The 115343-nt window shown below is 72.0% G+C and carries 87 protein-coding genes, 1 tRNA gene and 1 pseudogene (2 of these 89 only partly in view); 39 read left to right on the top strand and 50 right to left on the bottom strand.

The annotated features are described in order from the left end of the window. Together ACIA8D_RS11510 and ACIA8D_RS11505 are read right to left on the bottom strand one after the other, a co-directional pair. Nucleotides 1-1746 carry the 5' portion of a substrate-binding domain-containing protein gene (locus tag ACIA8D_RS11510; RefSeq protein WP_399230968.1) on the bottom strand. Its footprint begins 201 nt before the window's first position, so 1746 of the gene's 1947 nt are visible here — the first part of the coding sequence; it begins with the start codon at nucleotides 1744-1746; its stop codon lies beyond the left edge, outside the window. Beyond that, entirely contained in the window at nucleotides 1736-3274 is a 1539-nt protein-coding gene (locus ACIA8D_RS11505) for a sugar ABC transporter ATP-binding protein (protein WP_399230965.1), read from the bottom strand. Before ACIA8D_RS11505 ends, ACIA8D_RS11510 begins: the two co-directional genes overlap by 11 nt. A 118-nt stretch (nucleotides 3275-3392) precedes the next feature. Here ACIA8D_RS11505 and ACIA8D_RS11500 point away from each other — a divergent pair. Beyond that, nucleotides 3393-4079, top strand: a pseudogene (locus ACIA8D_RS11500) (RNA-guided endonuclease InsQ/TnpB family protein); the annotation flags it as partial. A 47-nt stretch (nucleotides 4080-4126) separates the two neighbouring features. Here the strand turns inward: ACIA8D_RS11500 and ACIA8D_RS11495 are convergent. After that, entirely contained in the window at nucleotides 4127-5161 is a 1035-nt protein-coding gene (locus tag ACIA8D_RS11495; protein WP_399230964.1) for a LacI family DNA-binding transcriptional regulator, read from the bottom strand. A gap of 368 nt (nucleotides 5162-5529) precedes the next feature. Between ACIA8D_RS11495 and ACIA8D_RS11490 the strand changes: the two genes are divergently transcribed. After that, a complete protein-coding gene (locus ACIA8D_RS11490; RefSeq protein WP_399230962.1) occupies nucleotides 5530-6108 on the top strand; it encodes a hypothetical protein in 579 nt (192 codons plus the stop codon). Nucleotides 6109-6117: 9 nt separating this feature from the next. Here ACIA8D_RS11490 and ACIA8D_RS11485 read toward each other — a convergent pair whose 3' ends face one another. Further along, a complete protein-coding gene (locus tag ACIA8D_RS11485; protein WP_399230960.1) occupies nucleotides 6118-6327 on the bottom strand; it encodes a DUF4287 domain-containing protein in 210 nt (69 codons plus the stop codon). Nucleotides 6328-6491: 164 nt separating this feature from the next. Here ACIA8D_RS11485 and ACIA8D_RS11480 point away from each other — a divergent pair, with 164 nt between their 5' ends. Beyond that, entirely contained in the window at nucleotides 6492-8753 is a 2262-nt protein-coding gene (locus tag ACIA8D_RS11480) for an ATP-dependent RecD-like DNA helicase (RefSeq protein WP_399230959.1), read from the top strand. 184 nt (nucleotides 8754-8937) lie between these two features. Beyond that, a complete protein-coding gene (locus tag ACIA8D_RS11475) occupies nucleotides 8938-10248 on the top strand; it encodes a citrate synthase (RefSeq protein WP_399230957.1) in 1311 nt (436 codons plus the stop codon). Between the two features lie 622 nt (nucleotides 10249-10870). Here the strand turns inward: ACIA8D_RS11475 and ACIA8D_RS11470 are convergent. The 4 genes from ACIA8D_RS11470 to ACIA8D_RS11455 all read right to left on the bottom strand — a co-directional run bounded on the left by ACIA8D_RS11470 (nucleotide 10871) and on the right by ACIA8D_RS11455 (nucleotide 13636). Continuing rightward, the gene (locus ACIA8D_RS11470) at nucleotides 10871-11170 is read right to left on the bottom strand and encodes a heavy-metal-associated domain-containing protein (RefSeq protein WP_399230955.1); all 300 of its coding nucleotides are present in this window, start codon (nucleotides 11168-11170) and stop codon (nucleotides 10871-10873) included. Between the two features lie 54 nt (nucleotides 11171-11224). Beyond that, nucleotides 11225-12172 carry a PrsW family intramembrane metalloprotease gene (locus tag ACIA8D_RS11465; RefSeq protein ID WP_399230953.1) on the bottom strand — a complete coding sequence of 316 codons (948 nt, stop codon included), beginning with the start codon at nucleotides 12170-12172 and terminating at the stop codon, nucleotides 11225-11227. Between the two features lie 126 nt (nucleotides 12173-12298). Continuing rightward, nucleotides 12299-12496, bottom strand: coding sequence for an AlpA family transcriptional regulator (locus tag ACIA8D_RS11460; RefSeq protein WP_306320465.1), 198 nt, complete (start codon nucleotides 12494-12496; stop codon nucleotides 12299-12301). A 237-nt stretch (nucleotides 12497-12733) separates the two neighbouring features. Continuing rightward, the gene (locus ACIA8D_RS11455) at nucleotides 12734-13636 is read right to left on the bottom strand and encodes a sugar phosphate isomerase/epimerase family protein (RefSeq protein ID WP_399230951.1); all 903 of its coding nucleotides are present in this window, start codon (nucleotides 13634-13636) and stop codon (nucleotides 12734-12736) included. 145 nt (nucleotides 13637-13781) lie between these two features. Between ACIA8D_RS11455 and ACIA8D_RS11450 the strand changes: the two genes are divergently transcribed. The 5 genes from ACIA8D_RS11450 to ACIA8D_RS11430 all read left to right on the top strand — a co-directional run bounded on the left by ACIA8D_RS11450 (nucleotide 13782) and on the right by ACIA8D_RS11430 (nucleotide 20733). Continuing rightward, a complete protein-coding gene (locus ACIA8D_RS11450; RefSeq protein WP_399230949.1) occupies nucleotides 13782-14708 on the top strand; it encodes a deoxyribose-phosphate aldolase in 927 nt (308 codons plus the stop codon). Between the two features lie 15 nt (nucleotides 14709-14723). Beyond that, complete coding sequence (gene iolB / locus ACIA8D_RS11445) at nucleotides 14724-15542, top strand: 5-deoxy-glucuronate isomerase (RefSeq protein ID WP_399230947.1); 819 nt, start codon at nucleotides 14724-14726, stop codon at nucleotides 15540-15542. Further along, nucleotides 15539-17416 (top strand): 3D-(3,5/4)-trihydroxycyclohexane-1,2-dione acylhydrolase (decyclizing), encoded by a 1878-nt coding sequence (gene iolD, locus ACIA8D_RS11440; protein ID WP_399230946.1) that lies wholly within the window; start codon nucleotides 15539-15541, stop codon nucleotides 17414-17416. The genes iolB and iolD overlap by 4 nt, the downstream gene beginning before the upstream one ends. A 31-nt stretch (nucleotides 17417-17447) precedes the next feature. Then, a complete protein-coding gene (gene mmsA / locus ACIA8D_RS11435; protein ID WP_399230944.1) occupies nucleotides 17448-18956 on the top strand; it encodes a CoA-acylating methylmalonate-semialdehyde dehydrogenase in 1509 nt (502 codons plus the stop codon). Between the two features lie 373 nt (nucleotides 18957-19329). After that, on the top strand, nucleotides 19330-20733 hold the full coding sequence (locus ACIA8D_RS11430) for an APC family permease (protein WP_399230942.1): 1404 nt from the start codon (nucleotides 19330-19332) through the stop codon (nucleotides 20731-20733). Between the two features lie 45 nt (nucleotides 20734-20778). On the opposite strand, the gene ACIA8D_RS11425 is transcribed toward ACIA8D_RS11430, so the two are convergent. From ACIA8D_RS11425 to ACIA8D_RS11400, 6 genes are read right to left on the bottom strand one after another with little or no spacing between them, the layout of a single operon-like run. After that, entirely contained in the window at nucleotides 20779-22098 is a 1320-nt protein-coding gene (locus ACIA8D_RS11425) for a Gfo/Idh/MocA family protein (protein ID WP_399230940.1), read from the bottom strand. 4 nt (nucleotides 22099-22102) lie between these two features. Further along, nucleotides 22103-23122, bottom strand: a complete 1020-nt coding sequence (locus tag ACIA8D_RS11420) for a LacI family DNA-binding transcriptional regulator (RefSeq protein WP_399230938.1) — start codon at nucleotides 23120-23122, stop codon at nucleotides 22103-22105. Further along, nucleotides 23112-23795, bottom strand: coding sequence for a hypothetical protein (locus ACIA8D_RS11415; RefSeq protein WP_399230937.1), 684 nt, complete (start codon nucleotides 23793-23795; stop codon nucleotides 23112-23114). The genes ACIA8D_RS11420 and ACIA8D_RS11415 overlap by 11 nt, the downstream gene beginning before the upstream one ends. Nucleotides 23796-23800: 5 nt before the next feature. Then, nucleotides 23801-24652 carry a carbohydrate ABC transporter permease gene (locus ACIA8D_RS11410; protein ID WP_399230934.1) on the bottom strand — a complete coding sequence of 284 codons (852 nt, stop codon included), beginning with the start codon at nucleotides 24650-24652 and terminating at the stop codon, nucleotides 23801-23803. A 2-nt stretch (nucleotides 24653-24654) separates the two neighbouring features. After that, complete coding sequence (locus ACIA8D_RS11405; protein ID WP_399230933.1) at nucleotides 24655-25623, bottom strand: carbohydrate ABC transporter permease; 969 nt, start codon at nucleotides 25621-25623, stop codon at nucleotides 24655-24657. A gap of 41 nt (nucleotides 25624-25664) precedes the next feature. Further along, nucleotides 25665-26954: an ABC transporter substrate-binding protein gene (locus tag ACIA8D_RS11400; RefSeq protein ID WP_399230932.1), complete on the bottom strand. Its 1290-nt coding sequence runs from the start codon at nucleotides 26952-26954 to the stop codon at nucleotides 25665-25667. 724 nt (nucleotides 26955-27678) lie between these two features. Between ACIA8D_RS11400 and ACIA8D_RS11395 the strand changes: the two genes are divergently transcribed. Both ACIA8D_RS11395 and ACIA8D_RS11390 read left to right on the top strand, forming a co-directional pair. After that, nucleotides 27679-30429: an alpha/beta fold hydrolase gene (locus ACIA8D_RS11395; RefSeq protein ID WP_399230930.1), complete on the top strand. Its 2751-nt coding sequence runs from the start codon at nucleotides 27679-27681 to the stop codon at nucleotides 30427-30429. Next, nucleotides 30426-31319 (top strand): ABC transporter permease, encoded by an 894-nt coding sequence (locus ACIA8D_RS11390; RefSeq protein ID WP_399230929.1) that lies wholly within the window; start codon nucleotides 30426-30428, stop codon nucleotides 31317-31319. Before ACIA8D_RS11395 ends, ACIA8D_RS11390 begins: the two co-directional genes overlap by 4 nt. A gap of 95 nt (nucleotides 31320-31414) precedes the next feature. On the opposite strand, the gene ACIA8D_RS11385 is transcribed toward ACIA8D_RS11390, so the two are convergent. Both ACIA8D_RS11385 and ACIA8D_RS11380 read right to left on the bottom strand, forming a co-directional pair. Beyond that, nucleotides 31415-32635: an acyl-CoA dehydrogenase family protein gene (locus tag ACIA8D_RS11385; RefSeq protein WP_399230927.1), complete on the bottom strand. Its 1221-nt coding sequence runs from the start codon at nucleotides 32633-32635 to the stop codon at nucleotides 31415-31417. 21 nt (nucleotides 32636-32656) lie between these two features. Beyond that, a complete protein-coding gene (locus ACIA8D_RS11380) occupies nucleotides 32657-33124 on the bottom strand; it encodes an SCP2 sterol-binding domain-containing protein (RefSeq protein WP_399230925.1) in 468 nt (155 codons plus the stop codon). A gap of 84 nt (nucleotides 33125-33208) precedes the next feature. Between ACIA8D_RS11380 and ACIA8D_RS11375 the strand changes: the two genes are divergently transcribed. The 4 genes from ACIA8D_RS11375 to ACIA8D_RS11360 all read left to right on the top strand — a co-directional run bounded on the left by ACIA8D_RS11375 (nucleotide 33209) and on the right by ACIA8D_RS11360 (nucleotide 38661). Beyond that, nucleotides 33209-33877, top strand: coding sequence for a TetR/AcrR family transcriptional regulator (locus ACIA8D_RS11375; RefSeq protein WP_399230923.1), 669 nt, complete (start codon nucleotides 33209-33211; stop codon nucleotides 33875-33877). Between the two features lie 118 nt (nucleotides 33878-33995). Then, nucleotides 33996-35927, top strand: a complete 1932-nt coding sequence (locus ACIA8D_RS11370) for an AMP-dependent synthetase/ligase (protein ID WP_399230922.1) — start codon at nucleotides 33996-33998, stop codon at nucleotides 35925-35927. Next, nucleotides 35920-37650 (top strand): FAD-dependent oxidoreductase, encoded by a 1731-nt coding sequence (locus ACIA8D_RS11365; protein WP_399230921.1) that lies wholly within the window; start codon nucleotides 35920-35922, stop codon nucleotides 37648-37650. Before ACIA8D_RS11370 ends, ACIA8D_RS11365 begins: the two co-directional genes overlap by 8 nt. A gap of 102 nt (nucleotides 37651-37752) precedes the next feature. Continuing rightward, nucleotides 37753-38661 carry an SPFH domain-containing protein gene (locus ACIA8D_RS11360; protein ID WP_399230920.1) on the top strand — a complete coding sequence of 303 codons (909 nt, stop codon included), beginning with the start codon at nucleotides 37753-37755 and terminating at the stop codon, nucleotides 38659-38661. 45 nt (nucleotides 38662-38706) lie between these two features. Here ACIA8D_RS11360 and ACIA8D_RS11355 read toward each other — a convergent pair whose 3' ends face one another. From ACIA8D_RS11355 to ACIA8D_RS11340, 4 genes are all read right to left on the bottom strand, one after another. Further along, nucleotides 38707-39495, bottom strand: coding sequence for an ABC transporter permease (locus ACIA8D_RS11355; RefSeq protein ID WP_399230919.1), 789 nt, complete (start codon nucleotides 39493-39495; stop codon nucleotides 38707-38709). Next, nucleotides 39492-40484 (bottom strand): ATP-binding cassette domain-containing protein, encoded by a 993-nt coding sequence (locus tag ACIA8D_RS11350; protein WP_399230918.1) that lies wholly within the window; start codon nucleotides 40482-40484, stop codon nucleotides 39492-39494. Before ACIA8D_RS11350 ends, ACIA8D_RS11355 begins: the two co-directional genes overlap by 4 nt. A gap of 170 nt (nucleotides 40485-40654) precedes the next feature. Next, entirely contained in the window at nucleotides 40655-41497 is an 843-nt protein-coding gene (locus tag ACIA8D_RS11345) for a DUF4097 family beta strand repeat-containing protein (RefSeq protein ID WP_399230917.1), read from the bottom strand. Nucleotides 41498-41733: 236 nt separating this feature from the next. After that, nucleotides 41734-42246 carry a toxin-antitoxin system HicB family antitoxin gene (locus ACIA8D_RS11340; protein WP_399230916.1) on the bottom strand — a complete coding sequence of 171 codons (513 nt, stop codon included), beginning with the start codon at nucleotides 42244-42246 and terminating at the stop codon, nucleotides 41734-41736. A 189-nt stretch (nucleotides 42247-42435) separates the two neighbouring features. Here ACIA8D_RS11340 and ACIA8D_RS11335 point away from each other — a divergent pair, with 189 nt between their 5' ends. After that, nucleotides 42436-43209 (top strand): LamG domain-containing protein, encoded by a 774-nt coding sequence (locus tag ACIA8D_RS11335; RefSeq protein ID WP_399230915.1) that lies wholly within the window; start codon nucleotides 42436-42438, stop codon nucleotides 43207-43209. A gap of 146 nt (nucleotides 43210-43355) precedes the next feature. After that, nucleotides 43356-43943, top strand: a complete 588-nt coding sequence (locus ACIA8D_RS11330) for a sigma-70 family RNA polymerase sigma factor (protein ID WP_399230913.1) — start codon at nucleotides 43356-43358, stop codon at nucleotides 43941-43943. Nucleotides 43944-43981: 38 nt separating this feature from the next. Here ACIA8D_RS11330 and ACIA8D_RS11325 read toward each other — a convergent pair whose 3' ends face one another. Then, nucleotides 43982-44932, bottom strand: coding sequence for a hypothetical protein (locus ACIA8D_RS11325; protein ID WP_399230911.1), 951 nt, complete (start codon nucleotides 44930-44932; stop codon nucleotides 43982-43984). Nucleotides 44933-45146: 214 nt separating this feature from the next. Between ACIA8D_RS11325 and ACIA8D_RS11320 the strand changes: the two genes are divergently transcribed. Next, the gene (locus ACIA8D_RS11320) at nucleotides 45147-49532 is read left to right on the top strand and encodes an FtsK/SpoIIIE domain-containing protein (protein WP_399231070.1); all 4386 of its coding nucleotides are present in this window, start codon (nucleotides 45147-45149) and stop codon (nucleotides 49530-49532) included. Nucleotides 49533-49651: 119 nt separating this feature from the next. Here ACIA8D_RS11320 and ACIA8D_RS11315 read toward each other — a convergent pair whose 3' ends face one another. The 4 genes from ACIA8D_RS11315 to ACIA8D_RS11300 all read right to left on the bottom strand — a co-directional run bounded on the left by ACIA8D_RS11315 (nucleotide 49652) and on the right by ACIA8D_RS11300 (nucleotide 55605). Beyond that, nucleotides 49652-54145 carry a DUF6531 domain-containing protein gene (locus ACIA8D_RS11315; protein WP_399230909.1) on the bottom strand — a complete coding sequence of 1498 codons (4494 nt, stop codon included), beginning with the start codon at nucleotides 54143-54145 and terminating at the stop codon, nucleotides 49652-49654. A 10-nt stretch (nucleotides 54146-54155) separates the two neighbouring features. Continuing rightward, complete coding sequence (locus ACIA8D_RS11310) at nucleotides 54156-54854, bottom strand: hypothetical protein (protein WP_399230907.1); 699 nt, start codon at nucleotides 54852-54854, stop codon at nucleotides 54156-54158. A gap of 41 nt (nucleotides 54855-54895) precedes the next feature. Continuing rightward, a complete protein-coding gene (locus ACIA8D_RS11305) occupies nucleotides 54896-55210 on the bottom strand; it encodes a hypothetical protein (RefSeq protein WP_399230905.1) in 315 nt (104 codons plus the stop codon). 95 nt (nucleotides 55211-55305) lie between these two features. After that, a complete protein-coding gene (locus ACIA8D_RS11300) occupies nucleotides 55306-55605 on the bottom strand; it encodes a WXG100 family type VII secretion target (protein ID WP_399230904.1) in 300 nt (99 codons plus the stop codon). Nucleotides 55606-55839: 234 nt separating this feature from the next. Between ACIA8D_RS11300 and ACIA8D_RS11295 the strand changes: the two genes are divergently transcribed. Beyond that, complete coding sequence (locus ACIA8D_RS11295) at nucleotides 55840-56244, top strand: hypothetical protein (RefSeq protein ID WP_399230902.1); 405 nt, start codon at nucleotides 55840-55842, stop codon at nucleotides 56242-56244. A 38-nt stretch (nucleotides 56245-56282) separates the two neighbouring features. Here ACIA8D_RS11295 and ACIA8D_RS11290 read toward each other — a convergent pair. After that, a tRNA-Arg gene (locus ACIA8D_RS11290) sits at nucleotides 56283-56355 on the bottom strand. 333 nt (nucleotides 56356-56688) lie between these two features. Here ACIA8D_RS11290 and ACIA8D_RS11285 point away from each other — a divergent pair. The 5 genes from ACIA8D_RS11285 (at nucleotide 56689) to ACIA8D_RS11265 (ending at nucleotide 63981) form a co-directional block, all read left to right on the top strand. Continuing rightward, nucleotides 56689-58332 (top strand): dynamin family protein, encoded by a 1644-nt coding sequence (locus ACIA8D_RS11285; RefSeq protein ID WP_399230900.1) that lies wholly within the window; start codon nucleotides 56689-56691, stop codon nucleotides 58330-58332. A gap of 62 nt (nucleotides 58333-58394) precedes the next feature. Further along, a complete protein-coding gene (locus ACIA8D_RS11280) occupies nucleotides 58395-60371 on the top strand; it encodes a GTPase (RefSeq protein WP_399231068.1) in 1977 nt (658 codons plus the stop codon). Between the two features lie 124 nt (nucleotides 60372-60495). Then, the gene (locus ACIA8D_RS11275; RefSeq protein WP_399230898.1) at nucleotides 60496-61074 is read left to right on the top strand and encodes a single-stranded DNA-binding protein; all 579 of its coding nucleotides are present in this window, start codon (nucleotides 60496-60498) and stop codon (nucleotides 61072-61074) included. 383 nt (nucleotides 61075-61457) lie between these two features. Next, complete coding sequence (locus ACIA8D_RS11270) at nucleotides 61458-62951, top strand: Cys-Gln thioester bond-forming surface protein (RefSeq protein WP_399230897.1); 1494 nt, start codon at nucleotides 61458-61460, stop codon at nucleotides 62949-62951. A gap of 202 nt (nucleotides 62952-63153) precedes the next feature. Further along, entirely contained in the window at nucleotides 63154-63981 is an 828-nt protein-coding gene (locus tag ACIA8D_RS11265; protein WP_399230895.1) for a PE-PPE domain-containing protein, read from the top strand. 48 nt (nucleotides 63982-64029) lie between these two features. On the opposite strand, the gene ACIA8D_RS11260 is transcribed toward ACIA8D_RS11265, so the two are convergent. Then, nucleotides 64030-67179 carry an AfsR/SARP family transcriptional regulator gene (locus ACIA8D_RS11260; RefSeq protein WP_399230894.1) on the bottom strand — a complete coding sequence of 1050 codons (3150 nt, stop codon included), beginning with the start codon at nucleotides 67177-67179 and terminating at the stop codon, nucleotides 64030-64032. Between the two features lie 263 nt (nucleotides 67180-67442). Here ACIA8D_RS11260 and ettA point away from each other — a divergent pair, with 263 nt between their 5' ends. Genes ettA through ACIA8D_RS11245 form a run of 3 tightly spaced genes read left to right on the top strand, consistent with a single transcriptional unit; the run spans nucleotide 67443 to nucleotide 70206 of the window. Beyond that, nucleotides 67443-69107 carry an energy-dependent translational throttle protein EttA gene (gene ettA, locus ACIA8D_RS11255; protein WP_399230892.1) on the top strand — a complete coding sequence of 555 codons (1665 nt, stop codon included), beginning with the start codon at nucleotides 67443-67445 and terminating at the stop codon, nucleotides 69105-69107. Continuing rightward, the gene (locus ACIA8D_RS11250; protein WP_399230890.1) at nucleotides 69107-69526 is read left to right on the top strand and encodes an acyl-CoA thioesterase; all 420 of its coding nucleotides are present in this window, start codon (nucleotides 69107-69109) and stop codon (nucleotides 69524-69526) included. The genes ettA and ACIA8D_RS11250 overlap by 1 nt, the downstream gene beginning before the upstream one ends. Next, nucleotides 69523-70206: a hypothetical protein gene (locus ACIA8D_RS11245; RefSeq protein WP_399230888.1), complete on the top strand. Its 684-nt coding sequence runs from the start codon at nucleotides 69523-69525 to the stop codon at nucleotides 70204-70206. Before ACIA8D_RS11250 ends, ACIA8D_RS11245 begins: the two co-directional genes overlap by 4 nt. Nucleotides 70207-70284: 78 nt before the next feature. On the opposite strand, the gene ACIA8D_RS11240 is transcribed toward ACIA8D_RS11245, so the two are convergent. From ACIA8D_RS11240 to ACIA8D_RS11225, 4 genes are all read right to left on the bottom strand, one after another. Next, nucleotides 70285-71271, bottom strand: a complete 987-nt coding sequence (locus ACIA8D_RS11240) for an ABC transporter ATP-binding protein (RefSeq protein ID WP_399230887.1) — start codon at nucleotides 71269-71271, stop codon at nucleotides 70285-70287. Nucleotides 71272-71331: 60 nt separating this feature from the next. Further along, a complete protein-coding gene (locus ACIA8D_RS11235) occupies nucleotides 71332-74058 on the bottom strand; it encodes an FtsX-like permease family protein (RefSeq protein ID WP_399230885.1) in 2727 nt (908 codons plus the stop codon). Nucleotide 74059: 1 nt separating this feature from the next. Then, the gene (locus tag ACIA8D_RS11230; RefSeq protein WP_399230883.1) at nucleotides 74060-77353 is read right to left on the bottom strand and encodes an FtsX-like permease family protein; all 3294 of its coding nucleotides are present in this window, start codon (nucleotides 77351-77353) and stop codon (nucleotides 74060-74062) included. Between the two features lie 177 nt (nucleotides 77354-77530). Further along, on the bottom strand, nucleotides 77531-77935 hold the full coding sequence (locus tag ACIA8D_RS11225) for a globin (RefSeq protein WP_385769381.1): 405 nt from the start codon (nucleotides 77933-77935) through the stop codon (nucleotides 77531-77533). A 104-nt stretch (nucleotides 77936-78039) separates the two neighbouring features. Between ACIA8D_RS11225 and ACIA8D_RS11220 the strand changes: the two genes are divergently transcribed. Further along, a complete protein-coding gene (locus tag ACIA8D_RS11220; RefSeq protein ID WP_399230881.1) occupies nucleotides 78040-79026 on the top strand; it encodes a methyltransferase domain-containing protein in 987 nt (328 codons plus the stop codon). 98 nt (nucleotides 79027-79124) lie between these two features. Here the strand turns inward: ACIA8D_RS11220 and ACIA8D_RS11215 are convergent, their stop codons facing one another. The 14 genes from ACIA8D_RS11215 to ACIA8D_RS11150 all read right to left on the bottom strand — a co-directional run bounded on the left by ACIA8D_RS11215 (nucleotide 79125) and on the right by ACIA8D_RS11150 (nucleotide 97517). Continuing rightward, nucleotides 79125-80441 carry an FHA domain-containing protein gene (locus ACIA8D_RS11215; RefSeq protein ID WP_399230879.1) on the bottom strand — a complete coding sequence of 439 codons (1317 nt, stop codon included), beginning with the start codon at nucleotides 80439-80441 and terminating at the stop codon, nucleotides 79125-79127. A gap of 58 nt (nucleotides 80442-80499) precedes the next feature. After that, nucleotides 80500-81855, bottom strand: a complete 1356-nt coding sequence (locus ACIA8D_RS11210) for a VWA domain-containing protein (protein ID WP_399230876.1) — start codon at nucleotides 81853-81855, stop codon at nucleotides 80500-80502. A gap of 72 nt (nucleotides 81856-81927) precedes the next feature. Then, nucleotides 81928-83250 carry a protein phosphatase 2C domain-containing protein gene (locus ACIA8D_RS11205; protein WP_399230875.1) on the bottom strand — a complete coding sequence of 441 codons (1323 nt, stop codon included), beginning with the start codon at nucleotides 83248-83250 and terminating at the stop codon, nucleotides 81928-81930. A 29-nt stretch (nucleotides 83251-83279) separates the two neighbouring features. Further along, nucleotides 83280-85802 (bottom strand): tetratricopeptide repeat protein, encoded by a 2523-nt coding sequence (locus tag ACIA8D_RS11200; protein WP_399231066.1) that lies wholly within the window; start codon nucleotides 85800-85802, stop codon nucleotides 83280-83282. 245 nt (nucleotides 85803-86047) lie between these two features. Continuing rightward, on the bottom strand, nucleotides 86048-87355 hold the full coding sequence (locus ACIA8D_RS11195; RefSeq protein ID WP_399230873.1) for a hypothetical protein: 1308 nt from the start codon (nucleotides 87353-87355) through the stop codon (nucleotides 86048-86050). A 70-nt stretch (nucleotides 87356-87425) separates the two neighbouring features. Continuing rightward, nucleotides 87426-88478, bottom strand: coding sequence for a glutamate ABC transporter substrate-binding protein (locus tag ACIA8D_RS11190; RefSeq protein ID WP_399230871.1), 1053 nt, complete (start codon nucleotides 88476-88478; stop codon nucleotides 87426-87428). A 14-nt stretch (nucleotides 88479-88492) separates the two neighbouring features. Beyond that, nucleotides 88493-89947: a hypothetical protein gene (locus ACIA8D_RS11185; RefSeq protein ID WP_399230870.1), complete on the bottom strand. Its 1455-nt coding sequence runs from the start codon at nucleotides 89945-89947 to the stop codon at nucleotides 88493-88495. Between the two features lie 190 nt (nucleotides 89948-90137). Further along, complete coding sequence (locus ACIA8D_RS11180) at nucleotides 90138-91127, bottom strand: N-acetylglucosamine kinase (protein WP_399230869.1); 990 nt, start codon at nucleotides 91125-91127, stop codon at nucleotides 90138-90140. After that, nucleotides 91118-92383: a 6-phospho-beta-glucosidase gene (locus tag ACIA8D_RS11175; protein ID WP_399230867.1), complete on the bottom strand. Its 1266-nt coding sequence runs from the start codon at nucleotides 92381-92383 to the stop codon at nucleotides 91118-91120. Before ACIA8D_RS11175 ends, ACIA8D_RS11180 begins: the two co-directional genes overlap by 10 nt. A 9-nt stretch (nucleotides 92384-92392) precedes the next feature. Beyond that, complete coding sequence (locus tag ACIA8D_RS11170) at nucleotides 92393-93301, bottom strand: carbohydrate ABC transporter permease (RefSeq protein ID WP_399230864.1); 909 nt, start codon at nucleotides 93299-93301, stop codon at nucleotides 92393-92395. 5 nt (nucleotides 93302-93306) lie between these two features. Further along, nucleotides 93307-94242: a carbohydrate ABC transporter permease gene (locus ACIA8D_RS11165; RefSeq protein WP_399230862.1), complete on the bottom strand. Its 936-nt coding sequence runs from the start codon at nucleotides 94240-94242 to the stop codon at nucleotides 93307-93309. Nucleotides 94243-94252: 10 nt separating this feature from the next. Next, nucleotides 94253-95590: an ABC transporter substrate-binding protein gene (locus ACIA8D_RS11160; RefSeq protein ID WP_399230860.1), complete on the bottom strand. Its 1338-nt coding sequence runs from the start codon at nucleotides 95588-95590 to the stop codon at nucleotides 94253-94255. Nucleotides 95591-95641: 51 nt separating this feature from the next. Continuing rightward, the gene (locus ACIA8D_RS11155; protein ID WP_399230858.1) at nucleotides 95642-96823 is read right to left on the bottom strand and encodes an ROK family protein; all 1182 of its coding nucleotides are present in this window, start codon (nucleotides 96821-96823) and stop codon (nucleotides 95642-95644) included. Between the two features lie 157 nt (nucleotides 96824-96980). After that, complete coding sequence (locus tag ACIA8D_RS11150; RefSeq protein WP_326023161.1) at nucleotides 96981-97517, bottom strand: HNH endonuclease; 537 nt, start codon at nucleotides 97515-97517, stop codon at nucleotides 96981-96983. A gap of 315 nt (nucleotides 97518-97832) precedes the next feature. Between ACIA8D_RS11150 and ACIA8D_RS11145 the strand changes: the two genes are divergently transcribed. Then, nucleotides 97833-98909, top strand: coding sequence for a mechanosensitive ion channel family protein (locus ACIA8D_RS11145; protein ID WP_399230856.1), 1077 nt, complete (start codon nucleotides 97833-97835; stop codon nucleotides 98907-98909). Between the two features lie 66 nt (nucleotides 98910-98975). On the opposite strand, the gene ACIA8D_RS11140 is transcribed toward ACIA8D_RS11145, so the two are convergent. From ACIA8D_RS11140 to ACIA8D_RS11125, 4 genes are all read right to left on the bottom strand, one after another. Continuing rightward, nucleotides 98976-100328 carry an FtsX-like permease family protein gene (locus ACIA8D_RS11140; RefSeq protein WP_399230854.1) on the bottom strand — a complete coding sequence of 451 codons (1353 nt, stop codon included), beginning with the start codon at nucleotides 100326-100328 and terminating at the stop codon, nucleotides 98976-98978. Next, nucleotides 100325-101017 carry an ABC transporter ATP-binding protein gene (locus tag ACIA8D_RS11135; protein WP_399230852.1) on the bottom strand — a complete coding sequence of 231 codons (693 nt, stop codon included), beginning with the start codon at nucleotides 101015-101017 and terminating at the stop codon, nucleotides 100325-100327. The genes ACIA8D_RS11140 and ACIA8D_RS11135 overlap by 4 nt, the downstream gene beginning before the upstream one ends. Further along, nucleotides 101014-101556 (bottom strand): PadR family transcriptional regulator, encoded by a 543-nt coding sequence (locus ACIA8D_RS11130; RefSeq protein ID WP_399230851.1) that lies wholly within the window; start codon nucleotides 101554-101556, stop codon nucleotides 101014-101016. Before ACIA8D_RS11130 ends, ACIA8D_RS11135 begins: the two co-directional genes overlap by 4 nt. Nucleotides 101557-101666: 110 nt before the next feature. Then, the gene (locus tag ACIA8D_RS11125; protein WP_399231065.1) at nucleotides 101667-104645 is read right to left on the bottom strand and encodes a beta-N-acetylglucosaminidase domain-containing protein; all 2979 of its coding nucleotides are present in this window, start codon (nucleotides 104643-104645) and stop codon (nucleotides 101667-101669) included. Between the two features lie 258 nt (nucleotides 104646-104903). On the opposite strand from ACIA8D_RS11125, the gene ACIA8D_RS11120 reads away from it, so the two are divergent. The 9 genes from ACIA8D_RS11120 (at nucleotide 104904) to ACIA8D_RS11080 (ending at nucleotide 114218) form a co-directional block, all read left to right on the top strand. Then, nucleotides 104904-105140, top strand: a complete 237-nt coding sequence (locus ACIA8D_RS11120) for a hypothetical protein (RefSeq protein ID WP_356376799.1) — start codon at nucleotides 104904-104906, stop codon at nucleotides 105138-105140. 4 nt (nucleotides 105141-105144) lie between these two features. Then, nucleotides 105145-107187: a 4-alpha-glucanotransferase gene (gene malQ / locus ACIA8D_RS11115; protein ID WP_399230848.1), complete on the top strand. Its 2043-nt coding sequence runs from the start codon at nucleotides 105145-105147 to the stop codon at nucleotides 107185-107187. A 20-nt stretch (nucleotides 107188-107207) separates the two neighbouring features. Next, nucleotides 107208-107447, top strand: coding sequence for a hypothetical protein (locus tag ACIA8D_RS11110; RefSeq protein ID WP_385769334.1), 240 nt, complete (start codon nucleotides 107208-107210; stop codon nucleotides 107445-107447). 127 nt (nucleotides 107448-107574) lie between these two features. Beyond that, nucleotides 107575-109038, top strand: a complete 1464-nt coding sequence (locus ACIA8D_RS11105; protein WP_399230846.1) for an FAD-dependent monooxygenase — start codon at nucleotides 107575-107577, stop codon at nucleotides 109036-109038. Nucleotides 109039-109082: 44 nt separating this feature from the next. Further along, complete coding sequence (locus ACIA8D_RS11100; RefSeq protein WP_399230844.1) at nucleotides 109083-110345, top strand: histidine kinase; 1263 nt, start codon at nucleotides 109083-109085, stop codon at nucleotides 110343-110345. Beyond that, entirely contained in the window at nucleotides 110309-110953 is a 645-nt protein-coding gene (locus ACIA8D_RS11095; RefSeq protein ID WP_399230841.1) for a response regulator, read from the top strand. The genes ACIA8D_RS11100 and ACIA8D_RS11095 overlap by 37 nt, the downstream gene beginning before the upstream one ends. 112 nt (nucleotides 110954-111065) lie before the next feature. Then, nucleotides 111066-112040, top strand: a complete 975-nt coding sequence (locus tag ACIA8D_RS11090) for a DMT family transporter (protein WP_399230840.1) — start codon at nucleotides 111066-111068, stop codon at nucleotides 112038-112040. Nucleotides 112041-112090: 50 nt separating this feature from the next. Continuing rightward, nucleotides 112091-113083, top strand: a complete 993-nt coding sequence (locus tag ACIA8D_RS11085; RefSeq protein WP_399230838.1) for an alpha/beta hydrolase — start codon at nucleotides 112091-112093, stop codon at nucleotides 113081-113083. Between the two features lie 235 nt (nucleotides 113084-113318). Continuing rightward, nucleotides 113319-114218 carry an arsenic resistance protein gene (locus ACIA8D_RS11080; protein WP_399231063.1) on the top strand — a complete coding sequence of 300 codons (900 nt, stop codon included), beginning with the start codon at nucleotides 113319-113321 and terminating at the stop codon, nucleotides 114216-114218. Between the two features lie 3 nt (nucleotides 114219-114221). Here ACIA8D_RS11080 and ACIA8D_RS11075 read toward each other — a convergent pair whose 3' ends face one another. Continuing rightward, nucleotides 114222-114695, bottom strand: coding sequence for a GNAT family N-acetyltransferase (locus ACIA8D_RS11075; RefSeq protein WP_399230836.1), 474 nt, complete (start codon nucleotides 114693-114695; stop codon nucleotides 114222-114224). A gap of 44 nt (nucleotides 114696-114739) precedes the next feature. Here ACIA8D_RS11075 and ACIA8D_RS11070 point away from each other — a divergent pair, with 44 nt between their 5' ends. After that, on the top strand, nucleotides 114740-115343 hold the 5' portion of the coding sequence (locus ACIA8D_RS11070; protein WP_399230834.1) for a LysR family transcriptional regulator. 317 nt of this gene lie beyond the right edge of the window; 604 of the gene's 921 nt are visible here — the first part of the coding sequence; its start codon is at nucleotides 114740-114742; the stop codon falls past the right edge of the window.

The following is a 115343-nucleotide window of genomic DNA, read 5'->3' as shown; positions in this document are numbered from 1 at the left end:
GACCGGGACGGACTTGCCGGCCTTGGAGCCGAGCGCCTTGATCGCGCCGAGCGCCATCTCGTCGTTCTCGGCGAAGACGCCGTCGACGTCGGGGTGCGACTGGAGCATGTTCGTCATGACGTCCAGGCCCTTCGTGCGGTCGAAGTCCGCGGGCTGCTTGGCGACGACCTTGATGCCCGGGTAGTCCTTGAGCCCGGCGGCGAAGCCCGCGCCGCGCTCCCGGCTCGCGGACGTACCGGCCTGGCCCTGGAGGACCGCGATCTTCCCCTTGCCGCCCAGCTTGTCGGCCATGATCTTCGCGGCCTGCTTGCCGCCCGCGACGTTGTCGGAGGCGACGAGGGTGGCGGCCTTCGCCTTGTTGACGCCGCGGTCGGCGGCGACGACTGGGATGTCGGCCTTGTTGGCGGTGCGCACGGACGGGCCGACGGCGTCGGAGTCGACCGGGTTCACGATGACGGCGCTCATGCCCTCGCTCGTGAAGTTCTGGAGCTGGTTGGCCTGCTGCGAGGCGTCGTTCTGCGCGTCCGTGACGGTCAGCTCGACGCCCTGCTTCTTCGCCTCGGCCTGGGCGCCCGCCCGCATCTCCGTGAAGAACGGGTTGTTGAGCGTGGACACGGCCATGCCGAGCTTGAGGTCCTTCTTGCCGCCGGAGGAGCCGGTGTTGTTCCACACGGCGAGGCCGCCGACGATCGCGATGGCGACGACGGCCGCGATCACGTACTGCATCCGCTGCTTGGGACCGCCGGTACCGGCGCCCGCGGCGGCGGGCTGTGCACCGGCCTTGCGGCGCGCGGTGTCGAGCAGCACGGCAAGGGCGATGACGACGCCGATGACGACCTGCTGCCAGAAGGCGGACACCGAAAGGAGGTTGAGGCCGTTGCGGAGCACGGCGAGGATCAGCGCGCCGATGAACGTGCCCGACGCCTTGCCCGTGCCACCGGCCAAGGAGGCGCCGCCGATGACGACGGCGGCGATGGCGTCCAGCTCGTAGCCGTTCGCGGCCTGCGGCTGCGCGGAGGCGAGACGGGAGGCCAGCACGATGCCGGCGACGGCCGCGAACAGGCCCGACAGGCCGTAGATGACGAGCTTCTGCCGCTTGACGCGCAGACCGGAGAGGCGGGCCGCCTCCTCGTTGCCGCCGATCGCGTACATGGACCGGCCGATGAACGTACGGCCGAGGACGACCGCCGTGATGAGACCCATCACGATCATCACGATGACCGGCACGGGCAGCCAGCCGCCGAGCGTGTCACCGAGCTTGGAGACCGAGTCGGGGAACGGGATCGGCGAGCCCTGCGAGATCACCAGCGACAGCCCGCGCCCGACCGACAGCATCGCCAGCGTCGCGATGAACGGCGGCAGCTTGCCGTACGAGATGAGCAGGCCGTTGACGAAACCGCAGGCGATGCCGGTGACGACGGCGAGCAGCACGGCTATGACGACCGGTACGCCCTCGTTCGTGGCCGCCCACGCGAGGACGGTCGCCGACAGGGCCGCCACCGAGCCGACCGACAGGTCGATGCCCGCCGAGACGATGACGAAGGTGACGCCGAACGCGAGGATCGCGGTGACGGCCGCCTGCACGCCGACGTTCAGCAGGTTCTGCGTGGTCAGGAAGTCGCCGGACATCAGCGACATGGCGATGACCAGGACGACGAGCGCGGTCAGCGCGCCGTTGTCGAGGAGCAGCCGCAGCAGGCTCCCGTTGTTCTTGGCCTGTGTCTTCTTGAGCGTGTCAGTGGTCACGGGAGCCCTCCTCCTCGAAGGCGCTGTGCTGCTGGTTGCTGACGGCGAGCGCCATCACGGAGTCCTGGGTCGCGTCCTCGGCGGCGAGTTCACCGGCGATGCGTCCTTGCGCCATCACAAGGACCCGGTCGCTCATGCCGAGGACTTCGGGCAGATCGCTGGAGATCATGAGCACGGCGTGCCCTGCGGCGGTCAGCTCGTTGATGAGCTGGTAGATCTCGACCTTCGCGCCGACGTCGATGCCGCGCGTCGGCTCGTCGAGGATCAGCACCTTGATGTCGGCGAGCAGCCACTTGCCGATGACGACCTTCTGCTGGTTGCCGCCGGACAGGGTGCGCACGTGCTGGCCGAGCCCGGCCATCCGCACGCCCAACTGCTTGGCGATCCGCTCGGCGGCCTCGTGCTGACCCTGCCGGTCGACGAACCCGGCGCGCGTCGCCGTCCGCATCGTGACGAGCCCGAGGTTCTCCTCCACCGACTGGTCGAGGACGAGGCCCTGCCCCTTGCGGTCCTCGGGGACGAGCCCGACGCCCGCGGCCATCGCGGCGATGACGTCGTGCCGGGGGAGCGTGCTGCCCGCGACCTCGACGGTGCCGGAGTCGTACGGATCGGCGCCGAAGACGGCCCGTACGACCTCGGTGCGGCCCGCGCCGACGAGGCCCGCGATGCCGACGACCTCGCCGGCCCGCACCTCGAAGCCGACGTCGTGGAAGACGCCGTCGCGGGTCAGGCCCTCGACCTTGAGCAGCGCGCTCGCCGTGTCCTGCCCGTCCGGGCGTTCGCGCGGGTACTGCTGGTCGATGGAGCGGCCCACCATGAGGCGGACCAGCTCGTCCTCGGGGGTGGCGGCGGGCACCTGGCCCACGCTCTTGCCATCCCGGATGACGGTCACGCGGTCGCCGAGCGCGGCGATCTCCTCCAGGTGGTGCGTGATGAAGACGACGCCGACGCCGTCCTCGCGCAGCTGCCGCACGATCGCGAACAGCTTGTCGACCTCCTCGGAGGTCAGCACGGCGGTCGGCTCGTCCATGATGAGCACCCGCGCGTTCAGGCTGAGCGCCTTCGCGATCTCCACCATCTGGAGCCGGGCGATACCCAGTTCGCGCACCCGCGCGCGTGGCGACACATTCACACCCACGCGCGCGAGGAGCGCCTCGGCGTCGGACTCCATCGTCTTCCGGTCGACGAGCCCGAACTTCCGGGGCTGGCGCCCCAGGAAGATGTTCTCGGCGACGGTCAGATCGGGAACGAGGTTGAACTCCTGGTAGATCGTCGCGATCCCCAGCCGTTCGGCGTCCTGCGCACCGTTGATACGGACCTGCTCGCCGCCGACGGTGATACGGCCCTCGTCGGGCGTGTAGGCACCGGAGAGCATCTTGATCAGCGTGCTCTTGCCGGCCCCGTTCTCACCGAGCAGGACGTGCACCTCCCCGCGTCGCAGGTCGAAGTCGACGCTGTCGAGCGCGACCACGCCGGGGAAGGTCTTCCGTATCCCTTCGATACGCAGCAACTCTTCGGAGTTACTCATCTGATTCCTCCATGAATACCCCCGCATCAGGCAGGGGAGGAACGGGACTCCTGTGGAGCAGGGCAGCGAGCGGGGTTTCGTCTCCAGGGCGAAGGGCCGTGCCCTGACCAGCAGGCTGAGGTGGTTCGTCTCTCTGCTTGTGGAGGACCCCGGCATCCAGCCGCTCGCGGCGACGGATGCGGCGGTCGGTGTCGACGTCGGGCTTGACCATCTGCTGACGCTGTCCACCGGGGAGAAGATCACCAATCCTCGGCATGAGCGCCGCGACCGGGTGCGCCTGGTCAGGGCGCAGCGGGAGCTGTCCCGCTAGGTGCAGGGGAGCAACAACCGGGCCAAGGCCCGCAAGGCCGTGGCCCGCGTGCATGCGCGGATCGCCGACCGGCGCCGCGATGTCCTGCACAAGCTGACGACTCGTCTCGTGCGTGAAAACCAAACGCTCGTGATCGAGGACCTGACCGTACGCAACATGGTCAAAAGCCGGAGCCTGGCCCGCGCCATCTCGGACGCGGCCTGGCATGAGTTCCGGAGCATGCCGGAGTACAAGGCCGAGTGGTACGGGCGGGATGTGGTGGCCGTGGACCGCTTCTTCCCCTCCTCGAAGTTGTGCTCCGCCTGCGGCGCCCTCCAGGGCAAGATGCCGCTGAGCGTCCGTGCGTGGACGTGTGCCTGCGGCGCGACCCATGACCGGGACGTGAACGCGGCGATCAACCTGAAGGCCGCCGGGCTGGCGGTGTCGGCCTGTGGAGCCGGTGTAGGACCTCAACGGAGTTCTCCGGGCGGGCAGTCGGCGATGAAGCAGGAAACTCACGGGGCGACCCGTGGAATCCCCCTCCTTCAGGAGGGGCGAGGAAGTCAACCGTTGCTCCTCTCCATTGAGGTTGAGGTGGGCGTCTGTGGGGGTTCGCCGCAGGAGCGCCGTACGACGAGGTGGGCGGGGAGGGCGACCGACTCCGGTACCCGCCCCTCGATGCGGTCGACCAGGGCGCGCACGGCGGCCCGGCCGAGGTCCTTGGTGGGCTGGGCGATCGCCGTGATGGGCGGATCGGTGTGCACGAACCACGGGATGTCGTCGAACGCGGCGACCGCGATGTCGTCCGGGACGCGCAGCCCGCGCGCGCGGATGGCGTCCAGCGCGCCGAGCGCCATGAGGTTGTCGGCGGCGAAGACGGCCTGCGGCGGCTCCGGCAGGTCCAGGAACGCCTCGGTCACCCGGCGTCCGCTGTCGGCCTGGAAGTCTCCCTGCCCTGTGTAGGCGTCCGGCAGCTCCAGCTCGTACGAGGCGAGGGCGTCCCGGAAGGCGTCGACGCGCTCGCTGCCGGTCGTGGTGGCGGCGGGCCCGGAGATGATCGCGAGCCGCCGGTGCCCGAGGGCGTGCAGATGTGCGACGAGGTCCCGCACGGCGCCGCGCCCGTCGGAGCGCACGACCGGCACGTCCACGCCCGGGATCCACCGGTCGACGAAGACCATCGGGGTGCCGGCCCGGGCGGCGTCCAGCATCAGCGGCGAGGCGCCGTCGGTGGGGGAGACGAGCAGTCCGTCGATGCGGCGGTCGAGCAGGGTGCGTACGTGGTGGTCCTGGAGCTCGGGGCGTTCGTCGGCGTTGCCGATGATCACGCTGTAGCCGAGGCCGCGGGCCTCGTCCTCGACGGAGCGGGCCAGCTCGCCGAAGTACGGGTTCAGGACGTCGCTGATGACGAGGCCGAGCGTGCGGGTCTGCGCGGTGCGCAGCGAACGGGCCACGGCGTTGGGCCGGTAGCCGAGCGACTCCACGGCGGCCAGCACCCGGGTGCGGGCGTCCGGGCTCACGGACGGATGGCTGTTCAGGACGCGGGAGACCGTGGCGACGGAGACCCCGGCCGCGGCCGCGACGTCCTTGATGCTCGCCATCGCGCCACCTCCTTGTGGCGGGGGCGCATGCGCTCCGCTCGTCTGTGGGACGGGTGGTGCACATGTGCGTGGAATCGATTACACGGGCGATTGGAATCGATTACACGGTGCGGTGACAAGGGGGTGGGGGGTGGTTGTGACGCGATCGTGATCGGGAGGCGGATGGTGCCCCGGCCGCGGGGTTCCGCCCCGGACCCCGCGCCTCAATCGCCGGCGGGGCTTGATTTGGGGCTCCGCCCCGGACGTCGCGGCGCTTGGTATTTGAAGCCCCTGCGGCGATTGAGCAGCTGGGTCCGGGGCGGAGCCCGGGAGCGCAACCGCGGTGCCGGGCGAAGGGGATTGTCGGTGCCGCATGCGAAGGTGGGGGCATGAATCACGCGCAGCTGACCGCACTGGGCCGTGCCCTCCGCGTACTCGGCGAGCACGGCGAGAAGCTGACCGGCGACACCCCGGACGACGTGCTGCACGAGATCCGCGGCGACCTGACCCGCGCCCTCGACCAGCTCGACGACGCGGTGTCCGGCGACAAGCCCACGACCCGCTGCAAGGAACACCCCTACGGCCCGGTCGAGGAATCCGCCCCGGACCTGTGCCTGTTCTGCGAGACCCGCCGCCGCAAGGCCCGCCGCTCCCAGATCTCGGGGGAGCCGGGCCAGGCCACCCGCCCCACCGCGGAGCGCCCCGTGCTCTCCCGCTACGGCACCCGCGAGGACCGCCCGCAGCCCCAGCAGCGCTGGATCCCGGAGATGTGGAACGGGCAGGTGTGGCAGCTGTGCGGCACCCCCCGCCACGACCGCCGCGAGGCCGACCTCTACCTGGCGGCCCAGCGCCGCCGCCCGGACGCGGCGATGGCCTACCGCCTGGTCCACGAGTTCACCGACTACGAGGTCGTCCGCGTCTGGGGCACCCCCGTACGCGTCGACCCGGAGCCGATGGGCGGGATCTGACGACGGGTCCTACGCGCCGCGTGTCCCGGCCAGCGTGTGGGCGACGAGCGCGTTGGCGTGGCCGTGGCCCAGGCCGTGCTCGGCCTTGAGCCAGTTCACCAGCTCCATGTGCCTGGTGAGCGGCGAGGAGCGGATGAGGTCCTGCCAGTGGGCGACCGGCTCGCCGTACTTCTTCTCGATCGCCGGGAAGTAACTGGCGGGTCCCTTGGTGGCGGGCATGGCGCGCTCCTGTCTGCGAAGTGCCGAGGCTGTCGCGGATATGACGCGGCCACGGCCCGGAAGTCATCGCGGTCGCCGGGTGATCCAGATCACTGGCGCGCGCGGACGCCCCAATAGCCGGCCGCCCCTCCCGCGTTGTCGTACCCGGCCGCTAACGTCAGATCATGGCGAAGCAGCGGGCGGATGCCGAAGCGCGGCCGATGGCCCGGATCGAGGGGGTCCTCGAGCGGATCACGTACGCCAACGAGGAGACCGGTTACACGGTCGGGCGGGTCGACACCGGCAGAGGCGCAGGAGATCTGCTGACCGTCGTCGGCTCGCTGCTCGGGGCGCAGGTGGGGGAGTCGCTGCGGATGGAGGGCCGTTGGGGCTCGCACCCGCAGTACGGGAAGCAGTTCACCGTCGAGAACTACCGGACGATGCTCCCCGCCACGATCCAGGGCATCCGCCGCTATCTCGGCTCAGGCCTGGTCAAGGGCATCGGCCCCGTCTTCGCCGACCGCATCACGCAGCACTTCGGGCTCGACACCCTCGACATCATCGAGCAGGAGCCGAAGCGGCTGATCGAGGTGCCGGGCCTCGGCCCCAAGCGGACGAAGAAGATCGCCGACGCCTGGGAGGAACAGAAGGCCATCAAGGAGGTGATGGTCTTCCTGCAGAGCGTCGGCGTCTCCACGTCCATCGCCGTGCGCATCTACAAGAAGTTCGGTGACGCCTCCATCTCCGTGGTGAAGAACCAGCCGTACCGCCTCGCCTCCGACGTCTGGGGCATCGGCTTCCTCACCGCCGACCGCATCGCCCAGTCCGTCGGCATTCCGCACGACAGCCCGGAGCGGGTCAAGGCCGGTCTCCAGTACGCCCTTTCGCAATCCACCGACCAGGGCCACTGCTTCCTGCCCGAGGAGCGGCTCATCGCCGACGCCGTGAAGCTCCTCCAGGTCGACACCGGACTCGTCATCGACTGCCTCGCCGAACTGGCCCTGCCCGACGAGGACTCCGGCGAGCCCGGAGTGGTGCGCGAGACGGTGCCGGGCGAGGACGGTCAGCCGGTCACCGCGATCTACCTGGTCCCCTTCCACCGGGCCGAACTCTCCCTCTCCGCCCAGCTGCTCAGACTGCTGCGCACGGAGGAGGACCGGATGCCCGCCTTCCAGGACGTGGCGTGGGACAAGGCGCTCGCCTGGCTCGCCGACCGCACGGGCGCGCAGCTCGCGCCCGAGCAGGAGGAGGCGGTCAAGCTCGCGCTCAGCAAGAAGGTGGCCGTGCTCACCGGCGGCCCCGGCTGCGGAAAGTCGTTCACCGTACGGTCCGTGGTGGAGCTGGCCCGCGCCAAGCGCGCCAAGGTCGTGCTCGCGGCGCCCACGGGCCGCGCCGCCAAGCGGCTCGCCGAGCTGACCGGGGCCGAGGCGTCCACGGTCCACCGGCTGTTGGAGCTCAAGCCCGGCGGGGACGCCGCGTACGACAAGGAGCGGCCGCTCGACGCCGACCTCGTCGTGGTCGACGAGGCCTCCATGCTGGACCTGCTGCTCGCCAACAAACTGGCGAAGGCGGTGGCGCCCGGGGCGCATCTGCTGTTCGTGGGGGACGTGGACCAGCTGCCGAGCGTCGGGGCGGGGGAGGTGCTGCGCGACATGCTGGCCGAGGAGGCCCCCGTGCCCGCGGTGCGGCTGACGCGGATCTTCCGGCAGGCCCAGGAGTCCGGCGTCGTCACGAACGCGCACCGCATCAACTCGGGGCAGCAGCCGCTCACTCAGGGCCTGAAGGACTTCTTCCTCTTCGTCGAGGACGACACGGCGGAGGCCGGCCGGCTGACCGTGGACGTCGCCGCGCGCCGGATCCCCGCCACCTTCGGCCTCGACCCGCGTCGCGACGTCCAGGTGCTCGCGCCGATGCACCGCGGCCCCGCCGGAGCCGGCAATCTCAACGGGCTGCTGCAGCAGGCGATCACGCCCGGCCGCCCGGACATCCCGGAGAAGCGCTCCGGCGGCCGCGTCTTCCGGGTGGGCGACAAGGTCACCCAGATCAGGAACAACTATGAGAAAGGGGCCAACGGCGTCTTCAACGGCACGGTCGGAGTCGTCACGTCCCTGGACTCCGAGGAGCAGCGGCTCACCGTCCGCACCGACGAGGACGAGGAAGTCCCCTACGACTTCGACGAGCTGGACGAGCTGGCGCATGCCTACGCTGTGACCATCCACCGCTCCCAGGGCAGCGAGTACCCGTGCGTGGTGATCCCCGTCACGACGGGGGCGTGGATGATGCTCCAGCGCAACCTTCTGTACACGGCTGTCACGCGCGCCAAGAAGCTCGTCGTTCTGGTCGGTTCGCGCAGAGCGATCGGCCAGGCGGTGCGTACGATTTCGGCTGGTAGGCGGTGTACCGCCCTGAATTTCCGGCTGTCAGGCGCTGCCGTTCAAAAGATTTGATCGATCAGATGCGTCACGAAGGTCACAAGCACTTCCGGAACCAGGGCGAAGGGGGCAGGATGAGCAAGTTGACGGCACTGAGTGCCGTCGATGAGCCCAATGGGCGACCCCGAGTGCACTCTGCTGGGCCAAGTGGGGGAAGGTAGAGACAGTCAGGGCACCTCGAAGAAGAGGCACTACGTCGGTGAGGGATGACGTGAGCGAGCAGAACGAGAAGGCTGTAGTACTCCAGTACGGCGACGACGAGTACACCTACCCGGTGATCGACAGCACCGTGGGCGACAAGGGCTTCGACATCGGGAAGCTGCGAGCCCAGACGGGCCTGGTGACCCTCGACAGCGGATACGGCAATACCGCCGCCTATAAATCCGCGATCACCTATCTCGACGGTGAGCAGGGCATCCTGCGCTACCGCGGATACCCGATCGAGCAGCTGGCCGAGAGCTCGACCTTCGCCGAGGTCGCCTACCTGCTGATCAACGGCGAGCTCCCGACGGTCGACGAGCTCTCCACCTTCAAGAACGAGATCACCGGGCACACGCTCCTGCACGAGGACGTGAAGCGGTTCTTCGACGGCTTCCCGCGGGACGCCCACCCGATGGCCATGCTGTCCTCCGTGGTCTCCGCGCTGTCCACCTTCTACCAGGACAGCCACAACCCCTTCGACGAGCAGCAGCGTCACCTCTCGACGATCCGGCTCCTCGCGAAGCTGCCGACGATCGCGGCGTACGCCTACAAGAAGTCGATCGGCCACCCGTTCGTCTACCCGCGCAACGACCTCGGCTACGTCGAGAACTTCCTGCGCATGACGTTCTCGGTGCCGGCCCAGGAGTACGTGCCGGACCCGGTCGTCGTCTCCGCGCTCGACAAGCTGCTCATCCTGCACGCGGACCACGAGCAGAACTGCTCCACGTCCACGGTGCGCCTGGTGGGCTCGTCGCAGGCCAACATGTTCGCGTCGATCTCCGCGGGCATCTCCGCGCTGTGGGGTCCGCTGCACGGTGGCGCCAACCAGTCGGTGCTCGAGATGCTCGAGGGCATCCAGCGCGACGGCGGCGACGTCGACGCCTTCATCCGCAAGGTGAAGAACAAGGAAGACGGCGTGAAGCTCATGGGCTTCGGGCACCGCGTCTACAAGAACTTCGACCCGCGGGCGAAGATCATCAAGGCGGCGGCGCACGATGTCCTCTCGGCGCTCGGCAAGTCCGACGAGCTGCTCGACATCGCCCTGAAGCTGGAGGAGCACGCGCTCTCCGACGACTACTTCGTCGAGCGCAAGCTCTACCCGAACGTCGACTTCTACACCGGCCTGATCTACCGGGCCATGGGCTTCCCGACCGAGATGTTCACGGTCCTCTTCGCCCTCGGCCGCCTTCCGGGCTGGATCGCCCAGTGGCACGAGATGATCAAGGAGCCGGGCTCCCGCATCGGCCGCCCGCGCCAGATCTACACGGGCGTCGTGGAGCGCGACTTCATCCCGGTCGAGGAGCGCTGACCTTCTTCGCGCAACGCCGGTGCGGCACATTGAGCCCCTCCGGCGATTGAGGAGCGGGGTCCGGGGCAGAGCCCCGCGACCGTAACCCCGCCCCACCGCAACAGCACGGCTCAAGCTGCGCAGCAGAAAGCGCCCCGCTGTCGGTCCCCCCACGGGCCGACAGTCGGGGCGCTTTCCTTTACCCGGGTCGGATTCCCCCCACGGGATCCGGCCTGGGGGTCTTTGTGGCGCGTCGGCCGCCGGAACACGTGCCGGGCGGGCCGCTCAAGCTTCCCGGCGCACGTGCCCCGGCCAACGCTGTCGGGACCGCCCCCCAAGGCGGGCCCTCCGGTGCGGAAACGTCCCCCAAGACGTTCCTGCATCGCCTCCTTAGACTCACGAGAGCGGCAAAGGGTTACGTGCAGATCGGTGTGATCTGCGTCTCTTGCATATGTCCCGTGCGTTCGCAAGAGATCCGATATGTGGATATCGGCCTCTGTGGGGGAGTGCTGCAATTGTGCCGTGTGGATTGTGTGGAGGTCCAGAGCTCTCTGCGGGTCTCTGCGCGAATTTGCCCCGGAAGGCAACGACAACGGCCCCGGCGGGGGTCGCCGGGGCCGCGAGGTGGTGTCGGAGTCGTGGGTCAGACCAGTTCGTAGCCCGCCTCGTCCACCGCTGCGCGGATCGATTCCTCGTCGAGCGGGGCCGTGGAGACGACGGTGACCTGGCCTGTCGCGGCGGAGGCCTGTACCGAGGTGACGTCGGCGAGTTCCGAGATCTCACCGGAGACCGCACCCTCGCAGTGGCCGCACGTCATGCCCTTGATCTCGTACACGGTCGTAAAGGCACCCTCGGCGGCCTGCGTCGCGGTGTCGCCGTGGCAGGCGCCGCCGCAGCAGGAACCGGTGGACTCGGCCTGGGGGAGCTCGGTGTGGGCGCTCATGACGTAACTCCTTGGTGGTGAGGGGCAACTCTTGATGTGCTCGACCCTATACCCCTAGGGGGTATTTTTCCAAGAAGGGTCCCGGCGGGCGAGTGAACGTACCCAGGCGAGCGCCAGGAGCGTGATGACGGCGAGCCCGCCGACCGAGAAGAGCGTGAACAGGTGCTGCTGGGCGTCGGTGGGCTCGGGGATGTAGCCCTGGGCGAAGAGGGTGCGGTCCAGGCCGGTGGTGGTCAGCTTGGCCACCAGCCAGATCGCGATGCCGTGCATCGAGTCCCAGAGGGCGTGCAGGAGCGAGACGCCGAGGTACGTGCCGATCACCGGCGCCGCGAAGCGGTAATGGCCGTTCGGTCGGCGGAAGGAGAGCAGGACCGCTCCCGAGATCGCCGTCCACAGGCCGTGGCCGAAGGGCGCGAGGAGGCCGCGCAGCACCTCCGTCTCCAGGAGGGCCCGCAGGTCGATGCCCTTCATGGTGATCGCCGCGTTGAACGCGTAGCCCGCGCTCTCGAAGGCCGCGAAGCCGAAGCCGACCGTGGCGCCCAGGACCAGGCCCGCGCGCAGCCCGCTGATGCGGGGGTGGCGGTGCAGTACGTAGACGAGGGCGAGGAGTTTCGCCGCCTCCTCGATCAGGCCCACCGCCACGAACATCCAGACCGAGGGGTGGATGAGGTAGTACTCCATCACCGACGCCCCGAGGACGCCGAGGATGCCGCCCACCAGGAAGCAGCCCAGGATCAGGCTCACGCCCAGGTCGCGGCCGTGCCGCTCGTACGCCCACAGGACGAAGACCGCGGGGGTGAGGAAGCTGCCCAGCAGGATGAGCGTGGGCAGCAGCGTCGTGTTCTGCGTGGCGTACGTGACGATCGCCGTCAGGGCCCACAGCGCCAGGCCGCCCCAGAGGCAGCGCTTCCAGAGGCCGGGGCGGATCTGCGGTCCCGGCGGGGGTGGCTGCTGGGGGATCCGGGCCTGGGGTGCCCCGAAGGGCTGCTGGGGCTGCGTCACTGAGATCCCTCCGGATGTCCGGCAACTTTCGGTCACTTTGAGTGATTTGCCCGAAGTTTATGGCGGGACCGGAGGTGTCGCAGCGTGGGCGCCGGGCCGTGCGTCCGTACGGCCCGGCGCCCCGGGTCAGTCCTTGCGGCCCCGGTTGCCCGGGCGGGAGGCCACCCAGGCGCGGACCGTGTCGGCGTACCAGTAGGGCTTGCCCGACTCGACGTGGTCGGGCGGGGGCAGCAGACCGTGCTTGCGGTACGAGCGGACGGTGTCGGGCTGCACTCGGATGTGCGCGGCGATGTCCTTGTACGACCAGAGCCTGCGGTCGTTCATCGGTGGCTCCTCCCTGGCGGTGCGCACGGCGGCTCGGGGGTGCCGCCCGTGATCAACTCAGCCTGTGCCCGGAGAACGAGGTGACCCGTGGTGAAGGGAGGGCCTGTGGGGCCTCTGTGACGCAGAACCCGCGTAGGCCTGACATGTGTGACGCGATGGGGGCGTTTGTGACGCGAATGATGCAAAGGGGGCGCGCCGTCGGCGCATGCTCCGGCGCGCGAGTGGACATGTGGAGCGTCAAACCCCGCAGGAGCGCAGGTAGCGGCGCGTGCGGTCGGCGATTGGGAGCGGGCGGTCCGGTTCGCACGGGTACATGTCCTGCTCGACGATCGCGAACAGGTCGACGTCGAGCCGGCCGGCGGCGGTGAGGACCGGCTCGAGCTCCGGCACTCCGCGCGGGGGTTCCACCATGACGCCCTGCGCCACCGCCGGGCCGAACGGCGTGCCCTGTTCGCGGACCGTGGCGAGGACCGCCGGGTCCACCTGCTTCAGGTGCAGATAGCCGATCCGCTCCCCGTACGTCTCGATGAGCTTGACGCTGTCGCCGCCGCAGTACGCGTAGTGGCCCGTGTCCAGGCACAGCGACACGAGGTCCGGGTCGGTGGCGTCGAGGAGGCGCGTGACGTTCTCCTCCGTGTCGACGTGGGTGTCGGCGTGCGGGTGGAAGACCAGCTTCAGGCCGTAGCGGTCGCGCACCTCGCGGCCGAGGCGTTCGGTCTGCGCGGCCAGGTCGCGCCACTGCCCGGCGGTGAGCATCGAGTCCTCCAGCACCTCGCCGGTCTTGTCGTCGCGCCAGAAGGACGGGATGACGACCAGGTGCTCGGCGCCCATGTCCCGGGTGAGTCCGGCGATGGCGGACACGTGGTCCCAGGTCTTCTCCCACACCGCGGGTCCGTGGTGCAGGCCCGTGAACACCGTGCCCGCCGAGACCCTCAGGCCGCGGCGGCCCGTCTCCTCGGCGAGGACGCGGGGGTCCGAGGGCAGATAGCCGTACGGGCCCAGCTCGATCCACTCGTACCCGGCCTCGGCCACCTCGTCGAGGAAGCGGCCGTACGGGACCTGCTGCGGGTCGTCGGGGAACCAGACGCCCCAGGAGTCGGGGGCCGAGCCGATGCGGATGCGCGCGGGCGTGGTCGTCATGAGGTCAGCGTCGAGCCGCCCGAAGAGGAGTGTCAAGGCGTGGTCCGAATGTCAGGACAAAATATTGACAGGAGGCTCGGGCGGGTCTAGATCTGTCGGGCGACGGACGTTGCGCAGTGTCGTACCGATGGGGAGGGAGCCGGGCTTGAGTGACGCAGAGAGCATCGACCTCCGGTGGCTCGCCCGGGTCCGGGCCGAGGAGCCGGAGGCCGTCGCCGAGGCCGCGAGCAGACGGGAGCGGCGGGCGCTGCTCGGCGCGGGGCGGCGACTGATGATCGTGGCCGCCGACCATCCGGCCCGGGGCGCGCTCGGCGTCGGGGACCGGGCGTACGCGATGGCCGACCGGGCCGATCTGCTGCGGCGGCTGTGCGTGGCGCTGGCCCGGCCGGGCGTGGACGGGGTGCTGGCCTCCGCCGACGTCGTCGAGGACCTGCTGCTGCTCGGCGTGCTGGAGCGCAAGGTCGTCATCGGCTCCATGAACCGGGGCGGGCTCGCCGGGGCCTCCTTCGAACTCGACGACCGGTTCACCGGGTACCGCGCCGAGGACCTGGAGCGGTTCGGCCTCGACGCGGGGAAGCTGCTCCTTCGTCTCGGCTACGACGATCCGGGCTCCGGGTCCGTCCGCACCCTGGAGGCCGCCGCCCGCGCCGTCGACGCCATGGCCGCGCGCCGGCTGCCCCTGTTCGTCGAGCCGTTCCTGAGCCGCCGCGACCCCGAAACCGGCCTGCTGCGCGCCGACTTGAGCCCCGGCGGCGTCATCACGTCGATCGCCGTCGCCTCGGGCCTCGGCGGCACCTCCGCGTACACCTGGCTGAAGCTCCCGGTCACCGACGACCCCGACGACATGGCCCGGGTCATGGCGGCCTCCGCCCTGCCCGCCGTGCTGCTCGGCGGCGACATCAAGGACGGCGACCAGGACGCCACGTACGAGAAGTGGCGTGCCGCGCTGCGACTGCCCACCGTCCAGGGGCTCGTGGTGGGGCGCTCGCTGCTCTATCCGGCGGACGGGGACGTGGCCGGCGCCGTCGACACGGCCGTCGGCCTGCTGCACGGCACGCGCACGGATACCTAGGAGGAGAGTAGAGGGATGACGCACCTTCCACGCGGCAGCGCCGTCGACGGGCCCTACGCCCTGTCCGTCGACCCCGACAAGGTGGGCTGGGCGCGGGCCGGGCTGCGGATTCTCGAACTCCGGGCCGGGCAGACGCACGCCTTCGACACCGGGGAGAGCGAGTGGATCGTGCTGCCGCTCTCCGGTGGATGTTCCGTCCGCGCGGAAGGGATGAACCTCGAACTGGCGGGCAGGGGCAGCGTATTCAGTTCAGTGAGTGACTTCGCGTACGTTCCGCGCGACACCAGCGTGGAGATCTCCTCCGGTGCGGGAGGCCGGTTCGCCCTGGCAGGAGCGAAATGCGGTCGACGACTCCCCGTCCGCTACGGCCCCGCGCCGGAGGTTTCCGTCGAGGACCGGGGCGGCGGGCAGAGCGCACGGCAGGTGCGCAACTTCGCCTCAGCCGACGCCTTCGACTGCGACCAGCTGATCGCAGTCGAGGTGATCACCCCCGGCGGGAACTGGTCCTCGTACCCGCCGCACAAGCACGACGAGCACCGCCCCGGCGAGGAGGCGCTGCTCGAGGAGATCTACTACTTCGAGATCGAGGGGCGGGAAGGTGGCCCCGAGGGGTACGGGTATCAGCGCGTGTCCCCGTCCAGGCCCGGCGGCACCGACCTCCTCGCCGAGGTCCGCTCCGGTGACACCGTGCTCGTCCCCGACGGCTGGCACGGCCCGTCGATCGCCCAGCCGGGGCACGCCATGTACTACCTGAATGTCATGGCAGGACCGGGGGACGAGCGGGAGTGGAAGATCTGCTTCCATCCCGATCACGCCGCGGAGGGATACCGATGACCCGCACGGTACGACTCACCGTCGCCCAGGCCCTCGTCCGCTTCCTCGGCTGCCAGTACACGGAGCGCGACGGCGCCCGGCAGCGGCTGATCGGCGCCACCTGGGGCATCTTCGGCCACGGCAACGTTGCCGGGCTCGGACAGGCGCTCCTGCAGTACGGCGACGAGATGCCCTTCCACCAGGGCCGCAACGAGCAGGCGATGGTGCACGCCGCCGTCGGCTACGCCCGGCAGAGCGACCGGCTGTCCACACACGCCGTCACCACGTCCATCGGGCCCGGCGCCACCAACCTCGTCACCGGCGCCGCCCTCGCCACCATCAACCACCTGCCCGTCCTGCTGCTCCCCGGCGACGTGTTCGCGACCCGGCCCGCCGACCCGGTGCTCCAGCAGCTCGAAGTGCCGTACGCGGGCGACGTGTCGGTCAACGACTGTCTGCGGCCGGTGTCGAAGTTCTTCGACCGGATCGAGCGGCCCGAGCGGCTGATCCCGGCCGCGCTCCAGGCGATGCGCGTGCTCACCGACCCCGTCGACACCGGCGCCGTCACGCTCGCGCTGCCGCAGGACGTGCAGGCGGAGGCCTTCGACTGGCCGGAGGAGTTCTTCCGGGAGCGGGTCTGGACCGTGCGCCGCCCCGCGCCCGACACGGAGGAACTGGCCGTTGCCGTACGGGAGTTGAGGCGCGCCCGGCGTCCGCTCGTGGTCGTCGGTGGCGGCGTGCACCACAGCGGCGCCGAGGACACCCTCAAGGAGTTCGCCGACGCCACCCGGATCCCCGTCGCCTCCACCCAGGCGGGCAAGGGCTCGCTGCTGCACGACCATCCCGCCGACGTCGGCGGCATCGGGCACACCGGCACCGCCACCGCCAACGAGCTCGCCCGCACCGCCGACCTGGTGATCGGCGTCGGCACCCGGTACACGGACTTCACGACGGCCTCGGCCACCCTCTTCGCGAACCCCGACGTCCGCTTCGTGAACCTGAACGTCGCGGCCTTCGACGCCCACAAGCTGGCCGCGCACCCGCTCGTCGCCGACGCCCGCGCGGGCCTCGCCGCGCTGGGTTCCGAAGCGGCCGGGTACCGGGCCGACCCCGCCTACGTCACCGAGTACACCGAGGACAAGGAGCGCTGGGAGCACCGCGTCGACGCCTGCTTCACCGCCGAGGACGAACTCGTACGCCCTACCCAGTCCCAAGTCCTCGGCGTCCTCGACGAGTTGGCGACCGGGGACGACATCCTCATCAACGCCGCGGGCTCGCTCCCCGGCGATCTGCACAAGCTGTGGCGGGCCCGCTCCCGCGACCAGTACCACGTCGAGTACGGGTACTCCTGCATGGGCTACGAGATCCCCGCCGCGCTCGGCGTCGCGCTCGCCGCGCCCGGCCGGCCCGTGTGGGCGCTCGTCGGCGACGGCACGTATCTGATGCTGCCGACGGAGATCGTCACCGCGGTCCAGGAGGGCATCCCGGTCAAGGTGGTCATCCTCCAGAACCACGGGTACGCGTCCATCGGGGGCCTGTCCGCGTCCGTCGGGGCCGAGGGCTTCGCCACGCAGTACCGGTTCGCGGGGGAGCGGGGGGCGTACGCGGGCGCGCCGCTGCCCGTCGATCTCGCCGCCAACGCGGCCAGCCTCGGCATGACGGTGCACCGCGCCAAGACCGTGCGTGACCTGCGCGAAGCGCTCGCAGCCGCGCGCGCCGCCACCCGTCCCACATGTGTCTACGTGGAGACCGAAACGTCAGACACAGTGTCGGGCCCGCCTCCCGCGCAGGCGTGGTGGGATGTTCCTGTGGCCGAGACGGCGGAGCGCAGCGCCGCGGTCGAGGCCCGCGAGGAGTACGACCGGCACGCCGCCGGTCGACGCCGCCACCTCTGAGAAGTACGCAGCCGTCACAGGAGTCGCCCGTATGTCTGACACGAAGTTGGTCCACCACTGGATCGGCGGCAAGACCGTCGAGGGCGCGTCGGGCAATCACGGCCCGGTGACCGACCCCGCGACCGGCGCCGTCACCACGCACGTCGACTTCGCGAGCGTCGAGGAGGTGGACGCGGCCGTCGCCACCGCCAAGGAGGCGTACACGTCGTGGGGCCAGTCCTCGCTCGCCAAGCGCACCGAGATCCTCTTCCGGTTCCGCGCGCTGCTCGACGCCAACCGTGACGCCATCGCCGAGCTGATCACCGCCGAGCACGGCAAGGTGCACTCGGACGCGCTCGGCGAGGTGGCCCGCGGCCTGGAGATCGTCGACCTGGCCTGCGGCATCAACGTGCAGCTGAAGGGCGAGCTGTCGACGCAGGTCGCGTCCCGCGTGGACGTGGCGTCGATCCGGCAGCCGCTGGGTGTCGTTGCCGGCATCACGCCGTTCAACTTCCCGGCAATGGTGCCGATGTGGATGTTCCCGATCGCCATCGCGACCGGCAACACCTTCATCCTCAAGCCCTCCGAGAAGGACCCCTCGGCCTCCATCAAGATCGCCGAGCTGCTCACCGAGGCCGGTCTGCCCGACGGTGTCTTCAACGTGCTGCACGGTGACAAGGTCGCCGTCGACCGCCTCCTGGAGCACCCGGACGTCGCCGCCGTCTCCTTCGTGGGCTCGACGCCGATCGCCCGCCACATCCACGCCACGGCCTCCGCCAACGGCAAGCGCGTGCAGGCCCTCGGCGGTGCCAAGAACCACATGCTGGTGCTGCCGGACGCCGACCTGGACGCGGCCGCCGACGCCGCCGTGTCCGCCGCGTACGGCTCGGCGGGCGAGCGCTGCATGGCGATCTCCGCGGTCGTCGCCGTCGGCTCCATCGCCGACGAGCTCGTCGCGAAGATCAAGGAGCGCGCCGAGAAGATCAAGATCGGTCCCGGCAACGACCCGACGTCCGAGATGGGCCCGCTCATCACGGCCGCCCACCGCGACAAGGTCGCCTCGTACGTGAAGGGCGCGGCGGCCGAGGGCTGCGACGTCGTCCTCGACGGCAGCGAGTACACGGTGCCCGGCTTCGAGAACGGCCACTGGGTGGGCCTGTCCCTCCTGGACAACGTCCCCACGACCGCCAAGGCGTACCAGGACGAGATCTTCGGCCCGGTCCTGTGCGTGCTGCGCACGGAGACGTACGACGAGGGTGTGGCCCTCATGAACGCGTCGCCGTTCGGCAACGGCACCGCGATCTTCACCCGGGACGGCGGCGCCGCCCGCCGCTTCCAGCTGGAGATCGAGGCCGGCATGGTCGGCGTCAACGTGCCGATCCCGGTCCCCGTCGGCTACCACAGCTTCGGCGGCTGGAAGGACAGCCTCTTCGGCGACCACCACATCTACGGCAATGACGGCACGCACTTCTACACCCGCGGCAAGGTCGTCACCACCCGCTGGCCGGACCCGGCCGACGCCCCCGCGGGCGTGGACCTGGGCTTCCCCAGCAACCACTGAGGCACCCGCGGTCGCCCGGCCGTCCGGAGTACGGACAGTTCGCTGTGAACTTCAGCGCTCCGGCTGCGGTTTCCATACGTAGGGGATGAACCGGGCGGCGCAAGCGACTCCCGTCGATGACCTTGGATGCGAAGGCCATAGGCGGGAGTCGCTGTATATATCCCGCCCAACTTTGCGAACTCCATAGGAATCGCGCGCGGTTGGCGGAAGCGGTACTGCGGATTCCGAAGGAAAACAGGCGTTGACGTTCGGATATCGGCGAGGTTGCATGTCGCGCCGGGAGCGGCCCCACTCACAGCAGCTCAGTTCTCGGAGGCGATAGCGCTCCCGCCCGAATCTCCCCCCTGCCGCACGAGTCGATCGGAACCGCTTCATGACCGACACGCTTCGCTCCGCCGCCCCCTCGGCGGAGTCCCTGCCGGATCCGGCATCCGAAGGTTCACCCCAGAAGCTCAAGCGTTCCATCGGCGTCGTCGGAGGCACCCTGCTCACGCTGTCCTGCGTGACGCCGGCCTCCTCGCTCTTCGTCGTCGTCCCCGACCTGTTCGGCAGCCTCGGCACCGCCACCGCCCTCACCATCGCCGTCGGCTCGCTGATCTGTATCGGCGTGGCGTTCCTCTACTCGGAGCTGGGCACCCTCATCCCCAGCGCGGGTGGCGAGTACGCGATGGTCTCGACGCTGGCCGGGCGACTGGCGGGCTGGCTGGTCTTCGTCCTGTCCCTGCTGGTCGTGTTCATCGTGCCGCCGGTGATCGCCATGGGCACGGCCGACTACCTGGAGCCGCTGATCCACCTCGACCCGGCGATGACGGGCGCGGGCGTGATGCTCCTGTCCACCCTCGCGGGCCTGCTCGACCTGCGCGCCAACGCGTGGATCACCGGCATCTTCCTCGTCCTCGAAGTGATCGCGGCGGCCCTGGTCGCGGTCCTCGGCTTCGCGCACAGCGAGCGCGGCATCGACTCGCTCGGCTCGATGCAGGTCGCGGGCGGCAGCGGCCACACGGACGCGGTGACGGGCATGCTCGTCGTCTCCGGCCTCGCCATCGCCCTCTTCGTCACGCAGGGCTTCTCCACGGCCGTCTACCTCTCCGAGGAGCTGGAGAACCCCCGCAAGTCCGTGGCCCGCACGGTGCTCGCCACCCTCGCGATCTCCTCCGTCGTCATCCTGGTCCCGGTCGTCGCGATCACGATGGGCGCCAAGGACCTCTCGGCGCTCACCTCGGGCGACATCAGCACCATGGTCGTGGCCTGGTCGAACTCGGCGGTCGGCACGTTCGTCTCGCTCTGCGTCGCGCTCGCCATCATCAACGCGGGCATCGTCATGGTCATCCAGAACTCCCGCGTCCTGTTCGCCTCGGCCCGCGACAAGGCCTGGCCCGGCCCGGTCAACGACGCGCTCTCCCGGCTCGGCCGCTTCGGCTCCCCGTGGGTCGCGACCCTGGCCGTCGGCGTCCCCGGCGCGGCCCTCTGCTTCGTCAACCTCGACACCCTGTACGGCGTGACGGGCGTCTCCGTCACCGGCATGTACCTGCTCGTCGCGGTGGCCGCCCTGTTCGCCCGCCGCGGCGCCCACAAGCACCAGCCGGCCTGGCGGATGCCGCTGTGGCCGGGGATCCCCGTGGTCCTGATCGCCCTGATGATCTACATCCTGATCGAGCAGGAGGTCACGTACCTGCTGTGGACGGGCGGGATCGTGGCGGTGGCGACGCTCTACTGGGCGCTTTACCTCCGGCCGCGGCGGGAGTCGCGGTGGCTGGTGTCGGTCCCGACCGACTGACGCCGCGAGCCGGGGTCGCGCTCCCGGGGCGGAGCCCCGTGGCCGTCACCACAGGTGGGCGGTATCCACCGGGAGGCCGGAAACCAGCGACGAGTTCCCGGCCACGCCGACCGCGAGGGCAAGCGCGCCGTCCCGCGCGGTGGCCCCCTTCCCCGCCGCGGGGGCGGCACCGTCGTCCGACCCGTCCCCGAGGGGACCGAAGAGCTCCTTCAGCATCCGCAGGTCGCCACCCCCGTGCGACCCGGCCGACCACTCGTACGGAATCTCCCGCGGCGCCTCCCACAGGGGCCGCAGCAGGATCGACGTACGGCCGGGGCGGTCCATGACGATGCCGCCGTGCGAGGAACCCGCCGAACCGCCGGAGGCGGGCGGCTGCCAGGTGTTCTCCTCGACCTCCAACTCCAGCCGGCCGGCCGTGCCGTTGAACATCACGCGGTAGCCCTCCCAGGGGGAGTACGCCGTGAGGTGGTACGTCATCGTGGCCCCGGAGTCGTAGCGGACCAGGACCGACAGGTCGTCCTCGACGTCGATGGCGTCGCCGAAGACGTTCCGGTCGCGGACGTAGTCGGAGTCGCCCGCCGCCTCCGCGTCCGTGTAGAGGGACGTGAGGTTCGGGTCGGCGGCGAGGTGGATCGCGTACGGGTCGCCGGCCGCCTCGGCGGAGCCGTGGGCGCGCACGTAGTCGCGGCGCAGACCGGTCCGCTCGCCGTTGTCACGGCCGTAGAAGACGAGCCCACCCTCCGCGTGCACCCGTGAAGGGGCCGCTCCCAGCCACCAGTTGACCAGGTCGAAGTGGTGGCCCGACTTGTGCACCAGCAGGCCGCCGCTGTGCTGCTTCTCGCGGTGCCAGCGGCGGAAATAGTCGGCGCCGTGGCGGACGTCGAGGAGCCATTCGAAGTGGACCGAGCGGATCTCGCCGATCGCGCCGTCGTGGAGGAGCTGCCAGACCTTTTCGTGGGCCGGGTTGTAGCGGTAGTTGAAGCCGACGGACAGCTCGCCGCCGGTGCGCTCGAGCGTGTCGAGGATCGAGCGGCACTTCTCCGCGTCCGTCGTCATCGGCTTCTCCGTCACCACCCGGCAGCCCGCTTCGAGCGCCGTGTTGATGTACGTGTGGTGGGTCGCGTCGACGGTGGTGACCACGACCTCGTCGATGCGGTGCGCGCGCAGCGCGGCCGCGAAGTCGGACGGGTCGCAGGCGGCCGCCTCGGCGCCACCGAGCGAGCCGAGCAGCCGGTTGTGGTGGGCGATCCGGGTCGGGCTCGGGTCCGCGAGGAGGGCCACGTCGTAGTGGGGGCGGGCGCCCAGGGCCTTGGTGTACATCTGGGCGCGGTGGCCGGTGCCGATGATCGCGGCGCGTCGCTTCATGGCGTCAGGATTCCTTTCGCGGGGCAGGACCCGTGGAGCGGCGGACTATCAACTCGCTGTCCAGGGAGAGTTCTTCGGGTGCGCGGTCCGGTTCGTCGAGGCGGCGCAGCATCAGGTCGACGGCGCGTTCGCCGAGCGCGTCGAGCGGGATGCGGACCGAGGTGAGCGCCGGGTTGGCGGTGGTGGCGAGGAGGGTGTCGTCGGCGCCGACCACGCTCACGTCGTCCGGGACGCGGACCCCCCGGTCCGCGAGGCGGGACAGTACGCCGAGCGCCATCAGGTCGTTGTGCGCGACGATCGCGGTGGCGCCCGCCGCGAGCGCCAGGTCGGCGACCTGTGCGCCCGTGTGGAACTTGGGCTCGTGCGGCCCGAACTCGCTGACCTTCAGCTCCATTTGCTCGGCGGCGTAGCGGACCGCGTGGCCGCGCTGCTCGCTCGACCAGGAGTTGCGGGCCCCCAGGATGAGGGCGAGGTGGCGGTGACCGAGCGCGTGCAGATGCGCCACCGCCTGGCGCAGCCCGTCCTCGCTGGGCGCGACCACGGACGGCACGCCCGACACGCTCCGATTCACGGCGACGCTCGGCACCTGGCGGACCACCTCGGCGAGCCGGGCCCCCTCCATCCTCGGGGCGACGAGCAGCAGCCCGTCCACCTGGCGGGCCAGCGTCAGCGCCAACTCGTACTCGTCGTCGGGGTGTTCGTCGGTGTCCGCGAGGAACACGGCGTAGTCCTTGCGGCGGGCGCGGGCCTGCACGGCCTTCACGATCACTGCGAAGAACGGATTGGCGATGTCGGGCACGATGAGCCCGAGCGTGCGGGTCCGCCCGCGGGCGAGCGAGCTGGCGATCCGGCTGGGCCGGTAGCCGAGCCGTTCCGCTGCCGCGAGGACCCGGGCCCTCGTCTCTGGCCGCACCTGATGCGGCGAGGCGAAGCAGCGGCTGACGGTGGACGGTGACACTCCGACGGCCTCGGCCACTTCTTCGGCGCTGGGGGCCGCGCCGCTCGACCGGTCGCTATTGCGCATGACGTGTTCCCTCACATGGTCGTTCGCGCCCGTGCACGAGCGGTGGCCCGGGCACATCAAGCCTCTGCGGCGATTGAGCAGCGGGGTCCGGGGCGGAGCCCCGGGCGTGGCGCCGGTCGACGGCCACCGCGGCCAACGCCAGCACGCCCGTCACCAGGGGCGCCAGCAGCAGGAGCTGCCACACGCACACCGCCGACACCAGCACCGCCCCGCCGAGCATCGCCGCACCCCGTGGATCCCGCCGAGGCCGCGCCCAGCGCCCCGTGGCGGACCAGCCCGCCGCCATCCGGACCTGGTGGACGACCACCGCCCCCGCCGCCGCGGCGATCACCACCGCCAGCCCGCCGAAGAACGGAACGTCACCCGCGGCGGCGGCCAGCCGCAGGTCCGCGCCCAGGAAGCCGAGGACCGCGAGGCCAACCGCCCCCACCGCGGAGCCGCCCCGCAGCGCCGCCCGCCAGTCCGCCGCGAACCGTCGCGCCGTACCGGGCGAGGGCCCGTCCGGCACACAGCGGCGCACCGCCGCGCAGCCCGCCGCCATCGCGGCCGGCCACGTGACGACGAACAAGGACCCCGCCGCCACCAGCACCCCGATCCACAGCACCTCGGCGAAGAGCGTGAACCGCTCGCCGTACGGGGTGTCCCGCCGCGCCACTGAATCCGTACCCGCCACGCCGCTTACCCCTTCATCCCGGACGTCGCCGCGCCCTCGATCAGCAGCCGCTGGAACGCCACGAAGAACGCGATCACCGGCAGCAGCGAGAGGACCGACATGCCGAGCATCGCCCCGTAGTCCTGGCTGCTCGTCGAGTCGACGAACAGGCGCAACGCCACCGGCAGCGGGTACTTCTCCGGCGACTGGAGGTAGATCAGCGGCGCGAAGAAGTCGTTCCAGGACCAGATGAACGTGAAGATCGCCGTGGTGATGAGGGCCGGGCGCAGCAGCGGAAGCACGATGTGACCGAAGATCCGGAAATGCCCGCAGCCGTCGATCAGCGCCGCCTCGTCGAGGCTGCGCGGCAGGTTGCGGACGAACTGCACCATCAGGAACACGAAGAACGCGTCCGTGGCGAGGAACTTGCCGAGGAGCAGCGGCACATAGGTGTCGACCAGGCCGACCTTCTGGAACATCGTGTACTGCGGGATGAGCAGCAGATGCGTCGGCAGCAGGATCGTGCCGATCATCACCGCGAACATCGGGCCGCGCCCCCGGAACCGCAGCCGCGCGAAGGCGTAGGCCGCGATCGAGCAGGACAGTACGTTGCCGATCACCGAACCCACCGCGAGCAGCAGGGAGTTGCTGAAGAAGCGCCAGGCCGGGACCTCGGCGATCCCTTCGATCGCCGTACTGAATCCGCTCCAACTCACTTGCGACGGCAGCAGGTTGAAGCTGGAGATGATTTCGTCGGCGGGCTTCACGGACGCCGTGAACACCCAGAACACCGGGTAGAGGAGGACCAGTAGCAGGGCGATAGCGCCCACGTGCCACAAGGTCGAACGCGTGCCGGCCGTGGTGGTGGTCGGGGCCATCGTCACTTCTCCTCGCCCGCGTAGTGGACCCAGCGGCCCGAAGTCTTGAAGAGCAGCGCGGTGATCACACCGACGACCAGGAGCAGCACCCAGGTCAGGGCCGCCGCGTAGCCCATCCGGAAGTCGTTGAAGCCGAGTTCGTACAGGTACATCGAGTAGACGTGGGTGGAGCCCGCGGGTCCGCCGGTGCCGTTGGAGAGCACGAACGCCGAGTTGAACATCTGGAAGGCGTGCACCATCTCCAGGACCAGGTTGAAGAAGATCACCGGGGACAGCATCGGGACCGTCACCGAGACGAAGCGGCGCCAGGGGCCCGCCCCGTCGATCTCGGCCGCCTCGAACAGATGGCGCGGGATCTGCTGGAGCGCCGCCAGGAAGATCACCATGGGTGCGCCGAACTGCCAGACCGACAGGGCGACCAGGGACATCAGCGACCAGTCGGGGTTGGAGATCCAGCCGCCCGTGTGGATCCCGAAGGCGCCGAGGAACTGGTCGACGACGCTGCCGGTGGAGAACAGCAGCCGCCACACGATGGCCGCGCCGACGCTCGCGCCGATCAGGGACGGCATGTAGAAGGCGGCCCGGTAGAAGTTGCGGCCCTTGCGGCGGGTGTGCAGCAACATGGCCACGCCCAGCGCCGCGATGAGCTTGAGGGGCGTCGCGACGACCACGTAGAGCAGCGTCACGCCGACGGTGTCCCGGACCTCGGGGTCGTCGAACAGGATCCGCTTGTAGTTGTCGAGGCCGATCCAGCGCGGGGCGTCGAACAGGTTGTAGTCCGTGAACGACATGTAGAGCGAGAACAGCATCGGCCCGACCGTCAGCACGACCGCGCCGATCATCCACGGGGTGAGGAAGACATACGCGGAGCGGTCGTTGGTGCCCCGGCGGCGCCTGCCGGGAGGGGGCGAGGGCGAGTCGCCGCGGCGTGCGCGGGGTATCGCGGCGTCGGTCGTCGTCGTAGAGGCCATGAGGGCTCCGTACGTTTTCGAGGGGCGGAGGTGGCCGGGCGTCAGGCGAGGGTGACCTTGGCCTGGTCGAAGTAGAGGTCCACGGCGTGGTCCACGGAGATGCGGTCGTAGAACAACTTCTCGGCGACGCGCTGCAGATAGACGTTGAGCGAGGCGCCGCCGTCGGCCGGTGGCGGCGGGGTCGGCGCGAGCGTCTTCTCGACCTGCTTCTCGTACGTCTGGACCTGGCGCACCTTCGGGTCGCTGATCTCGGCGGCGCCCTCCTGGCTCGTCGTGGGCGGCATGCCGATGTTGGTGCCGAGGATCTTCGCGACCCGCCGGTCGTTGATCATGAAGTTGATGAACCGGGCGGCCTCGCTGAGGTACGGGCTCTTCGCGGCGGCCCCGAGGAACATGCCGGGCTTCGAGTAGATGCCGGTTCTGCTGGTGTCGCTCGGTACGTGGCCGAGGCTCAGCTTGCTGCCGCGCATGTCGCTGCGGCCGCCGACCTGGTTGTCCCACTCCAGGTTGGAGGCGACGCGGCGGGTGGTGATGGGGTAGCCGGGCAGCGACTCCAGGACGACGTCGGGGCCGCCGAGCGCGCCCTCCTTGCGCCAGTCGTTGACCTTGGTGAAGTAGCGGCGCATGTCGTCGGGGGAGAAGCCGAGTTCGCCGTTCTTCGTCCACATCTGCAGGCCCTGCTGGCGCATCCAGATCTCGACGCCCAGATAGTTCTGGCCGGGGTTGTCCATGCCGAACTGCTTGTACCGGCCGTACTTGGTCACCTTCAGGCTCTGCTCCATGAAGGTGTCCCAGTCCATCGGCCTCGTCGGCGGGCGGGCGCCCGCCTTGGCCCAGACCTCGGCGTCGTAGTGCAGCGCGACGCTGTTGTGGGACAGCGGGAGGCCCACGCGGCGGTCGTCCACGAGACCGGCGGTGCGCACGGACTCGACGACGGTCGAGGTGTCGATCTCCTTGCCGGAGCCGGCGAGTTCGTCCAGGTCGGCGAGGACGCCGTGCTCGCCGAGGGTGCGGATCCAGGCGTAGTCGACGTGCATCACATCGGGCGGGTTGCCGCCCGCGGCGGCGGTGCTGAGCTTGGGCCAGAACGAGTCGAAGGCGGCGAAGCTGGTCTTCACCTTGATCTTGGGGTGGTCGCGCTCGAAGACCGCGATGCACTTGTTGATCAGGTCGGCCCTGCCGCTGTCGCCCCAGAAGAAGTACCGCAGGGTCACGGTGCCGCCGGCGCCGACGGACCGGGCGGGCCCGCCGCAGGCGGTCAGCGCGGCGCCGAGGCCGGAGGCGAGCAGGGCGGACAGGGTGGTGCGACGGGAGGGGGCGGCACTGCCCATTGGGGCCTCCACGAGCGGCTCGGTGGTGGGGGCGGTTCGTGGAGGGACGGTTGCATGCGCTCGCAGGCCGGTCAATGGGTTGCGCAACGATTTCCGCAGTGGCTCCCTTTCTGCCAACTACGGGGCCTGGACCCCCTCTTGACGCCTGCTGCGAGCGCTTGCAAGCTATTGCAACACCGTGGCCGGGGTCGTCGCATTCGGCGCGGGGCACCGGGGGCCGCCTTGCCCACCCTGCCGCCCTGGGCGGCAGATTGCCCAAGTCGGTGGCGGCCCACCGCCGCGGGCGGGGAGCCGTGCCTGCGGCAGATTGCGCGTAGCGGGGTTCGCCACCCCGCGAGGCCGAAGCCCCCGGAGGGGGCGGGTGGTGGGAGCTGGGCGGCGGCACGGACCCGTAGCGCCGGTGCCGGTACCTCAAGCCCCTGCGGCGCTTGAGCAGCGGGGTCCGGGGCGGAGCCCCGAGGTCGTAACGCCGGTGCCGGTAAATCGGGCCCCTGCCGCGCTTGAGCAGCGGGGCACGGGGCAGAGCCCCGAATCTTTTCCAGCCCCGCCGGCGCTTGAGGCGCGGGGTCCGGGGCGGAGCCCCGTGGCGTAGGGGCGGACCAGTGTGACGGGCGACATACCGCGCCGGGTGTACGCCCGGAGGGCCCCCGTACGCCGCAAGGAGGTGCCGCAGGTCAGACCACCGGATGCGGTGGTTGTCGGCGGTGGCGCCTACCGTTGACGCATGTTTTTTCGACGGCGCGTATGGCGCGAGCGGGTCCGCGGGTGGCCGCGACGGTGGATCGCCGTCGCGGCGACCCTCGTGGTGCTCGCGGGGGCGGGTACGTGGACGGGCCTCTCGGCGGCCGCGGCGTCGGGCTCCGGCGGGGACTCCGCCGTGCACCGGCAGGACCGGATGATGTCGATGGGCGGCGGGGTGCGCATCGACACCTCGTACTTCACGGCGGGTGACCCGTCCCACAAGCGGCCCGCCGTACTGCTCACCCACGGCTTCGGCGGCAGCAAGGCCGACGTCCGCGCCGAGGCGGAGAAGCTCGCCGCCCACGGGTACGCGGTCATGACCTGGTCGTCCCGCGGTTTCGGCAGGTCCGGCGGGAAGATCGGCCTGAACGATCCGAAGCACGAGGTCGCCGACGTCTCCCGGATGATCGACTGGCTCGCGAAGCGCCCCGAGGTCGAACTGGACCGGCCGGGCGACCCGCGCGTCGGCGTCAGCGGCGCCTCGTACGGCGGAGCGGTCTCGCTGCTCGCCGCGGGCCACGACAAGCGGGTCGACGCCATCGCCCCGCAGATCACCTACTGGAATCTCGCGGACGCGCTGTTCCCCGACGGCGTCTTCAAGAAGCTGTGGGCCGGCGCCTTCTTCACCTCCGGCTCCGCGCAGCTCGGCGCCCGCACCAGCGAGGCGGGCCTCGCCTGCGGCCGCTTCGAGGAGAAGCTGTGCGACATGTACAAGCGCGTCGCGGTCGCCGGGAAGCCGGACGCCGCGGCGCGCAAGCTCCTGGAGGAGCGCAGCCCCGTGGCCGTCGGCGACCGCATCAAGGTCCCCACGTTCATCGCCCAGGGCCAGACGGACTCGCTCTTCCCCCTGGGCCAGGCCGACGAGACAGCGCGCCACGTCAAGGCGAACGGCGCGCCGGTCCAGGTCGACTGGCTGAACGGCGGGCACGACGGCGGCGACCTGGAGGTCGACCGGCTCCATGAGCGCGTGACGTCCTGGTTCGACCGCTATCTGAAGGACGAGAACGTCGACACGGGCCCCGCGTTCCGCGTCACCCGCACCGGCGGCGTCGACTCCACGGACGGCGCGGCCACCCTGCGCGGAGCGAGCGGCGACCTGTACCCGGGCCTGCGCGGCGAGCGGCGCACGGGGGTGCCGCTGAAGTCGGCCACCGAGACCTTCCAGAACCCGCCCGGCGGCGGACCGCCGTCGATCTCCTCGGTACCGGGCCTCGGCAAGGTGTCGAACCTGTCGTCCTCGCTCGGCACCGGCTTCTCCCTGGAGTACCCCGGCCAGTTTGCGCGCTTCGACTCGGCGCCGCTGAAGCACTCGATGCGCATCACCGGCTCCCCGTCGGTGAACGCGCATGTGAAGTCCTCCACCGGCACGGCTGTGCTGTTCGCGAAGGTGTACGACTCCGGGCCCGACGGGACGCGCCAGGTGCTGCCCTCGCAGCTGGTGACGCCGGTCAAGGTGACCGGTGCGGACGGCGCGGGCAAGGACGTGCGGATCACGCTCCCGGCCGTCGACCACGAGGTCCAGAAGGGCCACAAGCTGCGGCTCGTGCTCTCCGCGACCGACCTCGGCTACGCGTCGCCGAACGAGCCCGCGACGTACCAGGTCTCCGTGCACGACAGCCTGAGCGTGCCCACCGCCCCCGGCGTGCGGACGCAGTCCGAGCCGCTGCCCGCGTGGGTGTGGTGGCTGCCGGCCGGGGCGCTCGCCGTCGCGGCGGGACTGCTCCTCACGACCCGGCGGCGGACCGCGGCGCCCGCGCCGGACCCGGCGCTCGCCGAGGTCCCGCTCCAGATCACGGACCTGAGCAAGAAGTACGCGGGCTCCACGGACCGGTACGCGGTGCGCGACCTGTCCTTCCGCGTCGAGCAGGGCCAGGTCCTCGGCCTCCTCGGGCCGAACGGCGCGGGCAAGACGACGACGCTGCGCATGCTGATGGGCCTCATCCGGCCCGACGACGGCCAGATCCGGGTCTTCGGCCACGCGATCAGGCCCGGCTCCCCGGTCCTGTCCCGCGTCGGCGCCTTCGTCGAAGGGGCGGGCTTCCTCCCGCACCTCTCCGGGCGGGAGAACCTGGAGCTGTACTGGAAGGCGACGGGACGCCCGGCCGAGGACGCGCACCTCGACGAGGCCCTGGAGATCGCGGGCCTCGGCGACGCCCTCGCCCGCGCCGTGCGCACGTACTCGCAGGGCATGCGCCAGCGCCTGGCGATCGCCCAGGCCATGCTCGGCCTGCCGGACCTGCTCATCCTCGACGAACCCACGAACGGGCTCGACCCGCCGCAGATCCGCGAGATGCGCGAGGTGATGATCCGCTACGCGCGCGAAGGCCGCACGGTCATCGTCTCCAGCCACCTCCTCGCCGAGGTCGAGCAGACCTGCACGCACCTCGTGGTGATGGACCGCGGTCGGCTCGTCCAGGCGGGCCCCGTCGCGGACATCGTCGGCTCCGGGGACACGCTGCTCGTTGGCATCGCGGGCGAGGTCTCCGACGCGCTCGTGGAGAAGGTGGGCGGCCTCGCGGGCGTGGCGTCGGTGGTGCGGGTCGACGACGGCCTGCTCGTCCGCCTCGTACGGGAGGGCGACACCGACCCGGGCCCGGACCCGGCCGCCGATTCCGACCCGGCCGCCCGGCTGGTCGCGGAGCTGGTGCGGCTCGACGTACCGGTGCGCTCCCTCGGCCCGCACCGCCGCCTTGAGGACGCGTTCCTGACCCTGATCGGAGGGACCCCGGCATGACGACGACCGGAGTCGAGACGGGGGCGCGCGACGTGCCCGAACTCGCCCACGGCTACCGGCCGCGGCGCACGCTTCCGCTGCGCGTGGAACTCGTGCGCCAGGTGAAGCGGCGGCGCACGCTCGTGATGGGCGCGGTGCTCGCGCTGCTCCCGTTCGTGCTCGTCGCCGCGTTCGCGATCGGCGGGGAGCCGGGCGCGGGCGGCGGCGACAGCGGTCAGCGCGTGAACCTGATGGACACCGCCACCGCGTCGGCGGCGAACTTCGCGGCGACGAGCCTGTTCGTGTCCGCCGGATTCCTGCTGGTCGTCCCGGTTGCCCTGTTCTTCGGCGACACCGTCGCCTCCGAGGCGAACTGGTCGAGCCTGCGCTATCTGCTGGCCGCGCCGGTGCCGCGGGCCCGGCTGCTGTGGTCCAAGCTGGCGGTCGCGTTCGGGCTGAGCCTCGCCGCGATGGTGCTGCTTCCGCTGGTCGCGCTCGGGGTCGGGGCGGTGGCCTACGGCTGGGGTCCGCTGGACATTCCGACCGGCGGGGCGCTGCCGGCGGGCGCGGCGGTGCAGCGGCTGCTGCTGGTCGTCGCGTTCACCTTCGTGTCCCAACTGGTCACGGCGGGGCTGGCGTTCTGGTTGTCGACGAAGACGGACAATCCGCTGGGGGCGGTCGGCGGGGCGGTCTTCCTGACCATCGTCGGCAACGTGCTGGACGCGGTCACCGCGCTCGGTGACTGGCGCGACTTCCTGCCCGCGCACTGGCAGTTCGCCTGGGCGGACGCGATCCAGGCGCAGCCGGAGTGGGGCGGGATGATCCAGGGGGCTTCGGTGTCCGTGGCGTACGCCGTGGTGCTGTTCGCGCTGGCGTTCCGGGGGTTCGCGCGCAAGGACGTGGTGTCGTAGCGGGCGCCCCACGTCAAACCACACCGGCGTTGCGGTCGCGGGGCTCTGCCCCGGACCCCGCGCCTCAATCGCCGGCGGGGCTTGATCGGCCCCCGCTACCGGATCTGTCGCCCCGAGATCGCTCGCGCGATCACGAGGCGTTGGATCTCGCTCGTGCCCTCGAAGATCGTGTAGATCTTGGCGTCGCGGTACATCCGTTCCACCGGGTGTTCGCGGCTGTAGCCGGCGCCGCCGAGGACCTGGATGGCCTTCTCGGTGGAAGCCACCGCCAGTTCGCCCGCGCGGAGCTTGGACATCGAGCCCTGGCCCGCGTCGAAGACCTTGTCGTTGCGGGCCATCCACGACGCCTGCCAGATGAGCAGCCGGCACGCCTCGATCTCCGTGCGCAGATCCGCCAGCGCGAACGCGATGGCCTGGTTCTCGATGATCGGGCGGCCGAACGCCTCCCGCTCGCCCGCGTACTCCAGCGCGTACTCGTACGCGGCGCGCGCGATGCCGAGCGCCTGCGCGCCCACCGTCGGCCGGCTGACCTCGAAGGTCGACATCGCGGCCTGGCCCCGGCCGCCGGACGAGCGGGTGCCCTCGCGGGCCCGTGAAAGGCGCGCTTCCAGCTTCTCCTTGCCGCCGAGCAGGCAGTGGCCCGGGACGCGGACGTCGTCGAGGAAGACGTCGGCCGTGTGGGAGGCACGTAGGCCCAACTTCTTTATCTTCTTGGCGCCTTCGAGGCCCGGGGCCCCCGGCGGCACGATGAACGCCGCCTGGCCGCGCGAGCCGAGGTCCGGGTCGACGGAGGCGACGACGACGTGCACGTTCGCGATGCCGCCGTTGGTGATCCAGGCCTTCTGGCCGGACAGCACCCACTCGTCCTTCGCCTCGTCGTACCGGGCACGCGTGCGCATCCCCGCGACGTCCGAACCCGCCTGCGGCTCCGAGACGCAGAACGCCGCGACCTTGGGGTCGTCCTCGTCGCCGTAGCACTGCGGCACCCACTCGGCGAGCTGGTCCGGCGTGCCGGCGGAGAAGATGCCGGCCACCGCGAGGGACGTGCCGAACAGGGCCATGCCGATGCCCGCGTCGCCCCAGAACAGCTCCTCGTTGGCGATCTGCAGCGAGATGCCGCTCGGGTCGCCGAACATCTCCGCGAGGGACTCGAATCCGTACAGGCCGATCTTCGCGGCCTCCTGGATCACCGGCCAGGGCGTCTCCTCGCGCTCGTCCCACTCAGCGGCGGCGGGCCGCACGACGTCGGCGGCGAAGCCGTGCACCCAGTCCCGCAGATCGCGCTGTTCCTCGCCCAGTTCAAGAGAGAAAGCCATGGTGGACCCGTCCTCCCTTCCTCACGCCTTGGGAATGTCGAAGTAGCGGGTCAGGCCGGAGGCCAGCGCGACGTCACCCGCGATCTTGACCTTGCGCATCATGAACATCGTGACGGGCGAGGAGTTGCCCGAGACCAGCTTGAGGAAGTCGGCGTCGCCCATGATGAGCGTGACGCGCGGGTCCGCGTCCGAGCGGCCCTCGGTGACCGTGCACGTGCCGTTCGAGATCTTCGTCTCGTAGACCGCCTCGGGGACCTCGTCCTGGCCGCTGACCTTCCAGCGGATCAGCGCTTCGAGGGAGCCCGCCACGTCCGGCTTGAACTGCCGCTCCATGCGCCCGAAGACCTCCTTGAGGACGCGGGTGCGCAGCGCCTCGTCCCGCGCGATCTCGTTGATCTCCTTCGCGGAGAGACCCTTCACGATCCGTGCGAACTCCTCGGGGGTGACGCTCGCGAAGTCGAGCGCCGCGATCTCCTCGGCACCGCTCATGGGCACACTCTCCTTATTGCGACCTTACCGCTTAGTAAGTTTACTACTGGGTAAGGTAACGGCGACGTGGATAGGCTGGCAAGGGTGACGGGCACATCGGAAGCGGCTCAAGGGCGTACGGCGGCGCGCAGGAAGCGCGTGCCGCGCCCGGTGCGCGAGCGGCAGATCATCGACGTGGGCGTGCGGGTCTTCGCCAAGCGTGGCTATCACGCCGCGTCCGTGGACGAGATCGCGGAACTCGCCGGAATCTCCAAGCCGATGGTGTATCTGTACCTGGATTCCAAGGAGGGGCTCTTCCTCGCGTGCCTGCGGCGCGAGGCCGAGCGGCTCGTCGGCGCCTTCCAGGAGGCCGCGCGGGGCGCGGGAGCCGCGCCCGAACTGCGGCTGTACGCCGGACTCTCGGCGTTCTTCGTCTTCGTCGCCGAGCACCGCGACAGCTGGGTCGTGCTGCACCGGCAGGCCTCCGAGCTGAGCGAGGCGATCACCGCGGCCGTCGCCGACGCGCGGCGCGCGGTCATGGCCGAAGTGGCCGGGCTCATCAGGGACGGCATCTCGGACAGCGGCCGCGGTGCCCGACTGGGCGACGAGGACGCGGACTTCGTCGCGCACGCCCTCGTGGGCGCCGCCGACTCGCTCACCGACTGGATGGAGCGCAACCCCGGACAGTCCCCGGAGGGCATCACGCTGCGCCTGATGAACATGGTGTGGGTGGGCATGCGGGACGTGCTCGACGGCGAGGTCTGGGTGCCGTGACCGCCGAATCGGCCGGGGCATTCGCGGATTCGTACGCGGCCATTGAATTTTCCTTACGCGTAGGTAAGTTGACTCCCGAGTAAGTACGAGTCGGGCAGCCGCGCACACGGGAGCCGTCATGGGCGTACGCACAGATCTGAAGCGGGCCGGGAAGCGCGGCGACCTGGCCGATCGCGCCAGGGCCGAACTCGTCAGGGACGAGCACGGGGTCGTGCGCGAGTCGCGAGTCGCGGCGCTCGCCGAGCCGCCGAAGGACGGGTCCACGCCCGCCGACATCCCGTACCGCAACGCCGAGCAGGAGCCGACCGCCGTCGTCGTGCGGCGCAAGGAGGGCGACAGCTGGCGGCCGGTCACCGCCGCCGCGTTCGCCCGCGAAGTGACCGCCACCGCCAAGGGGTTGATCGCGGCGGGGCTCGAACCGGGCGGCCGCGTCGCCCTGATGTCGCGCACTCGCTACGAGTGGCAGGTGCTCGACTTCGCGATCTGGGCCGCGGGCGGGCAGACCGTGCCCATCTACGCCACGTCCTCGCCCGAGCAGATCGAATGGATCGTGCGGGACTCCGGCGCGACGATGCTGATCGTCGAGACCCCGGAGAACGCCGCCACGGCCGAGCGGGCGACGGCCGCCCTGCCCGAGGGCGATCGGCCGGCCGTCCGGCAGATCGACGGTGGCGCCGTGCTCGAACTCGCCGCGCTGGGCGCCGAGGTGGCCGACGAGGAGATCGTCAAGCGCCGCGCCGCGCTCACCCCCGACACCATCGCGACCGTCTGCTACACCTCCGGCACCACCGGCAGGCCCAAGGGCTGCGTCCTCACGCACGGCAATCTGTACGCCGAGGCCGCGAACACCGTCGAGCTGCTGCACCCGATCTTCAAGGCGATCACCGGGCAGACCGCGTCGACCCTGCTGTTCCTGCCGCTCGCGCACATCCTGGGGCGGACGATCCAGGTGGCGTGCATGCTCGCCCGGATCGAGCTGGGCCACTGCCCGAGCATCAAGCCCGACGAGCTGCGGCCCGAACTGCGCTCGTTCCGGCCGACGTTCGTGGTCGGCGTGCCGTACCTCTTCGAGAAGATCCACGAGACCGGACGCGCGACGGCCGAGAAGCTCGGGCGCGGCTCGTCCTTCGACCGCGCCGACCGGATCGCGGTGCGCTTCGCCGAGGCGCACCTGGCGCGGTTCCTGGACGGGGGCGAGGGCCCCGGAATCGGACTCCGGCTCGCCCACGGGCTCTACGACCTGCTCGTCTACCGGCGGGTGCGCAAGGAGCTGGGCGGGCGGCTGCGGTACGCGATCAGCGGCGGCTCGCCGCTCGACCGGAACCTGAATCTGTTCTTCTACGCCGCCGGGATCGTCATCTACGAGGGCTACGGCCTCACCGAGACGACCGCCGCCGCCACCATCACCCCGCCGCTGCGGCCCCGCCCCGGCACCGTCGGCCTGCCCGTGCCCGGCTCCGCCATCCGGATCGCGGACGACGGCGAGGTGCTCATCAAGGGCGGCATCGTCTTCGGCGCGTACTGGAACAACCAGGCCGCGACCGACCAGGTCCTGGACGAGGACGGCTGGTTCGCGACCGGCGACCTCGGGGCGCTGGACGACGACGGCTATCTGCGGATCACCGGGCGCAAGAAGGACATCCTCGTCACCAGCGGCGGCAAGAACGTCTCGCCGGCGGTCCTGGAGGACCGGCTGCGCAGCCGCTCGCCCGTCGGCCAGTGCATCGTCGTCGGCGACAACCGCGCGTACGTCGGCGCGGTGATCACCCTCGAACCGGAGTCCGTCGCGCACTGGCTGAGCGTGCGCAAGATGCCCGCCGACACCCCGCTGGCCGAGATCATTCGCGACCCGCGGATCGTCGCGGACGTCCAGAAGGCCGTCGACTACGCCAACGAGGCCGTCTCGCGCGCCGAGTCGATCCGCAGCTTCACGCTGGTGGAGGGCGAGTTCAGCGAGGAGAACGGACTGCTCACCCCGTCCCTGAAGATCAAACGCGCGGCCGTCATGACCGCGTACGAGCGGGAGATCGAGGAGCTCTACGGTGCCTGAGGAGTCCGGTGACACCGCGTACGACTACGACGTCCTCGTCGTCGGCTCCGGGTTCGGCGGGTCCGTCTCCGCGCTCCGGCTGACCGAGAAGGGCTACCGGGTGGGGGTCCTTGAGGCCGGGCGGCGGTACTCGCGCGACACCCTGCCGCGCACCTCGCTGAAGCTGCGCGACTATCTGTGGGCGCCGCGCCTCGGCATGTACGGGATCCAGCGCATCCACCTGATGAAGAACGTGATGGTGCTCGCCGGCGCCGGGGTCGGCGGCGGGTCGCTGAACTACGCCAACACGCTGTACGTGCCGCCGCCCGCCTTCTTCCGGGACCGGCAGTGGGGGCACATCACCGACTGGCAGGCCGAACTCGCGCCCTACTACGAGCAGGCGCGGCGCATGCTCGGCGTACGCACCAACCCGACCGTGACCGAGGCCGACGAGCTGCTGCGGGACGCGGCCGGGCGGATGGGCGCGGGGGACACCTTCCGGCTCACGCCCGTGGGCGTGTTCTTCGGCGACGGGCGGGACGCCGACGGTACGACAACGGGCAGGGCGGGCACGGAGGTTCCCGACCCGTACTTCGGCGGCGCCGGGCCGGCCCGCGCGGCCTGCACCGAATGCGGCTCCTGCATGACCGGCTGCCGCGTCGGCGCGAAGAACACCCTCACCGAGAACTATCTGCACCTCGCCGAGCGGGCCGGCGCCGAGGTGCGGGCGATGACGACCGTGACGAGCGTGCGGGAGCTCCCGGACGGCGCCGGCTTCGAGGTCACGACCGCTCCCACGGACAAGCGGCGCCGCGGCCGGCGCACCGTGCTGCGCGCCCGGCGCGTCGTCCTCGCCGCGGGCACGTACGGCACCCAGACCCTGCTGCACCGGATGCGCGAGGACGGCGTCCTGCCGCGTCTGTCGCGCCGCCTCGGCGAGCTCACCCGCACCAACTCCGAGGCCCTCGTCGGGGCCCTGACCTGGCCGCGCCGCTACGGGCGGCCGGACATCGACTTCACGCGCGGCGTCGCCATCACCTCGTCCGTGCACCCGAACGCCAACACCCACATCGAGAACGTCCGCTACGGCAAGGGCTCCAACCTGATGGCCCTGATCTGCGTGCCCCAGTACAGACGGAACCTGCCGAAGCCGCTCGCCGCCGCCCTCGCGTTCCTCTCCCACCCGGTCCTCGTGGCCCGGACGGTGGCGCTGCGGCGCTGGTCGGAGCGGACCATCATCGGGCTCGTCATGCAGACGCACGACAACTCCCTCACGACGGGCCTGGACCGGCGCGGACTGCTCACCGCAGAGCAGGGGCACGGGACCCCCAACCCGGTTCACATACCGGAGGGTTGGCAGGCGGCGGGTCTGATCGCCGAGTCCATCAACGGCTTCGCGGGCACGAACCTCGGCGAACTGATGGGCAAGCCGCTCACCGCGCACTTCCTGGGTGGCTGCGCCATCGGGGACAGCGCGGACAGCGGCGTCATCGACCCGTACCACCGGGTGTACGGGCACCCCGGACTCTCCGTCGTCGACGGCTCGGCGGTCTCCGCGAACCTCGGCGTGAACCCGTCCCTGACGATTACGGCGCAGGCCGAGCGGGCGATGTCGTACTGGCCGAACAAGGGGGAGCCGGACGGGCGGCCCGAACAGGGCGAGGGCTACCGGGAGTTGCGGCCCGTGCCGCCGCGCAGCCCGGCCGTTCCCGCGGGCGCGTACGGGGAGCTGCGGCTGGGGTGACCCGGGAGCGACCCCGCACCGCCCTCGAATTCCGGCATTTTCCACCTGTCGCCGCATAACGCGAGTGTGGCGAGGACGTGTTCACGGGATTCGGGAGGGCCGATGGAGCAGCGGGACGAGGTCGCCGAGCGGGCGGGGTGGTCGCTGCCCGGCTGGCTCGGCCTGGCAGCCGGGGCACTGGCGCTCGCGGCCGCGCTGTACGGATGCCGGCTGCTCGGCCGGATACCGGACACGGTCACCGATTTCCTCGGGCCCGACGCCCCGGAGCGCGCCGGCGACACCGTCCGGGCCGCGTGGGGCGCGTACGTCGCGGGCTGCGCGGTGCTGGCCGTCCTGGCCTTCGGCGGGCTGGCCCGGTGCAGGTCCGGGGACGCGCTCGGGCTCAGCCTCTTCGGCCGCTACCGGGGCACCGTGCGGCGCACGGGCCTTCGCTGGGTCAACCCGCACGTGCTGCGCCGCCGGGTCGACGTACGGCTGCGGCACTGGCGCAGCGAGCCGCTGCCCGCGGTCGACGCGGACGGGATGGCGCTGCGCGTCGAGGCTCTGGTGGTGTGGCGGGTGCGGGACATCGCGCGGGCGCCGTTCGCGGTGCAGGACCACGACGCGTATCTGCGCGGACAGATCGAGGTGGCGCTCGCCCGGGTCTTCGCGAGGCTGCCGCCCAGTGCCTTTCACGAGTCCGCCCCGACCCTGCGCGAACCCGAGGCCATCGGCGCCGAGCTGGCCCAGGTGCTGTCCGCGGAGTGCGCGGCGATCGGCGTCGAGGTGCTCGCGGTGCGCCCGACATGCATCGAGTACGCGCCGGAGGTCGCCGACGCGATGCACCGCCGCCGGATCGCGGCGCTCGACGCCCGACAGCGGGCGGGCGCGCTCGCCGGCGTCGTCGACTCGGTGGAGGACACCCTCGAACGGCGCACGGGACGCGGCCTGGTGGAGCTGGACGAGTACGAACGCAACGCGCTGGTACGGGACTTGACGGTGGCGTTCGCGCGCGGTGACTCGGGCGCGTGAGTGGGGGCTCCGCGCCATGCGGAGCCCCCACCGCGAACCGCCGGTTCAGCGTTCGGTGTTGATGCTGTAGAGCCTGCGCGACCAGGCGAAGCCGACGACCGTGATCCCGGCGCACCAGGCGAGCGAGATCCACCCGTCGTTGCCGATCGCCGAACCGGTGAGCAGCCCGCGCAGCGTCTCCGTCATCGGCGTGAACGGCTGGTGCTCGGCGAACCAGCGCAGACCGGGCGCCATCGACTCGGCCGGCACGAAGGCGGAGCCGAGGAACGGCAGGAACTGGATGAGCAGCGGCTTGTTGCTCGCGGACTCGACCGTCTTGGACTTCAGGCCGAGCGCCGCCGCCAGCCAGGTGATCGCGAACGTGATCGCGACCAGCAGACCGGCCGCGGCCAGCCACTCGACCGGGTTCGCGTCGGGCCGGAAGCCGAGCGCGACCGCCACGGCCACGACCAGTACCAGGCTCACCATCGTCGTGAGGACGCTGCCGACCACATGGCCCGTCATGAACGAGGAGCGCGTGATGTTCATGGTGCGGAAGCGGTTGATGATGCCCTCGGTCATGTCCTGGCAGACCGCGATCGAGGTCGACATGGCCCCGGCCGCGACGCCCATGATCACGATCCCGGGCGTCAGATACTCCAGATACGCGTCTCTGCCCGCCCCGCCCGACATCGAGTCGCCGAAGGCGAACACGAACAGCACCAGCATCAGGATCGGCATCATGGACGCGCCCAGCGAGACCGCGGGGTAGCGCAGCGCGTGCTTGATGTTGCGCCGCAGCATCGTCATCGAGTCGTGCACGGCGTACGTGAGGGTGCTCGTGGCGGTACTCATCGCAGGGTCTCCTTGACGTGAAGCGGGGTGGCGTCGGTGCCGTCGCCGGTCAGGGCGAGGAACACGTCGTCGAGGTCGGGGGTGTGCACGGAGAAGTCGGCGGCCTGGACGCCCGTGGCGTCGAGCCGGTCGAACAGGGTGCGCAGCGAGGCGAGATCACCGTCGCCCGCGATCCGCAGCGCGAGCTCCTCGTCGTCCCGGGCCGCGTCGGGGAAGGCCCCGGCCGCCCGCTCGTACTCGTCCGTGGCGTTGAACCGCAGCCGGACGTGGCTGCCGGGGATCTGCGCCTTGAGCTCGTCGGCGGTGCCCTCGGCGACGATCCGGCCGCCGTCGAGCACGGCGATCCGGTCCGCCAACTGGTCGGCCTCTTCCAGGTACTGCGTGGTCAGGAAGACGGTGACGCCCGTGGCGACCAGGGACCGCACGGTCTCCCACATGGTGCGGCGGCTGCGCGGGTCGAGCCCGGTCGTCGGTTCGTCGAGGAAGATGATCCGCGGGTCGCCGACGAGCGTCATGGCGAGGTCGAGCCGCCTGCGCATGCCGCCGGAGAAGGTGGCCGCGCGGTTGCCCGCGACATCGGCGATGTCGAACCGTTCGAGAAGGTCCTTCGCCCGCTGCCGGCCCTCGCGCTTGCCGAGCCGCAGCAGGTCGGCCATGAGGAGCAGGTTCTCCTCCGCGGTGAGCAGGTCGTCGAGCGCGGCGAACTGCCCGGTGACGCCGATCGCGGCGCGCACGCCGTCGGGCGATCCGGCGACATCGTGACCGGCGACCTGCGCCTGCCCGCCGTCGGCGTCGATCAGCGTGGACAGGATCCGCACGGTCGTCGTCTTCCCGGCCCCGTTCGGGCCGAGCAGCGCGAAGACCGATCCCGCGGGGATGCTCAGGTCGATGCCGTCGAGCACGGACTTGTCGCCGTAGGACTTGCGCAGGCCGACGGTGGAGACGGCGAGGGGGACGTGTCCGCTCTCGCGTGGGGCAGATGTGGACATGACAGATGAAGGCATGGGGGTCTCCGGTGGGTGAAGTTTTGAGCCCCGCTCTTGGGCGAGAGCCCGCGGGGTCCGGGGCGGAGCCCCGTGGCCGTGACGCCGGTGGGGCTCAAAAGATCGGGGCTCTGCCCCGGACCCCGCTGCTCAATCGCCGCAGGGGCTTGATGGGCTCAGGGCTTGGCGCGGCGGACGTCGATGTTGCCCCATTTGGTGCGGGCCCGGACCTTGACGGAATCCTCGGACTCCGCGGGCGCTTCGGAGGCGGTGAGGGTGTTGCGGACCTGCCCGTTGTCGGCGTTGGCGTCGAGCCAGGCGGCGGTGCCCTCGCGGATGCCGACCTCGATGGCGCCGAAGCTGGTCTCCAGCTGCACGGTGCCGCGGGCGACGTCCAGCACGCGCAGCGCGCCGTACGCGGTGGTGGCGGCGACCGAGGCCTCGGCGCGGCCGATCTCGATGTCGCCGTGCGCGCCGCTGACCCGCAGATCGCCGGTGACGGCGTCGAGGATGGTGGTGCCGTGCGCGTTCTTCAGGACGGCGTGGCCGTCGATGACGCCGACCCGCAGGCTGCTGGAGCTGGTGGTGATCTCGGCCATGCCCTCGACCCGGTCCACGCGGACCGAGCCGTGTGAGGCCTTCAGGCGCAGCGGACCCGTGGTGTCGAACCGCACGTCGCCGCCCGAGGTCTTCAGGTCGACCTTGCCGAGCCGGCCCTCGCCGAGCACCTGGGTCCAGGAGCCCGTGAGGTCCACGGAGGAACCGGTGGGCAGCTCGACCGTCACGTTCACGACCCCGCTGGGGCCGATCATGCGGCGCTCCGTCGTCCTGACGGTGAGGACGCCGCCCGCGAACGAGACCTCCGTCTGCTCGGCGGCCTTGACGTCCTTGCCGCGCTTCGGGTTGCCGGGCCGCACCTCGACGACGGTGTCGGGGCGCTCGCTCGCGGTGAACTGGATGGAACCGGCGCCCACATGGGCGTCGACCGAAATGGCCTCGGGGGTCTCGTACGTAGGCATGGCTGTCCCGTCCTCCTGGCTCGTTGGGGCGCTTGGCGGTGTGGTGTGACGTGTTGTCGTGCTGGTGGGCGCGGCTAGGGCCTGTCGTTTGGATCAGGCCGGGCTCGCGGGGCCTGGCACGCACGCTCGCGGCGTTGTCGTCGGTCGACGACGCTCCGCGTCGCCTCCCTCCTCCGCCTTGCGATCGCACGCACCAGGCCCCGCTCCCTGATCCGGCCTGATCCAAACGACAAGCCCTAGCGCACCCACCCGGTGAAGCTCTGTCCGACGGTGCGGCTCTTCTCCGGCGTACGGGGCGCCGCGCCGCCGTCGACCGCGGCGGACACGGCGCGCACCAGCCACGCGTTGACCGAGAGGCCCTCGCGGCTCGCGGCCTCCTCGGCGCGGGCCTTGAGGTGGGCGGGCAGGCGCAGGTTGACGCGGGCGGTGCCGCCTTCGTCGGTCTCGGGTGCGGGCGGCGCGGCAGGGGTTTGCAAGGGCTCGGCGGGTGCTGCCGGGGTGTCGCGCGGCTGCGGTGTCACCACGAACTCGGGGTCGAGCCCCCGCAGCCGTACGTCGACCGAACCGGGCGCCAGGTCGCGGGTGATCTCGTCCATGGCGGCGGAGAGCACGTTGAGCATCGTGAGCCGGGTGGCCGACTCCAGGGGAGCGGTCAGCCGCTCGGCCAGCTCGCGTGCTTCGTCCCCGCCGGCTTCGGCGGCCACCGCGAGCTCGCGGTGCAGGTTGTCGACGTAGGGCGTGAGGTCCATGACGCCATAGTGGCACCACTATGGCGTCATGCGCAAGTGTTATGGCGCCGTGTGGCACCACATGGCATCACGTGGCGCCATGTGACGCTGTGGTGGTGCCACGTGAAGGTTGCGTGCATGCTGAACCGTTTTTCGCCGAGGTGCGTAGCCAACAAATGACACGTTTATGCCGCACTTCTGAGGAACTTCATGACGCGCAGATGGGCGCTTATCAGCACGATCGCCGTATTGACCGCCGCGCTGGTCTTCGTCGGCGTCCAACTGGTGCGCGGCCAGGATTCGGGAGACGGGAAGGCGCAGGCGAAACCGGCCGCGTCGCCGAGCCCCAGTGACAGCGCCGAGTCCCTCGACGGACTCGGCTGGTGGCCGCTGCACCGGTCCGGCACCGCGAAGGTCGGCGAGCACGACGCCGTGTTCGGTGACGGCGTGAAGTGGACCGAGGGTCCCGAGGGCGGCGCCCTGGAGCTGAACGGCACCAGCGGCTACGCCAACACCAACACCGGCCTCGACACCGCGGGCAAGGACTACTCGGCCGCGGCGCGCGTGCGTCTCACCGAAGAGGGCCTCAAGGGCATGCACACCGCGCTGTCCCAGGAGGGCGAGCGCAACAGCGCGTTCTTCCTCCAGTACTCGGGCCAGGACCAGAACTTCGCCTTCAGTTTCCCCGGCGCCCGTACCGTCGCGGAGTCGTCGGAGCGGCCTCGGCCCGGCCGTTGGTACCACCTGACCGGCACGTACAGTCAGAAGGACCACCGGATGCGGATCTACGTGGACGGCAAACTCGCTGGAACCAGGGTTGCTTCCAGCAGCGTCAAGCCCACGGGCGGCGTGATGATCGGACGCGGCAAGTTCGGCGGCAAGCCCGCCGACCACTGGAACGGTGACATCGCCGACGTGCATGTCTACGACCGCGAGTTGACATCCCGTGAGGTGAGCGCGCTCTCCTCCCACGAACCGGGCTGACCGGCGCCGACGCGCCGAACGTCACCGCCGCCGCGGGTCGGCGTGCGCCGCACGGGCGCACGCCGGCCCGCGGCGGTGCCTGTCGGTTCTCCCCGCACCCGGCGGAACCCGTCTTCCCCCACAGACGATCCGGAGAGGAAAGGCCTTTGTCGGCCAGCGCTTCGCCCGAAGACCGGATACCCGGCCCCCACGCCGCGGACCTCCAGCCCGACGAATTCCTCAGAGCGCTCTACGAATTCCACGGCGCCGCGCTGCTGCAGTTCGCCGCGCGGCGCCTGGAGGGCGACTGGCACCGCGCCGAGGACATCCTGCAAGAAGTCGCCATACGTGCCTGGCGGCATGCCGCGGAACTCGACCCGACCGCGGACTCGGCACGGCCCTGGCTGTTCACCGCGCTGCGCAACCTCGTCATCGACGGCCACCGGGCCCGCCAGGCCAGACCGCCGGAGACCGGCGACCCCGAACTCGCCCACCTTCCGGTGTCCGACAACGTCGACCACCTCCTGACCACCCAGGTCCTCGTCGAGGCGCTGGGTGACCTGCGGCCGTCCCAGCGCGAGGTCCTGCTGCACGTCCACTACCTCGGACGCACCGTCAACCAGACGGCCAAGGTGCTGGGCGTGCCGCCCGGCACGGTCAAGTCCCGCACGTACTACGCCGCCCGCGCCATGCGCGAGGCGCTGAACCGGCGCGGGCTGTACGCGCACGGCGTGGTGGACAGGGAGGCCGCGTGACATTCAGACGGCCGGCCGGCAGGCGTCCCGGATGACCCTCATGCCATCCGCCCCGCGTGCCGGGTGATCTCCAGGCCGAGCGGCCCGGTGTCGAGCGTGCCGTCGGCGCCGGCCTTCCAGCGCCACCCCGTGGGTGCCTCGCCGAGCACCAGGAGGGCGTCCGTGCGGCGCAGTCCGGCGAGTACCCCTTCGTGGCGCGGCAGTTGCGAGGACTCCACGACGAACAGGTGCGGCACCTCGCCCTGCACGGCGAGCCTGCTGCTGCCCTCGATGAGGCGGAAGACCTGGGTGACATCGGCCGAACCCGGCTGTGGCGCGCCCGCGTTCGCCGACGCCGCCGTGGCGAACGCCTCCTCCAGGCTCGCTGCGTGGTGCAGCCGCGAGCTGCGCGTCTCGTCACCGGTCAGGAGCCGGCCGTCGCCCAGCGAGCCGACCAGGGTGACCTGGGCGAGCGAGCCCACGGGACCGGCGATCGCCTCGATCACGAGGGCCCGCGCCAGTGCGCGCACCTCGGCGTCGGGACCCGTCACCGAGACCGGACCCGTCGCGCGCGACAGGTCGACGAGCACGCGCTCGGGACCGTCCAGGCCGACCGTCACCGTCAGCGCGTACGGCAGCGCCGGTTCGCCCTCGGGGCCCGGGCGGTGCAGATCGTCCGTCGAGATCGTCCAGCGCTCGCCGTCCTGCTCGACGGTCCACGGCGCGGGAGCCTGCTCTCCGTCGTTCCCGGTCCCCGCGAGCAGCAGCCCGAGCCGCTCCTCCGAGTAGACGACCGCGTACAGATCGGGCAACGACCGGCCGGAGCGCAGGCATTCGCCCGTCAGGCGGCGCAGACCAGCGTTGACCACCTCGAGCGCCCCGCGGCTCGTGACGGCGGCCGAGGCGGCGACCGGCTTCGGCGGGCGGGGCCGCCGCTCGGTGACGATCAGCGTCACCACCGCCGCGATCAGCGCAAGACCCAGCACCGCGGCCAGGACGTACCAGATCATCCACTGACTCCTTGTCGCACAAAACGGGGGCGGCACGGCCGCTGCGCCGTGCACCCGATGGCCACTACGGCGCCGGTCGGCGGATGGTTCACCCGACGCTCCGGTGAACCGTCCGCGGAGCTGCCCCGTAGTCCCGACAGTGGTGCGGGAGCCACCGATCAAGGTTCTCGAACCCCCTCATTCACGCCGGTTGGAGGACGTTTTCGTGTCGTTGATGTTGACCGTGGTCGAGGCGGGTGGTGACGCGTTCGACGTCCATCTCGACGCCGACCCCGACACGCCCATGAGCGCTGTCGCGGAGGCGCTTGCCGGGGCGGGAGGCGTCCACCGGCCCCCGGAGGGCCTCGGCCTGTACGCCGACGACCGGCTGCTCCCCGCCGACCTGCGGCTGCGGGACGCCCCGCTCAAGCACGCCGCCATCGTCGGCCTCGGCCGCCCGGCGGGCGCCGCGGCCACCGAACCGGACGGCCTCGTCGAGGTGCGCGCGGTCGGCGGTCCCGGCGCGGGCGCCGTGCACCGGCTCGACATGGGCGAGTACCGGATCGGCCTCGGCCACGACGGCTCCGCGCAGGTGCTGCGCGCCGTGCCCGAGCGGCCGTCCGCCGTGCTCACGGTCGGCCCCGGCGGACGCTGCCGGATCGCCCCCGACGCCGGTGGCGGCGACCCCGCTCAGCTGGACCGCGAGGACCTCACCGAGGCCACGGCCTGGCCCGTCGGCGCCCAACTCCTCGTCGGCGGCACCCTGTTGGAGCTCGCGCTCCCGCAGAAGCCGGACGCCGCCGTGCAGGCGTCCGAGGACGGCACCGGCTGGGACTACAACCGGCCGCCGCGCCTGCACCCCGCCGAGCGCGCCACCCGCTTCACCCTGCCGTCGCCGCCCGCCCCGCTCGCCGCCCGGCCGCTCCCGTGGATCACCGCGGCGGCCCCCATCGTGATGGCCGTCGTGGGCGCGCTCGCCTTCGGCCGCATGTCGATGCTGCTGTTCGGGCTGCTCTCCCCGGTCGTGATCGTCGGCAACTACGTGATGAGCCGGCGCACCGGCAAGCAGTCCCACTCCGACAGCGTCGCCGAGTTCGAGGAGAAGAAGGCGCGGATCGAGGGCGACGCGAACGAGGCCCTGACGGCCGAACGCACCGCCCGGCGCCGCGGCTTCCCCGACCCGGCCGAGGTCGTCCTCACCGCCGTCGGCCCCCGGCGCCGCCTCTGGGAGCGCCGCGCCACCGACGCCGACTTCCTCGAACTGCGCGTCGGGACCGCCGACATGGACTCCGACGTCGTCCTCCACGACCCGACGAAGGACGAGCACCGCCGCCAGGACCCGTGGACCGCCTACGACGTCCCGGTGACCGTGCCGCTGCGCGAGCACCACGTCCTCGGCATCGCGGGCCAGGGGCAGGCCGCCCGCTCCGTGGCCCGCTGGGCCGTCGCCCAGGCCGCCGTCCTGCACAGCCCCCGCGACCTCCAGATCCACCTGCTGACCACCGGCGAACAGGGCCGCGACGGCTGGTCCTGGCTGCGCTGGCTGCCGCACGTCCGCAAGAAGTCCGGCGACATCCCGGCCTCCATCGGCTACGGCACCGAGAGCTGCGCCCGCCGCGTCGCCGAACTCACCGCGCTGATCGCCGAACGCGCCACGGCGACGGCCGCCGAACGGCGCGGCAAGCCCGCGGGACCCGACGTGCTCGTCGTCCTCGACGGCGCCCGTAGGCTGCGCTCGCTGCCCGGCGTGACACAGATCCTGCGCGAGGGCCCGGCCGTCGGCGTCCGCGCGGTCTGCCTCGACGCCGAGGAACTGCTGCTGCCCGAGGAGTGCCTCGCCGTCGTCGCCGAGGAACCCGGCGGCACCGTCCGGGTGGGCCGCTCGGGCCGCGGCACCGTCACCGGCGTCCGGCCCGACCTGGTCTCCGCCGACTACTGCCGTTCCCTCGCCCGCGCGATGGGCCCGCTGCGCGACCCGGGCGGCGGCGACGAGGAGGCCGCCGTGCTGCCCGCCTCCGCGCGGCTGCTCGACGTCCTCGCCCTCGACCCGCCGCAGGTCTCCGGCATCCGGGCCCGCTGGACGGCCGGGGGCCGCTCGACCCGCGCGGCGGTCGGCGTCTCCCTGGACGGCCCGTTCCACCTGGACCTCAAGCGCGACGGCCCGCACGGCCTCGTCGCCGGCACCACCGGTTCCGGCAAGTCCGAACTCCTCCAGACCATCGTCGCCTCGCTCGCCGTGGCGAACCGCCCCGACGCCATGACCTTCGTCCTGGTCGACTACAAGGGCGGCTCCGCGTTCAAGGACTGCGTCGACCTGCCGCACACCGTCGGCATGGTCACCGACCTCGACGCCCACCTCGTCGAGCGGGCCCTGGTGTCGCTGACGGCCGAACTCACCCGCCGCGAGCACATCCTCGCCGCGGCCGGCGCCAAGGACATCGAGGACTACGTCGACCTCCTGGAGCGCGAACCGGGCGCGGGCCGCGACCCGATGCCCCGGCTCCTCATCGTCATCGACGAGTTCGCCTCGATGGTGCGCGACCTCCCGGACTTCGTGAAGGGCCTGGTCAACATCGCCCAGCGGGGCCGCTCGCTCGGCATCCACCTGATCCTCGCGACCCAGCGTCCCAGTGGCGTCGTCTCCTCGGAGATCCGCGCCAACACCAACCTGCGCATCGCGCTGCGCGTGACGGACTCCGGCGAGAGCCAGGACGTCCTCAACTCCGTTGAGGCTGCGGGAATTTCGCAGAGCAACCCGGGACGCGCGTACGTCCGCCTCGGGCAGAACTCCCTCGTCCCGTTCCAGTCCGGACGCGTCGGCGGTCGGCGCCCGGGCGCCACCACCGTCTCCCTCCCGGCCCCCTGGGCGGTGGCGGTCGGCTGGGAACGCCTCGGCGAACCGCTCCCGGCGCGACCCCGCGCCGCCGCCGCGCCCGCCGAGGTCGAGACCGACCTCACCGGGCTCGTCACCGCGATCCGCGAGGCCGACCGGGAGATGGGCATCCCCCGGCAGCACAGCCCCTGGCTCCCGCCGCTGCCCGAGACCCTCGTCACCCGCGACCTCCCGGCGCCCGCCCCCACGGCCTACGACCTCCAGCCCGTCCCGTACGGCGTCGTGGACCTGCCCGCCCAACAGGCCAGGCAGTCGCTGGTCATCGACCCGGCGACCCTCGGCCACCTGCACATCGTCGGCTCGCCCCGCCAGGGCAGGTCGCAGACCCTGCGCACCATCGCGGGCGCCATGGCCCTCGCGCACGGCGCCGACAAGCTGCACATGTACGGCATCGACTGCGGCAACGGCGCGCTGCTGCCCATCGAGGGCCTGCCGCACTGCGGTGCCATCACCCAGCGCACCCAGCCCGACCGCGTCGCCCGGCTGCTCGCCCGCCTCACCCGCGAGCTGACCCGCCGCCAGGAGATGCTCGCCGCCCGCGGCAGCGCCGACCTCCCGGAACTGCGCCGCGCACTGCCGGAGGCCGAACGGCCCCCGCACATCGTGCTGTTCATCGACCGCTGGGAGGTCTTCGACAAGCAGCTCGGCGAGTACGACTCCGGGAACCTGCTGAACTCCGTCATGACCCTGCTCAGGGACGGCGCGAGCGTCGGCATCCACCTGCTGATGACCGGCGACCGGGCGCTGTTCTCCAGCCGTGTCAACGGCTCCACCGAGGACAAGCTCGTCCTCAAGCTCAACGAGAAGTCCGAGTACGGGCAGATCGGCATCACCCAGCGCAACGTGCCGGACGGGATTCCGCCGGGCCGCGCCTTCCGCGCCGCGGACAAGGCGGAGGTGCAGATCGCGCTCCTCACGGACAACCCGGAGGGCCAGGCGCAGGCGGGGGCGCTCCACCAGATCGCCGAACACTGCCGGACGCAGTCCGCCCAACTGCCGCCCGCCACCCGGCCGTTCCGGGTCGACACGCTGCCGGACCGGCTCAGCTGGGAACAGGCGATCCAGTACGTGCCGCGCCCGCTGCCGTCCGCCCGGTGGGCCCTGTCCGGTGTCGGCGGCGACGAACTCTGCGCGGTAGGACCCGACTTCTCCGTCACGCCGACCTTCATGGTCTCCGGTCCCGCCCGCTCGGGACGCAGCACGGTGCTCTCGACGCTGGCGATGTCGCTCCTGTCGACGAAGACGCCCATCGTCATCGGCGCCCCCTCCAGGTCACCGCTGCGCCAGCTCGCCGGACGGCCCGGCGTCCTCGCGGTCTACGAGGACTCCGACATCGACCCGATGGCCCTCGAACAGGTCCTGGCGGCCGCGCCGAAGGGCGCCGTGGTGATCCTGGACGACGCCGATCTGCTGCTGAAGACGAAGGCCGAGCCGGTCCTCACACAGATCGCCAAGTCCGGTGCGGAGAACGGCCGCGGCCTGGTGATCGCGGGCCAGACCGACCGGCTCTCCTCCGGCTTCTCAGGCTGGCACACCGAGGCCCGCCGCAACCGCTGCGGCCTGCTCCTGAAGCCGCAGAACATGAGCGACGGCGACCTGATCGGCGTCAAGATCCCGCGCAGCCGCCTGAACGCGCCCACCCTCGGCCGGGCGATCCTGCACCTCGGCGACGGGGTGCTGCGGACGGTGCAGGTGCCGGAGACGGTGCTGCCGCCCGCGGTGAACTGACCGTCTCCGTAGCTGAGTTGAGGGCTCCCGCCGAACGTGATCAACGTATTCGGCGGGAGCCCTCACTCATGTCCGGCGGTTCCGCTCAGCCGTCGACCGGACGACATGGTCGGTCCAGGTCATCCAAGGCCTCCGGGCTTGCCCCAGCCGTAGTGCTCCGCGGTCCCCGGGACCTTGCCGTTGCGGGTGTCGCTGACGGGGCGCACGTTGAAGTGCGGACCCACGTCCCCGACACGGTCGGCGCGGCCGTAGATGTGCCCCGCGGAGTGGTCCTGGATGACCACTTCGCTGCCGTCGTCGCGTATGTAGTGGAATTCCTTGGTCTTGATTGTTTCGCCGGCCCTCCCCTTCATCAGGTTGAACTTCGTATGCGGCCACTTCACCGCTTCGAGGTTCGGCTTCGTCATGTCCACGCGCTCGATGCTGATGGGCTGCTGCCGCTTCTTGATGCCCAGGTCCCGCAACGCCGCCCGGAACGCGCCTTGCTTGGTGAGGAGGTGCCGGTTGGCGGGCACCTCCGACGCGCAGGTCTGCGGAGCAAGCCCCAGGACGTCGACCCAGGTGTGCGGGTTGTGGACGTACGCGACCGGGTTGTCGGCCGGTTCGAGGCCCAGCGGGTCGGGGGAGGCGTAGCGGGCGGTCTCGGGGTCGTAATGGCGGAAGTAGTTGTAGTGGAAGCCCGTTTCGGCGTCCTCGTACTGGCCGGGGAAGCGCAGCGGCGTCAGCGCGACGGCGTCCCGGTTGCGGCTGGTGGTGCCCCACAGGGTGGAGCGGGAGCGCCAGGCGATGTCGCCCCGCTCGTCGACCAGCTCGGTGGGTGTGCCGACGAGGTCGGTGACGATGGAGAGGAAGCGCGAGTCGTACGCGTCCTGCGTCCTCGGATCCTTGCCGCGCGGCCTGCGCTCCAACTGGGTCAGCGGACGGTAGCCCTCGTGGTCCCAGGTGGTGGTGACGCCCGTGGCGCTGTCCGTCTGCTCGGCGAGCCGGCTCGCGTCCCACGTGAAGCGAACCGACTCCGCCGTCGAACCATCTTCCGCCATACGGAACTTGGCGGTTCGGCGCCCCAACGGGTCATACGTATACCGCCACTCGGCGCCGTCGGGTGTCACGCACGCCGTGAGGCGGTCCTCGGCGTCCCAGGTGTAGCGCCAGGTGTCGGGCTTCTTCGACAGGCGGCGCTTCTGGCGCAGTACGACGCGGCCCGCCGCGTCGTACTCGTAGCGGACCGCGCCCGCGCTCTGGACGCGGGTGCCGGAGTAGGTGCGCTCGCCGCGGGCCTCGGGGCGGCCCGCCTTCTCCGGCCAGGTCGCCGTGGTCTGGTTGCCCGCCTGGTCGTAAGCGTAGGATTCGGTCCAGTTCTCGGCGGTGACCGTCAACGGGCGCCCCGCCGGGTCGAGTTCCATCCGTCGGCCGACGCCGGTGACGGTGTCCGTCACGGACGTGAGCTGGCCGTCCTCGCGGTAGCCGTAGTGCCGGTCGCGCAGGGTGCGTCCCGCGGCGCCGAGGCCACGGTTGACGGCGCGTCCCGCCAGGTCCCACGTGGTCGTGGCGGCCACGGACTCCGGGCCCCAGGTGCGGGCCAGCTCGCGGCCGAGGACGTCGTGGCCGAAGGCGATCCGGTGCCCGTCCACGGCGAGGCCGTCCCGGTTTCCCCGCTCGTCGTAGGAGAGTTCGGTGACGACACCGGTCGGCGTGGTGCGGGAGGTGCGGCGGCCGAGCACGTCGTACCCGAACGCGGTGCGACGCCCGTCCACGGTCTCGGCGAGCACCCGCCCCATGACGTCCCGCTCGTACTCCACCGTCGACGTGGCGGAGGACATCCGGGTGAGCGCCCCGGACAGGTCGTAGTCGTAGGACGTGACCGCCCCCGCCACGTCCTTGCGCACGAGGTCGCCGAAGGCGTTGATCTCGTAGGCGATCTCCTCGCCGAGCGGCGTCGTACGGGCGACGGTGCGGCCCGCCGCGTCGTGGGCGTACGTGGCCTCACGGTCGTCGAAGTCGCACTCGCGTATCAGGCGGCCCGCGGCATCGTACGTGTAGTCCCAGGTCAGGCCCTGCGGGTTGGTGACCCGCGTGAGGCGCCGCTCCCGGTCGTAGCCGAAGGTGTGGCGCACCCCGTCGGGTCCCGTGCGGGCCGCGATCAGGTCGAAGTGGGTGTACTCGTAGCGGGTGGTGGCGCCCGCCGGGCTGGTGGCGGAGCGGCAGTTGCCCTCCCCGTCCCAGGTCATGCGCTCGACCAGGCCGTCGGGCCCGGTGCGCTTCGCCGGCAGCCCCTCGACGGTCCACTCGGTGCGCACGACCGCGCCCAGCGGATCGGTGACCGCGACGACGCGCCCGAAGGCGTCCCGCTCGACGGTCTCCCGCATCCCGTCCCCCCGGTCGACGGCCATGGGCAGCCCCGCGGCATCGACCTCGTACGAGACGACGCCGCCCGCCGGATCGGTGAGGGAGGCGAGGGCACCGTTGGCGTGCCGGGTGAGGCGGTGCACGGAGCCGTCGGCAGCGACGGAGGCGACGAGATTTCCCCGCTCGTCGAACTCCTGCCGCTCGACGCTGCCGTCGGGCCCCGACTCCGTGACCGGCAGGTTCAGCTCGTTGTACGCCGTCGTGGACCGGCTGCCGTCCGGGTGGTGGACGACGGTCGGGTTGTGCCGCTCGTCGTACTCGACGCGGGTGGTGTGGTCGAGGGCGTCGGTCCGGGACAGCAGATTGTCCCAGCGGTCCCACTCGGAACGGACGACATTGCCCAGCGGATCGGTCTCGGCGACGACCTGATGCAGCTCGTTGAGCTGGTAGACGGTCGTGGCGCCTTCGGCGTCCGTGAAGTACGAACGCCGCGCGTCGCGGTCATACGACCAGCTCGACGACAGATACCCCTCGGGCCCGACGGTCTCGGTGATCCGGTTCTCGTCGTCGTACACGTACCGGTAGACGGAGTGGTTCCGGTCCGTCCAGGACGTGATCCGGTGCCGCTCGTCGTACCCGAACACCATGGGTCTCCCGGAGGAGTTGACGACGTGCGTGAGGTTGCCTTCGGCGTCGTGCTCGTACGACATGACCTCGACGGGACCGTCCGGCGTGGCGACGGAGAGCTGGAGGACGAGCCCGGCGACGCAGTGGACGTCGACGCGGTACCCGCTGGAGTGCAGCAGCGCGGTGGGGGTGCCGTCGGCGAGCCGCTCGACGGTGACTGAGTTGAGGTTCCGGTCACGCCAACCTGCAAGCCAGTGAAGCCCGTTGGGGTCATCGGGATTCTTGGTGAAGGTCCGTACTGCACCGGTGTGCGGGTCGGTGACACGGTAGGTGTCCCCGTCCTCGGCGGCACGGGCGAGCGCCAGCCGAACCCCTTCCTCGGGCCATACGGAACCGCCCTCGCCTGCCGTGTCCGGCAACCCCGGATAGAACAGAATCGACCCGTCCTCACGGGTCCACGCGACCCGCCCCCGCTCGCCGACCTCAAGCCGCTCGTCAAGCGTGGAGGCCCAGGAGGGCCCGAAGAACTGCCCGTACCGGTAGCTCGACAGATACGTACGGGACACGGCCAGCGGCAGCACACCGGGCAGGGCGAGATCGGTCTCCGGCAACAGCATCTCGCCACTGGCCACATCGACCGGGTCGGTCGCGCAGGTGCGCCTGTCGACGCCGCGCCCCGTGACGCGGGCGTCCGGCGTCTTGACCGCGCTGGGCTTGGGCCCCTTGAGCGCCGCCCCGATCCCGCCGAGCCCCTTGAGCGCGGCGGCGCCGCCCCCGACGATGCCGATCACGCCGAGCACGATCTCGCCGATGTTCCAGTCACCGGTCTCGGCCATGATCGACATATTGATGCCGAGCGATGCCGCGCCTGCGACGACGGCGCCGATCGTGAGCGCGATCCCCACACCCTGAAGCCCCGGCACCAACATCGCCAGCACGCCAAGCACCGCACTGATGATGCCGAGGGCCTGGCTGAACGCCTTCTTGATCTTGTCCCAGAGGCTGTAACCGGCGACCGACTCGTCCCGCGCGTCGTCCAACTTCTGCGCCGCTACGGACGCGTCGTCCTCACGCACCTGCCGCGCGTCCTCGGCGAGCAGCCGGGCCGCGTCCAGGTCGGCCTGCGCGTCGTCGGCCTGCGTCTGCGCGGAGGACTGCTTGCTGTGGGCCTCGTCGAGGGCGCGCCGGGTGCTGGCCCGTGCTTCCTTGTCGTCCGGCGGGTGCTTCTGGCCGTCGAGGTGGCTGATGTCGGCGGTGAGCGCGCTCACCACGTCGGTGGCGGAATCAAGCCGCTGCTTCGCCTCGCGCCCCTTCTCCAGGGCGTTGTCGGCGTTGCGCTGCTGATCCCGCAGCGAATGCACGTACACATCCAGCGCGCTGGCGGCCTGGTCGTACGAGCTGTGCAACTTGCGCACCTGCTCGGCCAGATCGCCGAGCTTTTCCCGAAGTTTGTCCATCGTCTTGCCCTCGCCGACCTGGTTGTCCTCCAGGCCGGAGACGAGGGGCAGGGCGTCGCCCGCGTTGTCCGCGACGGAGCGGTACTGGCAGGCGAGGTCTCCGAGCATGTCCGCATCGCCGGGAGTCGGGTCGTCCGAGAACCCGAAGACGTCTTCCCAATCGGACACCGCAGGCCGAGCCATGGCCGCTACCTCACTTTTCCTGTGCTGCGTCGGTCGTGCCGGCGGCGTCGTTCGTATCGGCCTGGCCGTCGAAGCGGAGCGACTCCGCGATGGCGTCGAAGACCTCGTAGAACTGCTCCGCCAGATCCACGTTGGGAGTGGAGCTGGCGATCACCAGATAGTCGTGGGTGTTCGGCACCGGGACGAGGGTGTGCCGCATCGCGGTGGGAACCCGCTTCCCGTGGTGGTCCACATCCTCGACGCGGGAGATCCGCCCGGCCGCTCCGGCATGCGGCAGCTCCACCAACTCGACCTCGCCGGGCGGCAGTCCACTGCCCTCGGCGTCGGTTCCGAGCTGTACGCCGGCGGCCATGACGAGGTCCGCCAGATCCTCCGACTCGCCCTCGGGAACGGTGATCCGCAGCACCACCGTCGTGGCGCTGAGCACCAGCGGACCGCTGCCCGCGCGCAGGATCCTGAGCATGCCCGATGCCCGCAGCGCCCCCTGCGCGTGCGCCTCGCGGGCGATGCGCCGGGTGTTGCGGATCAGCCCGTCGACCTGCTCGCGGGTGAGCTGCGGGGCCTTCTCCACCTGTGCCTCGACACGACGGCGGATCGCCGCGTCCCGGGTGCTCGGGTCGAGGTCGAGATGCCACCACGAGTCGGGGAACCTCAGGCTGTACTCCGCGGGCGCGGCCGCCTCCGGCCGCTCCGTGCTCGGTTCCGTCATGGCGCTGTTCCCTTCGGCGCGACGTGTGCCGTCACGTGTCGTCACGCGTCCTGCTTGTCTTCGTCGAGCGATTTCACGGTCTCGTCGTCCGTCTGCGTGAAGTTCTCGGCGATGGTGTCCGTGTTGTCGGCGAACGTCTTCACGTTGTCGTGAACCCGCTCGTGACCCGCCACCCACGCCTTGTCGAACGCGTCGAGGGCGTCCGCGAGCTTGCTGTCGCCGGCCAGGCTCTTGAAGTCCCCCGCGCCGCCGGTGGCGTTGTAGAGCGTCGCGGAGTTCCCGATCAGATCCCCGATGTTCTGGAGCTCCTTGACGGTGTCCTTCAGGTCCTGCACCGGAACGCTGATGTTCCCCATCGCTGTCCCCCCACCCTTCTCCTCACCCTTCTCCTGTCCCAGCCGCCCGGCCCCGCCCTCACGGGGAGAGCGGGGCCGGGCGGTGCGGGGGAGCTTCAGCCGATGGAGCCGGCGGTCTGGTCGTCGGTGTCGACGAACGCGTCGGCGACCTGCTTGATGAACTCGCTGACGCCCTGCAGACCCTCGATGGCCTTCTCGGTGCCGTTCTTGTACTCCTCCCAGTACGGACGGAACTTGCTCTCCGAGCCGGGCGTCGCGTACGCCGCCTCGACCATCTCGTCCATCTTGGTGTTGGCCTCGTGCAGGCTCTGCTGCATGAGTTCCTTCTGGTTCTGCAGCCAGGTCGACGCCTCCCGCATCTCGTCCGGGCTGATCCGAATGTTGCCGCCGGCCATCTCGCGTCCTTCTCTCGTCTCGACTCGCCGCGGTCGTAGATCCGCGCACAGTGGGGTCTACGGGGCGCCTGACGAGGCGGTTCACGGGTGGGCGGGGGCTGTTGCGGAACGGTGACGAAGAGGGAGACGGAGGGGGGAGGTGAGGAGGTAGACGAAGGGGGAGACGACGGGGGAGCGGCCGGAACGCACCGGAGCGCCCTCCCGACGCGGGGAAGCGCATGCCAATATCGCGGGATGGCGGCAACCGAGTACGTGCGATTCCAGTCGACCTCGTCGGACGAACGAGGCCAGTTCAAGGGCGTGTTCGGCCTGGTCAACAACCTGTCCCGCGACGGCCGCCTGACGGCCGACCAGGAACGCTTCCGCCGCGAGAACAACGCCTGGTACGACGCCGCCTACCTGGACCCGTCCACGGTCGACCCGACCGTCTACGACCCGACGCTCAACCCCGGAGCCACGGCCTGGTTCAAACCCTCGGCGTCCCACCTCATCGAGCGGGTGACGGGTTACCTGGCCATCCTGTCGGCACACGAGGTGCCCTGCCACGCGGTGACCTCACCCGACCCGGGCCACGTGATCTACGAGGACGACGTCCAGGTGGTGGTGGTCCCGCGGGCCGGCGCGGCGGATCCCCGGTGACAACAAAAAGGCCCCGCCGAAGCGGAGCCTAGGAAAGGCGCCCCCGGCAGGACTCGAACCTGCGGCCAAGCGCTTAGAAGGCGCCTGCTCTATCCACTGAGCTACGGGGGCCGGTGTGTGGCCGGTGGCTTGGTCGGGGGATGTGGGGTGATCCGTGACCTTGCCGGGGACAAGGATAGGGCTCCCGGGTCCCTGCCCTTGCTGCTTCGCCTCCGCGCCACGATGTGGAGGTTCAGTGAAGCGGTCCCGATAATCGCAGGTAGGTACGAATCCTGCAGCGCTTTTGGCTTCATACGCCTCGGGTGTTGTGCACTCGTTATGCCTGCGCCCCCAGTCGCCCCTTCCGTCCCGCTGTGTGCTTCCTGTGCCGTATCGCGTGACTTATCGGCGCGCAGGCATGGTCATATGCTTCATAATGCGGCCAAAATTGGGCATTCTTCACGTGTGGTGACCTTGGACGTTCGGCCTCAGCTGCTCGACGCAATTACCGCGCTGCGCGACCGTGTCGCCGCCGCGCGCTTTCCGCTCCCGCTCGCGGGGGCGCCACGCGCGCGTGCCAACCGTCGCGAGCTGCTCGCACAACTAGACGACTATGTGGTGCCCCGCCTGCGGGCTCCCGAAGCGCCCCTGCTGGCCGTGGTCGGGGGATCGACCGGCGCGGGCAAGTCGACGCTCGTGAACTCGCTCGTGGGGCGTGTCGTGAGTGAGGCCGGGGTGCTGCGGCCGACCACCCGTACGCCGGTCCTCGTCTGCCACCCGGATGACCACCACTGGTTCTCCGGGGTGCGGGTGCTGCCCGACCTCGCTCGCGTATGGATGCCCAAGCAGGCCGACGGCGGCCCGGAGGGGGACGGCGAGGAGGAGGACGACCTCGAGCCCGTTCCCGACGCGGAGGTGCGCGTGCTGCGCGTGGAGACCTCGGGGGTGCTGCCGCGCGGGCTCGCGCTGCTCGACGCCCCCGACATCGACTCCCTCGTCGCCGAGAACCGCGTCCTCGCCGCACGGCTGATCAGCGCCGCCGACGTGTGGGTCATGGTCACCACCGCCTCCCGGTACGCCGACGCAGTGCCTTGGCGGCTGCTGCGTACCGCCAAGGAGTACGACGCCTCCCTCGTCACCGTGCTCGACCGGGTGCCCCACCAGGTCGTCGCCGAGGTCTCCCGGCAGTACGGCGCGCTGCTCGCCAAGGCCGGGCTCGGCGAGGTGCCGAGGTTCACGGTGCCGGAGCTCCCGGAGTCGACCGGCAACGGGGGGCTGCTGCCCGCGACCGCCGTCGCACCGTTGCGCGCGTGGCTGACCCATCGCGCCCAGGACCCCGAGGCGCGGGCCCGCGCCGTGGCCCGTACCGCCCGCGGCACCCTCGACTCGCTGCGCGCCCGGATGCCCGAGCTGGCGTCGGCGGTCGCCGCGCAGCACTCCGCCATGGTTCGGCTCACCACCGCCGTGGACGACGCGTACGAGACCGAGCACGCGCGCGTACTGGAGCGTTTGCAGGAGGGCGGCGTGCTCTCGGGGAACGCCCTGAAGCACTGGCGGAGCTATCCCGCGGACTGTGCGCCTGAGGAGCTGCTCGACGCTTTGGTGGAGAGTCTCGGCTCCCTGCTGGCGTGCGCGGTGACCGCCGCCGACGAACGGGTCGACGAGGCCTGGCGCCGTGAACCCGGCGCGCGTGCCACCGAACTGCGTGGGCAGGGCCCCGGGCCCGAGACCGCCGAACAGCGCATCGGAATTGCCGTACGTCGCTGGCGGCGGGTGCTCGAGGAGTACGCCGAGGACGAGGCGCGGGCCGCGGCGCAGGCCATGGACGGTTCGCCGCCCGACGCCGAGGCCGTCGCGGCGCTCGTCGCCACCGGGCTGCTCGGCGGGCGCCGGGGCCGGGCCGCGGGCGAGAACCTGGCCGAGCGGATCGGCGCGCAGGGCGCGCTGCGGCTGCGCGACCGGGGCGGGCAGCTCCTGAGCGAGTACCTGGACACCGTGCTCGGCGCGGAACGCGAGCGCCGGCTCGCGCCGCTCGACGCGCTCGACATCACACCCGAATCCCAGGCCGAGTTGATCGCGGCCCTTTCGCTGCTGCAGAAGGTGAGGTGAGGGCGCTGAGCGCCGCCGTCACGGATCAGACCGGTCCCGATCCCAGGGATCCCGTCGACCCCATCGAGCCCGTCAACCCCATCGACCACGTCGATCCCGGTGACCATGTGGCTCCCGGCGATCACGACGGTTCCGCGGATGATTCCGATCTCACGGATCTTGCGGACAATCTCGGGGACGCGACACGGCCAGGGGACGTAGCGTCCAGAGAAGCCGTGTCGTCCGAAGGTTCCGAAGGTGATGTCGCCGCTGGTGGCGCGTCCCAGGGCGTCGGCATTCCCCAAGGCCGTACGGAGGGCACCCCCTGGGACGACGGGCTCATCGCGCGGCGCGTCGCCAAGCAGGGCGGTGAGGCGGCGGTGCCGGCCGGGTCGGGGACGTACGACGGGCAGTTGAACCAGCGGCTCGACGCGCTGCGGGAGCTCGTCGGGCTCTCGCGCACCCGGCTCGACGGGACGACCCTCGCCGAGGCCGGACAGGTGCTCGACGAGGCCGCGGCCCGGCGCAGGCTGTCGTCACGGCACACCGTCGTCGCGCTCGCGGGGGCCACCGGGAGCGGCAAGTCGACGCTGTTCAACGCCCTCGCAGGAGTGCCCCTCTCGGAGACCGGACTGCGCAGGCCCACCACCTCCGCGCCGATCGCGTGCAGCTGGACGGACGGGGCCGCCGGGCTGCTCGACCGGCTGGGGATCCCGGGGCGCGCGCGGCGGCGCCCCGGGCAGGCGCAACAGCATGGGCAGCAGGGGGAGGCGGAGCTCGACGGGCTGGTCCTGATCGATCTGCCCGATCACGACTCCGCCGCGCTCGAACACCGCGAACAGGTCGACCGGGTGCTCGGCCTCGTGGACGCCGTGGTGTGGGTCGTCGACCCCGAGAAGTACGCCGACGCGATGCTCCACGAGCGCTATCTGCGGCCCATGGCGGGGCACGCGGAGGTGATGTTCGTCGTGCTCAACCAGGTCGACCGGCTGCCCGGCGACGCCGTCGAGCAGGTCCTGGACGATCTGCGGCGGCTGCTCGACGAGGACGGCATCGCGCTCGGCGAGCACGGGGAGCCCGGCGCCACGGTGCTGCCGCTCTCCGCCCTCACCGGTGAGGGCGTGGACGACCTGCGCGACTGCCTCGCCCAGGTCACCACCGAACGCCGGGCCGCCGCGCGCCGGATCGGCGCCGACGTCGACGCCGCCGCCGACCACCTCAAGCAGGTGTACGCGACCGGGCGGCAGAGCGGGCTGAGCGAGGAGGCCCGCGAGGAGTTCGCGGACCGGCTCGCCGAGGCCGTCGGCGCGGCCGCCGCGGGCCAGGCCGCCGAGCGGGAGTGGAGCCGGGGCGCCAACCGGGCCTGCGGCACCCCATGGCTCAGGCTCTGGCGCTGGTACGAGGACCGGCGCGCGGTCGGCTCGACGGTCGCGGCTCCCGTGGTTCCCGCCGACGACGAGGAGGTCACGGCCCGGCAGCGCGTCGAGCACGCGGTGCGGGTGGTCGGCGACGCCGCCGCGACCGGGCTGCCCGCCGCGTGGGGGCAGGCCGTGCGGGAGGCCGCGACACGGGGCGGCGACGGGCTGTCCGAGGCACTCGACGAGCTGGCGTCCGATGCCGCGTCCGATGTCGCTTCCGGCGCCGGGTCCGAGCAGTTGAGGCCGGAGCACGGGGCGGCGCGGCCGCCGCGGCCCGGCTGGTGGCCGGTCGCGGTGTTCTCCCAGGTGGCCATGACGCTGCTGCAAGTCCTGGGTGTGCTGTGGCTGTTGGGGCAGCTCGTCGGGGTCTTCTCGACCAATCTCGGCGTGCCCCTGCTGCTGGTGCTTGCGGGGCTCGTGGGCGGGCCGTGCGTGGAGTGGTCCTGCCGCATGGCGGCGAAGGGACCCGCGCGGCGGTACGGGCAGGAGGCCGAGCGGCGGCTCAGGGACGCGGCCGCGGCCTGTGGCAGGGCACGGGTGCTCGACCCCGTCGCTGCGGAGCTGCTGCGGTACCGGGAGGTGCGGGAGCAGTACGTACGGGTGGCCGGGGGAGTGACCGGAGTTTCCACAACCCGCGGGTAGGACACAGGCGGCGGCGGGGATCGCGGCGCGCGGGCACTCTGTGATCGCGGCTCGGGAAGGGCTCGGGCCGCGCACGGACGTCGCGGCCGAGCCGGGCCGGGCGGGGGCATGGGAGGGGTTCCGGATGAGCAGCGAGACGATGGTGACCGTGGTGGGGAACGTGGCGACGACACCGGTGTTCCGGGAGTTGCCGACGGGGCCGGTCGCCCGGTTCCGGCTCGCGGCGCACACCCGCCGCTTCGACCGGGTGCAGAACACGTGGGTGGACGGGCACACCAACTTCTTCACGGTGTGGGCGTGGCGCGCGCTGGGGACGAACGTGCAGAGCTCCCTGTCGCTCGGTGAACCGGTCATGGTGCAGGGCAAGTTGAAGGTGCGCGACGAGGAGCGGGGCGGGCAGCACTGGACGTCGGCGGACATCGAGGCGGTCGCGATCGGGCACGATCTGTCGCGCGGCACCTCCGCGTTCCGGCGGGTGCAGCAGCCTCGCGTGGAGAACGCGCCGCGGGGTGACTCTCCGTGGGATGTGGCCAAGCCGGCCGGGGTGGACGCGGACGGGGCGAAGGCGGGCCGGGTGGGCGCGTGGCCCGAGGTCGACCCTGGACAGGCGGCGGCGGACCCACAACCGGCCGATACGGGTGGTGACTTGGCTGATCCCGACACGGTCACGTCCGAGGTGGCGGAGCCGCAGCCGGTGGGATGACCGCGGCCGTGCGAAGACCGCGGCCATGCGATGACCGCGGTCGGTGGGACGGTAGCGGCTGGCGGCGTGGCCGACGCCGTGGCCGAACTGCGGCTTATCGGCTCCCAGGCACTGGTGATTTGTCGATAAGCCCAGCTCGGAAACGGTGTTGGCGATAACGATTGCGATTCGGATCGGTTGCCGGAAGGCGGCTCCGGGGATCACTGAAGATCATTTCCCTAGGATGCCGAGCGTGACTCCGGGGCTCGTCGGGACCTCTGCGCACCAGGTGCAGCGACGGGACGGGAGTGCAAGGGCCAGCCGAATCACTGTGGTTGGCGTTGATTCTGCCGGCGGGACACCACCCCCCATGTGACCACCCGTCCCGCCTGAAGGGGAATTTCGTGTTTTCTGTGTGCTCATGGACCGCACGGCGTGGACGAGGCGCAGCCCGTCTCGCCGCGGCGGCCCTGATGTCGGGACTCATGGCGACAGGGGCGATATCCGGCGCGGGCGTCGCGCAAGCCGACGACGGTGCCACGGAGCAGAGCGGCGCGAGCGCCGCTCTGGATGGCCTGGAGACCTACGGCACGGCCGTGATCCACGAGGCCGGGAAGGACGAGGAGGTGTCGGCGGGCCTGTTCCGGATGGCCGTCGACGACGGCGGGACGCTCCAGACGTACTGCGTCGACATCCACAACCCGACGCAGCCGGACGCCAAGTACCGGGAGACGTCCTGGTCCGGTACGTCGCTGCACGACAACGCGAACGCGGGGCGCATCCGCTGGATCCTGCAGAACTCGTATCCGCAGGTCAACGATCTCGCGGCGCTCGCCCGCAAGGCGCATGCCGGGAGCCTCACCGAGCAGGAGGCCGCGGCCGGGACGCAGGTCGCGATCTGGCGCTACTCGGACAAGGCCGATGTGGACGCGGTCAGCCCCGCCGCCGAGAAGCTCGCCGACTATCTGCAGCGCAGTGCGCGGGACCTCGCGGAGCCGCAGGCTTCGCTGACCCTGACGCCGCAGGCCGTCTCCGCGCGGCCGGGCGACGAGGCGTCCCCGTCGCAGTCGCCCGCCGGGCCGCACTCCGGGACCGGGCAGCGGGTCGGCCCGGTCACGGTGCGCACGAACGCCGACAGCGTCACGGTGCTGCCGCCCGTCGAGGCCGCCGCGGGCGGGGTGAAGCTTGTCGATGAGAAGGGCGAGCCCGTCACCACCGCGAAGAACGGCAGCCGGCTCTACTTCGACGTACCCAAGGGCTCGAAGGCGGGTTCGGCGGAGCTGACCGTGCAGGCGTCGACGACGGTTCCGGTCGGCCGCGCCTTCGCCTCCGACACCAGAAGCCAGACGCAGATCCTCGCGGGCTCCAGCGAGTCCACGGTCTCCGCGACCGCGACGGCGACCTGGGCGAGCGAGGGCGCCGTGCCCGCGCTGTCCGCGCGGGAGAACTGCGCGAAGGGCGGCGTCGACATCACGGCCGCCAACAACGGGGACGCGCCGTACACGTTCACGCTCATGGGCGCCCGGCACACCATCCCGGCCGGGGAGACGCGGACGGTGACGATACCGCTCCAGGAGGACCAGGCGTACGACTTCACGATCAAGGGTCCGCACGGCTTCGAGAAGCGGATACGTGGCGTGCTCGACTGCGCGACGACCTCGCAGGCGGGCGCCACGGCGGGCGGCGGCCTGAGGACCCAGGCGACGACGCAGCCGAGCCCGGCCTCCGTCGGTGGCACGGGCTCCGGCAATGGCACGGACCTGGCGGAGACGGGCAGTTCGAACGCGACGCCGATCATCGCGGGCATCGCGGTGCTGCTGGTCCTGGTCGGCGGGGCGTCGGTGGTCCTGGGCCGCAAGAAGAAGTCGCCGAGCGAGGGCGACAGCGGCGGCGAGTGACGGTGGGTGCCGGGGAGGGGCCGGGGTGTCGGGGTGACTCTCGCGCCCGGCCCGCCCGGCCCGCCGGCCCCCGGCACCGGATGAGCGCGCCACCCCCGCCCCACCTGCGCTGTCATCCACATGTCAACGGGATGTGATCACCCGCGCCTAGCGTCAAGTGCGTTGGTTGACCGGCACGTTCACAGACCGAGGGGGATCGCACATGTCGACAGCGCGCATGTCGAAGAGGAGCAGGGCGGCGGGGGCGGTACGCGCCGTCGCCGTGGCGGCGGTGCTGACCGCCGGCAGCGCCGTCGCGTTCGCGCCGGCCGCGCACGCGGACGGCGCGGAGCACTACTACATCGAGATCGGTGGAACCGGTCGTACGACGAACGAGGGCGGTTGCCCCAACACCAACTCGTCCTACAACACCGCGAACGACCGGCTAGGCCTCGGCGCCTCCGCGATCAAGGTCTGCTACCCGGCGACCGCGGGTCCGATCATCGGACCCAACGGCGGACTCGTGGAGCCGCCCGCGCAGGTCAACCCCGACGCCCTCACCGCGCCCACCTACGACGCCAGCGTGCAACTGGGCATCGAGCGAGGGCTGAAGGCGGCGCAGGACACCCACAACGCGCACCCCGACGCCCAGCTCACCATCACCGGTTACTCCCAGGGCGCCCAGGCGGCGGACGTGGTGCTCCAGCAGATCGCGAAGGGCGACACGGGCATTCCGAAGTCGCAGGTCGACGGCATGCTGTACGCGGATCCGATGCAGCCCGAGACCGGGTTCGGGGCGCGTGTCCCCAAGGGGCTCGGCATTCCGGGTGTGGCCACCGCGCCCGGTGCGGGACCGGCGGAGTTCGACGGGATCCCGGTCAAGCGGTTCTGCATCGTCGCCGACCCGGTGTGCGATCTGCGGTCGCTCGCCAACGCGCCCCGGTACTTCGACCTGCACCCGCTGTACCCCGAGGTCGCCATCCCCAAGAGCCTCAACCAGACCGGCCAGAACGGCGTTCAGTGGCTCAACCAGAACGGCGACCCCGTATAGGGAGTACGTGTAGGACCACCTGAAGGATCGGGGGAGTGGTCCGGCCGGTTACCGGCCGGCCGGACCATCCCCGTCCCGGTCCGGTCTTCGTCTGCCGGGGGCACCGGGATTACTGGGGTCACCGGGATCGTCGAGGTCGCCCAGGGCGCGGGAGATGCGCGCCCGGTTGGCGTCGGTGTCGGGGAGGGCGGTGCCGCGTTCGAAGAAGTCGCGGGAGCCGGAGAGGTCCTCGGCCACGGCCTCGTGCCACAGCAGCCGGTGCCGCAGCGCGATCTCCGGGGCGGTGTCGGTCGCCTCGTCCAGGACCGTGCGGGCCCGGCGCCGCAGATCCGCGGCCGCCTCCGGATTGCCCAGGTCGGCCTCGGCCGTGGACAGTCGGTCGAGGGCGGCGGCGTACAACGGGACATCGCCGAGGCGACGGGCCAGGCTCTCCGCCTTGCCGAGGGTGCCGACGGCCTCGGTGGGGCGCCTCAGGTCGAGTTGGAGCCCGCCGAGGCGGAGCAGGGTCTTGCCGAGGAGCCGGGGGCTGCCCGCCTTCTCGGCCAGGGAGATCGCCTTCAGATAGCGGTCGTACGCCTGGTCGTGCTCGCCGAGCTGGTGGTGCATGTCGCCGGCCCGCGTCATGATCGAACCGGTGAGCCAGTCGTCGTGCGTCAACTCGCCCGCGAGGCGCAGCACTTCGGCGAAGTGTTCCATCGACTCGGCGATCCGGCCCTCCAGATTGGCGAACGTGCCGAGGCCGGCCGAGGCGCGGGCCTGCTCGTGGCGGTCGTCGGCGCGGCGGCTGATGTCCAGCGCCTCGGCGAACCAGACACGGGCCTCGCGGTATCGGCCCTGAACCCCGTACAGGATGCCGAAACCGATCCGCAGCGCGGAGTCCATCCGTCGGTCGGTGGCCCGGTCGAGCAGCGGGAGCAGCATCTCCAGCGCGGTGCGGCACTCGTGGAAACGGCCCTGTCTGGTGAGGTAGTCGACCAGGCCCTCGGCGATCCAGCAGGCCTCGTCGACCCGGCCGGAGGCCACGGCCTGGCCGACCACGTCGACCAGTTCGCCGCCCGCCTCGTCCAGCCAGGCCGTGGCCTCCTCCCAGCCCGTGAAGGGGCCGGTGCCCTGCGGGCCGGTCGGAGTGGACGAGGTTCCCCAGTCGCTGGCGCAGCGGGTGGCGGCGACGTACAGCCGGAAGACCCGTTCCCGTGCCGCCGAGGCCTCGTCGGGGGACGCGGCGGCGACACGGCGGGCGTAGACGGCCACCAGGTCGTGCAGGCGATAGCGGTCGACGGTCACCCGCTGCGCCAGGCTCGCCTCGGCCAGGTTCTCCAGGGCGCGCTCGGCGTCGGACGGCGTCCAGTCGAGGAGGGCGGCCAGCGTCAGCCGGTCGAGGCGCACGGTGGGCGACAGGCCAAGGACGCGGAAGGCGCGCTGCTCGGCGGCGGGAAGCTGGGCGTAGGAGACGCCGAACGCGGCCGCTACGCTGCGGTCCTCCACGGCGAGTTCGTCGAGGCGGCGCTCGTCGTCGGTCAGCCGGGCCGCCAGGGCCTCCACCGCCCAGGGCGGGCGGTCCTGGATCCGGGCGCCGACGATCCGCAACGCGAGCGGGAGCCGCCCGCACAAGGTGGCCAGCTCGCGTACGGCGGTCAGTTCACGCCCGGCGGCCCGCGCGGGGCCGATCGCCCCACTGCCCTCCGCCGCCCCTTCCGCCGCTGCGGCGGCCTCTTCGGTTGCTCCCTCTTCGGCGCCGACCATGCGGGCCAGCAGCTCGGTCGCCTCCTCAAGGCCGAGAGGGGAGAGCGAGACCCTGCGGTCGACGTCGAGGCCGGTCAGGCGGCGACGGCTGGTCACCATCACGAGGGAGCCGGGCCCTGCGGGCAGCAACGGGCGCACCTGTTCGGCGCGGGCGGCGTCGTCGAGTACGAGGAGCAGCCGGAGGGAGGCGGTGGCCGCCCGCCATGACGCGGCGAGCTCGTCCAGGTCCTCGGAGTCCTGCCCCTCGCCGGCGCCCACCGCCCGCAATAATCGCCGCAGAATACGTTGCCGTCCCGCCGCCTCCCGGCCCTCCCGGTGGCCGTGCAGCTCCACGAACAGGCAGCCGTCGGGGTACCGGTCGCGCAGGGTCCGGGCCGCGCGCACGACCAGGGCGGTCTTCCCGACGCCGGCCATGCCGTCGACCGCCCGGACGGTGACCTCCTGGGCGTCGGCGGCCTCGACGAGCAGCCGGTGGTGCCGCTCCCGGCCGGTGAAATTGCTGGTGTCGACGGGCAGTTCATAGCGTGCGCGGTGCTTGCGGGGCGAGTCGTCGGGACGCGGCGGGGGCACGGCCGCGTCCCGCCTGGGCACCGACCGTTCCCGCACCGCGGCGGCCTCGTCGACCGTGGACGGCACGGATGGCGGCGACGGCGGTGGGAACGGGTCGTCGCCGCGGAGCACGGCCGCGTGCACCCGTCGAAGTTCGGCGCCGGGCTCCACTCCCTGCCCGTCGACCAGGCGGCGGCGGACCGTCGCGTAGACGTCCAGCGCGTCGGCCTGCCGGTTGGCGGCGTGCAGGGCGCGCATGAGCAGGGTGGCCAGCGCCTCGTTGTAGGGGTGGGCCGTGGTGAGGGAGAACAGTTCGGCCAGGGCCTCGGCATGCCGCCCGGAACGCAGCAGGCAGTCGGCCCGTTCCTGCACCGCCAGGAGCCGCTGCTCCGCGAGCCGCAGCCGCTCGCCCTCCGCGAAGGGCCCGGGCAGCCCGGCCAGGGGCTCGCCCCGGAACAGCTCCAGCGCGCGGGACCACGCGTCCACGGCGGCGCCGAGATCCCCGGAATTCCTCGCTGCGTGCGCCTCGGCGACACCGGCCTCCCACCGCGCGACGTCCACGGACGCGCTGCCGGGTACGAAGCGGTACCCGCCGCGCACGGTCTCGATCACGGACCGCGACTGCCCGGGAGGATCCAGGCGGCGGCGTAACCGGTGCACGTACACGGGGATCACCCTGGTCCCCGTACCGGGCGGCTCCGTCCCCCACACCCCGTCGAGCAGTTGCTGCCGGCCGACCGTCCGGCCGGGCCGCAACAGCAGCGCCACCAGCAGCGCCTGCTCCCGCACCGGCCCGAGCTCCAGGCCGTCGCCGCCACGCCAGGCCTGGGGCGGCCCGAGCAGAGCGAAGTGAGGGCGCGGGTCCTGCGGGTTCACGTCCGTGGACAACTCGCTCGGAATCGGCACGCGGCGAGAGTACCCACCCCTTGATCGCCCCCGTCCCGCCCCTGCACCGACCCCCACAAGACCTGCACGCCGACCACGACGCACAGTGACCACAGGGCTACCAGACCCGGACGAGAACCCGCAGTTCAGCGCCCTGCACCGATACGGGTTTCCGCCCAGCGGTGGCTGTACGGCAAGATGGGGTGTATCTGCCCTCACGCGGTGGAGCCGCAGCACGCGGGCCCCTTACTGCGATACACACTTCGACTGCCGGACGGTTTCTCTTGGCTGAGTTCATCTACACCATGCGCAAGGCGCGCAAGGCGCACGGCGACAAGGTGATCCTCGACGACGTCACCCTGAGCATGTACCCCGGGGCGAAGATCGGCGTTGTCGGTCCGAACGGTGCCGGTAAGTCGACCGTGCTGAAGATCATGGCCGGGATCGAGCAGCCGTCGAACGGTGACGCGTTCATCTCTCCCGGTTACAGCGTCGGCATCCTCATGCAGGAGCCGAAGCTCGACGAGTCCAAGACCGTTCTGGAGAACGTGCAGGACGGCGCCGCCGAGATCATGGGCAAGCTCAAGCGCTTCAACGAGGTCGCCGAGCTCATGGCCACCGATTATTCGGACGAGCTCATGGAGGAGATGGGCAAGCTCCAGGAGGACCTCGACCACGCCGACGCGTGGGACCTCGACGGTCAGCTGGAGCAGGCCATGGACGCCCTGGGCTGCCCGCCCGGCGACTGGGCCGTCACCAACCTCTCCGGTGGTGAGAAGCGCCGCGTCGCGCTCTGCAAGCTGCTCATCGAGGCGCCCGACCTGCTGCTCCTCGACGAGCCCACCAACCACCTCGACGCCGAGTCCGTGAACTGGCTGGAGCAGCATCTCGCCCAGTACAAGGGCACCGTCGTGGCCATTACTCACGACCGGTACTTCCTGGACAACGTCGCCGAGTGGATCCTCGAGCTCGACCGCGGCCGCGCCATCCCGTACGAGGGCAACTACTCCACGTACCTTCAGAAGAAGTCCGAGCGCCTCAAGGTCGAGGGCAAGAAGGACGAGAAGCGGCAGAAGCGGCTCAAGGAAGAGCTCGAGTGGGTGCGGTCCAACGCCAAGGGCCGTCAGACCAAGTCCAAGTCGCGTCTTGCCCGCTACGAGGAGATGGCCGCCGAGGCGGACAAGATGCGGAAGCTGGACTTCGAGGAGATCCAGATCCCGCCGGGCCCGCGCCTGGGCAACGTCGTCGTCGAGGTCGAGAACCTCGGCAAGGCGTTCGGGGACAAGGTTCTTATTGATGACCTGAGCTTCACGCTGCCGCGCAACGGCATCGTCGGTGTCATCGGTCCGAACGGTGCCGGTAAGACCACTCTGTTCAAGATGTTGCAGGGCTTCGAGGAGCCGGACTCCGGGTCCATCAAGGTCGGCGACACCGTCAAGATCTCGTACGTCGACCAGAACCGCGCCAACATCGACCCGAAGAAGACCCTTTGGGCCGTGGTCTCCGACGAGCTCGACTACATCAACGTCGGCCAGGTCGAGATGCCGTCGCGTGCGTACGTGTCGGCCTTCGGGTTCAAGGGGCCTGACCAGCAGAAGCCTGCCGGTGTGCTCTCCGGTGGTGAGCGCAACCGCCTCAACCTCGCGCTCACCCTCAAGCAGGGCGGCAACCTGCTGCTCCTCGACGAGCCGACCAACGACCTCGATGTCGAGACCCTCAGCTCGCTCGAGAACGCGCTGCTCGAGTTCCCGGGCTGCGCCGTCGTCGTCTCTCACGACCGGTGGTTCCTCGACCGGGTCGCCACGCACATCCTCGCGTACGAGGGTGAGTCCAAGTGGTTCTGGTTCGAGGGCAACTTCGAGTCGTACGAGAAGAACAAGATCGAGCGGCTCGGTGCGGACGCCGCCCGTCCGCACCGCGCCACCTACAAGAAGCTGACCCGCGGCTGATGGCCCGCCACGTATACGCCTGCCCCCTGCGTTGGGCCGACATGGATGCCTACGGGCATGTCAACAACGTGGTTTTCCTTCGGTACTTGGAGGAGGCCCGTATCGACTTCCTGTTCCGGCCCGACAAGGACTTCCAGCAGGGGTCCGTCGTGGCGCGCCATGAGATTGACTACAAGCGGCAGTTGGTGCACCGGCACCGGCCCGTGGACATCGAGCTGTGGGTCAGTGAGATAAAGGCGGCTTCGTTCACGCTGTCGTACGAGGTCAAGGACGAGGACGTCGTGTACGTGCGTGCCTCCACGGTCGTCGTGCCGTTCGACTTCGAGGCGCAGCGGCCGCGGCGGATCACCGCGGAGGAGCGGGAGTTCCTGGGCGAGTACCGGGACGACGCGGACCGTGCGGAGGCGCTCGTCGCATGAGCGCGCCCGAGCTGTTCCTGGCCGACCCGGGGGAGGCGGCGGATCTCGCCGCCTTCCTCGGCCGGCTGCTGCACTACGACAAGGCGGCCGCCGTGCGGCTGCGGGCGCAGGCCGGTGGCCAGGCGCTCGCGGTGTTCGGCCGGCCGCCCTCGTTCGAGGTGCTGGCCGTGCGTACGGCGCGGCTGCTCAAGCCGTACGAGGACGGGATCGAGGACGCCCTCGACGTGACCGTGTCCGCGGGGGAGTTGCTCGACTCCCTCGACGAGGGGACCGCCACCGCCACGGTTCCCGCCGCCGTCACTGGTCCGCCCTGGGCCGGTGTCCTGCCGCCGCTCGGCGGCTGGGAGCGGGTCGCCGGGTTCCCGGACGCGGACGCGCTGCGCGGACTTGTGAAGGCGGCCGTGACCGAATTCCGGGCGCGGGTCGAGCAGTTGGCGCCCGAGGCGCGCACGCGCGGCGAACTCGACCGGATCGGCGGCGAGGTCTGGTCGCGCGAGATCGGTGACAGCGGGGCCCCGGTGCGGCTCGTGCACGCCGCGGCCTCCCTCGGCTTCCTGCGCGGGGACGACGTCGACCTGCTCGCCGCCGGGGCGTGGCTGAGGCTGCGTACCGCGTACGGGTCCGTGGCGGCCCGGCGCGAGGCGCCCACCCTGAGCGGGCTCTCCGTCAGTCCCGTCTGAGCCGGAGTCGGATGGTCCGGCCCTCCCCGGACCGGTCCGCCCGAGTCGCCTCGCAGGCGCCGCCGACCGCCCCACCCCTCAGCGATGCCCCTGGTCGTCCGGGCGGATCTCGATGTGGTCCTCCTCCAGTTCCAGGAGCACGCGGTCCCGCATGCCCAGGGACTCCGTGTATTCGACGGGGAGTTGGAGGCGGCCCGCCCGGTCCAGCATCGCGTACTCGCGTGAGACCAGGGACTCCTGGCCGGTCGCCGCGTCGACGTGGGTGTGCCGCAGGACCTCCGTGGAGGTGCGGCCGTCGCGGATGGCGACGGTGCGGCGCACCTCGTTCGCGACCGTCTGGTCGTGCGTGACGATGACGACGGTCGTGCCCAACTCCTCGTTCGCCGTGCGGAACGCGGCGAAGATCTGCTCACCTGTGTGCGAGTCGAGCTCGCCGGTGGGCTCGTCGGCGAGCAGCACCTTCGGGTTCCCCGCGAGGGCCACGGCGATGGCGACGCGCTGCTGCTGTCCGCCGGACATCTGCCGCGGGCGGCGGTCGCGACAGTCGGCGACGCCGAGGACGGCGAGCAGCTCGTCGGCGCGCGCCGCCTGCTGTGCCTTGTTCGTCTTGTGGGTCCTGCCGTGCAACTGCATCGGCAGGACCACGTTCTGAGTTGCCGTCAGGTAGGGGAGCAGGTTGCGGGACGTCTGCTGCCAGACGAAGCCGACGGCCTCGCGGCGGTAGCGCAGGCGGTCCTTCGCGGTCATCGTGAGCAGGTCGTGGCCCGCCACCTTCGCCGCGCCCGCCGTGGGTTCGTCGAGGCCCGCCAGGATGTTCATCAGGGTCGACTTGCCGCTGCCCGAGGCGCCGACCAGTGCCATCAACTCGCCCTGACGGACGAGGAGATCGAGGCCCTGGAGAGCCTGGACCTCCACGCCGTCCGTGCTGAAGACACGGACCAGCCGGTCGCAGGTGATGAGGGCGTCGTGGCCGTAGGCGGGCCGGTCGCGGTGGACCGTTGCGCGGCGTTCCAGCTCGGCGAGGGTCGGGGTCGGGGCGGGCGACGGTGCGTCGGGCGGTGTCATGGCGGTCGGGTCTCCCGGGTGTCGGGGCGGCGGTGTGCGGGGCGGGGGCGGGCGGCGCCGCTACGTGACGCCTCCGTCGCCCGCTCTCAGCTCGCGCACGGAACCCCTCCTCCCCGACCACCAGGCCTGGAACGTCGCCGCCCCGAGCGCCAGCAGGAGAACCCCTGCCGCGGGGAGCGCCAGGGACAGGGGAGCGGTGTGCAGGTGGGGCGGTGTCGTGGGGGACGGTCCGTCCGCCAGGGCCAGGGTCGTCAGGTCCAGGCCCGGCGACAGGATGCGGATCGCCGCCCAGCCGGTCAGGGCGCCGCCCGCCGCCGCCAGGAAGGCCTGGGGCAGCGCCTCCAGGACGAGCAGCCGGCGGGCCTGGCCGCGCGTGAGGCCCATGGTGCGCAGCCGGGCGAGCAGGGCCAGGCGTTCCGGGGCGGCGTGCGCCAGGGCGATGAGCAGGGCCAGCAACGCGTAGCCCGCGCCCGCGGCCACCGCGGCGACGTAGATGCCGGTCGCGCCGGACTGCACGGGCGAGTCGACGTAGCGGGCGCGTTCGGTGGAGCGCAGCCGCACGGTGGTGTCCGCGCCCGCCGCGCCGCGCAGCGCCTTCGCGTCGAGCCGGTCGCCGGTGAGGAGCAGGGCCGTGGGGCGGGCCGGGGCGCCGGTGGCGCGGGCGAGGGCCGCCGCGTCCACGATCACGAAGTCGTCGACGAGGGCGGGCGTCGTGGTGCGCTCGGCGGCCAGGCGCAGCGTGACGGTCTCGCCGTTCAGCCGCACGTCGAGCCGGCCGCCGGTGAAGAGGCCGGCCAGCGAGGGCGAGGCCAGCACGGGGACCGTGGCGCGGCCGGTCGGACGCAGGGCGTCCGCGGGGAAGGCGCCGAGGCCCGTGCGGCGGGCCAGGCGCGCGTACGCCTCGCGGTCGACGCCCGCGAGGGCGAGCCGACGGGTGCTGTCCGCGACGGGGACGTCGTAGTCGATCGCGGCCGTGGCCATGTCCCGTACGCCGGGGGCGTGGCGGACCCGGGAGAGTGCGGCGGCGGACAGGGGGCCGCCGCCGTCCACGCGGGCGTCCGCACCCACCGTGGCCAGCGCGGCCCGGTCCCGGGCGCCCCCGACGCCGGCCAGCACGGACCCGCCGAACGCCGCCGTCGTCAGCGCCGTGAGGAGCGCGAGCAGCGGCAGCACGGCCGTGGCCGCCCCCGCCCTGGACCGCGCCGTGCGGGCCAGTGACAGATGGCCCACCGTGCCGCGCAGCCGGCCGACCGGTCCCACCAGGCGGCGCAGCGGCAGCGGCAGCAGCCGTACGAGGACGAACGCGGCGACCACGCCGACCAGCACCGGCGCCAGCGCGACCAGCCCGTCGCCGCTGTCCGTCGCGCCCCTGCGGCGCAGGGCGACCACGGCGGCCACCGCCATGGCCAGCAGGGTGAGTTCGGCGACCGTGCGGCGGGCCGAGGGGCGGGAGGTGGCCAGGTCCTCGCGGGTGCCGTGCGGACGGGCTCGGCGGTGCGCGGCCACCGCGCGCAGCGGCAGCGTCGCGCACGCCACCAGGACGACGGCGCCCGCCGCCGTCGCCGCGAGGGTCCACCGGCCGTACGGCACGACGAGCAGCGCCAGCAGCAGTCCGAGCGCGCCCGCGGGCACCGCCACCGCCGCCGTCTCCGCCAGCAGCCGTCCGCCGATGCCGGGCAGTGAGCCGCCGCGCGAGCGCAGCAGGGCGAGTTCGGCGCGGCGCCGGTCCGCGCCCAGGCCGCCCGCCATGAGCAGCACCACGCAGGCGAGCGCGCCCGTGCCGTAGGCGGCGACCGAGACGACGGGGGTGACGCCCGAGCGCAACGTGTCGTAGCGGTCGAGGACGTCGCCGAGATGGCTGCTGACGTCGGCGGTCTCGCTCGCCGTCGCCGTGCGCACGGCGGGCAGGCCGGGGCCGTCGACGATGTTCGCCAGAGCGGCCTTCAGGTCGGGCAGTTGGCGGGCGGTGAGCGTGTCGGTGACGGGGGCGAGCTGCCAGTACGACTGCGCCCTGCCCGGGGTGTCGGGGATCGCCGTGGCCGCCCCGGGGGCGAGCAGCAGGGCCGCCGCCCAGTAGCGCTGCGGCGGCATGCCCTTCGTGCTGCGCTGCTCCGGTGTGCGCAGCAGGGGAGCCGTCGACCAGTACGCGCCCGAGGGATCGCGGGGCTCGACAACTCCCGTGATCCGTACGGTGGTCGGACGGTCGTCGAAGCCCGGGAGATGGACGACCGCGCCGGGTTCGAGGTGCAGGTGGCGTGCCGTTTCCCGGGTGACGGCGGCCTCCATCGTGTGGGCCGTGTGGTGGCCGCGCGGCAGCCTGCCACGCGTCACGCGCGCGTGGTCGGCGAGCCCGCCCTGCGCGTTCAGCGTGAAGACGGGCAACGGGCCGTCGATCCGTGGCAGTCGGCGATCCAGCGCGGTCATCGGCTCGACGCTGCGTGTGCCGTAGGACGATTCACGCGGGTCGGCGGCGAGCGGAGCCCTGAGCAACCCGGCGATCTTCCGGTACGCGGCGTGTGCGACGGGGTCGGACACCCGCACCGCGCGCTGCCGCGGGGTCAGTTCGATCCCGGGGTCGTCGACGGTGACGCCGACGGCCAGCCGGCCGGGCGTCTCCTGGGCGAGCGACTGCCGCACGCCGCGGTCCTCGTAGCGGTCGACGGCCCGGGGGAACGCGGCGGCCAGGCACGACGTCAGCAGCACGAGCAGGAAGAGCGCGGCTGCGGCCCCCGGCGCGGTCCGCAGCCGGGTGCGCATCCAGGGGGCGACGGGGCTTGTGGTCCTCATGTCACTCGCCCCCTTCGACGCGCAGCGAGTTCGCGGCGGACGGCGGGCGGCGCAGCGCCAGGACCGCGGTGATCAGGGCCGGGACCGCGGCCACGCCGAGCAGCAGCAACGCCACCTGGTGCACTGGGAGTCGGACCAGCACGTCCGGTACGGGGCGGGTCGCCTCGCCGGTCAGGACGATCAGCGGCACCACGGCGCGCGTGAGGAGGATGCCGAGCGCGGCACCCACCAGGAGCCCCAGCGCCACCAGGGCGCCCTGTTCGGCGGCGACCAGGCGGGCCAGGCGGCGGCGTGAGGCGCCGAGCGCGGACAGGACCGCGAACTCGTCGCCCCGCTCGCGCAGCGAGCCCGCCGTGCTGACCGCGAAGCCGACCGCGGCGAGTGCGGCCGCGGCGAGCGCCGCCGCGGCCAGCGCGGACTGCGGGCCCGCCCCCAGGGGATCGTCGTGCAACTCCTCCGCGATCTCCGAACGCGCCGTCACCTGCGCCGGATCCAGGTCCGGGTGGGAGCGCAGCGCGGCAACGGCCCGCTCGGTCCCGCCGGCCGCCGGATACAGCCACCACTCGTTCGGGGCGAGCGGGTCGGCGACGGCCGCGTTCAGGTCGCGCAGGTCGAGCAGGAGTCCGCCGCCGTCCTTGGCGGCCGAGGCACCGGCCCCGGTCGCCGTCGTGGAGCCCGCCCCCGACTCCGCCCCGGCCTCAGGCCCCGTCGTCGGCAGCGCCCGTACGCTCGCCGCGATCCGCACCCGTACCCTGCCGCCGCCCAGGTCCACGTCGAGCCGGGAGCCGACATGGGCGTCCGCCGACGCCAGATAGCGGTCGGTGGCCAGCGCAGCGACCTCGGTGACCGCGGGCCGGTCCGCGACGAGCCGCACGTTCACCGCGGGCCGGGCACCGTAGCCGGCCCAGCCCGACTCGTGCCCGGGGGCGTACGACAGGGAGACCCCGGAGCCTTCGGCGCCGCCGACCTTCGGCTTGGTGGGGGCGCCCTCCTCCCCGGGGGCCGAGGTCTCGCGGCCCGTCAGCGAAGCCTTCCAGCGTGTCCCGGTCAGGCTCAACGGACGCTGCCCGCCGCCCCGTTCGGGGGCGCTGACGGCTTCCAGGGTGATGCGGTGGCGGGCGCCGGGAACCGACGGCTGGTCGGTGTCGAAGTCGAGGCCGGTCAGAGTGAGCGGGCCCGCCGCGGGGCCCAGGTCCAGGGACACGCGGTGGCCGCGGCCGTCCAGGGGGAGTTCGTCGAGCTGGGTGCGGTAGGCGAGGCCGTACCGGTCCCGCACGGTCGCCGACACGGTGGTCACCTGGTCGCTCTCGTCCTTCTGGTTCGTGGTGCCGCGCAGCGTCAGCACGGCGCGCGTCGTGCCGGCGGGCAGCCGCACTCCGGGGACCGGGGCCGGCTTCGGCGTGATCGCGGCGAGGGCACGCCGCGGCGAGGTGTCCGTGAGGTCGCCGCGGAGCATCAGGCCGTCGTGGGCGTGCGCCGTGTCGAGCGCCAGGAGCGTCGCCGTGCGGCCCTCGTTCAGCGGCAGCGTCGCACGGTAGGCGGGCGCCGCGTCCCGTACGCCCGGCACGGACGCGTACCGGGCGGCCTGGTCCATGCCCGTTTCCGTGGCGAGCACCCGGATCGGGGCACCCGAGCGGAAGTCCGCCTGGTCGTCCTGCGAGCGGTCCCACGAGGCGCCCTGGCCGATCGCCAACATGCCCATGGCCACGGCCAGTACGAGCAGCAGCACGGGGCCCGCGCCGCGCATCGGGCGGCGGCTGAACTGCCAGCCCGCGAGTGCCGCGGGCAGCCCTCGCCCGCTCGCCGCCCGCCGCTCCGCGAGCCGGGCCACCGGCGGCAGCAGCCGCAGCGTCAGCACGGTGCCGGCGAGCAGCGCCAGGGCGGGCGCCACCACCAGCAGCGGGTCGATGCCCAGGGTGCCGGAGCGGTTCCCGCTCAGCGCGCCCGCGTCCGAGGTCTGCCGGTCCAACTGCCAGTAGGCGACGCCCGCGACGAGCAGCAGCCCGATGTCGGCGCCCGCGCGGACCGGTGCGGGCAGCGTCCGCGCCCGCTCGCGCCGCGCCCCCCGGTCGGTCAGCGCGGGCGCCGTCACCGCGAGCGCGCAGCCCACCGCGACGGCCACGGACACCAGCCACACCGAGCCCCCGGAACCACTCGTGTCGAGCCGCAGACCGATCCGCGACAGCGCGCCCTGCGACGCGACGAGTTGGGTCAGCGGCCCCGCGAGCAACGGCGCGCACACCACGGCCGGCAGCGCGAGCAGCAGCGACTCGGCGGCGGCGAGCCCGGCGACCCGGCCCCGCGATCCGCCGCGCGCCCGCAACATCCAGGTCTCGCCGGTGCGTTCGGCGTTCAGGAGCCGGGCCACCAGCAGGAGCGCGTACCCGGCGAGCAGCACCAGTTGGAGTGCCACGATCAGCAGTGTCGAGCGGGCCACGAGCAGCGCCCGCTCGGCTTTGTCGAGCACGTCGGGCAGTGCGGTGCGCACTTCCGTCGCCCCTGCCAGGCCCTTGCTGTGCAGCAGGGCGCGGGGGCCCGCGCGCGCGGCGTCGCGCAGCTCCCCGAGCCGGTCCGTGGTCAGGGTCGAGAAGTCGGCCGTGGTCAGCCAGGCCGACTGCCCGTCGCTGACCCTGCCGCCCGCCACGACGGACGGGTCGGCGAGCAGCGGACCGTACGTGGTGTAGCCGAGCTTGCGCACGCCACGGCCGCGGAGTTCGTCGACCGTCCAGTACGCGGCCTGCGGCCGGGCCGGACGGTAGACGCCGGTCAGCTCGACGGTGATCTTCGGGCCGCCGAACCGGTCGGTGAGGACGAACCGGTCGCCGACCCCCAGCTTCAGCGGTGCGGCGGCGGCACGCGGGATCGCCGCCTCGACCACGGATCCGGCGCGGGCGCGCGGCAGTCGGCCCGAAGTGACCTTCACCTCGGAGCGTTCGAGCACCGCGAAGTTCGTCAGGTCCGGCTTCCCGCCGCGGGGCGTGCCGGGCAGCGCGTAGGGGCCCGAGGTGATCAGCGTCTGCTGGTGCAGCGGCAGCCCGTCGAAGGTGCGCCGGGCCCCCTTGTCGACCGCGGCGTCGGCGGCCCGGCGCTGCTCGGCGGTGACGTCGGCGCGCACCACGAGCGCGGTGGCCGCCCGGTCACGGGTGCGCAGCGTGTGGCGCAGCGAGGCGTCGCCGATCGCCGTGGAGAACGCGCCGAGCATCGCGACCACGGATGTGGTCAGCACGACCGCGAGCAGCGCGGCGGTCAGCAGCAGGCGATGCGCCCGCACCCGCAGCAGGACAAAACTCCACACTCAGCCGCCCCCGACTCCGCGCGCCGCGCCTCGCGCGCTTCACGCTCTACGCCCCCGAAAGTCCGGACGGATGCTTTCAGAGGGCACGCAGGGAGGGAAGAGGTCTGGACCGGATCGTGACCGGATGGCAGGAACGGGGGACCGTTCAGCGGTGCGCCGCCGCGGCTCCCCGCGGGCTCAGCCCGCCGTGTTCACCATCGAAGCCGCCGCGTACGTCAGGTAGTTCCACAGCGTGCGCTCGTGCTCCTCGGAGAGGTTCAGGTCCTCCACCGCCACCCGCATGTGCTTCAGCCACGCGTCGTGCGCCGCGCGGTCCACCTGGAACGGGGCGTGCCGCATCCGCAGGCGCGGGTGGCCGCGGTTGTCACTGTAGGTACGGGGGCCGCCCCAGTACTGCATGAGGAACAGCGCGAGGCGCTCCTCGGCGGGGCCCAGGTCCTCCTCGGGGTACATGGGGCGCAGCAGCTCGTCCTGTGCGACGCCCTCGTAGAAGCGGTGCACGAGGCGGCGGAACGTCTCCTCGCCACCCACCTGCTCGTAGAACGTCTGCTCCTGAAGCGTGTCGCGCGGGATCTCAGTCACCCCTCAATGCTCTCAGACGTACCGGCCGGGGACCGGGGTCCTAGGACCACTCGGGCCGCGGAACGGGGCTCGCCGTTTTCGGGTGTCCGCAGGACAGTGGACATATGGGCGCAGAGCACACCGAGGATCTCGAGCGGCTCGCCGTACGGGCGCGGGCCGCGCTCGTACGCGAGATCGATCACAGCGGGGCCTGGGACGCGGACCTGGCGTGGCGGGAGGCGTTCGACGAGGTGCCGCGCCACCTCTTCGTGCCGTACTACTTCGTGGGCGCGCCCGGAGGCTACGAGCGGCTGTGGGGCGAGCACCCCGACCCGGAGCGGCGCGAGCGCTGGCTGCGCGGCGCCTACGCCGACGAGCCGCTGGCCACCCGGCTGCGCGACGGCGCTCTCATCTCCTCCAGCAGCCAGCCGTCCCTGATGGCCCGGATGCTCGTGGAGCTGCGGGTACGGGACGGGGACCGGGTCCTGGAGATCGGTGCGGGCACGGGGTACAACGCGGCACTGCTCGCGCACCGCGTCGGTGCGGGAAACGTCACGTCCGTCGACCTCGACCCGGAGATCACCGAGTCCGCCCGGACCCATCTCGCCGCCGCCGGGTACCGGACGGCCGTCGTCACCGGCGACGGGGCCCGGGGATGTCCCGAGCGGGCGCCGTACGACCGGATCATGGCGACGTGCGCGCTGCCCTCGGTGCCGGAGGAGTGGCTCGGGCAGTGCGCGCCGGACGCCCGGATCCTCGCGCCCGTGTCGACCGGGATCGTGGTCCTCGACGTGCTCGACGTGGCGGGGCGGTACGCGCAGGGGCGGTTCCTGCACACGCCCGCGTACTTCATGGCGCTGCGCGGCGGTGCGGGCCGGGCGCCCGAGCCGCGGGGCGGGGGCCTGCCGCATCCCGTGCTGCGCGACGAGTCGTTCCGGTTCCTGCTCACGCTGGCGTCGGGTCGCCTGGACCCGCACGAGGTGCTGGCGCTGTGGGAGCGGGAGGGCAGGCCCGCGCGCGAGCGGTTCGGGGTGGCCGTGCGCGACGGGCGCCAGTGGGCCTGGCTGGACGATCCGGACGGGCCCCACACATGGGAGTTGCCGGGCACCTAGGGCCTGTCTTCAATCTTCCGTCTGCGCTCCGGGCGACGACGGGAGATTGAAGACAGGCCCTAGCCAGGTGCCCGGCAACGTCCTACGACTGCGTGTGCTCAGCCGCGCCGGATCGTGATCGTCGTCCACGCCCCGACGTGCACCCGGTCACCGTCCTGAAGCGGCACGGGGACGAACGGCTGGATCGGCTCGTCGCCGCCGTTGACCGTCGTGCCGTTCGTCGAGTTCTGGTCGACGACCGCCCATGTGCCGTCCGGCTGCTGCACGAGCACCGCGTGCTGGTGCGAGACGCCCGGGTCCTCCGGCGGCACCGACAGGTCGATGTCGGGGGACTCCCCGGTGGAGTGCCGGCGCCGGCCGATCGACAGCTGGTTCCCGGTGAGCCGGCGCTGCTGCTCCGGCGAGTACGCGGGCAGGTTGAGCCCCGAGGCCTCGGGGCCGCTGCGCTGCATCATCGCCATGAAGTAGTCGCGGTCGGGACCGATCGTCGCCGACCACGTCAGCGGGCCCTGGTGCTGCGGCGGCTGCTGCTGGAACGGCGGCGGGGTCGTCGAGGGCCCCGCGTGCTGCGCCGACGGGTCCGAGGGGGGCGGGATCATCCAGTCGTCCCCACCCGTCCCACGGGGACCGCCCTGGCCGCCGAACGACGGGTTGGGCGGCGGGGGCGGCGGGCCCTGCGGGTCCTGGTGCTGCGGGAAGCCGGGCGGCGGGGGCTGCATGGGCCCCGGCTGCACGGGCTGCGCGGGCCCCTGCGGCGGCTGACCGTGCGGGCCGGGCGGCGGGCCCGGCTGCGCGGGCGGACCCGGCGGCGCCGGTGCGGGCGCCGGAGCCTGCTGCTGGAACCCGTGCGGAGCGCCACCCGTCTCGTTCGGCCCCGGACCGTCGAAGGACGGCGCCGGCGGGGGCGGCGGCGTCTGACCCGACGGCTCGTTCCCGAACGGGGACGGCGGGATCGGCTCCGCGGGCCGGTTCATCTGCGAGGGCCGCGAGCCCTGGTACTCGTACGAGTCTGGGCCCGGAGGCTGCTGCTGGAAGTGCAGCGCCGGGTTCGGGCCCTGCGGGTCCTGGTGCTGCGGGAAGCCGGGCGCACCGGGGCCGCCCTGGCCGCCCGACGTGGGCAGCGGCGGGTTCGGGGCCGCGGGCGTGTACGACGTCGCCGTGTTCGTGAGGAAGTTCCAGCGGCACTCCTCGCAGAACGGCGCACCGCCCTCACGCGGCGTGCGGCACTGCGGGCACAGTTCGGGCGTACCGGCCCCACCCTGCGGCGCCTGCGGCGCGGCCGGCTGCGGATAGCCGTAACCGGCGGCCGGGGGCGGCGGCGGAGGGGGCGGGGGCACGGCACCGGCCATGCGGTGACCGCAGACCTCGCACCAGTCTTCGGAACCCGACTGGTGTCCGTTCGGGCAGGTCGGCATGTCGGCGCTTCCCCCTCTCCTTCAAGTGCAAGCAGGGCTTGCCGTAGTGCGTGGGTGGTTATTTCTTGACGCGAACCGTCTTCGTCGACCGGGTCTCGAGAGTCATCTCGTCGGCCTCCGCGACCTTCGCTTTCAATCGAACAGTACCTTCCGCGGCGTCCACCACGTCCACCACCTTCGAAAGCAGCTTGGCCGTATCCGCGTTCCCCGAGAGGGCCGCCAGCTGCACCGCGCGACCCAGCTTCGCGGTCGCCCCGTCCGCATCGCCCGACTTTCGTGCGTCGAGTCCCTGCTGGATGACTTGTGCCAGTTCGGCCTGGCCCGTGTAGTGGGCGACCTGCGGGTTGATCGATGTAGAGGCCGCCATGTCGTCCGTCCACACCACGCGTACGAGGCCCTGTGCTCCCAGCGGTACGGCCTGCGCCGAGCCGTCCGGCTGCGGGATCACCAGGGAGACGCGGGCGGCCAGCATCTCCTGGCCGATGTCGGCGTCCGGGACCTGCACGCACACGTGGTAGTCGCGCGACTCGTCGCCCCAGGAGCCCGTGGGGTAGTCGCCGGCCCGCGGGCCTGCCTCGGTGCGGCGCTCCGTCAACTCCTCGACGGTGGGCGCCACTTGCTTCACGAACTTGATCTCGGAGCCGAGCGGGGTCCACAGGCGCAGTGCCACGTCGGCGATCTCCTTGCCCATCGCCGTCTCCATCATCTGCGTGAAGTCCTCGGCGAGATGGGCCGGATCGGCAACGATGTCGGCGGTGCCGAGGAGGGCGGAGGCGATGCCCGTGACCTCTTTCACCTCCCAGTCCGTGCCGACGCCGCGGGCGTCGCAGGTGAAACGGCCCGCGCACGCGTCCAGCGAGGCGCGCAGATCCTCCGGCGACTCGTGTTCGTTGCGGCCGTCGGTGAGCAGGATGCCGTGCCTGATCGGCACGTCGGCCGAGGCCAGGAGCCGGTCCGCGAGCCGCAGCCAGGTGCCGATCGCGGTGCCGCCGCCCGCGGAGAGCTTGCGCAGCGCCTGCTTGGCCTGGCCGCGGGTGGTGGCGTCCGCGACGGCGAGCCGGCCCTCGCCCGGGTAGATCTCCTTGGCCACATGGGTGCCCGCGATCACCGCGAAGTGCACGCCGTCGCGCAGCGCGTCGATCGCGGCGGCCGAGGCCTCGCGCGCGCCGCGCATCTTGGTGGGCGGATAGTCCATCGAGCCGGAGCAGTCCACCATCAGCGCGACCGCGGCGTCCGTGCCCCCGCCCGCGACGCTGTAGAGGTGGGGCGCGCTGACCGCGCCGCCCACGGTGCCGCCCCCGGTGGAGGTCACCGTGACGATCGCGTTGACGTCGCGGCCGCCCTCCGGCAGATATTCGTTCTGGTAGACCTCGACGGAGAACTGCGGAACGTGCGATTTCGAGAAATTTGCCATGGCGTCATGTCCCCCCTGAACAAGACCATTTGTGCGGCTTTCCCGCCTAGGGCCTGTCGTTCGGGTCAGGCCCTACGCCGATCCTGCCCCCGACTGCGGCACGGGGAACGGCAGCACCGCCACCGTTACGTTGTCGTGGCCCCCGCCGTCGAGGGCGTGGCCGACCAGCACCTGGGCGCTGTGCAGCGGGTTGCGGGCCGCGTCCGCGGGCAGCACACGGGCCATCTCGTCGGCGGACTCCGCGTAGTTCCACAGCCCGTCGGTGCAGACCACGACCACGCCGGGGCGGTCCGGCTTGAACGAGGCGGTGTGCGGCTCCAGTTCGTACGCGTCCGCGCCCAGCCAGCCCGTGATCGCGTGCGCCCGCTCGTCCGCGTACGCCTCCGCCTCGCTCATCAGGCCCGCCGCGACCATCTGCGCGGCCCACGAGTCGTCCTCGGTGAGCCGGGCCGCGGGCGCCTCGCGGTCGTCGGGCACCCAGTAGGCGCGGGAGTCGCCGATCCAGCCGACGATCAGCAGCTCCTTGGTGACGACCGAGGCGACGAACGTGCACGCGGGCGCGTTCTGGTGCGGCTTGTGCTCACGGGCCGTCTCGGGCTCGTCCGCGAGCGCGTTGACCGCCTCGGCGGCCGCGACGATCGACTCGTGCATGGCCTGCTGCGGGTGCGTGCCGCGCGGCAGCGCCTCGTGCAACGCCTCGGTGGCGGCGCGGGACGCGGCGAGCGACGCGTCGTCGGGCCGCGTCGCCGACGACACTCCGTCGCAGACCACGGCGACGACCGCGGCGGAGCCGTCGGGCAGCGCGGCCGAGGAGATCGCGAAGAAGTCCTCGTTCCTGTGGTGGCGCAGGCCCCGGTCGCTGACCGCGGCGACCGCGCCCAACTCCTGCTCCATGTGGTCGCGTTCGCGGGGCTGGGCATGACCGCAGTTCTCGCAGTAGCCGTCCGGGTCGACGTGCCCTGAACGGCAGGCCACGCACAGCTTGGTGCCGGCCGGAATGGGGTATCCCCTGCTCGAGTTTGTTCGAGAGCTTGGGGAAGTCGCGGCCCCCAGCTCCTCCGGCGACGCGGTGCGCGGGTCGGGCGCGGCGAGCCGGAAATCGTCGTCGGCCGGCGGGGTGTCGAAGCGTACGGCGGCGGGGAGTTCGGAGCCGCCGGAGTCCGTGCCCTGCAGATCCGTCGGCAGGTGCACCGGGGCGGGCAGGTCCGAACTGTCCAGGTCGGGGGCGGCGGGCCACTCCACGGATGCGGGCTCACCGGCCGGGTCCGGCGCGGTGTCCGGTGCGGCGTCCCGCGCGGCCGACCGCGCCGCCGCCGACGACAGGTCGTATCCGCACGCCCCGCAGAAGCGATCGGCCTCTTCCAGAGGCTCCTCGCAGCTGGGACACACTGACATAGCGGCCGCCTTGTGCGTCTGCGACATCCTCACACCCACGTCCGGGGGCGGTAGCGGTTCGCCCGCTCCACCAGTTCGATCCTCTCCTCGCCGCGCTGAGCGAGCCTGGCCAGAGTCCGGTACGAGCGTTCAAGACCGAGGCGGAGGCCGCGCTCGTCCAGATCGCTGCCGAGCACCACCGTACGCACGGGACCCTGCGGCGGACCGGAACCCTGCCTACCGGAGAGTACCCAGTCCAGAGCCGTGCCGAGCACCTCGGTGGACAACTGCTCGCGGCGCACCGCGTCGAGGCCGAACGCGTCGAGCGCCTCGACCTGACCCGCGGCGGCCGTCAGATCGTGCAGCAGCGGGTCCCCGTTGAGCCCCTGGGCCGTCCGGCCGCGCAGCCGCGAGCGCACCGCGGCGACCCGCGCCGCCGTGTAGTGGATCGACGACTCGGGCACCGACTCCAGGGTGCGCACCGCGCCGCCCCGGTCGCCGGAGGCCAGTTGCACGCGCGCGAGGCCGAACGCCGCGCTGACATAGCTCGGGTCGGTCGACCACACCAGGCGGTAGTACTCCGCCGCGTTGTCGAGCTGGCCGAGCACCTCCGCGCACACGCCGAGCGCCAGCTTCGGCGCCGGCTCGCCCGGGAACGCGTCGTATATGGCGTCGAAGGACAGCGCCGCGTTCGCGTGGTCGCCGGTCGCGAGCGCCGCGACGCCCCGGTACCAGACCACCCGCCAGTCGTCGGGATGGTCGGCCTCCAGGGCGGCCAGGCCCCGCGCCGCCGGATCGAGCTCGCCCATTTCGAGGCGGGCCCGCAGCTCCCGCAGGCGCAGTTCGAGGGAGTCGGCGGGCGCCGCGTGCAGGGCCGCGATCAGCTCGGCGGGCGCCGAGGTCATCAGGCCCGCGAGGAACCCGGCGTTCGGATCGCCCGGATCGACGCGCGGCACCGGGAGCGCGAGCGCGGTGCCCTGCGCCTGGAGCGGCTTGACGAGTTCGGCGGACGACGGCGGCAGGGCGGGCGCGTCGGGCGGCGGGGGCAGCGCGGCCGCCGCCTTCCGCGGGCCCCGGCCGCCCCGCGCGCGCACCGGGACCTCCCGCGCCCCGAGCGGCGACACGTCGCCTTCGAGCAGGCCGAACAGCTCCGTGTCCGTGACCTTCACCTCGGGCCCGAACAGCGTGGACAGGGCGGGCCGCGGCCGGCTCGTCTGGAGCGCGACGACCTCCCGCAGGACACCCGTCAGCTGCTCCGCCATCTCCTGCGCCGAGGCGAAGCGGCGGGCCGGGTCCGGGTCGGTGGCGCGCACGAGGAGCCGGTAGAACGACTCGTACCTGCGGAACACCTCGATGTTGTCGGGATCGGGCAGCGAGTCCACGAACATGCTCGTGTAGCCCTGGAAGTCGAAGGTGAGCAGGGCGAGCGTACGGGCCACGGTGTAGAGGTCCGAGGCAATGGAGGGCCCCAGCTCGGCGACCTCGGGTGCCTGGAAGCCGACCGTTCCGTAGATCGCGCTCTCGTCGTCGTCCATCCTGCGGACCGCGCCCATGTCGATGAGCTTGAGCTGGTCCTCCGTCTGGATCGCGTTGTCGACCTTGAAGTCGCAGTAGAGGAGATTGCGGCTGTGCAGATGGCCGAGGGCCTCCAGGGCCTCGATGCCGTACGCGCACGCCTGCTCCACCGGCAGCGGGTCCCGCCTGCCCTGCGGGGTGCGCCGCTCGTTGGCGATCTCCTTGAGGGACTTGCCGCCCACGTACTCCATGACGATGTAACCGTCCAGGGAGCCGGTGCGCTGGTCGAGGTGCTCGACGAAGTTGTAGATGCGGACGATGTTGGAGTGCTCGATCTCCGCGAGGAAGCGGCGCTCCGAGATCGCGGCGGCCATCGCGTCCTGGTCGCCCGTGTCGAGCAGGCCCTTGAGGACCACCCAGCGGTCGGACACGGCGCGGTCCACGGCGAGATAGACCCAGCCGAGGCCGCCGTGCGCCAGGCAGCCCACGACCTCGTACTGACCGTGCACGATGTCGCCCGTGTCGAGCTTGGGCACGAAGGAGTACGGGTGGCCGCACTTGGTGCAGAAGCCTTCCGTGCGGCCCGGCCGCTCGCCCCGCGAACGGCCCACGGGGGCCCCGCAGTCGGAGCGCGAACAGAACCGCTTGCGCTCGGGCACCTCGGGGTGCTCCTGCACCATCGCGCGCGGGTCGGGCCGCGGCACGTCCGGCACGTTGACCAGGCCGACGCCGAGCCGCGCCCGGCCCGAACCGCTCGCGCCCGCCCCGGAGCTGCGCACCGACACCGAGCGCGAGGTCGAACTCCCCGACAGGGAGCGGGAGAGCCGGCCCGAGACCGACCTGCGGGACTGCGAGGAGCGCGCCGAGGTCCTGGCCGACGTCCGCGAACTGGAGCCGGAGCTCTGCGAACCGCGCTGCCCGCCACCGGCGACCCCGGTCGGCGGCGACGCCACCATGCCTTCCCCAAGCTCTCGAACATACTCGAGCAGGGGATGCCCCATTGGCGACACCACCGGGGCAAGCCCGCAGGTGTCGCAGTACAGCTCGCCGCCGCCCATGTCCTCGTAGGAACCGGTGCAGCCGGGCCGCTGGCAGGACGACGCGGCGGCCGGTGCGGCGGGCGCGGCCACAGGGGCGCCCTGCGGCCGGGCGGCGGGCCGGTGCGTGGGCGCGCTGCCCCCGTAGGTGCGACCGGCACCGGCCGTCTCCGGCTTCAGGCCGCACGTGTCGCAGTACAGTTCCCCGCCCATGTCCTCGTACGAGCCCGTGCAACCCGCTCTGCCGCACTTCTGTGGCGCCACGCTCACGACTCCCCCCTGGCCGTTCTGTCGGCGGGCGCGGACAGCGCGTCCGCCGCCGCCCGTTGATACCGCAGCACCGCTGCCTCCGCGGCCCGCAGATTGCAGGGCGCGCTCCACAGCATGCGCCGCGCCGCGTCGTACCGCTCCACCAGGAACGGATCCTCGGCGAAACCGAGCCGCGCGACCTTCGCCTTGTACGCGTCGAGCCGCCCGCGCAGCTCCGCGCGGATCGCCAGCGGCGCCGTCACCGCCGTCAACTCGGCCCGCGCGCGCAGCAGTTCGTCCTCCGCCTTCGACTCCAGCGACTCCAGGAGCGGCGAGAGCCGGTTCCACTGGCCGTGCCTGCGGTACTCGGCCGCCGTCGCCAGCTGCTCCTGGAGCACCGTCGGCGGACCCGACACCGCGGGCACGTCGGATCCGGCTATCTTCGCGAGTACCTCGCCGCGCGCCGACCGGGCCTCGGCGAGCACACGGTCCGCGCGCGACAGCACGTCCCGCAGCCGGCCGAGCCGCACCTCCGCGTCCTGCCGCACGCCGAGCACGGCCTCGATCTCCCGGCGCACGTCCTCCAGGGCGCGCGCCTCCCGGTCGTACGCCGTCGTGTCGGGGCGGCCGCCGCCGGGCGCCGAACTCCCCGCCGATCTCCGCCAGTACGTGAGCGGGTCCGAGACCACTTCCTCGCGCAGCAGGGTCAGCGAGCCGGTGATCCGCTCCAGGTCGTCGCCCGCCGGATGCTCACCGGGGCGCACCCCCACGGAGTGCGCGAGCTGCCGGGTGCGGGCCAGCTCGGCGGCGAGCATGTCGATCCGGGCGGGCAGCGCCGACCACACCGCGTCGGCGGCCACCACCATGTCCAGGGACGACGCGTACAGCGCGTTCATCCGGTCGACGAGCGCCGCGAGCGTGAACTGCTCGGACAGCTTCGCGGGCCCGGTGATGGACGGCGAAGTGCCGCCCGCCCCCGCGCCCGGCGCGATCGTGACGGACTCGCCGCGCAGCAGCTCCGTCAGCTCCACCAGGTCGCCGCGGCTGGGCAGCCGACGCCGCGAGCGGACCTCCCGCGCCGTGCGCAGCGCGTCCGCGTACGCGTCGAAGTACGCCCACAACAGCGTGATCTCCTGCTCGGCCGAGGCCCAGCGCTCCTCGGTCGTACCGGTCAGCCGGGCGCCCTCCAGGAGTCTGCGCCCCGCGTGGTCCTGGAGGGCGAGCAGCGACGTCTCGATCGCTTCGTGCTCCGCGCCGAGCCGCGCCAGGGCACGGTCCACCTCGTCCCGGTCCATCACTGGGCCGGCGGGTCCCGCGACGCCCATCGATCACCTCTCGCTTTCCCGAGTCCTCGTCAAGTCCCTGCCGCGCTGCGTGGTGCGTCCCGCCCTGCCGCTACTGGTACTTCGGTGCGGGCGGCCCCGAGGAGGAGCCGAGGGCCGGCTTCAGCCAGTGGTCGTACGACTTCTGCCAGCCGTCCGACTTCCGGTAGTCCACCAGCACCTGGTTGACGCGGCGCACCAGGTCGTCCGCGCCCTTCTTCATGGCGACGCCGTAGAACTCCTTGGTGTACGGCTCGCCCTTGAGCTCCACCGTCGGGTCCTGCGCGGCCTGGCTCGCCGCGAGCGCGCCGTCGGTGACCACCGCGTCGACCTCGCCGAGCTGCAACCGCACCAGGCAGTCCAGCTGGTTCGGCACGGTGGTGGAGATGTCGGTGCTCTGCGGGAGGCCGCCCTCTTCCACCGGCTTCTTCTTGCCGTCGTCCAGAGAGGACGCGGCCGTCGAACCGGTCGCCGTGCAGATCCGCTTGCCCGCGAGCGAGGCCCCGTAGCCCTTGATGTCCGAGGTCTTCGGGGCGAGCACCTGCTGCCCTGTCTGGAAGTACGCGGTGGAGAACGCGACGTCCTTGAGGCGCTCGCAGCTGATGGTCATCGTGCGGACCACCATGTCGACGTCGCCGCGCTGGATCGCCGGGATGCGTTCGTTGGTGGGGATGGCGCGGAAGCGGACCGCGTCCCGGTCGCCGAGGATCTCGCCCGCGATCTCGTGCGCGAGATCGATGTCAAAACCTTCCAACTCGCTGTTCTTCGCTGAGCTGTTGGGGTCGCGATAGCCCCAGCGGTAGCTGTTCTGGTCGACGCCGACCGAGAGATAGCCGCGGTCCTTGATGGCGCTCACCGCGCTGCCGCTCTCGCTGCCCGAGGGGGAGAGGCTGCGCTCCGGCTCCTTGCCCTTCGCCGCAGGGTCGCAGGCCTCCGCCCTGGCCTGCCGGCCGTCGGCGACGCCACCGGACGCGTAGCTCGTCGTGCCGTCGGCCGAGGGGCGCTGCTGCTGGGTCAGCGGGAGCAGCAGCGCGAACACCGCCGTCAGGGCGCAGGCCACCGCCATGGCCGCCACTCCGCCCCAGCCGCGCAGGGTCACCTGCCGCGCGGTCCTTTGCTCCTGCATCGCCGCACCCCCTCTCACCGGTACTCCGAAAGCCTGCGTCCGATGCCGAACACCGCGCCCGCCGCGGCGAGCACCGCCAACACCGCGGCGCCCACGGGCAGTCCGGTCATCGCGTCGCGACCGCCGCTCGCCTCGTCACTGAACTGACGCTGCTCGTGCACGAGGGCCGTGTCCAGATTCTTGTCCACCAGATCGAAGCATTCACCTGTCGGCTTGTCCTCCTTCGAACCGATGATCTTGTCCAGCGCGCCCTGATAGTTGCCCGAGTCGTCCTGCTCGCGCGCGTCCTGGTGGCGCTTGCGCCACTCCTTCATGCCGGCGTTCGCCTTGGTCACGGGCGTCCGGCCCGCGGTGTCGCCCTCGTCGTCGGCGAGCGCGTACGCGGCGTTCAGCTTGCCGGCGAGCGCGGTCATCTCCTGCTGGAAGTCGACGTCGTACTTGTCCTTGGTCTCGCCCTTCACGGACACCGTCTCGGCGCCCCGGCTGACCAGCGTCAGATTCTCGCTGCCCCGCGCCTTCAGGGACGCGATGCTCGCGTCGTGCAACACGTTCAAGGACCGTACGCCATGGTCGTAGGACGAACTGAGCCCGCTGCGCGCGACGGTGTGACCGACGACGAGCCAGAGCAGCACCACGGTGGACGCCGCGGTGGCGGCGAGCAGCCCCTGGTTGAACACCCGGTTCGTACGGAGGTAGTTGCGCCGCTGCGCCCACGCGAGACCCGCGAGGGCTAGCACGCCGAGGGCGATGGCGATCCACGGGTAGGGCGTCGCCGAGTCGTAGTCGTCGCGCAGCCGCTGGTTCTCCGTCTTGTAGAGGTCCTCGGAGGCCGGGAGCATCTCGGTCTGCATCTTCTCGTTGGCGTACCGCAGATAGGCGCCGCCCAGCGGGAAGCCCTGCCGGTTGTTGGCCCGGGCCCGCTCGATGAGGCCCTTGTACTGCGGCAGCAGCTTGTTCAGCTCCGCGATCGTCCTCGCCGACCGGGTGCCGGGGTCGGTGCTGGTCGCCGCGGTCACCAGCTTGTCCGCGGCGCGCCGGATGTCCCGCTCGTACCGGTCGCGCGCCACCGCCGGTTCCTGGCCCCCCGCCAGGAACCCGCTGGACGCCGCCGTGTTGGCGTCGGCGAGCGAGCGGTAGATGTCGGCGGCGTCGGCGCTCAGCGGCTGGCTGGAGTGCAGCACGTCGTCCGCCGCCGCCGAGCGGTCCGTCATCTGCCAGGCCGTCGTCGCGCCGAACGCCACGACGAGCAGGGCGAGCACGGCGCCGATGATGCGCAGCCGGCCCGGCTCGGTCGTGGCCCCCGCCTTCAGCCGGTCCACACCCTCCGCCCAGGCGGTACGCCGCCGGGGCGCGGGTGCAGGCGCGGGTGGCGTACCGCCCCGCTGTGCCTGTGGTGGCACGCCCGGCATCGACGGTGCGGCGGCGGGGCGCTCCGGCGGCGCCACGCTCCCGTTCGACGGGTATGTCACTTCGACCCTCCCCCATGGTCGTACGTCGGTCGCAAGTATCGCTTGGGCGACTGACATCCGCACAGCCATTCACTGGATCATGTGCGGAAGCGTTTCGCTTTGGAACACGTGGGGGCGGGGGGTTCGGTTCCCTGTTGGTGTCTGCGGCGACGGGGTTGGGGCCGCGGGGCGCTGCCCCGGGCCCCGCTCCTCAATCGCCGGAGGGGCTTGATTTGTAGCGGGCTCGCACTCGGGCGTGCAGCTCTGGGGGTGCTCCTGTCGCGTCCAGGCCCAGCAGGGCTGCTCCGAGCACTGGGGGTTCCGCCACCACCCGGGGGGTCGCTCGCGGGGCTTGCTCGGACAGCAAGGTACGTACACGGTCGTTGAGTTGGGGGTGACAGGCCGCCAGGACGCTGCCGCCCAGGAGGACCGGGACCTCCTCCTCCAACAGGTCGAGCCTGCGCAGCGCCACCGTTGCCATCGCCACCACCTCGTCCGCCATCCGCTCGACCAGGGAGCGGGCCACCGGGTCGCCGGACGCGGCCGTGGTGAAGAGGACCGGGGTGAGTTCGTGGCGGCGGGCCGTCGGGATGTGGCCCAGGTGCATCGCCTCGATCAGGGCGTACATGGACGGGAGGGAGAAGTGGGCCGGCAGCGTGTGCATCAGGGCCGTCGGTTCGCCGCGGCCGTCCTCCGCGCGCGCCGCGAACCAGATGGCCTCCTCCGCCAGGCCGCCCCCGCCGCCCCAGTCGCCCGAGAGCCGGCCGATCGCCGGGAAGCGGGCGGTGCGGCCGTCCGGGAGCATGCCGGCGCAGTTGACGCCCGCCCCGCACACGACGGCCACGCCGCGCGGTTCGGCGTCCTCCAGGAGGCCCGCGCGCAGCACGGCGAAGGTGTCGTTGCGAACGTCGACCCGGGAGCCCCAGCGGCGGGCGGTGAGCGCCTGCGCCAACTGTTCCTCCTCCACCGGGAGATCGGCGTTGGCCAGGCACGCCGAGACGTGGTCGACCGTGTCGACGCCCGCCTGCGCGAACGCCCGGCCGACCGCGTCCGCCAGGACGTCCACGGCCGGTTCGGCGTTCGAGCGGTGCGGCTGGAAGCCGCCGCCGCGGGCCGCGCCGACGACGGTGCCGTCGGCCGCGACCACCGCGACGTCGGTCTTGCTGTTCCCCGCGTCGATGGCGAGGACGGTCATGCCCACGCGAGGTGCTCCCGGTTGTGCGCGATCAGTTCGTCCGTGAGGCGGTCCGCGTACTCGATCTGGCCGATCAGCGGGTGGGCGAGGAGCGCGTTGAAGACGCGGTCCCGGCCGCCCTTGAGCGCCGCCTCCAGGGCCAGGTCCTCGTAGGCGGTGACGTTGGCGATGAGGCCCGCGTACAGCGGGTTGAGCGCCGGTACGGGCAGCGGCTTCGCGCCCTTCGCGTCCACCGACGCCTGCACCTCGATCACCGCGTCGTCGGGGAGGAAGGGGAGCGTGCCGTTGTTGTAGGTGTTGACCACCTGGTGCGGGGAGCCACCGCCGCCGAGGAGCGACGCGGCCAGGTCGACGGCCGCCTCGCTGTAGAAGGCGCCGCCGCGCCTGGCGAGCAGTTCCGGCTTCTCGTCGAGCGCCGGGTCGCCGTACATCTTCAGCAACTCGGCCTCCATCTCCGCCACTTGGGAGGCGCGGGACGGCTTGGTGCGCAGGTCCCGTACCACCTCGTCGTGCTGGTAGTAGTAGCGCAGGTAGTAGGACGGGACGACACCGAGGCGGTCGACGAGCGTGCGCGGCATGTGCAGGTCCTCGGCGACGGCGTCGCCGTGCTCGGCCAGCAGGCGCGGCAGCACGTTCTCGCCGTCGGGGCCGCCGAGGCGCACGCCCAGCTCCCACGTCAGGTGGTTGAGGCCGACGTGGTCCAGGTGCACCTGGGACGGCTGGACCTCAAGCAGTCGCGCGAACTTGCGCTGGAAGCCGATCGCGACGTTGCACAGGCCGACCGCCTTGTGTCCGGCCTGGAGCAGCGCGCGGGTCACGATGCCCACCGGGTTGGTGAAGTCGATGATCCAGGCGTCCGGGTTGGCGCGGCGCACCCGTTCGGCGATGTCGAGGACGACGGGGACCGTGCGCAGCGCCTTCGCGAGGCCGCCCGCGCCGGTCGTCTCCTGGCCGACGCAGCCGCAGTCCAGCGGCCACGTCTCGTCCTGGTTGCGGGCGGCCTGGCCGCCGACGCGGAGCTGGAGCAGCACGGCGTCCGCGTCGGCCACGCCGGCGTCCACGTCGGACGTCGTACGTATGACGCCGGGGTGGCCCTGCTTGGCGAAGATGCGGCGGGCGAGGCCGCCGACCAGTTCGAGGCGGTCCGCCGCCGGGTCGACGAGCACCAGCTCCTCGATCGGCAGGGTGTCCCTCAACCGCGCGAATCCGTCGATGAGTTCGGGTGTGTAGGTCGATCCTCCGCCGACCACGGCGAGCTTCATGAAAATCCCTTAGCCCTTTACTCCGGTGAGGGTGACGCCTTCGACGAAGGCCTTCTGTGCGAAGAAGAAGACGAGACAGACCGGCGCCATCACAAGCAGTGTGGCCGCCATCGTCAGGTTCCAGTTGACGCTGTGCGCGGACTTGAAGGACTCCAGGCCGTAACTCAGCGTCCAGGAAGCCGGGTTCTGGGCCGCGTAGATCTGCGGCCCGAAGTAGTCGTTCCAGCAGTAGAAGAACTGGAAGAGGGCGACGGCGGCGATGCCCGGCTTGGCCATCGGCACCACGATCTTCAGCAGTGTGCGCAGTTCGCCGCAGCCGTCGACCTTCGCCGACTCGATGTACTCCTTCGGGATCGTCAGCAGGAACTGACGGAGCAGGAAGATCGAGTACGCGTCGCCGAACGCCATCGGGATGATCAGCGGCCACAGCGTCCCCGAGAGGTGGAACTGCTGCGCCCACACCAGGTACATCGGGATCACGATGACCTGCGGCGGCAGCATCATCGTCGAGATGACCAGCATCATCGCGGTGCGCCGCCCGCGGAAGCGGAACTTGGCGAGCGCGTAGGCGACGGGGATCGCCGAGCACACCGTGAACAGCGTGCCGAGGCCCGCGTACAGCAGCGAGTTCTTCCACCAGTCGAGGAAGCCGTCGGTCTCCAGGACCGCCTTGTAGTTCTCCCAGTGCCAGGAGTCCGGCCACAGGTCGCCGCTCATCGCCTGCCCGTCGCTCATCACGGACGTGAGGAAGACGAACACGAACGGGAGGACGAACAGCAGCGCCACCGCGATGGCGATGCTGTGCACGGCGATCCAGTTCAGGACGCGTTGGCGGCGGGCGCGCCGGGCGGCGGGGCCGCGCTCGGGGGCGGGGTCCGCCGTGACGGCCGGGCTCGGCCGCAGTGTCGTAGTGGTCATGTCGATCAGTCCTCCGCCGCGAGCAGACCCGAGCGCTTGCGCATGAGCAGCGAGGTCACGGCCATGGCAATGGCGAACAGGACGAGCGAGAGCACGCACGCCGCGCCGGTGTTGAAGTTCTGGAAGCCCATCGAGTAGACGAGCTGCGGGACGGTGAGCGTCGAGTGGTCGGGGTAGCCCGGCTGGATGACCGAGCCGGGGCCGATGGAGATGCCCGAGGCGATCTTTCCGGCGACGAGGGCCTGCGTGTAGTACTGCATGGTCTGCACGACGCCCGTCACCACGGCGAACATGACGATCGGGGTGATCGAGGGCCAGGTCACGTAGCGGAACTTGGCGAAGGGGCCCGCGCCGTCGAGCTCGGCGGCCTCGTACTGCTCCTTCGGCACGTCGAGCAGCGCGGCCATGAAGATGACCATGAGGTCGCCGATGCCCCAGAGGGAGAGCAGGACCAGCGAGGGCTTGGCCCACGTCGGGTCGTTGAACCAGTTGGGTCCGTCGATGCCGACCTTGGCGAGGATCTCGTTGACCGGACCGCTGCCGGGGTTGAGCAGGAAGACGAAGGCGACGGTCGCGGCCACAGGCGGCGCCAGGTACGGCAGATAGAACGCGGTCCTGAAGAAGCCGACGCCGCTCTTGATCTTCGTGACGAGCAGGCCGAGCGAGAGCCCGAACACCACGCGCAGCGCCACCATCACGACGACGAGCCACACCGTGTTCCACAGCGCGGGCCCGAAGAGCGGCATGTCCCGGAACACGTACACCCAGTTCCGCAGCTCCACGAAGGTGGGCGCCTTGATCTGGTTGTAGTGCATGAACGAGAAATAGACGGTGGCGAGCAGCGGATAGGCGAAGAAGACGCTGAATCCGATCAGCCAGGGGGATAGGAAGCCCACGGTGCGCAGTCTGCGGCGCGCGGGCCGGGAAAGGGTGAGTGCCATGGCGCGCTCCTCAGTTCTGCGACTGCAGGGTGTCGGCGTCGATGAGTTTGTCGAGGCGCCGCAGACCGGACTTCAGGTCGGAGACCTCACCGGCCTCCTCGCCGTAGCTGAAGTCCTGCAGCTGCGCGATGTACATGCCGCCGTTGGTGGAGGGCGGCATCACCTGGCTGTACTTGTTCTTCGCGATGCCGAGGAAGGTGCGGAACGTCGGATCGGCGTCCAGTTTCGGCGACTTGAGCGCGGCGTAGGTGGACGGCACGTTGTGAATGGCGTTCGCGAACTTCACGACCTGGTCGGTGTCGGCGGTCAGGAATTTCACCAGTTCCCAGGCCGCGTTCTGGTGCTTGCTGCTGTGCGCGATGCCGGCGACGGTGCCGGTGAGATAGCCGCGACCGTAGGTCTTCGCCTGGTCGTCCGGGACGGGCAGCGGCGCGACGCCCCAGTCGAACTTCGCCTTGGCGTCGTTCAGCATGAGCCCGCGCCACTCGCCGTCCATGTGCATGGCGAGCTTCCCGCTGAGAAAGGCGTTCTGGTTCGACATCTCGTCGCCGAACGAGGTCCGGAACCGCTCAAGTGCCTTGTATCCGCCCTGCGCGTCCCGGAGCTTCTTGGCCTCCTTGAAGAATTCGTACGTGGCCGGTTCCTTCGCGAGCCGCGAATTCCCCTGCGCGTCGAAGTACTTGGGCCCCCACTGGGCGAACAGCCGGTCCGGGCTGTTCTGGTAGAGCCGGAAGTCCGGCATGAAACCGACGCGCTTGTACGAGGAGCCGTCCTTGACGGTGAGCTTCTTGGAGTCGGCGACGAACTCGGACATGGTCCGCGGCGGCCGCTCGATGCCCGCCTTCTTGAAGGCGTCCTTGTTGTAGTACATGCCGAAGGCGTCCGCGAGCAGCGGCAGGGCGCACTGATTGCCGCGGTAACTCGTGTAGTCCAGCAGTGACTTCGGAAAGACCTCGTCCTTCTTGAGCCCGGTCTTCTTCATGAACGGGTCGAGGTCGACCCACATGCCGGAGTCGCAGTACTGGCCGACGTTGTTCGTGGTGAAGGAGGAGACGACGTCGGGGGCCTCGCCGCCACCGGCCCGCAGGGCCTGATTGGTGGTGGCGTCCGAAACATTGCCGGTGGTCTTCACCTTGATGTTCGGGTGCAGCTTCTCGAAGCGGGCGATCGAGTCGTTGATCGCCTTCACCTCGCCGGGCGCCGACCAGCCGTGCCAGAACTTCAGCGTCACGGGCTTCGTCGGGTCGTCGGCGGCGCTGCCGGTACTCGGATTGGCGCAGCCGGCGAGCAGCAGTCCGGCCGCGGCGAGCCCTACGGGCGCGCGCAGGGGTATGCGCCATCGCGGCATGGCGAACGTCCTTTACGTGTACGGGGGTTGGGGGACCTGCGGTGGAGCGGGTTACGCGGGGTTGCTGGTGTCGAAGACGCGGTCGCGGGCCTGGGTGAGGGCGGTGCGCAGGGCGCCGGTGAGGATGGGGTCGCCGGGCAGGTCGCTGATGCGCAGCTGGGGGCGGGGCAGGGCGAGTCCGGTGAGCTGTTCCTCGACGCGGTCGCGCAGGGCGTCGCCGCCGGCCCGGGCGACGTGCCCCGACAGGACGACGAGTTCGGGGTCGACGACGGCGACGACCGCGGCGAGCCCGGTCGCGAGCCGGCGGGCCACCTCCTCGACGACCCGCTCGTCGCGCATCGCCTCATCCAAGTCCTTGACGCCGCCCGCGAGTTCACGGACCGCGGCGGCGGCGACCAGGCTCTGGAGTCCGCCGCCCCCGTCCGAGCGGGCGACGGAGTCGGAACCGCCGCGCGCGAGCGGAGCCCCCGGCAGCGGCATGTAGCCGATCTCGCCCGCGCCGCCGGTCGCTCCGCGCAGCAGGGTGCCGCCGAGCACGATCGCGGCGCCGACGCCCTCGTCGACGTAGGCGAGCACGAAGTCGTCATGGTCCTGCGCGGCGCCCTCGTACTGCTCGGCGATGGCGGCGAGGTTGACGTCGTTCTCGATGGAGACGGGGGTGCCGAGCACCTGGGCGAGGTCGTCGCGCAGCGTGCGGGAGTGCCAGCCCGGCAGGTGCGGGGCGTAGCGGAGCTGCCCGGTGTGCGGGTCGATGGCACCGGGGGTGCCGATGACCGTGGCGGTCAGGTCGCCGTGGCCGAGGCCCGCCTGGCGCAGTGCCCCGTCGGTGGCCTCGGCGACGAGCTGGGCGGTGCGGTGCCGCACGTCCTCGCTGACGGCCTTGGCCTCGATGCGGCGGCGGCCGCGTTCGGCGCCGGTGATGTCGGCGACGACCGCGGTGATCCCGGTGGGGTCCGCGGACAGGGCGGCGACGTGCGCGGCGCCGGGATCGATCTCGTACAGCAGGGCGTTGGGGCCCGGCCGGCCGCTCTGGCTGCCGGTGGTCCGCACGAGTCCGGCCGCTTCGAGGCGGCCGAGCAGCTGCGAGGTCGTCGGCTTGGACAGGCCGGTCAGCTCGCCGATCCGGGTGCGGGTGAGCGGGCCGTGGGCGACGAGGAGGTCGAGCGCGGCGCGGTCGTTCATGGCGCGCAGGACGCTGGGGGTGCCGGGGGGACCGGCCGCGGTGTGCGCCATTGCGGGAGCCCGCCTCCTCGTACTGTTAGGAAACTTTCCTATTGGGGTGCGAGGAAAGTAAGCCGCCCGTACGGGTGCGGTCAATAGGTGAGGGGCCGCGCACTTCGTGTGCGCGGCCCCTCACGGTGTGCCGGACGGCAAAAAACCCGGATCGACGTCAGGCTGAGATGCCTTCGATCCGGGCCAGGGCCTCGTCCGCGCCGAACGGTTGCAGATACGGCAACCAGCGCGGATCCCGATGTCCGGTCCCGATGATCCGCCACGCGAGCCCCGAGGGCGGGGCGGGCTTGTGGCGCAGGCGCCAGCCGATCTCCACCAGATGGCGATCGGCCTTCGTGTGATTGCAGCGGCGGCACGACGCCACCACGTTCTCCCAGGCGTGCTGACCCCCGCGGCTGCGCGGGATCACGTGGTCGACGCTGGTTGCGACGCCACCGCAGTACATGCACCGGCCGCCGTCACGGGCGAACAGTGCGCGTCGGGTCAGCGGAACGGGCCCCCGGTAGGGAACCCGGACGAACCTTTTGAGCCGGACGACGCTGGGAGCGGCGACGGTACGTGTTGCGCTGTGCATGAAGGCGCCGGACTCCTCGAGGCACGTGGCCTTGTTCTCGAGGACGAGTACGAGCGCGCGGCGGAGCGGTACGACGCCAAGGGGCTCGTACGACGCGTTGAGGACCAGGACATGCGGCACGGATGCCTCCTTGTACGCCGGCGGCGCGTGGCTCGCGCCGGGACGATCTCCTGGCCAGTGTCCCCTCACGGCTGGTCATGGCGCCACCATGTCCGCGTAACGGCCTTGGAGTGTTTTCGACCACAAGTCCTGTTCTTCCCGGTCCGGGACCGGTGAAGTCCCTTGGCGCGCCACGAGGCTTCGCGTGAGCACCGTCTCTCCGCCGAATGTGACGATGATCCACACACAATGCCCCGTTAGTGTGGTGGGTCTGCCCGCTCCTGTCCCCGAGCATCGCCGCGAGGCGGGCAGATGGCTACGCCTGGAGGTACTGCCGTGATCTTGTCCGTCCTGTCGGGAACGGGGGCGAGCGACGCCTCGTCCGACCCCGCGAAACCCACCCTCAAGGACGCCCAGGAGCAGGCCGGACAGGCCGCCGGCTGGGTCGAGCAGAACTGGTCCACCTGGCTGAGCGTGGGTCTGCGGATCCTGCTGATCGTCGTCATCGCCTTCGTGCTGCGCGCCGTGATACGCCGCGCCATCACCAAGTTCGTCGACCGGATGAACCGGCGGGGCGAGAGCGGCGCCACCACCGCACTTGGTGGGCTTCTTGTGAACACCGAGCGACGGCGCCAGCGCTCGGAGGCCATCGGAAGCGTGCTGCGCTCGGTCGCCTCGTTCGTGATCCTGGGCACCGCGGCCCTCATGGTGCTCGGCGCCTTCAAGATCAACCTCGCGCCGCTGCTCGCCTCCGCCGGTGTGGCCGGTGTGGCGATCGGTTTCGGCGCGCGCAACCTGGTCACCGACTTCCTCTCCGGCGTCTTCATGATCCTTGAGGACCAGTACGGCGTCGGGGACACGATCGACGCCGGTGTCGCCTCCGGCGAGGTCATCGAGGTCGGCCTGCGCGTGACGAAGCTGCGGGGCGCCGAGGGCGAGATCTGGTACGTGCGCAACGGCGAGGTCAAGCGGATCGGCAACCTCTCCCAGGGCTGGTCGACCGCGGCCGTCGACGTCACGGTCCGCGCCGACGAGGACCTCGACAAGGTCAGGGCGACGCTGACCGAGGTCGCCGAGAACATGAGCAAGTCCGAGCCGTGGAACGAGATGCTCTGGGGCCCTGTCGAGGTGCTCGGCCTGGACAGCGTGCTGCTCGACTCCATGGTGGTCGGCGTCTCCGCCAAGACGATGCCCGGCAAGGCCCTGACCATCTCGCGCGAGCTGCGCTGGCGCATCAAGCAGGCCTTCGACGAGGCGGGCATCCGCATCGTCGGCGGCGTCCCGGCCCAGGTGGACGGCGAGGCAGCGGCCGACCCGTCGGCAGGCGTGTCGGCCCCGTCCGCCTACGCGTCGGCCACGTCGCCGCAGTCGCTGGCCGCGTCGCCGATACCGCCGGCGAATCTGTCGAAGTAGGCATCCGCACGACAAGGCGGGGCGCGGGAGACTCTCTCCCGCGCCCCGCCTTCGTATGAGGAGCCGTCACGCCGCCCTGAGGTACGAGGGGTGCGTCGAGCGGCGCAGCAGCGGCAGGACCGTCGCCGTCGCCAGCAGACAGGACGCGAGGACGCCGACCGGCACCAGGAGCGGCAGCGCCCACGGGACGGGCAGGTGGGAGAGCATGGCGTACGCCGTGTGGATCGCCGTGCCGCCGGCGGTCGCGAGGACGAGCGCCGGGGCCAGCGGCAGGCCCGTTTCCAGGAGCAGGGCCCGCGTCAGGATCCGGCGTGGCACACCGGCCGCGGCCTGCGCGGCGAGCGCCCGGCGCCGTGCGGACAGCGACTCGCCGGTGCCGACGGCGAGCGCCGACAGGCCGATCAGGAGGGCGATCAGGACGGCGACGGCGGTGAGGTTCAGGCCGTACGCGTAGTAGCCGACGTTCTGCGGCTCGCCGGTCTCCGCCGCGTTCGCCGCCAGTTGGCCGAGCAGGATCTCCCGGATGCCGACCAGGCCGACCCCGAAGACGGTGACCAGGATGACCGCCGCGTGGCTGCGGGCCGCCGACCACGCGTCCTCCTGGAGCCGGTGCGCGGCGAGCAGCACGGCGGGGCTCTCGGCGCGCGGGGCGAGCCGCCTTCCGATGGTCCGGGCGGACGTCCCCGCGACCCAGACGGCGCCCGTCCCGCTCAGCACGAAGGCGCCGACGACGAACAGCGGCAGGGACGCGCGTGTGCCGAGCCCGCCGAGGGAAAGGATCAGGCCCGCACCGAGGACGACGAGCAGGACGGGCACCAGCAGACCGAGGACGGGCCCAGGCCCGCGCCCCGCCCGCTGTCGCCGCACATGCCCCAGCGGCGAGGCGATGACCCGGTGCAGCGCCACCGCGCTGACCAGGGCGCCGAGCACCGGCATCGCGAGCACCACGACGGCGACGCCCAGCCACGCCAGGGGATCGACGGCCCGGCCCAGGCCCAGCACGGCCGCCGCGAACACCGCGCCCCCGGCGACCGTTCCCGCCAGGCACGCGACCCCGGCCTCCAGGGCCGCGATCCGCCGCACCTGCTTCGGACTCGCCCCGCTGAGCCGCAGCCCGGCGAGCCGCCGGTCCCGGTGGACCGCCCCGATCCGGGCGCACTGGCCGAGGAAGCCGAGCACCGGGACGAGCAGCAGAAGCAGCCCGGCGGCGACACCGTGCCGAGTGCCCGGCTGGTCCAACAGGCCGTTCCCGTACGGGAACCAGACCTGGCCCCGCACGCTCGCGAGCGCCAGGGCCGCGCACGCGAACCCCGTCGCCACGGCCGCGCCGAGCGCCGTGAGCAAGGCCCGTCTTCGCTCCATGCGGTCCGCGCCGCGGATCAGCAACCAGGCGAGGCGCAGATCGGACGAGGCGCTCACCGGGTCACCGCCACCGCGGGCACGGAGGTCTCCTGCACCACCCCGTCGCGCAGGTGCACCTCCCGGTCCGCGTAGGCCGCCACCTGATCCTCGTGCGTCACCAGCACCACGGCCGTGTGCGTCTCGCGGGACGCGTTGACCAGGGACGCGAGGACCTGCTCGGTGGCGAGCGAGTCGAGGGCGCCGGTCGGCTCGTCGGCGAAGACGACCTTCGGTCCGGTCACCAACGCACGCGCCAGCGCCACCCGTTGGCTCTGCCCACCGCTCATCTCGCCGAGCCGCGCGTCGCGTTGACCCCGTACGCCGAACCGCTCCAGCCACGCGTCGGCCTCCGCCCGCGCCGCCGCGCGCGACCGGCCCGCGAGCAGCAGCGGCAGGGCGACGTTGTCGATGGCGTCCAACTCCGGTACCAGCTGGCCGAATTGGAAGACGATCCCGAACTCGGTGCGGCGCAGCTCGCTGAGCCGCTCCTCGTCGAACCGGTCGAGCCGCCCGCCGTCGTACGTCACCGAGCCCTGGTCGGGCCGGACGATGCCGGCCAGGCAGTGCAGCAGGGTCGACTTGCCGCTCCCGCTGGCGCCCGTGACGGCGACGATCTCCCCGGGGCGGACGTCGACACCGGCGCCGCGCAGCGCGGGTGTTCTGCCGTAGGACTTGGTGAGCCCTTCGGCGGTCAGGAGTGTGCTCATGCTGCGGTGACCTCCGCGGTCAAGGTGGTGAGCCGGGCCGCGGTGGTGGTCATCCAGCGCAGGTCGGCGTCGAGATGGACGAGTGCGTAGTCGGCGGAGAGGACGGTGGTGAGGTCGGCGCCCGGGTCGCTCTTCACGGCGGTGAGTTCGCGCATCCGCGTCATGTGCGCGGCCCGCTGGGCCAGCAGGTGGGCGGCGGGGTCCGCGCCCTGGTCGGCGACCAGGATGGAGACGACGACCTTGGCGAAGATCTCGTTCGCGACGTGCGGGGCGGGTGCGGTGATCTCCTGCGCCCAGTCGAGGAGTTCACGGCTGCCCTCGGGCGTCGACCGGTACAACGTGCGCTCGGGCCCGCCGTCGGAGTCGGTGCCGTCGACCTCCACCAGGTGGTCGCGGACCAGTCGTTGCAGGGTCGTGTAGACCTGCGCGTAGGCGAGGGGGCGGGCCTGCGGGAAGCGTTCGTCGTGCCGTCGCTTGAGGTCGTAGCCGTGGCGTGGACCGTCGGCGAGCAGCCCCAGCAGGACGTGGCGGGTGCTCATGGCGGCAGTATGTACGGCGTATATGCATCGAGTACATAGTGAGGCGGAGGTCGGGGAAAGTAGGAGGACCAACTCCGTTTGCCGCTGCGCCCGCAGGGCGCCCCGCCGGATCAGTCCCGGCGGTCCGCGGCCACCCCGTACGCCCCCACGCTCCACAGCGAGAACCCGTACTGCGTCGCCCTCTTGTCGCCGACGACCCGCACGAAGCGCACGTCCTTCGCGTCCATGCGCACCGACTCGTGGCCCCCCTGGCCGTCCCGCACGGTCGCCGCCGTGCGCCAGGTGCGGCCGTCGGGGGAGGTCTGGACGCGGTACTGCTTGGCGTAGGCGTCCTGCCAGTGGAGGGTGACCAGGCCCAGGCGGGTCGGCTCGGCGAGTTCCACCTGCCACCATTCGCCGTCCTTCACGACGGACGACCAACGGGTGTCGGCCTTCCCGTCGTTGGCGTCCTTCGCCGGGAAGTCCGGGGTCTCGTCCGCCGAGGAGGAGGCCTTGCCGGAGCGGGCCAGGTCGGGTCCTGCCGTGCGCGGGTAGGCGCGGACCGCGAACGTGCGGGTCTCGTCGCCGAACCGCAGGGCGATCTCGTACGTGCCCGCCGGGGTGCCCGCCGGGACCGTCACCTTCACAGGCACGTCGACCTTCGTGCCGCGCGGGAGTTCGGACCGGTGCGGAAGCTCGACCTTGATGCCGTGCGGGGCCTTCGCCGTGAGCTGCCCGCGCACGTTGTCGGGCCGCTGCCCGGTCAGGTGTGCCGTCACCTGCTCCGTCCTGCCGCCGATCTCCAGGTCAGCCTCGGTGCGGGCCAGGGTGACGGAGGCCGCGGGGGAGTCCGCGTACCAGGGGACGATGTGGGCGACCGCGTCGTCGGAGGCGCCCCGCGCCCGTACCGCGTCCGCGCGCGTGTTGTGCGCCGTCAGTTCCGTGAAGCCGCCGCCGGCGAGCGCGCCGATCCGCTTCCAGCCCTCGCCGGGAACGTGCGCCTCGACCGTGCCCCGGGTACCGGGGTCGGCGAGGACCGTGACCGTGGACAGGGCGCGGGGGCGCGGGAGTTCGGCCTTCGCGCCCTTCGACGCGTCCGCGCGATCCGTGCCCGCCCAGGAGGCGAACTCCTTCTCGGCCCGCTTCAGGAACGGTTCGAGGACGCCCTTGCCGACCGTGACGTTCGACTTCTTCACGTCCTCGCGCAGGTCTGCCAGGCGGCGCGCCGCCTTCCACGCCGCCGCCTTGTCGCCGTGGCCCGCCGACTCCAGCATGTCGACCGCGGCCTCGCCCGCCTGCCCGTAGCGGCCCAACGTGTCGGCCCAGGGCCGGACCTCGGAGTCCAACTCCGTGCCGTCGAGCGCCGAGGGCGTGCGGCGCATCTGCGTGAACGCGTCCCGCAGGGCCTTCGCCGCCTTCTTGTTGCCGTCCGCGTCCGTCGTCGTGCGCGCCGTCCAGAACGCCGAGATCAGCGGCTTCAGATACGCCGACTCGTCCGCTCCGAGCACCGACGAGGCGTCGTTGCCCGCGAGGGCGCGGAGCGCCTGCTCCGTCTGCCCGTCGCCGTCCGCGAGATCGTCGATCGCCGCCCGCCAGGACTCCTGCGCCCGGTAGTCGCGCGGGTTCCAGGCGTAGTCCGCGGTCGTGAACAGCGGGATGCGGGAGGCCGCGGGCTGCTCCATCGCCGTCGCGAGGACCGCCGCCGAACCGGAGGCCACGGCCGGCTCCCGGCCCATGTACGGGCCCAGGAATATCCGGTCCTGCGCGAAGTCGTTGACCGGGTAGTTGTCCATCGTGAGCAGCCTGTGCCCGCCGCCGAACGCGCTCTGCACGCCCGCCAGTTCACCGCCGGTGATGGTGCGCGGCACCACGCCGACGCCCGTCCAGGCGACCTCCACCGCGTCGTCCAGGTCGCGGGCGAGTGCCGTGCGGTACTCCGTCGTGCCGTCCTGGTAGTACTCGGTCGGCATCAGGGACAGCGGCTCGGCGCCCGGGTGCCGGGCCGCCATGTGCTTCGCCACGGCGTTCGCGACCTTCGCCTGCGCCTTCGCCGCGGAGTCGGGCCCCGAGCCGAACTCCCGCGCGTCCGACTCGCAGTGCCACTCGCTGTACGACACGTCCTGGAACTGGAGCTGGAAGGCCCGCACCCCGAGCGCCCACATCGCGTCGAGCTTGCGGGTGAGCGCCTTGATGTCGTCCGGAGACGACATGCACATCGCCTGGCCCGGGGCCACCGCCCAGCCGAGCGTCACGTGGTTGGCGCGGGCCCGCTCGGCCAGCTTGCGGAAGTCGGCGCGCTGGGCGGCCGGGTACGTCTCGCGCCAGCGGGCCTGGCGGTACAGGTCGTCGCCGGGCGCGTACAGATAGCGGTTCTGCTTGGTGCGGCCCATGAAGTCGAGCTGCTCCAGACGCTGTCGCGTCGTCCACGGCGTGCCGTAGAAACCCTCCGTCAGACCGCGGACCGCCGTGCCCGGCCAGTCGCGTACGACGACTCCCGCGACGGTCCGCCCGTCGATCAGCTGCCGGAACGTCTGCGCCGCGTGGAACAGGCCGTCGTCCCCGATGCCCTCGATGGCGACGGTCGGGGTGCCCGCGGCGCGGCCCACGGCGAGCCGGTAGCCGCCGGACGGCAGATCGCCGCGGGCGCTCGCGCCGAGGCCCCGCAGGGTCGCGTCGAGGGGGCCGGCCTTCGCCCTGCCCGAGTCGGGCCGGTAGCCGCCCGCGCCGGTGCGGGCCTGCGGGGACTCGGTGGCGAGCCGCACCACGAGCCGCGCGTCGCGGGGCACGTCGGCCTCGGCGTGGACCTGTCGGACGTCCCGCGCCCCCGCGTCCTCCAGCGCCGTGCGCAGCGCGTCCACGGCATACGTGTCGGAACCGGGCGGCACCAGGAGCGTCACCTGGTCCGGGACCGCGACCCCGGCCGCCTCGTCCGAAGCCTTGAGGGACTGCGGGCGCGGCCACACCGCGGGCAGCTTCGCGTCCGGCTTCAGGTCGCCCGTGGACGTCCCCGGGGTCGGCGGAGCGGCCGCGGCCCCCGTGGCCCCGCCCAGCGTCCCGGCGATGACGGCGACCGCGAGGGCGGCCGCCCTCTTCCTGCGCCGGAGCTGCACGGCGTACTCCTCATGGGTTCGAATTCGACTCAAGAGGCACAAGGATAGAAGGGAGGGAGCCGTCGATGGGCGGGAACCGGCCCTACCGACGAGTTGCCTGGTCGCACGGGAGTTTTTTCGGTTTTCCCGGCCCTCTGGTCAAGTTCCTTTCGTCGTACACAATGTGACCAGCAACACGTTGTCCCACGGAAAAGGTCTGCGCCCGTACCTTCTGGGTAGGGCTTCGACTCCCGACGCCTTACGACGAAGGAGGCCCCCGTGGCCGCATCAGCTCAGCTCCTGCTCTCGGCCCTCTCCAAACAGGCGGACCTCAGCATGCTCGACGACGCCGACGTCACCAGCACCTCTTCCTTCGAATCGCCCCTCACCAGCGAGCCCGCCTTCACGGACTACGCCCCACTGACTTCCGAGCCGCCCATGAACGACGAGGCGCCGCTCACCTCCGAGCCCACCCCGAACGGCCTGGCCGCGGGCTGCCCGAGCGGCCTCGCCTGAGCCCATGACGCTGGCCCGGCTCGCCGCGCTGCACGGAGTCGCCACGTCCTACTCCCCGGCACCGGGCCACACCGTCCACGCCTCGGACACGGCGGTGACGGCGGCCCTCGCGGCGCTCGGCGTGCCGGTCACCGACGACCCCGCCGAGGCGCCCGAGCGGCTGCTGCCGCCGACGGTCGTGGCATGGGCCGACGGCGGCGTCCCGCACTGGGTGGCGGGCCTGCCCGCGGGGGCCGAGCTGCGGCTGCGGCCCGAAGGCGGGGACCGCTTCGACCCCTGGGACCCGGGCACCGCCACGCCGCCCGGCGCGCACCGGCTGCGCGTCGCCGCGCCCGACGGGCGCACCGCCGAGGCCCATCTCATCGCCGCGCCGCCCGCCGCCCCGGCCCCGCCGCGGCGCACCCACGGCCTGCTGGTCCAGCTCTACTCGCTGCTGTCCACCCGCTCCTGGGGCATGGGCGACCTCGCGGACCTGGCCGACCTGGCGTCCTGGTCGGCCCGCACCCACGGCACCGGATTCCTCCAGGTCAACCCCTTGCACGCGGCGGTCCCCGGCGGCGGCACGGACCCGACCGACCCTTCTCCGTACCGCCCCTCCTCGCGCCGCTTCCCCGACCCGGTCCATCTGCGGATCGAGGACATCCCCGAGTACGCGTACGTCCCCCAGCACGCCGCGGAGGCCGCCCGGCTGCGCGCCGCGGTGCTCACCGGGGGCGGCCTTATCGACCGGGACGCGGTGTGGGCGCTGAAGCGGACGGCCCTCGAAGCGATCCACGCGGTGCCGCTCACCCCCGGCCGCCGTGCCTCCTACTGCGACTTCCTCGCCGCGCAGGGCACGGCCCTGGAGGACCACGCCACGTACTGCGCGCTCGCCGAGGTGCACGGACCCGACTGGCACACCTGGCCCGCCGCCCTCCAGGACCCGCGCTCGGCGGCCACCGACCGCGCCCGCCGGGAGCTCCTCGACCGCGTCGACTTCCACTGCCGCCTCGCCTGGCTCACCGACGGGCAGCTCGCCGCCGCGCAGCGCGCCGCGAGCGAGTCGGGCATGCCGATCGGGCTCGTGCACGACCTCGCCGTCGGCGTGCACCCCGGCGGCGCCGACGCGTGGGCGCAGCGCGACGTCTTCGCGCAGGGCATCAGCGTGGGCGCGCCCCCGGACGCGTTCAACGCGCGCGGCCAGGACTGGGGCCTGCCGCCCTGGCGCCCCGACCGCCTCGCGGAGACCGGCTACGCCGCCTTCCGCGACCTGCTGCGCAACCTGATGCGGCACGCGGGCGCCGTCCGCATCGACCACGTGATGGGCCTGTTCCGGCTCTGGTGGATCCCCGAGGGCGAGCCCCCGACCGAGGGCACGTACGTCCACTACGACGCCGAGGCCATGCTCGCCGTGCTGCTCCTGGAGGCGGCGCGCTCGGGCACGTACGTCATCGGGGAGGACCTCGGCACCGTCGAGCCGGGTGTGCGCGGGACGCTGCACGCGCGCGGGGTGCTTGGCACCTCGGTGCTGTGGTTCGAGCGCGACTGGGAGGGCGACGGGCGGCCCGTCCCCGCCGAGGCGTGGCGCACGGACTGCGTCGCCACCGCCACCACCCACGATCTGCCGTCCACCGCCGCCCGCCTGAGCGGCGACGACGTACGGCTGCGCGAGCGGCTCGGGCTGTCGACGGCGAGCGGGGCCGAGGCGGCGGCGGAGGTGGCCGAGTGGCTCGCCCTGTTCGCCCGGACGGGCCTGCTCGCGCGCGGGAGCCACGACGAGGAGGAGGCGGTGCGCGCCGTCCACCGGTTCCTGCGCGGCACACCCGCCCGGATGATCGGGGTGTGGCTGCCCGACCTGGTCGGCGACCGGCGCCCGCAGAACCTGCCCGGCACCTGGGCCGAGTACCCGAACTGGCGGCTGCCCGTCGCCGACGCCGCGGGCCGCCCCGTCACCCTTGAGGAACTGGCCGCATCGCCCCGCGCGCACGCCCTGCTCGGGGTGTTCACGGAGCCGCGCGCGGGAGCCGAAGTGCCCCTTACAGGCCCCCCGGACGCGCGGCCGGTTTAGGCGTTCGCTACGTTGGGCTCGTGGACAAGAAGAACGCCCTGCGCGCCGGCGCCCTGGCCTCCGGTACGACGCTGATGATGCTGCTCATGTCGTCCCCCGCGCTCGCGCTCACGCGCGACGACGGCGACGACCCGGGTACCGGCCTGAGCGTGATCGAGACGCTCGGCCTGTACGTGGTGACGCCGATCGTGCTGTTCCTGGTGATCGCCGGTCTGGTCGCGCTGGGCGACAAGTCCCGCAAGCAGCCGAAGCAGGGCTGAGGCCCGGCTCCACCGAGGTTTCCCCGTCGAGGGCACCCGCCGCGTTCGGTCGCGGCGGGTGCCCTCGACGCGTCTGTGCGGGCAGGATGGGCGGGTCGATCCGGGCGTGACCGCTTCTGGAGGCCTCATGGACAGCACTGGCTCATCGCGCACCACCGGTTCAGTGATCGTGGTCGGTGCGGGCCCGACCGGACTGCTGCTCGCGGGGGACCTCGCCGCCGCGGGCGTGCCCGTCACCCTCGTCGAGCGGCGCCCCCACCAGATCAGCAACCTCTCCCGCGCCTTCGCCGTGCACGCCCGCACGCTGGAACAGCTCGACGCGCGGGGTCTCGCCGACGAGCTGGAGGCCAAGGGCCAACAGCTCCAGCGGCTGCGCCTGTTCGGCAGCCTCTTCCTCGAACTGGCCGAGCTGCCCTCGCGCTTCAACCACCTCCTCGTCGTCCCGCAGTACGAGGTCGAGAAGCTCCTGGAGCGGCGGGCCGTCGACGCCGGGGTCACCTTCGCGTACGAGACCGAGGTGACGGGCCTGGCGCAGGACGCGGACGGCGTCACGCTGCACGTACGCGCGCAGGGGGAGTCGAAGGACCTGCGCGCGGCGTACGTCGTCGGCACCGACGGCATGCGCAGTGCCGTACGGACCGCGGTGGGGCTGCCGTTCCCCGGCAAGTCCGTCATCCGCTCGGTCGTCCTCGCCGACGTGCGGCTCGGTGAGCAGCCCGACAACGTCCTCACCGTGAACACGGTCGGCGACGCCTTCGCCTTCATCGCCCCGTTCGGCGACGGCTACTACCGGGTGATCGCCTGGAACCGCGCGCACGACGTGTCCGACGACGCCCCGCTCGACCTCGAAGAGATCAAGGAGACCGCCCGGCTCGCCCTCGGCCGGGACTACGGCATGCGCGACGCCCGCTGGATGTCCCGCTTCCACAGCGACGAACGGCAGGCACCGAAGTACCGCGTGGGCCGGGTGCTCCTCGCCGGGGACGCCGCGCACGTGCACACCCCGGCGGGCGGCCAGGGCATGAACACGGGCATCCAGGACGCGGCGAACCTGGGCTGGAAGCTGGCGGCGGTGGTGAGCGGCCGGGCGTCGGTCGAACTCCTCGACACCTACGAGACCGAACGCCACCCCGTCGGCAATGCGGTGCTGCGCAGCAGCGGCGGCCTGGTCCGGTTGGCGATGGCCAAGCGCCCCTGGACGCTCGCGGCCCGCTCGGTCCTCTCCACGGCCGTCAGCCGCTCCCGGCCCGCCCGCCGCCGCGCGGTCGGCCAGATCACCGGGATCGGCTTCGCGTACCCGTCCGCCCGGGGTGCCCACGCGCTCGTCGGCAAGCGGGTGCCGGACATCGCGCTCGACGGCGGTTCGCGGCTCTACGAGGCCCTGCGCGCGGGCCAGTTCGTGCTGGTCCTGCCCCGGGGCGAGGCCTACAAGAGCGACTCCGTGCGGGTCACGCACTGGGCGAGCGAGCGGGGCACGGTGCTGCTGGTACGGCCCGACGGATACGCGGCGTGGGCGTCGGACGCGGTGCCGGATGGGGGAGTTAAGTCCACCGACCTGCCGGAGGAGTTCGCCGGATACTCGTTCCGGTAGCGGCAATCAGCCGGGAACGCGGTCGAGTTGGGGGAGCCGGGGACATGAAGCGGGTCGAGGCGGTCAGGCGGTGCCACCGGCTGTGGTGGCTGTCCATGGTGGCGTTGCACTGGTCGTCGCTGCTGCACATCGCGGTGTGGACGCCGGTTCCGGGCCTGCTGCCCTGGGCCGCAGGGGGCATGCGCCGCGTCGTGGACCGCGAGCGGGCCCTCGCGGCCGAGTGGTCGGGCATCACCGTCGAGTCGGCGCCCGCGCCGGTGCTCGGCAAGGAGAAGGAGCGCCTCGGTCCGCTCGCCCGTTACCGCTGGGTGTTCGGGGACGCCCAGCGGTTCCGCGAGTGGCGCTGGACCGCGATGTACTCCTTCGTCGGCGGCCTCATCGCCTGCGTTCCCGGAGCCCTCGTCCTGTTCGGCCTGTGGGGCGTCTTCCTCGCCTTCTTCGGCGCGGACCTGGCCCAGAACGCCGGGTGGGACGGCCTCTGGTACACCGCGATCCCCGTCAGGGACGTGCCGACCGGCGTCATGGCGGGCGTGCTCGGGCTCGCCCTCGCCAAGACCGGTCTGTGGATCGCGCCTTCCATGGTCGACCGGCACGCCCGCTTCGTGCGCGCCACGCTCTCCCCGACCGAGCAGGAGCTGATGGCCGCCCGCATCGCCCATCTGTCCGCGACCCGCACCGACGCCGTGGACACGTCGGCCGCCGAACTGCGCCGCATCGAGCGGGACCTGCACGACGGGGCGCAGGCCCGGCTCGTCGCGATGGGTATGACCCTGGACGCCGCCGAGCACCGCCTGAACGACGACCCTGAGGCCGTCCGGGCGCTCCTCGCGGAGGCCCGCGCCTCCTCGTCCGCGGCGCTCCAGGAACTGCGCGACCTGGTCCGCGGCATCCACCCGCCGGTCCTCGCCGACCGCGGACTCGGCGACGCCGTACGGTCGTTGGCGCTGCTCAGCCCGCTGGCCGCGGAGGTCACGGTCGACCTGCCGGCCCGCCCCGAGCCGCCGGTCGAGTCCGCGGTCTACTTCGCGGTCGCCGAGACCGTCACGAACGCGGCCAAGCACGCGGAGGCCGAGCGGCTGTGGATCGACATCGCCTACGACGCGGGGACCATGGCCCTCCGGGTCGCCGTCACCGACGACGGCCGGGGCGGCGCGGACCCGGCCCGGGGCAGCGGCCTCGCCGGCATCGAGCGGCGGCTCGCCACCTTCGACGGCGTCCTCGCGGTCAACAGCCCGGCCGGCGGGCCGACCCAGATCTCCATGGAGGTGCCGTGCGTGTTGTCGTCGCCGAAGACCACTTCCTGCTGAGGGACGGTCTCGTGCGGCTCCTCGGCGCGTACGGGCACGAGGTCGTCGCCGCCGTGGACAACGGCCCCGAACTGCGCAAGGTCCTCGTCGCCGAGCGGCCGGACGTCGCGATCGTCGACGTCCGGCTGCCGCCCGACTTCAGCGACGAGGGCCTGCGTGCGGCCCTCGAAGCCCGCGAACGAGTGCCGGGTCTCCCGGTGTTGCTGCTCTCGCAGTACGTGGAGCCGCTGTACGCGCGGGAGTTGCTGGCGGACGGCGCGGGAGCGGTCGGCTACGTACTGAAGGACCGGGTCACGAACGGCTCCGAGTTCCTGCGCACCATCCACCAAGTGGCGGGCGGCGGCACGGCGATGGACCCCGAGGTGGTGTCGAAGCTGCTCGCCCGCAAGGTCCGCGACCAGCGGCTCGGCTCGCTGACCGGCCGCGAGCGCGAGGTGCTCGCGCTGCTCGCGCAGGGCCGGTCCAACGCCGGGGTGGCGGAGTCCCTAGTCGTCACGGAGAAGGCCGTCACCAAGCACATCGGGAACATCTTCACGAAACTCGGCCTGTATCCGGGGGAGAGCGACAACCGGCGGGTGCTGGCGGTCCTGGCTTACCTGGAGGGGTAGCTTCGTTCAGTGATTCTGAACGTATATGGCGTAAAGTTTCGATGGACATGATGGGTGGGGCGCTGCGACGGTAACGGGACAGCCGAACCCGAGCGCGAGAGGCCCGACCCTGATGGCAGTCCTGGACCGTACCCGTACACCCGTCGAGCCGAGCGCGGCGGCCGGCCGCGCGGCCGGCGGGCTCGGCGTCGGCCTCGCGCTCGCCGCACTCGCCACGGTCGTCTGGTCCGGCAGCTTCGTCACCGCGCGTGGGCTGCACGACAGCGTGCCGCCGATCCAGCACGCGTTCTGGCGCTGGATCGTGGCCATCGCGGCGGTGGCGCCGTTCGGGGTGCGGGCGGCATGGCGCGAACGGGCGGCGCTGCGGCGGCACTTCGGGTTCGTGGCGCTGGCCTCGCTGCTCGGCATCGCGACCTACAACACCCTCGTCAACCAGGCCGGGATGACGACCTCCGCGGGCAACATGGGCATGATCATGGCCGCGTCGCCGGTGATCATGGCGGTGTACGAGCGGCTCGGCGGGGCGCGGCTCGGACCGCGCCGGGTGACCGGAACGCTGATCGCCTGCGCGGGCGTCGTCCTCCTCGTCAGCAAGGGCTCCCTCACGCCCGACTTCGCGCCCGGCGACCTGTGGGTGGTCGCGGCGGCCGGCTGCTTCGGCTCGTACAGCGCGCTGCTGCGCCGCAAGCCGCGCGAACTCGGCGGCGTCGCCTTCCTGTTCACGACGTTCGTGCTCGGCGCGCTGATGCTGCTGCCCGTGTACGTGGCGAGCGTGGCGGTGCAGGGCGGGTTCGAGGTGCGGGCGGGCACGGTCGGTCCGCTGCTGTACGTCGGCGTGGTGTCGTCGGCCGTCGCGTTCTTCGCGTGGAACAAGGCGATCGCGCTGGTGGGCGCGGCGCGGGCGGGCGTCGTGTACTACCTCCAGCCGGTGTGCGTGGCGGTCCTTTCGTACCTCGTCCTCGGGGAGTCGATGGGGTGGGCGCAGGTGGGGTGCATGGCGCTGATCCTGGGCGGGGTGGTGCTGGCGTCGGTCGCCTCGCCACGGTTTGCCGGAACGGCAACAAAGGCGGGGGCCGACCGGGCGTAGCGGCAGGATCGAGGGGTGACGTACTGAGCCCCCCCGAGCCGGAGGAAACGATGCCCGAGCTGCCCGAGCTGCCCGAGCTGCCCGAACCGATCCACCGCCTCGTGCCCTCGCCGGCCGGGCGTGTCCACCTCGTGGAACAGGGGGCGGAGCCGCTGGTCCTGCTCCTGCACGGCTTCCCGGAGTCCTGGTACTCGTGGCGCCGGCAGCTTCCGGCGCTCGCCGCCGCCGGGTACCGGGCCGTCGCCGTCGACGTGCGGGGGTACGGGCGGTCCTCGCGGCCGGACGACATCGCCGCGTACCGGATGCTCGAACTCGTCGAGGACAACGTCGCCGTGGTGCGGGCCCTCGGCGAGGAGTCGGCGGTCGTGATCGGGCACGACTGGGGTGCGAACATCGCGGCCACGTCGGCGCTGGTCCGGCCGGAGGTCTTCCGGGCGGTGGGGCTGCTGAGCGTGCCGTACGCGCCGCGGGGCGGGCCGCGGCCCAGTGAGGTGTTCGCCGGGATGGGCGGGGGCGCGGAGGAGTTCTACGTCTCGTACTTCCAGGAGCCGGGGCGTGCGGAGGCCGAGATCGAGCCGGATGTGCGGGGGTGGTTGGCCGGGTTCTACGCGGCGTTGTCCGCCGACACGATGCCGGGGCCCGGCGGCGCGGACCCGCATTTCCTTACGCGGGGCGGGCGGCTGCGGGACCGGTTCCCCGGGGGTCGGCCGGGGTGGCTGGGTGATTCCGAACTCGACCTGTACGCGGGCGAGTTCGAGCGTACGGGGGTGGGCGGGGCGCTCGCCCGGTACCGGAACATGGACCGGGACTGGGAGGATCTCGCGGCGTACGACGGGGCGGCGATCGAGCAGCCGTCGTTGTTCATCGGGGGTGGGCGGGATGCGTCGACGACGTGGCTGGCGGAGGCGATTGCGGCGTATCCGGTGACGTTGCCGGGGTTGCGCGGGTCCCACGTTCTCGACGGGGCGGGCCATTGGCTTCAGCAGGAACGTCCCGTGGAGGTCAACGGGTTGCTGGCGGAGTGGCTGAAGCAGCTGCCCTGACCGGTCGACCGCCCCCCCGGGCCTCGGGGCTCTGCCCCGGACCCCGCGTGTCTCGTCCAAGAGCGGGGCTTGAAATACCGGCACCGGCGCTGCGGGCCCGTGCCGCCGCGTTCCTCGGCCGGATCCCGGTTCCCCGCAGGCGGCGGGACGCGTCGCTGTGGTGGGCCGATACCGTCGGGGCGTGAGTGTGACGGAGTGGGTGGAGCGGCATCAGGTGCCCGTGTACGTGGGGGCGATGGTGACCGGAGGGGTCGTCGGGGCGGCCGGCCCCGGCGTCGGGGGCGGGCTCGAAAGGGGCATCAACCCTGTGCTCGCCGCCCTGCTCTACGTCACCTTCCTCCAGGTCCCCGCAGCGGAGCTAATGCGGTCGCTGCGCGCCGGCCGCTTCCTGGGCGCCGCGCTCGGCGTCAACTTCCTCGTCGTCCCCCTCGTCGTCGCCGCCATGTTCACGTTCCTCCCCGACGACCGCGCCGTACGCCTGGGCGTACTGCTCGTGCTGCTCTGCCCGTGCGTCGACTACGTGATCGTCTTCAGCGGCATCGCGGGCGCCGCGAGCCAACGCCTCCTCGCGGCCACGCCCCTGCTGCTCCTCGCGCAGATGGTGCTGCTGCCCGGGTATCTGTACGTGTTCATGGGTGAGGGGCTGGGCGACGTCGTCGAGGCCGGGCCCTTCGTCCGGGCGTTCCTCACGCTCATCGTCGCCCCGCTCGCGCTCGCCTGGCTCACCCAGGCCTGGGCCGCCCGCCGCCGGGCCGGGCGGCGCGTGTCCGAGGCCGTGGGCACGGCGATGGTGCCGCTGATGGCCGCCACCCTGCTGACCGTCGTCGCCTCGCAGCTCCCCAAGCTGGACGACAACCTCGGGGACGTGGCGCGCGTCGTGCCGTTCTATGTGCTGTTCCTGCTGGTGATGGCGTTCGCGGGCCGGGCCGTCGCCCGATTGTTCCGGCTCGACGTGCCCGCCGGCCGCGCCGTCGTGTTCACCGGCGCCACCCGCAACTCGCTCGTCGTCCTGCCCCTCGCCCTGTCCCTCCCGGACCCGCTGGCCGTCGCCGCGGTGGTCGTCGTCACCCAGACACTGGTCGAGGTCGTCGGCATGGTCGTCTATGTGCGGGCGGTGCCGCGGCTGCTCGCTTGAGCGTCACAGCCGCAACTCCATCAAGGGAAGCGCGCGCCCCGGGATCGAGCCCGACGGCGTCACGCCCACGTGCCGCCCGCCCATCGCCTCGTAGAACGGGACCGCGTTCGGGTCCGCCGACCAGCCCACCGCCCGGAACCCGGCCGCCCGCGCCGCCTCCCGCAGGTGCTCGAAGAGCAGCCGGCCGACCCCGAGGCCGATCGCGTCCGGGTCCACGAACATCAGGCCCAGCTCGCCCACCGGCGGCGCCCCTTCGAGCGTCACCAGGCCGAGGATCCGGCCGGCCCCGTCGCCGGTGGACTCGGCGACCGTTGTGCGGCGGCGCACGACCTCGGACGGGTGCAGCGTCAACTCCGCCACGCACGCCGCCATGAACGCCTCGTCGTAACCCCAGTGGGCCTTGGAGCGCAGCGCGAGGGCCGACAGCTGGGCCGCCTCGTCGGGGCGGGCCGGGCGCAGGTGCGCGGAGGGTGCCATGAGGTCAGCGTAGGACCGCCGCGCAAGCGGATACGTTGTGGCGTATGAGCAGCGAGAAGCGAGTGCCGGGACCCGACCGGTGGGACGTGAAGAAGCTGGTGGTCCTGCGCACCCTGCGGGAGTGCGGCACCGTCACCGCCACCGCGCAGACGCTGCACATGACACCGTCCGCCGTCTCCCAGCAGCTCACCAACCTCGCCAAGCAGCTCGGCGTGCCGCTCCTGGAGGCGCAGGGGCGGCGGGTCCGCCTCACCGACGCCGCGCAGCTCGTACTGCGGCACGCGGAGGCCGTGTTCGCCCAGCTGGAGCGCGCCGACGCCGAACTGGCGCAGTGGGCGCACGGCGAGACGGGGACCGTGCGGGTCGCCGCGTTCTCCACCGCCGTGCCCGCGCTCGTCGTGCCCGCCGTGCGGCAGCTGCGCTCGGCGCACCCCGGCATCACCGTCCGGGTCCGGGAGGCCGAGGCGGGGCAGGCGTACGAGCTGCTCGCCACCGGCGACGTGGACCTCGCCCTGTCGCTGGCCGCGCACGCGCCGACGCCCCGCGACCCCAAGTTCACGCGGGTGCCGCTGCTCGCCGACCCGCTGGACGTCGCGCTGCCGGTGGGGCATCCGCTGGCGGGCGAGCCCGGACTGCGGCTCGCCGATC

Origin of the sequence: Streptomyces sp. NPDC051684 (genome assembly GCF_044453445.1) — a bacterium.
Taxonomy (GTDB): domain Bacteria; phylum Actinomycetota; class Actinomycetes; order Streptomycetales; family Streptomycetaceae; genus Streptomyces.
This window is presented reverse-complemented; position numbering and strand designations above follow the sequence as displayed.

Coding starts and splice junctions, on each gene's coding strand:
- ACIA8D_RS11505 (WP_399230965.1), bottom strand. CDS start 3,274: ATGAGTAACTCCGAAGAGTTGCTGCGTATCGAAGGGATACGGAAGACC.
- ACIA8D_RS11495 (WP_399230964.1), bottom strand. CDS start 5,161: ATGGCGAGCATCAAGGACGTCGCGGCCGCGGCCGGGGTCTCCGTCGCC.
- ACIA8D_RS11490 (WP_399230962.1), top strand. CDS start 5,530: ATGAATCACGCGCAGCTGACCGCACTGGGCCGTGCCCTCCGCGTACTC.
- ACIA8D_RS11485 (WP_399230960.1), bottom strand. CDS start 6,327: ATGCCCGCCACCAAGGGACCCGCCAGTTACTTCCCGGCGATCGAGAAG.
- ACIA8D_RS11480 (WP_399230959.1), top strand. CDS start 6,492: ATGGCGAAGCAGCGGGCGGATGCCGAAGCGCGGCCGATGGCCCGGATC.
- ACIA8D_RS11470 (WP_399230955.1), bottom strand. CDS start 11,170: ATGAGCGCCCACACCGAGCTCCCCCAGGCCGAGTCCACCGGTTCCTGC.
- ACIA8D_RS11460 (WP_306320465.1), bottom strand. CDS start 12,496: ATGAACGACCGCAGGCTCTGGTCGTACAAGGACATCGCCGCGCACATC.
- ACIA8D_RS11455 (WP_399230951.1), bottom strand. CDS start 13,636: ATGACGACCACGCCCGCGCGCATCCGCATCGGCTCGGCCCCCGACTCC.
- iolB (WP_399230947.1), top strand. CDS start 14,724: ATGACGCACCTTCCACGCGGCAGCGCCGTCGACGGGCCCTACGCCCTG.
- iolD (WP_399230946.1), top strand. CDS start 15,539: ATGACCCGCACGGTACGACTCACCGTCGCCCAGGCCCTCGTCCGCTTC.
- mmsA (WP_399230944.1), top strand. CDS start 17,448: ATGTCTGACACGAAGTTGGTCCACCACTGGATCGGCGGCAAGACCGTC.
- ACIA8D_RS11430 (WP_399230942.1), top strand. CDS start 19,330: ATGACCGACACGCTTCGCTCCGCCGCCCCCTCGGCGGAGTCCCTGCCG.
- ACIA8D_RS11425 (WP_399230940.1), bottom strand. CDS start 22,098: ATGAAGCGACGCGCCGCGATCATCGGCACCGGCCACCGCGCCCAGATG.
- ACIA8D_RS11420 (WP_399230938.1), bottom strand. CDS start 23,122: ATGCGCAATAGCGACCGGTCGAGCGGCGCGGCCCCCAGCGCCGAAGAA.
- ACIA8D_RS11410 (WP_399230934.1), bottom strand. CDS start 24,652: ATGGCCCCGACCACCACCACGGCCGGCACGCGTTCGACCTTGTGGCAC.
- ACIA8D_RS11405 (WP_399230933.1), bottom strand. CDS start 25,623: ATGGCCTCTACGACGACGACCGACGCCGCGATACCCCGCGCACGCCGC.
- ACIA8D_RS11400 (WP_399230932.1), bottom strand. CDS start 26,954: ATGGGCAGTGCCGCCCCCTCCCGTCGCACCACCCTGTCCGCCCTGCTC.
- ACIA8D_RS11395 (WP_399230930.1), top strand. CDS start 27,679: ATGTTTTTTCGACGGCGCGTATGGCGCGAGCGGGTCCGCGGGTGGCCG.
- ACIA8D_RS11390 (WP_399230929.1), top strand. CDS start 30,426: ATGACGACGACCGGAGTCGAGACGGGGGCGCGCGACGTGCCCGAACTC.
- ACIA8D_RS11385 (WP_399230927.1), bottom strand. CDS start 32,635: ATGGCTTTCTCTCTTGAACTGGGCGAGGAACAGCGCGATCTGCGGGAC.
- ACIA8D_RS11380 (WP_399230925.1), bottom strand. CDS start 33,124: ATGAGCGGTGCCGAGGAGATCGCGGCGCTCGACTTCGCGAGCGTCACC.
- ACIA8D_RS11370 (WP_399230922.1), top strand. CDS start 33,996: ATGGGCGTACGCACAGATCTGAAGCGGGCCGGGAAGCGCGGCGACCTG.
- ACIA8D_RS11360 (WP_399230920.1), top strand. CDS start 37,753: ATGGAGCAGCGGGACGAGGTCGCCGAGCGGGCGGGGTGGTCGCTGCCC.
- ACIA8D_RS11355 (WP_399230919.1), bottom strand. CDS start 39,495: ATGAGTACCGCCACGAGCACCCTCACGTACGCCGTGCACGACTCGATG.
- ACIA8D_RS11350 (WP_399230918.1), bottom strand. CDS start 40,484: ATGTCCACATCTGCCCCACGCGAGAGCGGACACGTCCCCCTCGCCGTC.
- ACIA8D_RS11345 (WP_399230917.1), bottom strand. CDS start 41,497: ATGCCTACGTACGAGACCCCCGAGGCCATTTCGGTCGACGCCCATGTG.
- ACIA8D_RS11340 (WP_399230916.1), bottom strand. CDS start 42,246: ATGGACCTCACGCCCTACGTCGACAACCTGCACCGCGAGCTCGCGGTG.
- ACIA8D_RS11335 (WP_399230915.1), top strand. CDS start 42,436: ATGACGCGCAGATGGGCGCTTATCAGCACGATCGCCGTATTGACCGCC.
- ACIA8D_RS11325 (WP_399230911.1), bottom strand. CDS start 44,932: ATGATCTGGTACGTCCTGGCCGCGGTGCTGGGTCTTGCGCTGATCGCG.
- ACIA8D_RS11320 (WP_399231070.1), top strand. CDS start 45,147: ATGTTGACCGTGGTCGAGGCGGGTGGTGACGCGTTCGACGTCCATCTC.
- ACIA8D_RS11315 (WP_399230909.1), bottom strand. CDS start 54,145: ATGGCTCGGCCTGCGGTGTCCGATTGGGAAGACGTCTTCGGGTTCTCG.
- ACIA8D_RS11310 (WP_399230907.1), bottom strand. CDS start 54,854: ATGACGGAACCGAGCACGGAGCGGCCGGAGGCGGCCGCGCCCGCGGAG.
- ACIA8D_RS11305 (WP_399230905.1), bottom strand. CDS start 55,210: ATGGGGAACATCAGCGTTCCGGTGCAGGACCTGAAGGACACCGTCAAG.
- ACIA8D_RS11300 (WP_399230904.1), bottom strand. CDS start 55,605: ATGGCCGGCGGCAACATTCGGATCAGCCCGGACGAGATGCGGGAGGCG.
- ACIA8D_RS11295 (WP_399230902.1), top strand. CDS start 55,840: ATGGCGGCAACCGAGTACGTGCGATTCCAGTCGACCTCGTCGGACGAA.
- ACIA8D_RS11275 (WP_399230898.1), top strand. CDS start 60,496: ATGAGCAGCGAGACGATGGTGACCGTGGTGGGGAACGTGGCGACGACA.
- ACIA8D_RS11265 (WP_399230895.1), top strand. CDS start 63,154: ATGTCGACAGCGCGCATGTCGAAGAGGAGCAGGGCGGCGGGGGCGGTA.
- ACIA8D_RS11250 (WP_399230890.1), top strand. CDS start 69,107: ATGGCCCGCCACGTATACGCCTGCCCCCTGCGTTGGGCCGACATGGAT.
- ACIA8D_RS11245 (WP_399230888.1), top strand. CDS start 69,523: ATGAGCGCGCCCGAGCTGTTCCTGGCCGACCCGGGGGAGGCGGCGGAT.
- ACIA8D_RS11240 (WP_399230887.1), bottom strand. CDS start 71,271: ATGACACCGCCCGACGCACCGTCGCCCGCCCCGACCCCGACCCTCGCC.
- ACIA8D_RS11235 (WP_399230885.1), bottom strand. CDS start 74,058: ATGAGGACCACAAGCCCCGTCGCCCCCTGGATGCGCACCCGGCTGCGG.
- ACIA8D_RS11220 (WP_399230881.1), top strand. CDS start 78,040: ATGGGCGCAGAGCACACCGAGGATCTCGAGCGGCTCGCCGTACGGGCG.
- ACIA8D_RS11215 (WP_399230879.1), bottom strand. CDS start 80,441: ATGCCGACCTGCCCGAACGGACACCAGTCGGGTTCCGAAGACTGGTGC.
- ACIA8D_RS11210 (WP_399230876.1), bottom strand. CDS start 81,855: ATGGCAAATTTCTCGAAATCGCACGTTCCGCAGTTCTCCGTCGAGGTC.
- ACIA8D_RS11205 (WP_399230875.1), bottom strand. CDS start 83,250: ATGTCAGTGTGTCCCAGCTGCGAGGAGCCTCTGGAAGAGGCCGATCGC.
- ACIA8D_RS11200 (WP_399231066.1), bottom strand. CDS start 85,802: ATGGGCGGCGGCGAGCTGTACTGCGACACCTGCGGGCTTGCCCCGGTG.
- ACIA8D_RS11195 (WP_399230873.1), bottom strand. CDS start 87,355: ATGGGCGTCGCGGGACCCGCCGGCCCAGTGATGGACCGGGACGAGGTG.
- ACIA8D_RS11190 (WP_399230871.1), bottom strand. CDS start 88,478: ATGCAGGAGCAAAGGACCGCGCGGCAGGTGACCCTGCGCGGCTGGGGC.
- ACIA8D_RS11175 (WP_399230867.1), bottom strand. CDS start 92,383: ATGAAGCTCGCCGTGGTCGGCGGAGGATCGACCTACACACCCGAACTC.
- ACIA8D_RS11170 (WP_399230864.1), bottom strand. CDS start 93,301: ATGACCACTACGACACTGCGGCCGAGCCCGGCCGTCACGGCGGACCCC.
- ACIA8D_RS11165 (WP_399230862.1), bottom strand. CDS start 94,242: ATGGCACTCACCCTTTCCCGGCCCGCGCGCCGCAGACTGCGCACCGTG.
- ACIA8D_RS11160 (WP_399230860.1), bottom strand. CDS start 95,590: ATGCCGCGATGGCGCATACCCCTGCGCGCGCCCGTAGGGCTCGCCGCG.
- ACIA8D_RS11155 (WP_399230858.1), bottom strand. CDS start 96,823: ATGGCGCACACCGCGGCCGGTCCCCCCGGCACCCCCAGCGTCCTGCGC.
- ACIA8D_RS11135 (WP_399230852.1), bottom strand. CDS start 101,017: ATGAGCACACTCCTGACCGCCGAAGGGCTCACCAAGTCCTACGGCAGA.
- ACIA8D_RS11130 (WP_399230851.1), bottom strand. CDS start 101,556: ATGAGCACCCGCCACGTCCTGCTGGGGCTGCTCGCCGACGGTCCACGC.
- malQ (WP_399230848.1), top strand. CDS start 105,145: ATGACGCTGGCCCGGCTCGCCGCGCTGCACGGAGTCGCCACGTCCTAC.
- ACIA8D_RS11105 (WP_399230846.1), top strand. CDS start 107,575: ATGGACAGCACTGGCTCATCGCGCACCACCGGTTCAGTGATCGTGGTC.
- ACIA8D_RS11100 (WP_399230844.1), top strand. CDS start 109,083: ATGAAGCGGGTCGAGGCGGTCAGGCGGTGCCACCGGCTGTGGTGGCTG.
- ACIA8D_RS11090 (WP_399230840.1), top strand. CDS start 111,066: ATGGCAGTCCTGGACCGTACCCGTACACCCGTCGAGCCGAGCGCGGCG.
- ACIA8D_RS11085 (WP_399230838.1), top strand. CDS start 112,091: ATGCCCGAGCTGCCCGAGCTGCCCGAGCTGCCCGAACCGATCCACCGC.
- ACIA8D_RS11080 (WP_399231063.1), top strand. CDS start 113,319: ATGGTGACCGGAGGGGTCGTCGGGGCGGCCGGCCCCGGCGTCGGGGGC.
- ACIA8D_RS11075 (WP_399230836.1), bottom strand. CDS start 114,695: ATGGCACCCTCCGCGCACCTGCGCCCGGCCCGCCCCGACGAGGCGGCC.